Here is a 109,446-nt window from a genome sequence, read left to right as displayed (position 1 = left end):
AGAAACTCGGCAAGACATGGTTGGCGATCGATTGGGCAATTGCAGTGGCCTGCGGCGGGTACGCCATGGGTTCGATCTCGTGCGAGATTGGTGACGTTCTCTACATTGACATGGAAAATGGTCACCGACGCATTCAGCGCCGGATAGACACGCTCTACCCCGACGCCCGCAATCGACCGGATCTGTCGCGACTTCAATGGGGCAGCGATGCCCCAATGCTGAATGACGGATTTCTTGACTGCCTGGACGAGTGGCGCCAGTCGGTGGCCAAGCCGCGCCTGATCGTCATCGATGTGCTTCAGCGAGTGAAGCCCGCAGGAAACTCCAACCAGAACGCTTATGAAAGTGATTATTCGACTATGGCCGGACTGCAGCAATGGGCAACCACGCAGGGCATTGCCGTGGTTGCGCTGCACCACACCAAGAAGGGTGGCGCCGATGATCCTCTAGAAGCCCTGAGCGGTTCCAATGGGCTCTCGGCCTGCGCCGACACGACCCTGGTTCTCGATCGCGATCAGAACGGCATCACGCTCTACGTCAGAGGTCGCGACGTAGAGGAGAAGGAAAGCGCCATGAAGTTCACGGCGGGATTCTGGAATGTTACCGGCGAAGCGGCCGAAGTCCGCCGTTCTGGCGAGCGCGGTAACATTGCGGTAACATTGGAAGAGGCCACCGAGCCCATGTCGCCGTCCGACCTCGCAGATGTTACCGGAATGAAGAACGGTAACATTCGAAAGCTGCTTTTTGGCATGGCTAAGGCCGGAGAAGTGCAGAAATGTGGGCGTGGGCGCTACATTTCGCCAAAAAACGCGGCGAAATTCGCCGATGTTCTACCCCCCGGTAACAACGGTAACAAGGTAACATTCGACGGAGGGGGCGATGAGTGACGGACCCCAAAGTTACCATGTTACCGATGTTACCACTGTTCAAGGCGCCAAGCCCAAATCGCTCACACTTCAGCAAGCGGCCGGCATCGCTGGCGTGTCACCCGATACGATTGCCAGGTGGTGTAGGCGATACGGGATCGGGAGGCAGCTCCACCCAAAGGCCCCTTGGCGTGTTGACCCGGTAGGTGTGGCTATCGTCGCGGCTGGGGATGCTGAGGCGCTTGCAGTCTATCATTGGAAGCGAGAAAGGTGACCGTGCGCATCATGGAACGGCGGCATTTGCGCGCAACCACAGAAGGTCCATTAATGCGATCTTTCAGATTTTGCCGCTCAAGTTATATGGTGATTCCGAAGGAGGCAGGCCGATGACCAAGTCCATTTACACGTTCGGATATGAAGGGCTGACCATCGATCGCTTCATTGCTCGCCTTCAGTCTGCTGGGATCGATCTTGTCATAGACGTCCGTGCCACGCCACTTTCGCGGAAACGTGGATTTTCGAAAACCTCATTTGAGGGGGCTCTTGCATCGGCCGGAATTTCATACACCCACGCGAAGGCGATGGGGTGTCCCAAGATCGTTCGCGACAGGTATAAGCGGGACGGTAGCTGGTCGGTTTATACGACCGGATTTCTCCAGTATTTGGGCGGCCAAGACGAATCTCTGGCTGAAGTAGCCAAGCTCACACGATCAAAAAACGCCTGTCTTGTATGCTTTGAGGCAGACTATCGGTTCTGCCATAGGACATACGTTGCCCGGGCTGTGGCCGACAAGACCGGTGCCGAGATATTCCATCTCACAGATCAAACAGCGATTGTTGACGCTCTTGGAGCGGTGGCCGCCTAGGGGGATAAACCAGGCTGACTATTAGCCATTGATCGGGAAACTATGGATTGTGCCCATCAAGAAAATTAGGTCAGCTGCTGGCAAAACGCTTTCCAGTTTTTCTCGGAACGGCGCCTCCCACTTCTCGCCATACTTCCTTCGGCAATTCCAAAAGAGAGCGCCCGCCTCCCAATCTACGATTTTGTGACGATACTCAGCCTCGACGCCTCCGACGTCGCAGCGATAGCGATAGTGGAATTCAAACGGGAGTTTGCGAAGCGTTCGAATTGCCGGGGCATCAGCTGCATCGAACAGCCCACCCTGCTGTTGATACGTCAGAAGCTTGTCCCGCTCCTCTAACGTCCAATCCGGGTTCGACGACGGCGTGACGTCGATAGCCAAAATCCTCGAAGGACGCAAAAACGCCAGGGTGCGACCAGTCGATTTGCGGTCCGCTTCGACCGCCGAAAAGTCGTCGTAGATCGTGGCCTTATCTAAGAATGTCCAACGTTCTGCCCAACCGTTTTTGGTTGAGATAGGCGGTCCATCTCTGCCGATCGTGTCGACCTTGATGTGATGGCTTTCCGGTCGGTGGTCGTCCCTGGCCTTCTCGATCGTGGCCTTGATAGTCTGCCATTTCTTGAACTGCTGATCGTCATTTATCAGACGAAAGGGCACTGGGAAAAGGCGGATCAGGTGTCCATTGTCTTCCATCCCCGCCACGCAAGAAGTTTCGGAGTATTTGCTGCTTGGCGATGGGTATGTTTTGCATAGAATGAGAATTCTTGCCTTTCGCGTAGCCATCGAACTCCGTCCCCAGCCCTTGCCCAGTAAAATTCATTCGAACAAGGGGCACATCGGATAGTTTTGAATCAGCACTTACTGTATCTCGGAAAGGCGCTTCCAAGCTTAGATGCGGATCATGCCGCACATTGCCGATAATGCGGAACGCCAGCAATAGTCCAGCCTGATACATTTCCCGTGTTCGCCACAGGAGATTTCCATGCGCCTTAGCGCTGCGATGATCGAAAACATCCGGCTTCGCGTTTCCCCGGAAGAGAAGCACGCGCTGCGAGCCGCAGCGATGAGGCGTGGCCTCACTCTGTCGGAGTATATCCGAGAGGCGGCCTCGCAGGCCTGTCAGCGGGCGGCTGCGTAGCATGTCCTATGTCCACGCTCCGCCAATGACCCTCATGCAGCTTTGGCGCCTTCATAGGGGCGAATGCAGAGCCATAGGCTCAATCGTTGCTGATGCCCGCGCCGGTACCCTGCCAGGCATCGAACCGCTCGAAAGCGGCTTTGGCTTTGCCGTGACCAATCAGCGGGCGGCGCTAGGAGCTATGACGAAGGCAGTCACGCGGCCATCTACCGCCATCAACGACACACTAACGGTGAAGAAGAGCCGCCTAGGATGGACTTTAATCAAGGAGACTGAATGATGCTGCCGGGGATTATGGGAATTGCGGGATTTGTGAGCGCGCCCGCTATCACGTTGGTTGATACCGTAGGGCCTTCGGCATTCGGGACTTCACACACATTTAATGGAGTAAAGTTTGGCCCCGAATATTCCGGTAGATCGCTCTTAGTTTATATTTTTGGTCAAACCAAAGCGTCAGCAGCAAATCCTGTTACTGTATCTATCACTAGTTGGACAGTGGGAGGCGTGTCTAACCTTGGGGGCGGTGCCAATGGTTTCTTCTTCCGACACGGTGGCGCAGGAAGCACAGTCTTCGCTGGTGTTCTGTCCGCTGGATTTCAACCCGCAGGAGCAAGCGGCACGGTTACTTTCACTACACAAATTAGCACGCAATGCTCAATTGTGGTTATCTCCACGCCAGATCTAACAACTCAGTTGGGTGATGTCGACGGCGGCAATGCGGTTGCAACGTCAACAAATACATCGATTGATGTATTGTCACTGAGTACAGTGACATCAGGCGGAATTGTGAATGATAGCGGGATAACTACATCGTTCACAAACATTACAAAGCGGACGTCATTCGAGCATGTAGCAGGTTACCAATGTGCTGTAGCTTTTGACTATCCGATTGGACCATTTACGGGTCGCACGTATACGTTTAGTACTTCCGGTTCGGCTAGGGCAATCGCAATTGAGGCCAACAGTTGGCAATAGCGGATGTTAGTAAGGAAATTTGATCGATGACCCTGCAGGAAATCCTGGCTGCGCTCTTGAACCCAAACGGGCATGCGGGCAATACGTACTGTCTCAACCGAGCCCGTTGGGGCCCGTCACTTACAGGCGGCCCATTCAAACTTGGCTTTGTCGTAACAATAGCCGTTGCCAGTCAGATCGGCGCGCAACCGAATGGTATCGGCGCAGGCAGACTTCATGGCAGCTTTGCTGACCTTTTCCCCGTCATGGTTTTCGCCGGACGCACAGATGGATGATGCCTCATCGTACGTTTCGACCGCCCCCTTCAGGTCAAAAGCCATTGAGGGCAGGGAATATACCGCAAAAACTGCGGCTATCAGGACGGTTTTCATCGGGTTCCTCTTCGCATTACATACAACATGGTGATTTACCTTGGCAAATGTCAACTCCATCACGCCATCGGCTAGGCCGAAGGTAGACATTCCCGGGCCGCTTTCGGAGCGCGCTGCACTACAGTCCAATCTGGCGGATGTCTCCTATGCCGCACCAAGAGGCATGGCAGCGCTGGTTGACCGAACAGACCAAAATCTGGCGGGCGTTAGCTATAATATGGGGGCTCACAGACCCAACAAGCCAAGCCAGGATGTTGTTGACACCATTCGCAGCGCCGTCCGTGACACCCTGGGGCCGGGCTACACCGTCAGCGTGACATCCGGGACGGAAGACCCCGGCAAGCAATTCGGATCCAATCGTCACAAGACAGGGCTGGCGGCCGACGTTTCGATTATTGATCCCTCGGGGAGGAAGCTAAACGCTTTTAAAGACAAGCAGGCCATGCTTGACGTCGCGCAGGCCGCCGCCGCCAAAGGCATTATAGGGATAGGTCTCGGCACCAATTACATGGGCGGCATCGCCATGCATTTGGACAAGTTTGTCGCGGGGCCAAATCAAGCGAACCAGTGGAAAAACATCGCGGCCCCGAATGCCGGCCTACTGAATAATGCGCGCATGTTCAAGGAAATGCCGGCTTCGTTCTATAGCAAATCACTGCCGGCTTCTATGTCGCCGCCGCCCTCGCGGGGGCTGTCTCCGTTCAACGCCGCACCGGTCGGGAAAGTCACGCGCTCCCCTCTCGGCCCTGTATCCCTGGCACCAGACAGGGCGATGCCAAGCGGGCCGATATCGATCGGCAATCTGGGTTCTCTGCCTCCTGATCGGGCTATGCCAAGCGGACCGGTGAAGGCAGCCCCATCGCTTGCTCCTGATCGGGCAATGCCGACTGGGCCAATGAGCCTTGCCAATCTGGCGGCGCCATCCGCGCCCAAAGTATCGGTTCCGTCCTCTGCCGTCACAGGTATGCTTTCTTCGACGCTGACAGCCGCTCCACAGTCCTTTACGCCACAGGCCGCGCCACTCGCTCCCCCAACCATCGGTATGCCCGCCACGCCACGCCCAGCGCTGGCTCCTGTGCCTGCCACTGTCCCGGCTGTAGTTTCCCCACCAAGGGCCATTCCTGCCGCTGTGGCGCCCGCTGTGAGCCGGCAGAGCCTTGCCCCGGCTCGTCCAGCCCTGTCTCCTGCGGATGTCTATGGTGGCACCGTAGGAACGGCCCAGACCTCAACGCCAGGAACGACCGTTTCACGGGCAACATCCTACGGCCCGACCTACACCACGAACAAATTCGGCGCGGTTACGGCAACGGCTCCGGATGGAACGCAGATGGCGGCATGGGGCGGCGTTCCATCTTCGAAGCCAGCCATTTCGGGGCCTCTCGGGCAGACCGGCATTTCGACACAGGCCCCGACTACGGGCGGCATGTTCGGTCCCAAGGCAAAATCAGCCACGGGAATGGTCACAGGTGCTGCGATCGGCGGCTATGCGCTTGGACCTCTCGGGGCGATGCTTGGCGGTCTGATCGGCAAGAACGTCGCGGCAGGTAAGCCAGCTCTCTCGGGGCTTCTTGGCGGCAACAACATCTCTGTCGGAACGCACATTGTCGATACCTTCGAAGGGCCAATGAGGGTGGCTAATGCGGTGGGCGGAATGGGGTTTCCTGGCAAGCCATCAGGCCCGGCGCCAGGCGGTGTGGCCTCTGGAATGAGGGGGCTGTCCCCCGGCGCGGCAAACGCCATCGATCACGGCGTTGGCGGTTTGTACTAGAAACGAAGGGCCTTGCGCATGACGCCAGTGTTCGAATGGCTCAACACCTTCTCCGAGGAGGTTGTGAATGGCTTTGCTCGCAGGCCGGATCCGGACAGTTCCATATCCAAGGCACTCTTCGTGGATCGCATGGCGCAAGCCCGCAATGAGGAAGAGGGACCAACACTTGAAACCATCTTCTGTTACCTCGCGGCCTCGCATGGACTACATGCAGCGGCAGAAAGGGCCCGTGCCTTGAATGACCACGAATGGGCTCTGGAACTTCACGAACTGGGCCAGATCTACGCCAACTATGCAGTCGGCGATCTAGGCAAGGTAGTGGACAAGAGCCTGGCTCTATCTGCTGCTGCCGAAGCTACAGACGGCACGGTGCACTGAATGGCTGTAGTCCCGATGCACAAAAAGCCGAACACCAATGTCGCAAAACCATACGAGCCGACTGAGCGAGAGCTGGCTGTTCAGAAGGCCTATCGAAAGCGTACCCATCAAGCGCGGCCAACGCCGACAATGGCGGTCGCTATGAGTAAGAACGACGGCAAAACCGTTGCCTCCATTTCGATCAATCACCCAGATCCGAAATTGGGCTTTGAATTGCTGTCCGAGTCCCTTGCGGCAGACAGCGAGGCATTTCTGACTGGCACCCTCGATGCTTTGGGCATGGTGGCGCAGCGCGGGGGCACGGTCAGCGAGCAGAATATGAACTACGCCTTGTCGATGGTTGCCGGCATGAAACCGAGAGACCAGCTAGAGACAACCCTGGCTGTCCAGATGGCCGCAATTCACATCGCTACCGTCAATACGGCCGCGAGCATGGGCGGGGCCAAAACCGAGGTAGTGAAGGAAGGATACGAGAGGGCACTTAACCGGCTCACCCGGACATTTGTGGCTCAGGTTGAGGCCTTGAAGCGCTATCGCAGCAAGGGCGAGCAGCGGGTGGTTGTCGAGCGCGTGACGGTCGAGAGAGGCGGCCAAGCTATCGTCGGAACTGTGGCCCAAGGGGGTGGGGAAGCGGGCGGGAATGGCTGATAATCCCATGGACAGGGCGCACGCCGCCCCCCGATGCCAAGCCACGAGCAAGCGAACTGGTGTCGGGTGCAAAGCGCCGGCAGAGCGAGGCAAACGGGTTTGCCGCTTTCATGGGGCCCGAGCTGGTGCGCCAAGAGGACCGGCGCACGGCCTCTACCGACATGGGCGGTTCACCTGTGAAGCCATCACGGCAAGGCGGACTCTGTCCTTGCTGCTGGTGGTGGCCAGGGAGACGATTGCGGATGTTTGAGGTGCGTTCGAAAAGGTTTTTCGCATGTGTATCTGCAGAAAGTTTCTGGCCGCCTTCTTTCCTCTGCAAGGCCACCATGCAGGCAGCTTTCGGCCGTCGGCCGATCAAGCGAGGGCTCTGGCTGCAGCGAACTCCAATACGGCCAAGGCGTTCGTGGCGCACACCTACAGCTGACTACCGCTGATAAATCGAGCACCGGCGGCCTGGGCCTACATCATTCTTGACGAGATTTAGAGATCAGGAGCACATTGAGCGCGCCGACCGAGAGCTGGCAGGCCCGGCCGGGATCGCGTGTGCGATAAAACCTCGAGCAGCATGGAGACTGACGGGAGGAAGAAATGAGCAGGGTCAAGGACGTTTGCGATCGAGCACGATCGCTATGGCTGCGGGTGGTGCGATCGACCCACCCTGTCGACGATGTCGAGAACAACGGGCTATATCGGCTGATCGACGGCAAAAACAAGGATAACACCGGCACCAACTTCGAGGCGTCCCGCTTCGACATCGAGACCCGTCTATCGCGGTGGGAGAGCTACAAGCCGCCGAACCGTAACTGAAAGGACATGGTGGCAAGCCAAGCCACTGCATTTTCCCAAGCACAATGTGTCGGTCTGGTTCGATGGCTCGCAGATGGTCGGGCTCGAGCACTGGGGCTTTCGCGAGCCGAAATGGTGCATACGTCTGCCGCCGGCCAATTGGAAGCGCATGCCGGCCGGCTACAGGGCCGCGGCAGAGCGCGCCTGGCAGGAATGGCGGGCAAAGCAGCGGACAGCGGGAACGCGCGCTGGCGGGCGGGGGAAGGCTAATCCCTCAAGTCTTCCGACTTAGGCAAGGTCCGGCGCTTCGCCAAATTTCGCCTTCAGCTTTGCGATCGCCTGGACGTCTTTCGCTTCCCATATGATTGTGCGCGTGTGCTCCACTGTCGAATAGATCGACGACAGGTAATCGCGGACTTTCACGGTCTGAACGGCATCATGTGGCCGCGGATGTTCGGCAAGATTGAAGTCCGTCTTCTCCGATCCGGTCACCCAGCCTTTTGGAGTGAGGTGGTATTCGGTCCATTCGTTGCTCGCCGACATTTTCAAAACTCCGGGAAATGGAAAGCGAAGAGGCGCTAAGAAACCCATACTTCAGCATCGCCGCGTGCGCCGGCATGCGCAAGCGGGCTCACCGAAGGCAACAAGCAAGCGCTATTGGTCGCTTCGGGCTGCTGGCTGCATGATATCCAGAGGCATTACAAATTCGAACTCATCCAGGCTGCGCTCAAAGTCGCCGTTGAAGTCTCGAACGACCAAATCTTTGCCCACAAAGACAATCTGATGTGCCTCCTCCTCCGGGTCGAGAGCCCACCAGTAGCCCTCGTGCACGGTTGCTGGATCGACCGCACCCTCCGTCGGCCAGCGGGTGGTATCAAGATGTTGCAGTAGCTCGAATTCGATGAGGTCAAAGGGGTCGGAATCGCCAACGCGAGCCATTTGGCCAAATGAATAAGAACCTACGTCGATGATCTCGGGACGGTCGTCGTCCTGCCGAATGCTGATAGCCCACCAGTAGCCGTTTTGCGTCCGCATGACTTTTCTCCAATGACATTCTTGAGGCCGCAAACGCCCATTCGCGGGCAGGCGAGCCAGGTTGATGCTTGGGAGTTGTGTTGGGCAGCCGTGCTGCTCGTTGTCTACGACGTAAGGGCTCCCCCATCGTCGGTTATCTCGCGGCTAGCCAAGGTGCCCGGCGCCGGTTCTTCTCGGGCACGAGACAAAAGTTATATGAGCCCGTTGGGCAGTCAAGAGAGCGGGTCAAGGCTAGTTGTCGCTTCGCTCTACAGCCTTCATCCACCGGCAAACCTGCCCAGTCCTGCCCACTCCACCCGAGTCCATGATCACAGAGATGCAGCCGAAGTTAGACTCGCAGTTCTGGACGTCGCTCAATATCTGTTGGCAGGTCTCGATCGGGACGGTGGTAAAATCGACCGTAGGCCGCTCTACGACAATGTACCCAGGTGCATTCTCATCTAACCAGTTTTGGAGGCCGAGCCCTTTTTTGTAGAACGAGTAGAAAGACCACTCACTCATATTCTCTTTGGGCTTTGTGCCAAGCATTGAAATAATGACGCGGCATGCCGGAGGCAGGCCGTGAAGCCAATCGACAATCTGCTGATCGGACACCTTTGCGTGGGCAGACGCGTCATTCCCTGTTCGACCTGGTCGGGCAGCCGTACAAAACCTTGCACCGCCGTGGACGGGCGGGAGTTGCCAGTGACGAAGCCGAAATGGCCTACTCATGTTGTAGATTGGTCCCTCAAGCAGTGGCCCTCCGCCAGATATGGCCATACTTGGATCCTTCGCGAGGGCCAACAACAAAGCCTAGGTCACGAGCGATGCCCAAAATTTCCGGTCGCGAGTAAACCCTTTTGCCGAGCAAATGATTGCATTTCTTCAGGGAATGAAGAACGTCATAGGCCGATGCGCCATCCTCCGGATTTTGAGACCGGAGCCGTTCTTCGATGTGCCGACCCATAAACTCCCACTCGGCTTTGCTATATCCCTTCATTTTAGACGTCCCTCCCATCCTCTCGAAAAATCAGGATCTTGACGTTGGCGATTGCTGTCAAGCGTACGCGCGAGGCCTCAGGGAATTCGCGCGCAGAACGCGCGCTGGCGGGGCTCTAGGCGTGAAGGAAAGGCACCGAATTTGCGACTGCATCATCACATCAGGAAGAGGAGGTCAAATGATGCGTCAAGATGGAACAACAGCGCGAAAAGCAGCAACACGGTACGTGCCGGAATGGCGCTTCAACAAGAGAACGTTTGAGGTTCCGTACCTCATGAAGCTCGGCAACATTGGCCGCCAGGAAGCGCTGGCTTTGATCGCTAGGCATAGTGGGGACAGAGACGAAATCACTGCCGAGCTGTTTTCGCGGAGAGGTCGGTCACAATAGCGGCCCGGCGACCGTAGCAGGGTAGGCCAAGGCAGCCGGGCCTAACCGGCGGGGCTCAGTGGCGGCGCCGGCTGGGGCCGAATTATAGGCCTCTTCATGCATCATTGCTAATTTAGTAAAATGCGCCATGTTTCCGGCCATCGAACAGACCTGCCCTGAGTTGAATCCGTGCGTAAGCGAGTGAGTGCTGGCATTGGCCGGCTGGAATTTATCGAGCCTCTGATGCCGACCTTGGTGGAGAAGCCTCCCGAGGGCGATGGCTGGATTCACGAAGTCAAGTTTGATGGCTACCGTTCCCAGATCGTCAGGGATGCCGACGGCGTTCGCATCTTCACCCGCCGCGGCCTCGACTGGACATCGAAATACCGTGACCTCGCTAAGGCGGCCGGCGAGCTAGAGATCGAGACCGCCATCATTGACGGCGAGATTGTCGTTCTGAACGATGCCGGCCTGTCCGACTTCGGCGAGTTGCGCAAGGCAATCACCCGGCGCCAGCACGACCTCTATTTCGTCGCCTTCGACCTTCTGCACCTCAACGGCCACGACCTACGCGACATGCCTCTAGAAGACCGTCGCGAGATCCTGGCCGAGATGATCCCGGAAGGTGGCCGCATCCAGTTCAGCCAGGCGCTTCCGGGCGATGCCAAGGCGATCTTCCATCTGGTCGAACAGGCCGGGCTCGAGGGGATGGTTTCCAAGCGCAAGGACAGCAAGTACCGAAGCGGCAACTCCACAGCCTGGCTGAAGACGAAGGCTTACAGCATCGACGAATATGACCTGCTCGGCGTCGAGCGCGAGGCGGGCAAGCCTGCTTTCGCTCTCATGGCCGAGCGCGGCACCGGGCGCTATGTCGGATCGGCCTTCATCAACTCAAGCCGCGCGATCCGCGAACGCCTCTGGCAGCGCGTCCAGGCACATGCAGGGCCACCGCCGAAGGGCATGAGGCGGCCGGCGACGCAGTGGGTCAAGCCAGGTCTGATTGGCCGCGTAAAGCACCTGCGGGGCGAGGATGATCTGCGGCATGCCTCGCTGCAGGATTTCAGGGAAGAGTGAGACCAGGCCGGCGCTCACGAAATCGTCAAAACCGGACAATTGAACCCTCTTGAACTCGCCATCGGACGCATTATGAATCGCTAAAGTCACCATTCTGTTTCCAGCCCTTAGATGGGAGGTTGCACCATGGATAAGCTGGGTGTTTCGGTATCCGCGTTCGACTGCGATATCCTTGCGCTACCCATCCGTAGGAAGCCGCACCGGCCCTGTCCCGTTCGTCTGGATGAACGGTGGGTCTTTCCCGGTGACTTCCCGTACCGTCTTCAACAGCGCCTCATGCAAGGTCCGCGTTGAGCGGAAGTGATCGCACGTTGGCGATATCAGCGGACCGACGATGGCCTTATGTAGCCCTTCCGCCGCCACCAAAAAGTGCTCTATCTCAGCTTGTGAAAGCTGTTTGGATTTGATCCGTCTGCCCATAGCGACCTCCGTTGGAGAATCGCCCCACTTAGGATCATAATCCTATTTCTGAAAGCCTGACTGGGATTGGCGATGGCCGGAGCCGTCAGTAGACACTGGCTTAGTACGCGATATTGTTTGTGTGCATACGATTTTGCGAGTCGATTATTTCGCAATACTTCGCAAAACCGAAAAAAGATTGCGCGCGCAACTTGGAAAAAGTCCCGCTGAAGCATATATCCTGACTGTTTCCGAGATTCGTCTGGAAATAGAGCGGCCCGGAGGTGTTAGCGCACCGCCGGGCCTGATTTTACCACCTCGCGGTGGGGTGTCGCGAACACTTGGGCAGTAGATGGACATCCTCCCCCATCGTGTCAAGGGGTATCGTGGCACCCACCGCATGTACCAGGCCCAAGGAGGGCCGCACATGCAGCAGCACTTCGACCTCATCCCCCATACCGCTCAGGGCACTATCATCTACCTTCGCCCTGCTGACGGGTACATCAACGCCACCGCTATGTGCCAGGCGGCAGGAAAGCAGTTCAAGCACTACAACGAGAACCGTACCACTAGGGACTTTCTGGACGCGCTTGCGAGCGTGGTCGGAATTCCGACCACGAAACTGGTCCAGTCCATCAGTGGTGGCGATGCTCGGCTTCAAGGCACATGGGTTCACCCTCAGGTCGCCATCCATCTCGCTCAATGGTGTTCCGCTGAATTCGCCGTAAAGGTGAGCCAGTGGGTCTATGACTGGATGTCTGGCAAGGGAGCGCCTGCGAAGGCCGAACTGCCCTATCACATCCGGCGTTATACGGCGAACCAGCACAATGTCCCGGTCGGGCACTTTTCTATCCTGTCCGAACTGACGCTTGCGCTGATCGGCCCGATGGAGATCATGGGCTACACGCTTCCGGAGCACATGGTCCCGGACATCTCTCACGGTTTGATGTTCTGCAAATGGCTTCGGGACAAACACGGCATCGACACCGATGCACTGCCGACCTATTGGCATTTGTATGAAGACGGCCGGCGGGTGCGAGCCAAGGCTTATCCGGAAAGCCTTCTGGCCGAATGGCGCAAGCACTTCCGAGAGGAATGGCTGCCGAACAAGGCGGTGACATACTTCACAGGTCGAGATAGCGCTGCATTGCCTTACCTGCCGCGCCTGCTTCCGAAGGCCGGCGTCAAGCTTCCTAAGTCGGGCGGCAGAGCCGCCTAAGCTATTTCTCCGCCGCCTTTGGATTTTTCCTTGGGCGGCGGCCACTTCGCCAGCTTTTCGACACGCAGTCTGGTTCGTATTCCAGACTGGCGGACGACGCCGCCAGGTTGGCCTTACGCGCTTCCGTCGGTTTCGCTCTCCTCGTCGATCCTTCGCACCGGCAAATAGGCGTTGGTCTCCAGCCACTCGCGCAGCACGATCTGAATGAGGTCGGACCGGCCGATGTTCATCTCGGCAGCTATAGAGTCCAGCGCGTCTGCAACCATCGGGTCCAGCGGCACGCCAGCGACGTTCCGGAGCATCAATGCCGCGCGACGGAGGATGATCTGAAGATCCGCGCGCGACATGTCCGCGATGCGGTCGGCGGCGTTTTCAAGCTCTTCGGCAATAGACCGGCGTGTCATACCCCGACAGTTCCCCGCAGCGAATGAAAACGCAAGCTTCGCAGACGCCCGCCAGGACGCGCGTGGCGCATTGCCGCTGTAGGAGAGCGGCGAGCAGAAACGCGCTCTTGGTGGGGCTATTAGCGGCCCAGCGGTCAAGGCGGGGCTTGCCACCAGCAGTCCGCCGCGTGCCCCCACGCGACGGACCTCTGATGGGAGCGGCTACATCCCTAAGGAATCGACCGCTTGTGTTTGTATTGTGAACTGCGGGTCGCGTTAGCCTATGGTGTGATCGCGGAAGCCCGAGGAGATCGGCGACCAAGTGCGGCAGCGACACGGCGCCGAGCCTATGGCTCGCTACAGGGCCAATCTTCAGGCCTCGTCAAGCCAGAAGGCAACTCGGTCCGGGCGTCTCCGCAAGCCATGTTGAGCTGCCACTGGGATAGACCCGCCGAATTGGAAAGATCGAGGCCCTCGATACGGGTCAGAAAGAAAAAAGCGCGGTCAAAGTCTATCGGCGCGGTGAACGTCGCTCCTCGGAAGTCCGCCCGCGCGAGATTGGCAAACGAAAAGCGGCTGCCGCTGATATCGGCGTCATGGAACTGCGCTCGCCCCAATTCCGCCTTTGTGAAATCAACATTGGTCAGATTGGCGTCCTGGAAATTCGAGCGCTGCACTTCCGCGCTCGTAAACACAGCGCCCTGCGCGTCCATATGGCTGAAGTCGGTCCTGTAGGCCTCGATTTTGTCGAACCGGGCGCCTTTGGCGGTCGAGTCGGCCAGGGAAGCACGCACAAGCGTTGCCTTCTCAAAATTTGCCGCAAGGAGATTGCTGTTCCTGAGGTCGGTCGAAGTGAAATCAACACCGATCAGGTTCGCCCCGCTCAGGTCCTGTCCTTTTAGGATGAGAAGCTTTTTGTCACAGTCCTGCCAATTGACGCCAGGCGTCGCGGCTGCGTCGCAATTTTGAGCGGCAGCGGCGTTCTGCCAAGCAAATACAATGCAAACCGCTAGAACCAAGCCGGATGTGCCGTAAGCTCTGGTTCGTCTCAAAGTCATTGTTGCTGGACCTCTGCTACTCGCCGACAATCAACCTTACCACATCTGCTGACACTCGAAAGCGACGGCATTTTGCCCGCTAATCCCGCTAGTCCCCACCGCCAAATGAAAAGCCCGCCACCAGCGGCAGCGGGCCATCTCACGGCTTCCGCAGCCTCACCCCGGCGCCGCCGCCGTTCTCGGGAATGAGCATAACTCCGGAGTCCTCAATCGCCTTGACCAAAGCGGCCAGGTTGTTTGCGACTGGAACCGAGCGCCCTGCCTCGAAATTCCGGACAGTAGAAAGGCCAACCCTCGCCGCTTTGGCGAGTTCCTCCTGAGAGATATTGGCGAGACCGCGCGCCGCTCGACATTGATCCGGTGTCATAGTCATTTCCCCAACGAATTTGGGGCACCATAACGAATTTCGTTTGACTTATCCAGAAGCAACGATTATCGTTCATGTTAACGGTAAACGTTGTCGATCGGAAGTATCCGAAATGACCGCTCTGCTTTCCTTGGACCTGACTCCCGCTATCGGTGCTTTCGATGCCCGCATCTCGGACGCGTGGCGCATTTCCAGCCAGGAAGTGGGCGCGGCGATCAGCTTCGTGAATCAGTATCAGCGCGTCATCGCCGAGCGCGACGAGATGCTGACGCCGGCGATCCGCCTGCATGGCGCGACCTATGTCGACGTCTGCGAAAAGCGCCTGCCGTGGGCTCTGTCGGTCTACCTCGGGCATGTGCGTCGCATCAGCGATGCCGAAGCCGAAATGGAGGCTCGCGGCATGGCGTTCGCCAAGTCGTCTTACGCATGGGGCGAGTAGGAGCGCCCTCACTGACCCTCTAACTCTTGGGAGACATACAATGCCGAACACACCAGTTCGGGCAGCCGCCGAAGGCATGTCCAACAATCCCCGCAATCCACATCGCTTGGCCTTCTTTCGTAAGATGCAGATGCCCTGGCATGTGTGTGCGGAAAGCGAGCCCGCAACGCCAAACGAAGCACAGGAGAGTTTCATGAATCAACACGTCAACCGCCGCGCCCTTCTCGCGGCTACAACGGTCGCCGCCGCCGGGATCGCCGCAGCAACGCCGAAGGCGCATGCCAGATTTGACGACACGGCCGAAGTGAAGGCGCTCATCAAGGCTCACCGCGTCGCAGAGATCGCGTTCGACAAGGCGCTGATTGTCGATGGCGACATGGAGCAGGCCTATTTCAATGCGCACCCGGAAAAGGAATTGCTAGTGCCGCTCTCGATCGGAGGCGCCCAATCGTTCTATATCCGCTTTGATCTGGACCACTACGCGGCCGATTGTGCGAAAGAGATTTCGGCGCGGTACGAGGCAAAGCGGCGGGGCCTCCATGAATTGCGGGCGATATCTCCCGATTTGGCGGACCAAGCTGTGGAAGTTTTCAACCGGGGCGAGGAAACCGACATCGCTACGCTTGTGACCATGCTCAAGGCTGAGAAGAGCAAGCGCAACGCCTTCGGGTGGGGCAAGGCGCACCGTGCCTATGACGCGACCAGCAACGCCGTGCGCCGCGCTCTCGATACGCTCGTTGCCCACCGCTGTACGTCGCCAGCGGCCAACCGGGCTCGGGCAAAGTACTTACTCAAGGCGACAGGAGGCAGGTTTGCCGAACTCGAGCCTTATCAGGTGAAGGCACTCCTGAATTCGCTACGAGCGGTCGACTGACCTCGGTCCTATTTCGACCCGATCTAGCCCGCTGCCGCTGGTGGCGGGCTTCTTATTGCCCTGCTACTACCAGAAGGCCGAGCGACGGATCACAGTTTGGGATTGCGAATTAGCTTCTTGGGACGGCCGTTCGGCTTTTTCGCTGCGGCTTTTCTCTCAGATTCCCACTTGGCTCGCATCTCTGCCCGGTGGTGCTCCAGCCGCCGCACCCCCTCCAGCAGATCTTTCTCTCCATGGCCCTCTTGGAGAGTTTGTCTCAACAAGCGGCCGGCTGCTAATCGAAGCGCGCCCTCAACGATATCCTCTATTGCGTCCGCCCTCTCGTCATAAGGTAGGCCATGGTCGCGAAGTCGCGGGTCGTGGAAATCGAGCACGTCTTTGACATCGTCCTGATCCGGCCATTCGCCACATTTGTCATGAACCGCCTGGGCGCCCTTTACCACGTCAATGCATTGCTGGATGACCGTGTAAGGTTCGCCAGCACCTCGCGACACGCGCATGATGTTCGCGGCTAGCTGCCTGAGCGGCCCGTCAAATTCGTACCGTGCCCGAGCCTTGTTGACCGCCCTCCTGTCATTTTCGACCGCAAGCCGAAGGTGCGGCTCCTTCTCTCCGTCGTTCGCCATGAGCCTCTCCCCTTTGTTGGAAGGATGTGCTTTCACAGAGCGGATCGCAAGCGGTCGAATGACGGAGGTTCCCGATGCAGGGCGATCATATATTTGACGCAACCCAACGGAAAATGAGAAGGCAGAGAAGAAGCCATGGAAGCACTCACTAAGCTGCCGCCAGAATCCACGCCTAAGGCGAAGATCGATACCAAGGCGATGTTGGATGACGCTCGGGGAAGAGACGCAGCATGGCTGACGTTGCTCCTTGCCACTGACCGACAGGCAATAGAACTGTTTCGAATCTATATGACGCTGGGAATAGCAGTCTCTTCTGGCCTTGCAGCTGGACTAGCAAAGCAGGTTTTGGGGCATGAAATATACCCCATTGTCGCGCTTGGTTCGATGCTACTCTGCCTTTTCGCCGCCTGCATCTACTGCTTGAAGGCGATGCGTCCTATCGAGATTTCTTTGCCGGGCAGGACGGGCAAATTCTGGCAATGGGCTATGCGCGACGACATCACGGAACAGGCGGCGCTGTCCGCGTATTTTGATTACGCTCAGACCGCTCAAGACATGAACAGCAAGGTCAACTCGCGAAATTCAAGTGATCTCAATATTGCAAAAAAACTTGGCATCGCGGCGTTCGCGGTCGCCGCGATGATTATGCTGGTAGGGTGGCAGGCGCCCTAACGCTTCTCGTATTTGCCTTGGTCGCCATTCTTGACCGCTGTCTGCTCTGGCGGCGGCGGCGGCGGATCGTCTTTCGGTGGCGGCGGATCGTCCTTCTTTTCGGTCATTTCCCCTCCTTAAGGTTTCTGGAACAGTCAACCAGAACCTAACACGGCCACCCCTTTTAGCAATTGAGTGCGCGAAACATACAATCGCCCGATGCTGGCCTACTCCAAGGATGTCACTGAAAACAATGGCGGAACAGTGGGGCGGCAGACCCTCCACCAGCCTGCGCCGCGTAGGCGAGACGAGAGACGGCAGTCGTAAGCGATGCAGCCTCAAAAGGGCTGGATGAGAGAGCGGAAAGGATTGAGCTTCGGAACGTGTTCCTCCATGAAACTCATGGTATCGAATGCCGCCATCTTGGCGGCTTCGACAGTCGAGAATTTCTCACGCGTGAAATAGGGCGTATCAACAGGCGGCCGAGAAACTACGGCACCCCAGAAGATGCGCTTTCTGAAAACCGTTATCCGATAGCCGTTGGCCCTCAGAACGTGATTGCCTTTCGCGTTGATTTTCCACCCTGCGCGATTTGGGAAACGCCGGCGCCTGGATGAACTGCTCCGCATTTTCTTGTCGCGGGCTTCGGCTCTAGCCAGATCCGATTCCATATGACCAGCGCAAACTGCGCCGCATGCCAACGGGCCGTTGTAGCGGTCGTTTTCCATATAGTGAACGAACCGGATTGCCTGCGACTCGCACATCTCGCAGGTCATTTGAGTTTCGCCGAGGTCTTCAATATTCACACACCGCCACCCCCGGTGCGGGACATTCGGCGATGCCCATTTACCCCTTCCTCCGGCAGGCCCGTGCATAAAATCCTCCGCCAGCTTTCGCGCTCGCTCCGTCTGATTCGCCGCAAGGGGCAGGGATGGAACGGCGACCGACGATGTTGCTCAGAAGCCTTATTCGACCGTTATTTGACGAATTTGGACGCTTAACGATTAAGCTATTGAAATCATTGGTACGCCCAAGGGGAATCGAACCCCTGTTCCCGCCGTGAGAGGGCGGTGTCCTGACCGCTAGACGATGGGCGCGTTCAAGAACCGGCGATATAGGCTGACGGTTGGGAAAAAGCAACTGGGCTTCCGAGGTTTGGTGAAAGCCGCAAAATGACTGTTGCAGGTCTAGCGTTTCGGCTCGATCAGGTCCCATAGATTTCCGTAGAGATCGGCGAACACCGCCACCGTGCCGTAGGGCTCATGGCGCGGCGTTTCGCGGAATTCGACGCCCTTTTCCAGCATCGCCTGATAATCCCTGGCAAAGTCGGAGGTTTCGAGGAACAGAAAGACGCGGCCGCCGGTCTGGTTGCCGATGCGGCTTGCCTGCGCCTCGTCGGACGCTTCGGCCAGCAGCAGCCGCGCGCCATGGCCGTCAGGTGGCGTCACCGTGACCCAGCGCTTGCCACCGCCGAGATCGACATCCTCGGTCAGGACAAAGCCCAGCCGCTCGACATACCAGTCGATCGCCTCGTCGTAGCTCTTGACCACCAGCGCGACGGTCGCCACCCGGCGATGTTCGGCGAACCCGGTCATTTGCTGCGGATCGCAAAGCGGCCAATGATGCGGCGCTCGGCGATGTCATAAACAAAGATAGTGCGGCTGCCGTCGGCAAGCTCGGCATCGATCGAGATGCGGTTGCCGGACAGCGACTGGCTGACCACCTTGGCGCCGACGGGCAGCACGATGTCGCCGCCGACCGGCTCGCCGGCCGGCACCTGGATGTCGCTGGCCAGCGGCGGGCTGGCGGGTGGCGTCTTGCGGGCTTTGTAGACAAGCGCTCCGATCACCACCATAAGGGCGAGCAACAACAGGCCGAGATTGATGGCCATGAAGCGCAAGAGTTTCTTCCGCACGCCTTCGACTTCCGGGTCGAGCGGCTTTTCTTGGTCTTCGTCGGCAATTGGCCTGGCCATGGCAAAAATTCCGGAACTTTCTTTCGATGAGCGCTCATAACGAAGAGGCCCCTGGATTGATAGAGGACCAATTCATAGACGCCGCGCCGACCGTGCTGGAGGCCGGCACTGAGGCGGCCGGCCAGCGCCTCGACCAGTGGCTGGCCGGAATGCTCGGGCCGGATATGTCGCGCAACCGGGTGCAGATGCTGATCAAGCAGGGCGCGGTCAGGATCGGCGGCAAGCCTGTCGACGAGGCCAAGCGCAAGCTGGCCGCCGGCGACCTGGTGTCGGTCGTCATGCCGGATCCGGAGCCGGCTACGCCGCAAGGCGAGGCGATCGCTCTCGACATCCTCTACGAAGACGCCGAGCTGATCGTCATCGACAAGCCGGCCGGGCTGGTCGTCCATCCCGGCGCCGGCAACTGGACCGGCACGCTGGTCAACGCGCTGATCCACCATTGCGGCGACAGCCTGTCCGGCATTGGCGGCGTCAAGCGGCCGGGCATCGTCCACCGCCTGGACAAGGAGACCAGCGGCGTCATGGTCGTCGCCAAGAACGACCGTGCCCACAAGGCGCTGTCGGAGGCCTTTGCCGACCATGGCCGGATCGGCGACCTCCAGCGCGCCTATCTCGCTTTGGTCTGGGGCATCCCGTCGAGGCCGACCGGCAAGGTCGATGCGCCGCTCGGCCGCGCCGCCGACCGCGTGCGCCGCGCCGTGGTGCCGGAAGGCCGCGACGATGCCCGCCACGCCGTCACCCATTTCACCGTCGTCGAGCGCTTCGGCGAAGAGCAGCAGGAGTTTGCGACGGCCAGCCTGGTCGAGTGCCGGCTGGAGACCGGCCGCACCCACCAGATCCGCGTCCACATGGCCCATATCGGCCATCCCGTGGTTGGCGATCCCGATTACGGCCAGGCCTTCCGCACCAAAGCCAACCGTTTGCCCGAGCCGCTACGAAGCGAAGTCAAGGCATTTCCGCGACAGGCACTGCACGCGCGCCTACTTGAATTTCGCCATCCGGCCACCCATCTAACGATGAGGTTCGAGGCGCCGATACCGAGGGACATGGAGGCACTCGTCGGCGGTTTCCGCCAGCTCTGAACCCATCATCAAGACGCTTCAAACCAACCATCAATAAACCTGACTGGCGTTGTTCACTTTGGCGTGACACACTGTTTCGTGTTGAACAAATGCCTGTCTTTTCTGGTTTTGTTCCTATATACACCAGTTGCCGCGAGCGAGCCTTTTTGGTGCTCGCGTCACATGCCCGCCGCGTTTCGGGGGCATCACTCCAATAGAGAGGGGCGCTACCATGGCCCAGTCACTACCCAGTATCGTTTCCGGCGAAGGCGGCCTCAGCCGCTACCTGGAAGAAATCCGCCGCTTTCCGATGCTGCAGCCGCAGGAAGAGTACATGCTCGCCAAGCGCTACGCCGAGCATGAGGACACCACGGCTGCGCACAAGCTCGTCACCAGCCATTTGAGGCTCGTCGCCAAGATCGCCATGGGCTATCGCGGCTACGGCCTGCCGATCGGCGAGGTGATCTCGGAAGGCAATGTCGGCCTGATGCAGGCCGTCAAGAAATTCGAACCGGAGCGCGGCTTCCGGCTCGCCACCTATGCCATGTGGTGGATCAAGGCCTCGATCCAGGAATACATCCTGCGCTCGTGGAGCCTGGTCAAGATGGGCACCACCGCCAACCAGAAGCGCCTGTTCTTCAACCTGCGCAAGGTGAAGGGCAAGATCCAGGCGCTCGATGATGGCGACTTGAAGCCCGATCAGATCGCCGAGATCGCCACCCGCCTCAATGTCTCCGAGGCGGAAGTGGTGTCGATGAACCGCCGCCTGTCGGGCGACGCTTCGCTCAACGCGCCCATCCGGGCGAGCGAAGGTGAGTCCGGCGAATGGCAGGACTGGCTGGTCGACGACCACGAAAGCCAGGAAGAGATGCTGATCGAGCAGGACGAGCTGGAAAACCGGCGCACAATGCTTTCGGGCGCTCTTGCCGTGCTCAACGAGCGCGAGCGGCGCATCTTCGAGGCGCGTCGCCTCGCCGAGGAGCCGCTGACGCTGGAAGAGCTGTCGGCCGAGTTCGACATCAGCCGCGAGCGCGTGCGCCAGATCGAGGTGCGCGCCTTCGAGAAGGTGCAGGACGCGGTCAAGGCCGCCGCCAAGCGCCAGATGCAGGCGCTGCGCACCATCGAGGCGCAGCCGGCGGCGTAAGGCTGCCGCGCATCAAACAATAACAAAACGGCGGCGCCAGGATCTGGCGCCGCCGTTTTTATTTTAGCTCAGCGTCCACGATTGGCGAAGGCGGCGAACCAGCCCTTTCTCCCCGTCACTATACGGGGAGAAATGCCCGGCAGGGCAATGAGGGCAGCGCCAAGTCTGCGAGCAATCGCATTCGGAGAGCCAGCGTGCGATCATGGCCGAACGCCGCGCCGCCCCTTATCCGCCCTTCGGGCACCTTCTCCCGTGAACGGGGAGAAGGAAGGCTCACACGGTCGGCTGCTTGGTCTTTCTCAGATAGGGCAGGATCGTATCGAAGGCGCCGAAGCGCTTGATCGCGTCTTCGTTGGAGACCGCGGCGGTGATAATGACGTCCTCGCCCTGCTTCCAGTTGGCCGGCGTCGCCACCTGGTGCTTGGCCGTCAGCTGGATGGAATCGATGACGCGCAGTATCTCATCGAAATTGCGGCCGGTGGTCATCGGATAGGTGAGCACCAGCTTGATCTTCTTGTCCGGGCCGATGACGTAGACCGAACGCACCGTAGCATTGTCGGCGGGCGTGCGGCCCTCCGAGGTCTCGCCGGCGCCCGCCGGCAGCATCTCGTAGAGCTTGGCGACCTTGAGTTCCTTGTCGCCGATCAGCGGGTATTTCACCACCTGACCGGTCGCGGTCTTGATGTCGTCCTGCCATTTGTCGTGGCTCGAGACCGGATCGACCGAAATGCCGATGATCTTGACGTTGCGTTTTTTGAATTCGCCCTCCAACCCGGCCATGGTGCCGAGCTCGGTCGTGCAGACCGGCGTGAAATTCTTCGGATGGCTGAACAGCACCGCCCAGCCGTCGCCGATCCATTCATGGAAGCTGATTGTGCCTTGCGTGGTTTCGGCCGTGAAATCCGGCGCGATGTCGTTGATACGAAGACTCATGACGTGTCCCTACCCTTTGACTTGCCGCCGGCACAGTCAGCCCGCCGGCGCCGCCTGGTCTTCTTAGCACTGTAGGATCATCCTTAAAACGCTGGCGGACACCGGCGCCGGGACCTGCGGCGAAAAATTTTCGCCCATTTCGTGGAAATGCGGCATTTCTTCCGGGACACCCAGCCGGGCTGCGCTCAGGCCTTCTTCACCGCCAGGGTAACCGCCAGATCCTCCATACGCTGGGCCAGCGCACCAAGCGCGCTGGTCAGCACGGAATCGCTCTTGTCGGCCTTGGTCAGCGCCTCGTCGCGCGTCTTGCGCAAGGTCAGCACTTCGCTTTCCATGCCCTTGACGCGTTTTTGCAGCTCCGACAGCTCGTCCATGACCATGATGCCGGCCATGACGGTCAGCCGCTGGTCGCCGATCTCGCCAAAAGAGTCCTTCAGATGCGAAACATAGCGATCGAAGCGCTCGGCAAGATCGATCAGGTGCTCTTCCTGGCCCTCGTCGCAGGCCATGCGATACTGCTTGCCGTCGATTGAAACCGTAACCTGTGACATGGGCCTACCTGTCCAGTACCGCGCGAATGGTTTCCATCGCGGTCACCAGCCGACGCGACACTTCCTTGTTGGCATCTTCCAGCCGTTCGGCGCGCGCTTCGGAATTGTCGAGTTCCTGCGCCAGCCTGGAGCGGTCGGCGTTCATGCGCTGCACCTCGGCCTCGGCTTCCGAATAGTCGCGCTCGTGCTCGAGCTTGGCCGCGACGGCGTTTTCAAGGCCCTCGATGGCTTTACCCAGCCGGGCTATGACTTCCTTGAGCGTGGTTTCCCCGGTCATGGCTTCGTCCTGCACCCTGCCCATCACCGAATCGTTTGCGTTCAGAACGCGTTATTCAGGAAAGATTAGGCGGCGTGTGAAGGCGACGTCAACAAAGCTCTCGCGACTGTCCCCTGCTAACGCTAATGTAGGGGGGTTGCGGCATCACAAGCCCGGCAAAAACGCACCGATTTGTTGACTCAAGGGCCGCGCCTGCTATGTGTCGCGCACCCTTTCCAGGCCTCTCCCAAGGCCCCAAACCCCCACCCCGGAGGAAGCATGACCTCGCGTGAACAACATGATCGGATGGCCAATGCGATCCGTTTTCTCTCCATGGACGCCGTCGAGAAGGCAAATTCCGGCCACCCCGGCCTGCCGATGGGCTGCGCCGACATCGCCACGGTGCTGTTCACCCGCTTCCTGAAATTCGACGCCAAGGCTCCGCATTGGGCCGACCGCGACCGCTTCATCCTGTCGGCCGGCCACGGCTCGATGCTGCTCTATTCGCTGCTGCATCTGACCGGCTACGAGGACATGACCCTCGACCAGATCAAGAATTTCCGCCAGCTCGGATCGAAGACCGCGGGCCACCCGGAATACGGCCATGCCGAGGGCATCGAGACGACCACCGGCCCGCTCGGCCAGGGCCTTGCCAATTCGGTCGGCTTCGCGCTCGGCGAGCGCATCATGAACGCCGCCTTCGGCAACGACCTCGTCGATCACTACACCTATGTGCTGGCCGGCGACGGCTGCCTGATGGAAGGCGTCTCCCAGGAAGCCATCGCGCTGGCCGGCCACCTCAAGCTCAACAAGCTGATCGTGTTCTGGGACAACAACAACATCTCGATCGACGGCCCGGTGTCGCTCGCCGACAATACCGACCAGGTCGCCCGCTTCCAGGCCTCCGGCTGGAACGCCAGCCATATCGACGGCCAGGATCCGGAAGCGATCGCCTATGCCATCGAGGCGGCGCGCCATTCCGACAAGCCGACCATGATCGCTTGCAAGACGACCATCGGCTTCGGCGCCCCAACCAAGGCCGGCACCAACAAGGCGCACGGCTCGCCGCTCGGCGCCGAGGAAATCGCCGGCGCCCGGAAATTCTTCGGCTGGGACTCCGCGCCCTTCGAGATTCCGGCCGACATCCTCGACGCCTGGCGCGCTGCCGGCAAGGCCGGCGTCAAGGCGCGCACCGACTGGGAAGGCCGCCTCACCAAGGCCGACGCCAAGCTGCAGGCCGAGTTCGAGCGCCGCGTCAGTGGCAAGCTGCCGTCGAATTTCGACGCCGTCATCGCCGACTACAAGAAGAAGCTCTCAGCCGACAAGCCGAAGGTCGCCACCCGCAAATCGTCGGAAATGGCACTGGAAATCATCAATGGCGCAGTGCCGGAGACCATCGGCGGCTCCGCCGACCTGACCGGCTCCAACAACACCAAGACCAGCCAGACCAAGAACATCACGCCGGACGATTACGGCCAGCGCTATGTCCATTACGGCGTTCGCGAGCACGGCATGGCGGCAGCGCTCAACGGCCTGACGCTGCATGGCGGCCTGATCGCCTATGGCGGCACCTTCATGTGCTTCTCCGACTATGCCCGTCCGTCGATGCGTCTTGCTTCGCTGATGGGCATCGGCTCGATCTTCGTCATGACCCATGATTCCATCGGCCTTGGCGAGGACGGCCCGACCCATCAGCCGGTCGAGCATCTGGCGGCACTGCGCGCCATTCCGAACCACAACGTGTTCCGCCCGGCCGACGCGGTCGAAACCGCCGAATGCTGGCAGTTGGCGATCGAATCGAAAAAGACGCCGTCGACGCTGGCGCTGACCCGCCAGAATCTGCCGACGGTGCGCACCGAATACGCCGCCAAGAACCTGAGCGCTTCCGGCGCTTACGAGCTTGCCGCCGCCAGCGGCGAAGCGGCGGTGACGATCTTCGCCACCGGTTCCGAGGTCGAGATCGCGCTTGGCGCGCGCGACTTGCTGGAGAAGCACGGCCATCCGACCCGCGTCGTCTCGGTGCCCTGCTTCGAACTGTTTGACCAGCAGAGCGCCGACTACCGCAACAAGACGATCGGCAACGCTCCGGTGAAGATCGCCATCGAGGCCGGCATCCGCCAGGGTTGGGATCACCTCATCGGCACCGACGGCATCTTCGTCGGCATGACTGGCTTTGGCGCCTCCGGCACCATCGAGCAGCTCTATCCGCATTTCGGCATCACCGCCGATGCGGCCGCGAAGGCGGCGGAAGCCCGCCTGCACGGCAAGTAAGGCATTGAGGGCCGGCGCGCGAATTGCTCCACGCGATTTCGCGGGCTGGCCCAAACTAATCGATTTAAATCCAGGCCTTGCATGGCTGGATTCTTCGCCCGTCCGCAGCTATGAAGCAGCGGACCCAATCGCCTTCCAACTCCCAGGGAGAGAAAAATGACCGTCAGAGTTGCCATCAACGGATTTGGCCGCATCGGCCGCAACATCCTGCGCGCCATCCATGAATCCGGCCGCAAGGACATCGACGTCGTCGCCGTCAACGACCTCGGCCCGGTCGAGACCAACGCGCACCTGCTGCGCTACGACAGCGTGCATGGCCGCTTCCCGCACGAAGTGTCGGTATCCGGCGACCAGATCACCGTCGGCAAGGAGACCTTCAAGGTCACCGCCATCAAGGACCCGACGCAGCTGCCGTGGAAGGAACTCGGCATCGACATCGCGCTCGAATGCACCGGCATCTTCACCGCCCGCGACAAGGCCGCCGCGCACCTGACCGCGGGCGCCAAGCGCGTCATCGTCTCGGCTCCGGCCGAAGGTGCCGACCTCACGGTCGTCTACGGCATCAACCACGACAAGCTGACCAAGGACCACATCGTCATCTCGAACGCGTCCTGCACCACCAACTGCCTGGCGCCGCTGGCCGCCGTGCTGCACGACGCGGTCGGCATCGAGAAGGGCATGATGACGACGATCCACTCCTACACCGGCGACCAGCCGACGCTGGACACCATGCACAAGGATCTTTACCGCGCCCGCGCCGCCGCGCTGTCGCAGATCCCGACCTCGACCGGTGCCGCCAAGGCGATCGGTCTGGTGCTGCCCGACCTCAAGGGCAAGCTCGACGGCATCTCGATCCGCGTGCCGACCCCGAACGTCTCGGTCGTCGACCTCAAGTTCATCGCCAAGCGCTCGACCACCGTGCAGGAAATCAACGAGGCCGTGATCGCCGCCTCCAACGGCAAGCTGAAGGGCATCCTCGGCGTCACCCATCACCCGAACGTCTCGATCGACTTCAACCACGATCCGCACTCCTCGGTCATGGCGCTCGACCAGACCAAGGTCATGGACGGCAACTTCGTTTCGGTGCTGTCCTGGTACGACAATGAATGGGGCTTCTCCAACCGCATGGGCGACACCGCCGTCGCTTTCGGCAAGACCATCGCCTGATCGCAAGGCTCTCTTTTCGACACCTGAAACGCCCGGCTTTGCCCGGGCGTTTTTTCGTTAGGCACGACAGGATCGTTCCGTCATTCCGGACGACAGAAGATATCGGGCGGGGTCCGGCCTCCCCTGGACCGAGGTCGAGGCACCAAACCGCCCGGAAATCAGCGGCATAGGCCAAAAAGCCACCCTCCCGCCTTGCACTGGTCACGTCTTCGCCTCACTCTCCCGCAATTCGATAAGGACGCGAATGTGAGGGGCAAATTCGGATGGAGCATGCGATCTATCTCGTGACGCTGATCGGCACCGCGCTTGTCGTTGCCGCCGCGTTTTCGAGCCTGATCGCCTTCCGTTTCGGCGCCCCCCTGCTGCTGCTGTTCCTCTGCATCGGCCTCGCCACCGGAACCGACGGTCTCGGCATCGAATTCGACAATGCGCGGCTGGCTTATTTTGCCGGCTCACTGGCGCTCGCCGTCATCCTGTTCGATTCCGGTTTCGGCACGCCGCTCAACGCCCTGCGCCAGGCGGCCGGGCCGGCGCTGTCGCTGGCGACCGTCGGCGTCATCCTGACCACCGGTCTGTTCGGCGCCGCCGCCCACTATTTGCTCGACCTCACCTGGCTGGAATCCTTTCTGCTCGGCGCCGCCGTCGCCTCGACCGATGCGGCTGCGGTGTTCTTCCTGCTGCGCGCCGGCGAGATCAATCTGCGCGAACGCGTGCGTGCGACGCTCGAAGTCGAATCCGGCACCAACGACCCGATCGCCATCTTCCTGACCATCACCTTGGTCGAGATCATCGCCGCCCACGCCAATCCGGAAACCAGTGTCCTGGTCACCAACCTTGTCCTCGGCTTCCTGCTCAATATGGGCCTTGGCGCCGTCGTCGGCGTGCTCGGCGGTCTCGCCATCGTGCGCCTGGTCGACCGGCTCAACCTCGACCATGGCCTGTTGCCGATCTTCGTGCTGACCCTGTCGCTGATGGTGTTCGCCGCCGCCGGCGCCATCGGCGGTTCCGGTTTCCTGGCGGTGTATCTGGCCGGGCTGGTCGCCGGCAATTCCGACATCCGCGCCGTCACCATCCTGAAACGCTTCCAGGACGGCATGTCGTGGCTGGCGCAGATCATCATGTTCCTGATCCTCGGCCTGTTCGCCACGCCCTCGCAATTTCCGGCGATCCTGGTGCCGGCGGTGCTGCTCGGCCTGTTCCTGATCTTCGTCGCCAGGCCGATCGCCGTCTGGCTCTGCCTGATCCCGTTCCGCCTGCCCCGTCCCGAGATCGCCTTTGTCTCCTGGGTCGGTCTGCGTGGCGCGGTGTCGATCCTTTTGGCCATCACGCCGCTGCTCGGCGGCCTGGAAAACGGCCGAACCATCTTCAACACCGCCTTCATCATCGTGCTGGTGTCGCTTGTCATCCAGGGCTGGACCGTCGGACCTCTGGCGCGCCGCCTCGGCCTGATCGTGCCGGCCCGGCTCGGGCCGCTGGACAAGGTCGAACTTGAACTGCCGGGCTCGGCCCATCACGAACTGCTCGCCTATCGCGTCGCGCCCGGCAGTCCGGTGGCGCGCGGCGAACGTATCCCACGCTGGGCGCGGCCCTCGCTGGTGCTGCGCGACGGCCGCTCGATGCGCTTCCAGGACATGGGCCGGCTTGCCGCCGGCGATCACGTCTACATCTTCGTGCCGGACCGCTATCCGCGCCTGCTCGACAAGCTGTTTGCCAGCCGCGCCCTGGTCGACCCCGAGGATGCCGACTTCTTCGGCGCCTTCGCCGTCGATCCGACACGCTCGGCCGCGGAACTGGAAGCCGCCTATTCGCCGGGCCTGACCGAGGCCGAGAGCAAGCTGACCATCGGCGCCCTGGTCACGGAGCGCCTTGGCAACCATGCCGAATATGCCGACCGCGTCCTGCTCGGTCCGATCGAGCTGATCGTGCGCGACGTCGACGACAAGGGTAAGATCACAGGCCTTGGCCTGTCCTTCGAGCCGACCGCGCCGGTGGCGCGCGTGCCGGTGTTCCTGAGCGCCGGCGAAATCCGCGACCGCCTCGCCGCCTTCGTCCGCAGATGGCGCAAGCCGGCCGAAGTACCTGCTGCCGAGCTTCAGACGGAGGAAGCACCGGGGCCGACGGGTGAAAAAGCCGCGAGCGAAAGCTGATCTTTTCGAGGCGACATCATTTTTGCGCGCGCGCCTTCACGCGGGCCTTGCATCGTCGTCGGTGCGGGGTATGGTCCCGGCGATTTTTCGCGAAAAGGGATCAGCATGGCCGGCTTCAAGACACTGGACGACATCGGCAACATCTCCGGCAAGCGCGTGCTGGTGCGCGTCGACCTCAACGTTCCAGTCGCCGACGGCAAGGTCACCGACGTCACCCGCATCGAGCGCATCGCGCCGACCCTGGCCGAATTGTCCGGCAAGGGCGCCAAGGTCATCCTGCTTGCCCATTTCGGCCGTCCCAAGGACGGCCCGACCCCGGAGTTCTCGCTGGAGCCGATCGCCAAGGCGACGGCGGATGTGCTCGGCCGGCCGGTCGGCTTTGCGTCGGACTGCGTTGGCGACACCGCCGCAAGCGCCGTCGCCGCCATGAACAAGGGCGACGTGCTGCTGCTTGAAAACACCCGCTTCTACAAGGCCGAGGAGAAGAACGACCCGGCCTTCACCGAAAAGCTCGCCGCCAATGGCGACATCTTCGTCAACGACGCCTTCTCCGCCGCCCACCGCGCCCATTCCTCGACCGAAGGGCTGGCGCATCTCTTGCCGGCCTATGCCGGCCGCACCATGCAGGCCGAGCTCGACGCGCTGGAAAAGGGCCTCGGCAATCCGGTTCGCCCGGTGGTCGCCATCGTCGGCGGCGCCAAGGTGTCGACCAAGATCGACCTCTTGATGAACCTGGTGAAGAGGGTCGACGCGCTGGTCATCGGCGGCGGCATGGCCAACACCTTCCTTGCCGCGCGCGGCACCGCCGTCGGCAAATCGCTGTGCGAGCATGACCTCGCCACCACCGCCAAGCAGATCATGATCGAAGCGGCCGAAGCCGGCTGCGCCATCATCCTGCCGGTCGACGGCGTCGTTGCGAAAGAATTCAAGGCGGGCGCGGCCAGCGAAACCGTCGCCATATCGGAGGTGCCGGCCGACGGCATGATCCTCGATGTCGGCGAGAAAACCGTGAAGACCGTCGACGACTGGATCGACCGTGCCGCGACGCTGGTCTGGAACGGTCCGCTCGGCGCCTTCGAGATCGCGCCTTTCGACCATGCGACGGTGGCAGCGGCCAGGCACGCAGCGGCCCGCACCAAGGCCGGCAAGCTGGTCTCGGTCGCAGGCGGCGGCGATACGGTGGCCGCGCTCAACCATGCAGGCGTGGCCGACGACTTCACCTATGTCTCGACCGCCGGCGGCGCCTTCCTGGAATGGATGGAGGGCAAGCCATTGCCGGGCGTCGAGGTGCTGAAGCGCTGAGAGCGTCTGGCTTGAGCGATCAATACTAGGAGAGCGCGCCGGGGCGGCCGCAACTTTCAATCGATTCGAGCTTTCCGGCGTCATTTCTTTGGCGGTAATGTTCTGCTAGCGCGGAAACAACACCGTCAAGGAGAAGCAAAATGAGCGAACGTCTCGAAGACATTGCCGCCGCGATCGTCGCCGACGGCAAGGGCCTCTTGGCCGCCGATGAAAGCTCCGGCACCATCAAGAAGCGTTTCGACGTCATCGGCGTCGAATCGACCGCCGACAGCCGCCGCGACTACCGCGAGATGATGTTCCGCGCCAAGGACGCGATGACGAAGTACATTTCCGGCGTCATTCTCTATGACGAGACCATTCGCCAGATGGCCGCCGACGGCACGCCGCTGGTCGACATCATCAAGGCGTCAGGCGCCATCCCCGGCATCAAGGTCGACGCCGGCGCCAAGCCGCTGGCCGGCTTTCCCGGCGACACCATCACCGAAGGCCTCGACGGCCTGCGCGAGCGGCTCGCCGAATACTACAAGATGGGCGCGCGCTTCGCCAAATGGCGCGCGGTGATCGACATCGACATCGCCAAGGGCGTGCCTTCCGCCACCTCGATCGGCTCCAACGCCCATGCGCTGGCCCGCTATGCGGCGCTTTGCCAGGAGGCCGGCATCGTGCCGATCGTCGAGCCGGAGGTGCTGATGGACGGCGCCCACGACATCGACACCTGCTACGAGATCAGCAAGGCGACGCTGACGAAGCTTTACACCGAGCTCTATGCGGCCCGCGTCGTCCTCGAAGGCACCATCCTCAAGCCCAACATGGTTTTGGCGGGCAAGAAGTCGGGCAAGGTGAGCAGCCCGGAGGAAGTTGCCGAAAGGACCATAAAGCTGTTCCGCGAGACGGTGCCGTCGGCGGTGCCGGGCATCGCCTTCCTCTCCGGTGGACAATCGGACGAGGAAGCCACCGCCAACCTCAACGCCATCAACGTCATCGGTCCGCATCCGTGGAAACTAAGCTTCTCCTACGGCCGCGCCTTGCAGGCCGCCCCGCAGAAGGCCTGGAGCGGCAAGGCGGAAAATGTTGCCGCCGGCCAGGCCGCCTTTGCCCATCGCGCGCGCATGAACCATCTGGCGGCGCTCGGACAATGGCAGCCGGCGCTGGAAAAGGCCGCCTGACCACACCTCTTCTGTCTTGATCCGGACCCGGGCCGTGTGCCCGGGTTTTGTTTGCCCGGTGGCTGCCCTCCCGCATGTCTATGTCCTCCCCGGAAAAACAGGCGGTCATGTCGGTTTGCGCCGACCCCGAACGTCCTTGGGGCGAACGACAGGGAGAAAGTTCATGCCAAACAACAAGATCGTTTCGCGGGAAGACTGGTTCGAGGCGCACAAGGCGCATCTGGCGCGCGAAAAGGAACTGACGCGCTTACGCGATCGCATCGCCGCCGAGCGCCGCGATTTGCCCTGGCTCAAGATCAGGAAGGACTACGTCTTTGAAACCGGGCAGGGCCCGAAGAAACTGGCCGATCTGTTCGCGGGCAACAGCCAGCTGATCGTGTATCATTTCATGTTCGGGCCGGGCGCCGATTACCGTTGCGAAGGCTGTTCGTTCCTCGCCGACCACATCGACGGCGCCAACCTGCATCTCGGACATCACGACGTGTCGCTGGTCGTGGTGTCGCGGGCGCCGCTGGCCGAGTTGCTGCCCTACAAGCAGCGCATGGGCTGGAAATTCGACTGGGTGTCGTCCTACGCTTCGGACTTCAATTTCGACATGCAGGTCTCATTCACCGACAAGCAGATCGCGGCGGGCGACACCACCTACAATTTCGAGACGCGTCCCCGGACATCGAAGGATCTTCCCGGCGCCAGCGTGTTCTACCGCGATGCGGCAGGCGACATCTTCCTGACCTTCATGACGCGCGCCCGCGGCGGCGACCCGCTGATCGGCGCCTACCACTATCTCGACATGACGCCCAAGGGCCGCAACGAAACCGGTCCCTACAACGGGCTGATGGACTGGGTGCGGCTGCATGACGAATACCAGGAGAGGCCGCAGGCTGAGCACGATTGCTGCAGCTGACAGAGCGGCAGGCGCGCGCAAGCCCGTTCATTTGCGGCGCCGCATGCGATAAAGGCTGGTTGTCTTCCGCTCAAATGGTATCGCCATGCGTTTTCCAGCCCTCCTCACCTGGCTCGCCTTCCCGGTCTATATCTGGCAGGGACTTGGCGTGCGCCGCCGCACCACCCGCATGCTGCCGGCGCAGGGGCCGGTCATGCACGAAATATCAGGCCGGCAGCCGCCGATCTCGCTGCTGGTGCTGGGCGATTCCTCGGCCGCTTCGGTCGGCATCGGCAACTCCGAGGACGGGTTGGCCTCGCAGCTGGCCGCGTTGATCTCGCAAGGCACCGGCCGCGTCGTGCGCTGGCGGGCGGCCGGCTTCAATTCGGCAACGTCGGGCCAGATCCGCGATCATGTCCTGCCCAATCTGTCGGCCGATTCGTGGACGCATATCGTGCTGGCCATCGGCACCAACGACACCAAGAACTTTCATTCGGTGCCGCGCTTCAAGAAGGAGTTCGGCGGCCTGCTCTATTCGCTGCGCGCCAAATGGCCGGAGGCGCGCGTAGTGTGGTCGCCGGTGCTGGAGTTCACCCGCGCGCCGGCGATGCCGCCACTGCTCGGCAAGATCCTCGAAATCCGCGCCACCGAGATGAACCGCATGGGCGAGCGCCTCTGTCTCGAACGCGGCGCGGTGCCGGCGCCGCGGCTGCCGATCACCAACCCGGAGGCCGGCTTTGCCTCCGACGGTTTTCATGCCTCGGAGGCCGGTTACCGGGCCTGGGCCGAGCATCTGGTCGGGATGGTGTTGGCGGATGGGCAAGGCGAGGCGCTGTAGCGGCTTACGCCCCTACCCCCAATGGCCGAGCAGTGCCGTTATCGAGATCGCCGCCATGGCCAGCACCGCCAGCTTCCAGAAGTCGCTGCGCCGCTTCAGCCCCGGCCAGCCGAGCGGCTTGATCAGCTGGATTGCCATGATGCCAATGATGACGAGCGCGAGGAGTTTCGACATGCCGCTTTTGACCAGCATCGCGCGCGGCTGTCAAAGCGGTTCTCCCGTCAGCCGGCTGAGCCGTTACTGACAAAAGACCCGTTTCTAAGGCATTCGCACGCTAACCCAAAACCTTGTTCGACGGCCTGACATCCTCCTGACAGACTGCTGTCAGTAGGGGTGTGCGATGATGCTCTCATCAAAACAGAGGAGAGTCGTCATGAACGGTTTTACGATTTTGCGCAGCGTCCAGCACTATGTGGGCAAGATCCGCACCATGCGCAACGAGATCCGCACCCAGCGTTACATGAACGGTTTGCCGGCGGACATCCGCAAGGACATTGGCTGGCCGGACATGTATGCCAACGGCCGCCACATCGATAGCTGAGATGTTTTTTTACGCGCAGCGCTTGGCTGCGGAGGCAGCGACGCCCAGATGTAAATCGCGGGGCTGCTGAAGGCTCCTGACAGTATGTTGTCAGGAGCGGCGTGCGATAAAGCGGTAAGTTCAGGAGAAAGACATGGCCTTCATTCCTGCAAAAGCCTCGGCCTGGTTCGAGATTCCCGTCACCGACATGGACCGTGCACGCGCCTTCTATGCGTCGGTGCTGCAGAACGATCTGGTGCTCGAGGAAAGCGGCCCGAATCCGATCGCCATGTTCAGCGCGCAGGAGCGGATGGCGTCGGGACACGTCTATCCCGGCAAGCCGGCAGCGCCGGGAACCGGCCCGACCATCCATTTGTCGGTGGCCGCGCCGATCGAGGATGCGATGGAGCGGGTAACGCGAAACGGCGGCCAGGTCGTCTCGCCGGCGATCTCCATTCCGGCCGGCACATTCGCCTATTGCCTCGACCCTGACGGCAACAGTTTCGGCCTTTTCGTCTAGGTACTCTCATGGTGAAAAGCTGGAACGAAAGGCTGAACACACCGGGCATCAACGGTATCAAGCCGTCGCCGCGCACGGTGGCTGACGTCGTCGAAGGCCAGTCTATGCTGGTGCCGACTGCGCGGCAGGTCGACGATTTCATCCGCTCCATCCCCGAGGGCGTCGAAATGGATGTCCGCGCCTTGCGCACCGCTTTAGCCATCGAGCACGGTGCCGAAGTGACATGTCCCGTCACGATCGGCTATCATCTGCGCACCGTCGCGGAGGCCGCCAATGAGGATCTGGAGCGCGGCATGTCGCTGAGTGACGTCGCACCCTTCTGGCGGGTGATCGACGCCAGGACGCCGACAACGAGGAAATTGTCCTTCGGCGCGGAGTTCGTCGCCGCGCAGCGCAAGCGCGAAGGGCTGAAACCATAATGCATGTCGCCCGACCACGACATGCATAAAGACAACGCCGAGGGACCATACGATGCGCCGTGCCGACAGGCTCTTCCAGATCGTGCAGCATCTGCGCGGTGGCCGTCTGGTCACTGCCCAGAAGTTGGGCACCTGGCTCGAGGTTTCCGAGCGAACCATCTACCGCGACATCGCCGATTTGCAGTCGACCGGGGTGCCGATCGACGGCGAGGCGGGCGTTGGCTACATGATGAGGGAGGGTTTCGACCTTCCGCCGCTGATGTTCACCCGTGACGAGATCGTGGCGCTGGTCGCCGGCGCCCGCATGGTGCGCGCCTTTGGCGGCGCCGCCATGGCCAGGGCCGCCGACGAGGCGCTGGTCAAGATCGGCGCCGTCCTGCCCGACGCCGAGAAGGACCGCATCGCCCGCACGGAGATCCACACGCCGATGTGGGTGGTGAGCGATGCCGCGCGCGAGGCGATCGACCTGATCGAGCGCGCCGTCGAGAAACGCCAGGTGCTGACCATCGATTACTCGGACGAGGCCGGGCGCGGCACCGCGCGCGACATCCGGCCGCTCGGCCTGTGGTTCTGGGGCAAGGTGTGGACGCTGGTCGCCTGGTGCGAGATGCGCGACGATTTCCGCGCCTTCCGCATCGACCGCATCGCTTCGGTGGTGATCGCCGGCCGCATCTTCAAGCCGGAACGCGGCAAGCAGCTGGCTGATTTCTACCGGGCGGTGGAGCGCAGCGAAGACTACGGCATGACGCCGGATCGGGCGGCGCGTAGCTGAGGCAGCACGAGACAACCAACAAAAAAGCCCGCTCGAAGCGGGCTTTTTTGTTGGTTGCCGAGAAGCTTACTCCTCGTCCGCTTCCTCGTCCTTGTCCTTCGACTTCAAGGCCGAAAGCTTGGCGAAGACGGCGTTGGCGTCGAGCTCGGCATCCTCGTCCTTGGGCTTTTCCGGCGCCGGCACCAGCCGTTCGGTCAGCGCCGCCGGCAGCAGCGTATCGCCGACAGGCTGCGCCTGCTCGCGGCCGCGCGAGGCGCGATTGACTTCCATGTCGAGGTCGATCTGCGAGGCCAGACCCAGAGTCACCGGGTCCATCGGCTGCAGATTGGCCGAATTCCAGTGCTTGCGCTCGCGGATCTGGTCGATCGTCGACTTGGTGGTGCCGACGAGGCGCGAGATCTGCGCGTCCTTCAGCTCGGGATGATTGCGCACCAGCCACAGGATGGCGTTCGGCCGGTCCTGGCGCTTCGACAGCGGCGTGTAGCGTGGACCCTTGCGCTTGGATTCCGGCACCCGCACCTTGGGGTCGGAGAGCTTCAGACGATGGTTCGGATCCTTCTCGGCGCGCGCGATCTCGTCGCGGGTCAGCTGGCCGGTCATGATCGGGTCCATGCCCTTGATGCCTTGCGCCGATTCGCCGTCGGCGATCGCCTTGACCTCGAGCGGATGCAGCCCGCAGAATTGCGCGATCTGCTCGAAGGAGAGCGCGGTGTTGTCGACCAGCCAGACGGCGGTCGCCTTGGGCATCAGCAGCGTATTGGCCATTTCAAAAATCCTTCTCGTTCGCCCGCGTTCCCGCGCGGGCGGTGGTTTTTAGAGCCACCAAAATGGGAAATTCGCGGCCTGTATAACCGCTCCGCTGCCATTTCGCAATGTTTTTGGGAGAGTCGCGGCAAGAGCGGCGACAGAGTATGGGAACGGCCGATCAGCAATCGGCGGTCATTGCCGCCGCAAGGGGCGGGTCACAAAGACAAAACCCGCCGGACAGGGTCCAGCGGGCTCGGAGCCGGCGACGCAAAACTGTCAGCGGCGGCTCTGGCTTCTTTCGGCGGGGTCCGGCCTTTCGGGCCAGACCTGCCGGAAATCAAATCGCCTGGCGGGCGATTCTCTCGATGTCGCCGCGGTTGATGCCGAGGTCGTGCAGCTGACGGGCGTTGAGCTTGTTCAGCTCGCGCACGGTCTCGTTGTACATGCGCCAGTTACGGAAAGCGCGGATCGGGTTCATGGTAGTCCTCCATTTGTTGGATCAATCATTTCGATGCCGCTTAGATAGGCATCGTTGCCCAAGAAATGAACGAACGCTTTTGCATGGCCGCAATGCAATTGTGCATTGCAGCATTAAGCCTTTGTTCAGGATGCAGCAGGCGTCGCGCACACCCGGGATCCTAGCCGACGTCGAGCACGATCTTGCCGATGTGCTCGCCCTCCTCCATCCGCTCATGCGCCCGCCAGGCATCCGTGAGCGGGAAGATCATGTCCATGACCGGCGCCACTTTGCGGGTGCCGAGCAGCGGCCACACCTGCGCTTCGAGCGCAGCGGCAATTGCCGCCTTGAACTCGACGGTGCGCGGCCTGAGCGTCGAGCCGGTATGGATGAGCCGCTTGACCATGATCTTGGAGAAATCGGCGCTCGCCACGGCGCCGCCCTGCAAGGCGATCTGCACGATGCGGCCTTCTATCGCCGCCGCCTCGTAATTGCGCGCGATGTAGTCGCCGCCGACCATGTCGAGGATGACATTGGCGCCCTTGCCGGCGGTCGCGTCCTTGACCGCGGCGACGAAATCCTCTTCGCGGTAGTTGATCGCCCGGTCGGCGCCGAGCTTCAGGCAGGCGTCACATTTTTCCTGGCTGCCGGCGGTGGTGATGACGTAGGCGCCGAAGGCGGATGCCAGCTGGATCGCCGTGGTGCCGATGCCTGACGAACCACCATGGACGAGCAGCGTCTCGCCGCTCTTCAGGCCGCCGCGCTCGAACACATTGTGCCAGACGGTGAAGTAGTTCTCCGGCACCGCCGCCGCCTCGGTGTGGGTGAAGCCGGCGGGCAGCGGCAGCACGCTGCCGGCATGCACCTTGACATATTCGGCATAGCCGCCGCCTGGCGTCAGCGCGCAGACCCGGTCGCCGATACGCCAGCGCGATATCTCGTCGCCAAGGGCCGCCACTTCGCCCGACGCTTCGAGGCCCGGCAGGTCGGACGCGCCGGGCGGCGGCGGATAGGCGCCCTTGCGCTGCTGCACGTCGGGCCGGTTGACGCCGGCGGCGCGCACCCGGATCAGGATCTCGCCCGGACCGGGCATGGGTACGTCGCGCGTTTCCGGCTTCAGCACCCGTGGGCCGCCGGGTTCGGAAATCGCAATGGCCATCATCTTCGCCGGAATTTTCTGTGCGCTCGCCATGAACTGTCCCGTCTCGAATATGCCGCTCTGTCGCCTGCTGTTTGCATCAGCACCCCTGCCCTATGTATGCTGATTGCCAAATCAGGCAAATGCTGAATCAGGGAGGAGCGACGATGGCTATCTTCGACGACGAACCCAAAAAGAAGGCCCGTCCGCACGAGATCGGACAGGATCTGGCGCTGCTTTCGGTCGCCGAGCTCACCGAGCGGATCGGCATCCTGCGCGACGAGATCGCCCGGCTGGAAGGCGAGCTCAAGAGCAAAAGCACGACCAAATCCGCTGCAGAGGCGCTGTTTCGCCGTGGATGATTTCCACCGATAAGCCTTCGGAGCTGCGACGCGCCGCTGAAAAGCCCGAATGCCACTGTCTTCAGACCTGCGCCCCGAAATTCCCGCCGGATCAAAACATGTTCGCAACCTACAGGCCGATCCTTTCGCTGCTTCGCGGCACCGCCTTCCTGCTCGCGGCGTCCGGACTGCACGGACTGCTTCTGCCGCTGCGTGGCCAGGTGGAAGGATTCTCGACGGCATCGCTCGGCCTGATGGGAACGGCCTGGGCCGGCGGCTTCGTCACCGGCTGTTTCTTTGCGCCGCGCATCGTGCGGCGCGCCGGCCATGTCAGGGCCTTCGGCGCCTTTGCCGCGTCGGGCGCCATCGTCGCCCTGCTCACCGGCCTCGTCATCGACGAATATATCTGGATCCTGCTGCGCGCCTTTACCGGCTTCACCATGGCCGGCGCCTTCATGGTCATCGAAAGCTGGCTGAACGAGAAGGCCACCAACGAGAACCGCGGCACCGTCTTCGGGCTTTACATGATGGTCACCTATGCCTCGATCATGGGCGGCCAGATGATCGTTGCAGGCGGCGACGTGAAATCGGCCTCGCTGTTCATGATCACCGGCATATTGTTCTGCCTGTCGCTGATCCCGACCGCCGTCTCGTCGGCTTCGTCTCCCAAGCCGTTGCAGGACGTCAAGCTCGACGTCAAAGGGCTTTACGCCAATTCGCCGGTTTCGGCAGTCGCCTGTCTGCTGATCGGCATCGCCAATGGCGCCTGGGGCACGCTCGGCGCCGTCTACGGCGCGCGCATCGGCATTTCCACGGCCGAGATCGCGCTGATGATGAGCCTTGTGGTCGTTGCCGGCGCGGCCATGCAGCTTCCGGCCGGGCGTCTGTCCGACAAGACCGACCGCCGTTTCGTGCTGGCGGGTGCTGCGTTCGGGTCGGCATTGTTCGCCATCCTGATCTTCCTGTTCGAACCGCGCTCCAGCATCTTCGTCATCGTCTTCACCGCCGCCTATGGCGCTTTCGCCTACACGCTCTACTCAATCGCCGTGGCGCACGCCAATGACCATGCCAGCGCCGAGGACTTCGTCAAGGTCTCCGGCGGCCTGCTGCTGCTCTACGGCTTCGGCACCATGATCGGCCCGCTGCTGGCGGCCGGCTTGATGGGCTGGTTTCGTCCCGAGGGACTGTTTCTTGCAACCGCGCTCGCGCATCTTTGCCTGGCCGCCTACACGCTGCTGCGCATCAGCCGCCGCGCGCCGGTGCCGATCGAAGATCGCGACGCGTTCACGACGCAGCCGGCCGACCGCTCGGTCACGCCGGAAGCCTTGCGGCTTGATCCACGCAGAAAGAATGAAACCAACGGTTGAGATTTCGGGAACTTTGCCCCACAAATAAGGCATGATCTTTTCCGACGCCTTCATGGCGATCGCCGATCCGAACCGGCGCTACCTTCTCGAAGAGCTCCGGCGCGGCCCGAAGACCGTCAACGAACTCGCTGCCGGGCTGCCAGTGTCGCGCCCGGCCGTTTCTCAGCATTTGAAAGTGCTGCTCGACGCGGGCCTGGTCAACGCCAAGGCCGAAGGCACCAGGCGCGTCTATGCGGTGAGCAGCGCCGGCTTCCTCGGATTGAACGTCTGGCTCGACCAGTTCTGGGAAGCCGGGGAGCTTGGGTCGCCCGGAAGCTGAGGCATCGTCGGCCAGATTTCGGCGATCGGCGCTAACCGTTGTTGTAGGGAAACAGCTTGAAATAGGGCTGCGCTTCCTCGATCACGCGGGCCACCGACGGCCGCGCGAGCAGGCGGTCATGGTAGCGCTTTACTGCCGGGTAGTTGTCGCCGAACGGCTCGACCTTGTTGGCATAGAACAAGGCCGGCGCCGCGGCGCAGTCGGCCATGGTGAAGGCTTCGCCCACCGCCCAGGTCCGCGACTGCATCTCCCGTTCGATGATGGCGTAGGAGCCGCGCAGCTGGGCGCGGGCCTGTTCGACACCGAACGGATCGGTCTTGCCTTCCGGCCGCAGCCGGTCGCCGACGACCTTCTGCATCGGTTCCTGGACATAGAAATCGTAGAAGCGATCGGCCAGGCGAACCTGACGGGCAAGATCGATATCGGCCGGGATCAGGTCGACCGGTCCGGGGTAATGCGCGTTGAGGTATTCGATGACGATGGTCGATTCCGGCACCGTATGGCCAAGCGCCGCGTCCTGCAGCACCGGCATCTTGCCGGCCGGCGACAGCTTCAGGAAGGCGGCACGCGACTGCTCGTTGCCGAGATCGACGATGACGGAGTTGAACGGCGTGCCGTTCTCGTAGAGCGCGATGAGCGGCTTCCAGCAGAAGGACGCCAGCGGGTGGAGATGCATGGTCAGGGACATTGTCTGCTCGCTTCTTTCTTAGAGCAATTCCAGGAAAAGTGCGTAGCGGTTTTCCGTCCGGAATTGCGTCAAAACAAAAAGGATAGAGCGGTTCTGCTTTTCCGTGAAACGGTGAACCGCTCTGGTCATCGATTTCAACAGTGAGGCACGTGCTTACCTATCGCCGCAAGTCCGACCTGACAGTGACCGCGCTCAGCCTGCCTGGCTATGCGTCGCGATGGCGGCGACGATTTCCGGCCAGTCGTCGGGATGCAGCTCGTGGCCGCCGCCTTCGATCCGCACCAGCCTCGCACCGGCAACCGCCTCGGCAAGAGCGGCGCCATGCTCGACCGGGAAGATCGGGTCCGCCGTGCCGTGGATGACGAGGAGCGGAGCCTTCATGTCATGCAAGCGGCCCTTCCAGTCCTCACCATCTTGAAGCATGAAGTGGTTGGTCGCGCTCAAAAGGCCACCGGAGCGGTCGTAGTCCTGCTCGACGAACGCTCTCGTCCGTTTCTCGTCGAACGGATGCGCAATGCCGGCGATGGCGCGCGCGTCACTGACCACGAAGCCGATCACCTGGTCACGATCGGCCCAATCGACCTTCGCGCCTTCGGCCGAGTGCTCCCGATAGGCATCGGTCGTGCCGGGCAGATGGGACGTGTCCACCCCCATCGGCGAACTGCTGACGATCGTGAGCGTCGCGACGCGCGATGGGTGCTTTAGCGCCACAAGCTGCGCGATCATGCCGCCCATCGACATGCCGACGACATGCGCTCTGCCGATGTTATGATCGTCGAGCACGCGGATGGCGTCATCGGCCATGTCGTCGAACGTGTAGGGTGGCTCGCCCGGCGTATATTTGGTCGACAGCCCGGTATCGCGATTGTCGTAGCGGATCACGAAGCGGCCCGCATCGGCGAGCTTCCGGCAGAACGCCTCCGGCCACCAGAGCATGGAAGCCATGGCGCCCATGATCAGCAGCACCGCCGGATGCGCCGGATCGCCAAACGTCTGGAATACGATTTCGGGTTGCTCGTTCGTGCTCATGGTTCTCCTCCATCGCATTCAAATCCGATTGCATTTTGCAATCAGTTGCACGATAATAAAACTGATAAGATAATGCAACCAGTTTTTACTGGAGAGTCGCATGAACACCGATCATCGGTCCGGATGCCCGATCAACCTGTCCCTCGAAGTGTTCGGCGACCGCTGGAGCTTGATCATCCTGCGCGACATGATCTTCGGCGGCCGGCGCCATTTCCGCGAACTGCTCAACGGGTCGATCGAGGGCATCGCTTCCAACATCCTTGCCGACCGGCTGAAGCGTCTGATGGAGTTGGGCATGCTGACCAAGGCCGACGATCCTTCCCACAAGCAGAAGGCAATCTATAGCCTTACCGAGATGGCGATCTCGCTGGTGCCTATTCTGGCACACCTCGGCGCCTGGGGCCGTGTCTGGCTGCCGGTCAGCGAGGAACTCTCGATCCGCGCCGAGCTTCTGGAGAAAGGCGGCCCACCGATGTGGGAGCACTTCATGGACGATTTGCGCCACGAGCATCTCGGCGCCCCCGCCCGCGCATCGGGCCCCACCGTGCGCGCAATCTTGCAGGCCGGCTACGAAGCGGTGGTCGCCCGCAAGGCGCTCGGTGCCGTGCGCGACCCGGCCTGACCAACTTATTTTCGCAATTGCGGGCCGGCTCTGCTATCAAGGACCTGAAAACAATAATTTATGGGATTGGACAACGCTCTTGGTCGAGAACTCTAAGGATACCGCCCGCGCACGGGCTGATTTGCGTTTCAAGAAGCAGGAAGAAGCAGCCACGGTCCGCCAGAAGGCGATGGCTGAGTATGTCGCCGAAAGCGACGCCCGCCAGGCCAAGACCAACAAGCTGAGGGCGCTGCGCTTGGCCAAGGAAGCCGAAGACCTCGCCAATGCGGCAGCCGCTCCGGCCAAGAAACCGGCGCGGGCCAAGAAAAAATAGCCGTCTTCACCAGCAGTCTGTAAGTAGCCGCACGGCGATGCCATATCGGGCGCGTGCCGGTCGCCGGCTCGTTCCATAGTGGCCTCGCCTTCCATTTCGCCTTTTCACGCGAAGCAATTTCAACCGCAATCGGGATTTCGCATCGCCTGCGGCCGGTCGATGATTGACGCGTTTCAACAGGAGATTGCCATGACCGCACTGACGCTCGCCAAAGCCATCGAGATCATCGGCGCCGCCTTCGCCAAAGGTGCGGAGCTCAAGCTCAAGCCGCTGGGCGTATCGGTCCTCGATGCCGGCGCCCATCTTGTCGCCTTCCAGCGCCAGGACGGCGCCTCGTTCCTGCGTCCGCAAATGTCGGCCGGCAAGGCCTATGGAGCACTGGCGATCGGCATGGGCTCGCGCCGCGTCGAGGCCTTCGCCAAGGAGCGGCCGCATCTCGTCGCCGGCATCTCGGACGTATCGGGCGGCCGCGTGCTGCCCGTTGTCGGCGGCGTGCTGATCCGCGACAAGTCAGGCACCGTCATCGGCGCGGTCGGCATTTCCGGCGACACGTCGGACAATGATGAGGCAGCCGCAATCGCCGGCATCGAAGCAGCCGGCTTCACCGCCGATCCGGGCTGAAGCGCCGGAGCCTGCTTCTAGTTGAGATTGATATCCCGGCTGGCCGAGCGCATCGACACAGAGAAGCCGGCCAGTACGTCGAACAGCGCAATCACCATCAGCGTGAAGAAGACGGAGTGCGCCGCGCCCTTGACCAGCAGGAACTCGACCAGGAACGCCACGAAGACCAGCGTCGACAAGAGATGATCCAGGATCGAGGCATTCGTTGTGCGCACCGACTTCACCATTTCGGCGAAGAGGAAGACCAGCGCGATCAGCACCATCAGGTCGCCAAGCGTCATCGAGAAGACCCCGCCCGACATCATGCCGATCGAGAACATCTCGGTCGCCCACGGGTCGTCGCCGCTGCCGAAGATTCCGAGAAGTCCGAGATTGTAGAGCACGAAGGGCACGATCAGCAGCGGAATGGCACCGAACATTACGGGTCTCCGGTTGGTGCGTGTCGCCCAAAGGCAGGCTTCGGACAGCGATGCGCACGGAAACAACAACTCGAGGTGCGCCGCACAGTGCCGCTCAGATACGGCGCGCTCTGATCTCTCACTAGCAGCGCCCGGGCCATTGTCGTCAAGATTTTTCGCGCGCGTAGCGAACACGGACAAAGACCGTCCGAAACAACGGCGTCAGCAGCAACCGGGCTACCACGTTGCGGTACCCGAAGGGGGCTCACCTGGTCGTCAAAAATAACGCTCAAGGTTCGAGCGGATGCGATCCAACACGGTGTGGCCGGAAGTGTCGGGAAGGAATTTCTTGCCGGTGATTGCCTCATAGGCCTGCGCGTAGACGCGCGAAGCCTGGCTTACGACCTCGTCCGGTATCTTCGGTATCGAATCCCTGTAAGGATCGCACCGCGCCGAGACCCACGACCTGATGAAGTCCTTGTCGAAACTCTCCGGCCGCTTGCCGCTTTCGAAGGCTTCTTCGTAGCTCGCCGCGATCCAGTACCGGCTGCTGTCCGGCGTGTGGATTTCGTCGGCAAGAATTATGCTGCCGTTCTTGTCGGTGCCGAATTCGTATTTCGTATCGGCGAGGATCAGGCCGCGTTCCGCGGCGCGCGCCTGGCCCCTGGCGAACAACTGCAAGGCGTAGTTCGATACGGTATCCCACTGCGCCTGCGTGAGAACGCCCTGTTCGATGATTTCGGCCTTGGACAGAGGCTCATCATGAGCACCGTCCAAGGCCTTGCTCGTCGGCGTGATGATCGCCTCAGCCAGTTTTTCATTGTCACGCAAGCCATCAGGCAGGCTGATGCCATACAGATCCCGCTCACCCTTCCGGTACTTGGTCAATATCGAGGTGCTGGTGGTTCCCGCCAGATAACCGCGCACGACGATCTCGACCGGCAGGATATCGAGCCGGGTGCCAATGACGACGTTTGGGTCGGGGTATTCCAGAACATGGTTCGGACAGATATCGGCGGTTTCCTCGAACCAGTACCGGGCAATCTGGGTCAGGATCTCGCCCTTGAACGGGATCGAGGTCAGGATGATGTCGAAGGCGCTGAGCCGGTCGGTGGCGATGATGATGCGCCTGCCGTCCGGCAGGTCGTAGTTCTCGCGGACCTTGCCCCTGTAGTGGCCCGGCAATTCGGGAATGAAGGCATCGGACAGAGTGCGCATCGGATCTCCTGCCTTCCGAAGATTGGTGGATTCCATCATCGCATAAGCCCTCGACCCTCAGCATATCAAGCGCGAAGGGTGAGGCTTGCCCGACAATGCAAAAAGACCGGCCATTGGCCGGTCTTTTGATAGGCGCAAAACCGTGAAAAAGCTTCTCAGCTTTCCTTAGGCTCCAGAACCTGGCGGCCGCGATACATGCCGGTCTTCAGGTCGATATGGTGCGGACGGCGCATTTCGCCGGAATTCTTGTCCTCGACATAGGTCGGGGCCTTGAGGGCGTCGGCCGAGCGGCGCATGCCGCGCTTGGACGGAGAGGTTTTTCGTTTCGGAACGGCCATGGATATGCTCCACTAGATGGTCAAAATGCCCCGGCTGCCCTCGTAAAAGGGCCGCGTCAGGGGCCGGAATCTGAGAAAGTCGGGTGCCTATACACGCCCTGCGCCGTTTTGGCCAGCACTACCGAGAATTTTTTTAGGCCGAAACAAAGCCTCTAATCCAGGCAGCCGACATAAGCGCCCGACCTGCCCGCGCGCCGCTCGATTAGAGCGGCCAGCCGTCTCAGCCCCGGCCCGGGCTTGGCCGGGTTGCGGGCGATAGGATTGGGCAAGGTGACGGCAAGCAATGCCGCCTGCCGGCGCGACAGCCGTTTTGCCGAAACGCCGAAATGGTGCTGGGCGGCGGCTTCGATGCCATAGATGCCCGGCCCCCACTCGGCGATGTTGAGATAGATCTCCATGATGCGCCGCTTCGACATCACCGCGTCGAAATAGACGGCCAAAGGCAACTCCACCACCTTGCGCACAGTGCCCAGCGGCTTCGACCACAGATAGAGGTTCTTCACCGTCTGCATGGTGATGGTCGAGGCGCCGCGCGTCGCTTCGCCGGCCAGCGCATCGTCGACGACGCCGCGCAATTCGCCGAGATCGACGCCGCGATGGGAGCAGAACTGCCCGTCCTCCGACATGATCACCGAATTCGCCAGCACCGGCGCCACGTCGTCGATCGAGACCCAACGCCGGTCGTAACCGGAGAATGTGGCCAGATCCTTCAGCATCAGCGTCGACACCGGATGCACGAAGGACGGCAGATAGAGGAAGGTCAGCACCACGGGTATCAGAGCCAGCACGGCAGCCACGACGATGCCACGCCGGCCCAGGCGCTTGAGACCGGCGCGGTTCAAGCGCCTCGGTCGCGCCATGTCCAGCCCTTCGGTTTCATGATCGACGATCGGTTCCGTCAAGCCGCCCCACCTGCGCTATCAGCTGCTCCGGCATAATGGCGAGAGGCTTCTTGCGCAATGTCTGAGTGTCGGCTACCGCTCCCGGCCATGACGAAAGACGACCAAATGGGCTTCGAAATCGTGCTTTCCGCGCGGGTGGCTCCGCTTGAGGCGATGTTGAAGCGGCTCCTCGACGCTCGCACGCTTTCGGGCGAGATCGCCCGGCCGGAGCGGCTGATGGCGGCCATGCGTCACGGCGTGCTGAATGGCGGCAAGCGGCTCCGTCCTTTCCTGGTCATGGAAAGCGCAGCACTTTTCTCCGCCGACGGCGAGGCAGCATTGCGCGTCGCAGCCGCGCTCGAATGCGTGCATTGCTATTCGCTGATCCATGACGATTTGCCGGCCATGGACGATGACGATCTGCGCCGTGGCCAGCCCACCGTCCACAAGGCCTTCGACGACGCCACCGCGATCCTTGCGGGCGACGCGCTTCTGACGCTCGCCTTCGACATCCTGGCCGATGAGGCAACAGTGCTGCCGGCGGAGCGCAGGGTAGCCCTGGTGCTGGCGCTTGCCCGCGCCGCCGGCGCCGGCGGCATGGTCGGCGGCCAGACGCTCGACCTCGAGGCCGAGCGCAGCAGGCCGGACGAGGCCGGCATTATCCGGCTGCAGGCGATGAAGACCGGCGCGCTGATCCGCTTCGCCTGCGAGGCAGGCGCCATCATCGGCGGTGCGGCACAAGAGGATCGCGAGAGGCTGGCCGAATTCGGCTCGGCGATCGGGCTTGCCTTCCAGCTTGCCGACGACCTGCTCGACCTGACGGCGGACGCGCACCAGATGGGCAAGGCGACCGGCAAGGACGCTGCCGCCGGCAAAGCAACGCTGGTGGCGCTGCACGGCGCCGGCTGGGCGCGCAGCCAGCTCAACGGCCTCGTCGACCAAGCACATGCGCTGCTGGAGCCTTACGGCGAACAGGCGGTGCTGCTGAAGGAAGCGGCAAAATTCGTGGCGACGCGCAACAGCTGACGGTGGCCAATTGGGTCCCCCGAATCCGATTTCCAGAAATTGACCGCCTTGCGCCGCAAGCGGACATTCGCCGCTTGTGCCAACGAAAATAGGACCGAGGCCCGAGGGAGCTATCACGCCTCAGAGTTGACTAGGAATGAAGCTATGCCAAACCCGCACGACGGGCGCCTTCTCTGATCGCAGCAATGGCGACAGGATTGGTAACCGGATAGGTGCTGATGAACACTTCAGCCGTGAAGTTCGGGAATTCGTCTTTCAGTCGCGCATTGATCTTGGCGACCTGAGGCGTTTCATTGAGCATCGCATGAGCCATTGCCAGAAATAGAAGTGTGGCGGGTGAGTCTGGTGCAGATTGACGTAGAGCGACGAGCGATTCCCGGTGAAGGCCAAGAACGCAGCTGCATCGCGCAAGCATTCCATAATACCAGGGCACATACGGATTTAGCCGGACCGCTCGCTTGGCCAATTCGTAGCCACACTTCGGGTCGCTTCCAACAAGAGCTAGGCTACCTGCAAGAAAGGCAAGTGAGTCAGCGTCATTTGGAGCCGCCGCCAACACTCGGTCATGTTCTTCGACAGCGGCTTCGATATCGCCCTGCAATGCCCGAAGATCGGCAAGCATTATGCGGGCGTAAATATCGGCCGGATCGAGCGCCAGCGCTTGCTTGACACATTTGTTCCAGCTCTCGATCGAGCCGGAAACGTCGTTGGTAAACCCGTTACAAGCATCCACAGCATGCGCAATTGCCAGCGCGGTCCAGGCTCTTGCAAGACTCGGATCGAGTTCGATTGCACGCGTCAGCAACCGTATCGCCTCCTTGTTCGACTCACGGGTGAAAAGGTGCTTCTGCTCAAGTCCAAGCAGGTAGCAATCATAAGCCTGCAAACTTGCTGGAGGCTTCCGACGAGCCGCATCGCGTCGCAGATTGGCGAGCTGACCGTGGCAAGTTGCGAGGACATTGATGACGTTTTCGGTCACGCTGTCCAGCATCGCAAACAGGTTGTTCGCGGACCGATCGTAACGCACCGTCCAAACATCAACCCCTGTGTGGGCGTCGATGAGTTGCACGCGAATGCGCACTCGCTGCCCGTCCACTTGAAAACTTCCCTCTATCACATAGTCAGCATTCAACTCTCGTCCGAGGGCTCGCACGTCAACACGCCGTCCCTTGTAAGAAAGCATTGTTTGGCGCGCGATCACCGCAAGGTCGCGGTAACGGGCGAGATCAACTATGAGGTCCGCCGACAAACCATCAGCGATACGAGTCCAGCGTTCTTCTCCGCATAGATTGTCGAACGGGAGAACTGCGAGGACCGGCGGACCCGACTCGTCGGTCGAAAGGCTTCCGGGTGGTGCCTGGCTGCGGTCCTGCTGGCGGTGATCGGCAAGTAACCCAGCAAGCGCCACTTTGCTGCGAACATCGAGCTTCCGATAAATGGCCGAAAGATGGGTCCGAACGGTGGTAGGCGCTATGAAGAGTGTTTCGCCGATTTCGCGATAGGTCATTCCCTCCGCGAACTTTGCCGCGACCGCCAGCTCCCGATCCGACAGGCCGGCGAGAGGATTGCCTACGGCGCGAAGCATTGCTCAAATTCCCTTCCGCTGCCGACCTGTGGCCAAGAACCCGATGACCTTACGTCAGGGCGAAAATACTACAGATGCGACATCGAAAACACTGCATTTGCACGATTCCATCCGACGGGTCAGCATCCTAGCCTCCGCAGGTCGGCATGGTCTGGTCGCCTGGCGGACCCCGGTCGATTCGGAACACGGAGGGAATCCATGACAAAATTGTCTGTCTTGGCCGCAATACTGGTGCTGTCCGTATCGGCGGGGCCATGCTTGTCTCAAGGTGCCCAAACTAACGGTAAGCTGATTTCCGAAGAAGCGGTGAAAGCAGCCAGCGCTGAACTGTATTCCGACATCCTCGTGCGAGCATGCCGGAACGGATGGCGGTATCCTCGCAGCCAAATCGAAAACGGATTCAAGCACCACCTCGCAGAGCTGAAACTGCAGCTTATCGATCAGGGTCACACTGTCCTACCCGACATGACCGCGAATGATCCGCATGTCCAAGGAACGATACCGGGGACCAAACGCCAGCTGGTTGAGTCGCGCCGGTTCAGCTGTTCCTACCCATACTGGCGCGACGAATGACCTTCCAGCCCGCCAGCTTAACGGCCTCGTCGACCAGGCACATGCGCTGCTGCTGGAGCCTTACGGCGAACAGGCGGTGCTGCTGAAGGAAGCGGCAAAGTTCGTGGCAAACCGCAACAGCTGAAGTTGCGGCCAATTGGATGCGCTTAGTCCGGGTGCTCCAAGCTGAGATTCGCCTTCTTGGCTGTTTCTGGCTCGTCGTTTCCAATGAGTGTCACGAAGTGCTTTAATACGTCCTGCGCAGTTTGTTCCGCGGTATGCCCGGCCACTGCCCATTGCGCAAAGTGCCCGTCAATGCACATGCGTGCGAGCCCGTAGACAAGCGCCCTCGCGGCTATCTGGGTCTCTGCTATGTCGTTTGACCGGAGCATGTTTCGTCGCTGCGCCTCTACCATCGACCCTTCTACCAACGCACGCACCGCTTCGTTATCGTGACGCAGCGACTCCGAACTATCCCAATCGATAAGACTCCGCGTCGAGATGACCTGGAAATGGGTGGGGTTTCGAATTGCCCAGCGCAAATATGCGATTCCAACTGCGGCAAAGCGCTCAATGGGGTCGTCCGTCGCTACGCTCTCGACTGCATTGGTAATCTCCGAGCGGAACCGGCTCATTGCCTGCTCTGCGACAGCGGTCATCAACGCGGTCTTGTTGGCGAAATGACGGAAGGGCGCGCCGGGAGAAACGCCCGCCCGCTTTGCGGCTTCGCGCACGCTCACATTGTCGGGGCCGCCCTCCTCGACAAGTTGAACCGCGGCATCGATCAGAACCTCCCGCAGATTGCCATGGTGGTAACCAGTGCGGCGAGGCGTCTCGGCTTTTGGCATCTCGTTCCCTTCGTTCCGTAGAGGTGCATCTCGCCTCTGTATCATGCCGCCTCGAATTATGTAATCACTGTTTACAATTCCAGCAAGAGGATGTAAGCAGTGATTACAGATGGGGCGGAACAGGCCAGCGGTCTTCGCGGCTGCCAAATGCCCAGATGGAGGAAACGAACATGCTCGCTAGAAACGCCGAACCTCGCCGTCCGGATTCGTTCACGTCGTCCCGGGGTGCAGCCGAAGAACCTCAGCACAGGGAGAATTTCCGAACCGTTCCGTCGAGCGCCGCTGTGCCCGGCGTCACGCTTTATCGGCTTGCCGCCGTAGCCGGGGTGGGAAGCGCGCTTATTCTTCTGGTCAACGCGGCTAAACGCAGTTCGCTCATCCCGACCACCGATCTGACGCAACTTCTCGCGCCACTCGCCGAGATATTGGCGCTTGGCCTCGTCATAGGCTTGTTTCTTGCGTTTGGCCGGCGCACGGGCCTATTCGGCACTATCGCGTTTGTCATCAACTTCGTTGCACTGGCAAGTCTGGAAGGTGTGGAAGTGGTGATCAATCTCGTATTTTCGAAACTTCCACTGACAACCATCATCGACCTGCAAGCCGGGCCGCTCGGCCTGGTTCTGGCCATCAGTTCGTTGCTTTTTCTAATTGGGACGCTCGCGTTTGTAATCTCTCTTGCCGTTGGAAGAGGCGTGCCGCGCATTCCTCTCGCTCTCTATTTCATTGGCTCGGTGCCTATCGCGCTTCGTGCGTTCGTGCCGGAGTGGGCTCTTGATCTAGGCTTGGTGGTTCTTGCGATAGCGATCGCCTGGCTTGCCGGATGGCTGTGGGTACGCGCGAGCGCTATCGACGAGTTCTGGCGTGAAAGGGTGACGAGCCAACTGCTCAGAATTGATGCACCTTTCGCCCGGTAGATTACTGTCGCGGCGGCATAGGATCAAAAGCTGTCATTCATTGACGTGCAGCCGCGACATCGACGGGCCCGTACGAACGAAATTTTAATGTAAATCAAGCGTAATCCCGGTCATTAAAATGATGCGTATGTGTTGGGGTTGCGCATGCCGGAATATTCTTCCTTCATCCGGTCGATCCGGGTCCGTTATCTGTCGGGATTGCTTATTTTCGCGCTGGCCTCCGCCGCAGTCATGTTTGCGCTCAATCGCGTCAATTCCTTCCGTCACGACATCGATGCCCTCAGCAGCAATTTCGTCATCTTCGGCCGCGACCTGCGCAACGCCACCAATTTCGCCGAGACCACCGGCACCGCCTGGCGGGCCGAAACCCGCGACGGGCTGGTGGCGTCGGCCCGAGGCCACTCCGAGCGACTGGCCGGCGAGATCGCGACCCTGACGGCCCAGCTGGCCGCCATAAAATCACGGCTTTCGAAAGACACCCTCAACGAGCTCGATTCCGCGTCCGTGAACGGGGACCTGTTCTGGTCGGCGCGCGACATGGTGCGCAACTTCAACCTGATGTCGGTGGCGCAGAAGGTCGATGAATGGAGCTATCGCGAAATCCGCAACCAGAACGACCTGTTTGCCCAGCCGATGCTGGTCCGCGTCCGCACTGCCATGGATGCAGAACGCCATCTGGCGGATGCCTCGAGCGACAGGCTGCTGTTGTGGGCGAGCGGCCTGTTGTTCGCCGTCCTTGCCATTGTCGCCATGTGGGTCTTTCGGCCGATGGAAAAGGCGATCCGCCGTGCCTTCGCCGAATCAGCGGAGTCACTGTTCAAGGCCGAGGCCGCAGATCGCGCCAAATCCGAATTCCTGGCCAATATGAGCCATGAGATCCGCACGCCGATGAATGGCGTGCTGGGCATGGCCGAGCTGCTGGCCAAGACCGACCTGACCTCGCGCCAGAAGACGTTTACCGACGTCATCGTCAAATCCGGCAATGCGCTGCTCACCATCATCAACGACATCCTCGATTTCTCCAAGATCAACGCCGGCCAGCTGACGCTCGACCCAGCTCCCTTCCGCCTGTCTGAAGCGGTCGAAGATGTGGCGACGCTGGTGTCGGCGCGCGTCGCCGAAAAGAACCTCGAGCTGATCGTGCGCGTCGACCCGCGCCTGCCCTCCTTCGTCGTCGGCGACGCCGGCCGTTTCCGGCAGATCATCACCAATCTGCTCGGCAATGCGGTGAAGTTCACCGAGAAGGGCCATGTTCTGGTCGATGTCGGCGGCGACGTGGTCGACGGCGTCATCCAGCTCAAGGTCCGCGTCGAGGACACCGGCATCGGCATTCCGGCCGAGAAGCTGCAAAACGTGTTCGAGAAATTCGCGCAGGTCGACGGTTCCTCGACGCGCCGCCATGAAGGCACCGGGCTCGGCCTGGCAATCGCCGCCCGCCTCGTCGACCTGATGGGCGGCAAGATCGGCGTCGAAAGCGAGATCGGCCGCGGCTCCGTCTTCTGGTTTGCCGTGCCGCTGCCGGCGCACCAGCAGGCCGCGCGCGATGAGATCGTGCCGGTCGATGTTACCGGCGCGAGGGTACTGGTCATCGACGACAACCCGGTCAACCGCGAGATTCTGCTCGAGCAGCTGAAGAGCTGGAGCTTCGACTGCGCGGCCGCCGAAAGCGGCGCCGTCGGCCTGGCCTTCCTCGACCGCGCCAGCCAGCTCGGCGCCTCGGTGGATTGCATCATCCTCGACTACCAGATGCCCGGCATGAACGGCGCCGACGTCGCAAGGGCGATTGCCGCCGACAGCCGCCTTGCCGCCATCCCGGTCGTGCTCTTGACCTCGGTCGATCAGGTCGATTTCGGCAAGATGGTCATCGATTTCGGCATCGCCGCGTATCTGACCAAGCCGGCGCGCTCGGCCATCCTGCTCGGCACCGTCATCTCGGTCATCCAGAAGGCCGGCGCCCAGGTCGGCAAGGCACGCTTTGTTCGCGAGCCGGCCGCCCCGCAGGCTTCCCCTCCGGCGGCGCCGGCCTTCACCGTCATCCGCGGTCCGGCAATCCCGGCGCCGGTCGCGCCGGAGTCGGCCACGGCAGCCAATGGTCCGATCGACATCCTCATCGCCGAGGACAATGACGTCAACCAGCTGGTGTTCGGCCAGATCCTCAATGGTTTGGGGCTGAGCTATCGCATCGCCGGCAACGGCCGCACCGCGGTCGAGATGTACCGGGCCCTGCGGCCGAAGCTGATCCTGATGGACGTCTCGATGCCGGAGATGAACGGCTACGAGGCGACTGGTGCCATCCGCGCGATCGAACAGCAGAGCGGCAGCCATACGCCGATCATCGGCGTCACAGCACATGCGCTGAAAGGCGATCGCGAAAAATGCATCGAAGCCGGCATGGACGACTATCTGCCGAAGCCGGTCTCGCCCGACCGCCTCGGCACCAAGATCGGCACCTGGCTCAGCGAGACGGTGGTGGCGAAGACGGCTTAGCCACCTCTACGATGCCTCAGACGGCCGCGTCCAAATGATAGCGGCGCATCCAATCGAGGCTGGTCTCATCCGAGAACTTTGCAACGCCTGGCCGCACATCGGCATTCGGCGGTTGAATGCCGAGTGCTTTGCAGATGGACGCCAACGTCGCGGCCGGATTGCTTGAAAGGCGTTCATAGCCAACCCGCAGAGGGTTTATCTCTTGCTCCGCGAACCACATGTTCCAGGCCGCATCATAGGCCTCGAGCTTAGAGACCTCCTGCTTGATCCGCTCGAAATCGTATCGGGGTTCCTTCGGCGGCGCGATCCTTTCGATCTCGGTTCCGTCAGGAGCGATATGCCAAAGACCGGTCTGCTCCGCTTTGACCAGGGAGATGGCCTGCGCAAGCTTGTTCTCACGCGAAAGGTGTATGTAGAGAATGCGACCAAAGGCTCTTTCAAAACGCGCCTTGTCCGATGGAAGTTTTGAGAAAATCTGGTCGAGGATCGCCGAGAGCTCATCCAGATTTTCTCGCATCAGACGAAGTCCGAAGATGCCTGTCCCACCCTTTCCTGCGGTGATTGCCGCATCGAGATAGGCAACGTTGAACTCGAGCTCGCTCATCGTGTCGCGATTGGGCAGCTTCCAGTCTTCGGCCCACTCCGACACATTCTGCCGCCGATAGAATGAGTGAGGATCACCGGCCGTCTTCGTTGACGCCAGAAGATTGCACAACAGAGTGCTGCCGGTTCTCGGCGTGCCGCAGATGATATATCCGTCAAACATCCTGCGGCCCTTGTCGTCGATCAGGCCGGCAACCCTCGGCCAATTTCATGACCGCCTATAGCCGAAATTCCTGTTGGATGCGACGGGCGCATTCGATCGGCGAGAGCAAGCTGGTGTCGATCTCGAGATCGTAGCGGTTGCCCTTGTGGACACGGTCGTATTGCCAGCGCGCCAGGCCAGGCAGCCTGTCGGCACGCTGGGCCTCACGCGCCTCGAGCACGGCCAGCGGCGCGAAGACGCCGACCACGTGGAGATCGAAGCCGGACAGCAGCGCCTGATACTCCGACATCTCGTCGTCGCAGGGCACGTCATCGACGATGAGGTTGTTGCCCTGCCCGGCCATGGCGGCAACGGCGTGCCGCATGCCTTGCATGGCTCGCCGGCCGACCGGACCTGCCTTGATGACGACGGACGGCTTGCCGTCCTGCCAGACAGTCTCGAAGGCGAAGCCTTGCGTATGGTCCTGCAGCGCCTCGGGCAGCATCTCCAGAAAGGCGTCCATCTGCACATGCAGGAACGGCTCGCCGTGATCGTCTGCAGCGCCCTAGCGATCGAACTCTTGCCGGCGCTGCCGACGCCGTTGAGCAGGACAATTTTGGCTGTCACGTCAGAACCCCTTCTAGCCAGGATTTGCGATCCACGACCTACCGGTTCCGCACCACGATACAGGCGCCGCCTATGCCGCGCAGTTTTTGGCAAATGACGTTGGCGGCGGCGCGATTGTCGACGCCGATGCGGACCGCATAGATACCGCGGCGCCCGATCGGCGTGCGCACCCGGCTGACGACCGGATCATGGCCGGAGAGCAAGGCCGGAAACCGGCCCCTCACCCGCAGCCATTGATTGATCGCAGCACCCCGGCGGAAATTTCCAGCCACCTGGACGCCCCATGGCTTGACGTTGATCGAGGCCATCGCCACGGTTCTCGACATGATCACCGGCAGTTTGCGGCAAGCGACGGCGAATCTCATTTTCTTGTCGAGCGGCTGAATGGTGCCGGCATAGGTGGTGTCGGTGAACTTGTCGGCGGGTTCACCCATGATGTCGAAGACGTAGCTCTCGGTCTCCATCGGCAGGAAGCCGCCGGAACTCAGCCAGCGCGACACACGGCTCTCGCCGGCGTTGTAGGCAGCCGCCGCCAGGCCGAGATTGCCGAAGCCGACCTTCATTTCGGCCAGATATTTGGCCGAAGCCGGGATCGCCTGCTCTATGTCGAAGGAGTTGGCCAACCCTCGCATCTTGGCCGTGCCGGGCATGAACTGGGCGATGCCCTCCGCCCCGACCGGGCTCATCGCGTTCGGGTCGAAACGGCTTTCCTTCCAGATCAGCCGCGCGAAGAAGTCCTTGGGCAGGCCGTTCTGGTCGGCATGCGCCTCGATCAGGTCGCAGACCCGGTCGATCAATCTCTTGGCGGCGGATTGCGGCGGATCGGCGTAAGCCGTGTTGCCCCACAGAAGCCAAAGAGAGACCAAGGAAACAATAAGCGCAACGACGTGCGTCAAACGCTGAGCCGGTGTTGAAAATCGCTCCGGTGAGCCAGATGATGGTGGCTTCGAGAACCGGCACGGAGCGGACATCCGGTCCGTGAGCACCGGGAGCGCAGAAGACGCCTTCAGGTGGCCGCCGGAGTAGATTTTCGGCATGGGCTCATTCCGCCGCGGCCTTGCCGTGGCGCCCGAACCGCTGCTCGATATAGTCGGCCACCATCTTCTCGAAGTCGGCCGCGATTGACGGGCCACGCAGCGTCGCCGCCTTCTTGCCGTCGACGAACACTGGCGCTGTCGGCGTCTCGCCGGTGCCTGGCAGCGATATGCCGATATCGGCATGCTTGGATTCGCCCGGCCCGTTGACGATGCAGCCCATCACCGCGACCTTGAGGTTCTCGACGCCGGGATATTTCTCTCGCCAGACAGGCATGTTCTTCCTGAGGTCGGTCTGGATGTTCTGCGCCAGTTCCTGGAACACGGTTGAGGTCGTGCGGCCGCAGCCGGGGCAGGCGGCGACGATCGGCACGAACTGCCGGAAGCCCATGGTCTGCAGCAATTCCTGCGACACCTGCACCTCGCGCGTGCGATCGCCATTCGGCTCCGGCGTCAGCGAGATGCGGATCGTGTCGCCGATGCCTTGCTGCAGCAGGATGCCCATCGCGGCGGACGAGGCGACAATGCCTTTCGAGCCCATGCCGGCCTCTGTGAGGCCCAGATGCAGCGCATGGTTGGAGCGGGTGGCGAGTTCGGTGTAGACGGCGATCAGATCCTGCACGCCGCTGACCTTGGCCGACAGGATGATCTTGTCGCGGCCAAGGCCGATCTCCTCGGCCATCTCGGCCGACAGGATAGCCGACTGCACGATCGCCTCGCGGGTGACTTCCTGGGCGGTGAGCAGAAAGCCTTGCGCCTGGTTTTCGTCCATCAGCCGGGTCAGCAGTTCCTGATCGAGCGAGCCCCAGTTGACGCCGATACGCACCGGCTTGTCGTATTTGATCGCCATCTCGACGATCGCCGCGAACTGGCGGTCTTTCTTGTCCTTGAAACCGACATTGCCGGGATTGATGCGGTATTTGGCCAGCGCCTCGGCGCAAGCCGGATGATCGGCCAAGAGCTTGTGGCCGATATAATGGAAATCGCCGACCAGCGGCACGTTGATGCCAAGCCGCTGGAGCCGGTCACGGATGGCGGGCACGGCGGCGGCACTCTCGTCGCGGTCGACGGTGATGCGCACGATCTCGGAGCCGGCACGGTGCAGCGCCGCGACTTGCGCGACGGTCTGGTCGATGTCTGCCGTGTCGGTATTGGTCATCGACTGCACGACGACAGGCGCACCGCCGCCGACGATGACGCCGCCGACGTCGACGCCGACCGACGTGCGGCGCGGGAAAGGAGAGGAAAAATATCCGGTCATGGCCGGCCGCCTCTTATCTAGAAGGTCCGGGCATGAGGTGGAGGAGCAAAGATGGCTTGTCAATGGCAAGCGGCAAGCAGTCGCGGCAAATCGCCGGGAGGCCAAGAAAGCCTGGCGTTCACGAGAGTCGCATTCCGGCTTCGCCGGTGACGACAACAGGGGGATGTTGGATTTCAGAACAAACCACCAACACCGGCGGCATGACTGCCACCGGAAAGTTGATTGCGCACCGAAGGGGGCGCGCGCTGTTTGCTAGTGGAGCGTCAGTGCGTCGTCGGTTTTGCCTTCAGCTTTTCAATCTCGTCCTTGATTGCCAGCTTGCGCCGCTTGAGATTCACGATCTCGAGGTCATCGACCGAAGGATGGTTCATCGCGTCGGTGATTTCGCGCTCGATGTCGCCGTGTTTCCGCTGCAACTCATCAAGATGGGATGCAAGAGACATGATTGGTTCTCCCTTTCATGGTTTCCTCGATTGCAACCGCCAAAATGCGTCCACCGCCAGTTCGCATCTGTGACAGCGCGATGACACTCTGCCACCATCCGGCATCGATGTCGAATGCCCAGTGGTAGCATTCCACGACAATGTGAAATGTGATAAGGGCTGCGCACCGGTGGCAAAACCCCGCCGGCCCCGCCCAATCAGGCCCATCCTTTGGGCGCCGCTTACGTGCAGACGGTAGATAATGTCCGAACAGGAACAGGCTGAGATCCGCCTCGAATATTCCCGCCTGAAGCAGGAACACGCCGATTTCGACGCCGCCATCAACGCTATGATCGCCATGGGCTGCGACCCGCTGCAGATCCAGCGCATGAAGAAGAAGAAGCTGTTCCTCAAGGACCGGCTGATGGCGCTGGAAGACCGCATCATTCCCGACATCATCGCCTGAGCAGCGCCCGAGCCTCGCCGCTCAAACGCCTCACGCCGCGATTGACAGCCGCGCCGCGCGCTGGCGCAGCAGGATAAGCAGTTCGTCGGTCTTTTCCCTCGACGTGTCGATCGGAACCACCAGGCACATCGTCGCCTCGACCTTGCCCGGCACCGAGAAGACGGGTGCGGCCAGGCATTTCGTGTAGGCGTCGACCAGGCCCGAAGTCACGCAGTAGCCGGTCGATTTGGCCGTCGCAATGTCGGCGATGAAATCGTCGAGCTTGAGCCTGCGTCCGTCCGGCAGCACGAGGTCGTCTTCGGAGACCATGTCTTCGATATCGGCCCTTTCGAGACCGGCGAGCAGCAGCCGTCCGGAAGCCGTCCAGGGCAACGGGATCTGCAGACCGGTGGCCGAGCTGATCCGGAACGGCCTGGTGCCGGGACTGGAATGGACGATCGTGTAGCGGCCGCTTTGCAGCATGCACAATTCGGAGGTCTCGCCGGTCTGGCGCGACAGGTCGTCGACCTCCTGGCGCCCGCGCCGGAGCAGGTCGTTGCCGCGCACATAATCCATTCCGTAGAGATAAAGCTTCTTGCCGAAATAGACCCGGTTGCCGTCGCCGGCCATTTCCAGCAGGCCCGCATCCACCAGCGAACGTACCAGCGTATAGGTCGTCGATCGCGGCGCGTTGACGCCCTTGGCGAGGTCGCCAATGCCGATCGCACGCTGCGTTGTATGCAGGAACTCAAATATCTCGAGCACCCGGTTGAGGCCCTTCTCGCGAGAGCCCGGGGTCTTGTCCTCGGCCGGGCTGATGTCCGGCCGATCTGTAACGCCAATACCGTCTTGCATTACTGATTCCTGATGTTAGTATCTGTCTTGTACAAGGTACAGGTGTCTTTTGTAAGAGACAAATTGTCAAAAGACACATGTATCTGAAAGGGGAACACAACCACGAAAAGGAGGTCGCCATGAACGATACATCCAAGAGACGTGATTTTCTGAAATTGGGAATGGCCGGGCTCGCCACGGCCGGAGTAATCGGCGCAGCCGCCTCGGTCGATGTCCAGAAGGCGGCGGCACAAGCCGCACCCGACAGCCTGCTGCGCACTGTTCTTGAGCGCGGCAAGTTGATCGTCGGTACCGGAAGCACCAATGCGCCCTGGCATTTCGAGAACGATGCCGGCGAACTCGTCGGCATGGACATCACCATGGGCCACATCCTGGCCAAGGGTCTTTTCGACGACCCGACCAAGGTCGAGTTCGTCATGCAGGACCCGGCGCAGCGCATTCCGAATGTCACCACCAACAAGGTCGACATCACCATCCAGTTCATGACCATGACCGCCCAGCGTTCGCAGCTGATCAACTTCTCCAGGCCGTACTACGTCGAAGGCGTCGCGCTGCTGACGCTTCCGTCAGCCGAGAACAAGACATTCGACAAGCTGCTCGCCGGCGGTTCGGCAACACGCATTTCCATCCTGCAGAACGTCGATGCCGAGCAGAATGTCCATCTCGTCCTGCCGCAGTCGCAGGTGATGCAGATCGACACCCAGGCCAACGTGCTGCAGGCGCTGGAATCGAAGCGTGTCGACGCGGCCGCCGTCGATCTCTCGACGGTCCGCTGGCTGGCCTCGCGCAATCCCGACAAATACTTCGATGCCGGCAAGAGCTGGTTCTCGATGCTTTACGGCGCCGCACTGCGGCAAGGCGATCCCGACTGGTTGGCCTTCGTCAACACAGCCTTCGCGACGGCGATGTTCGGTCATGAAACGGCGCTCTACGACGCCGCATTCAAGGACTATTTCGGGCTGGAGCCGCCGGCGCGGCATCCCGGTTTCCCGGTTATCTGACAAAAGCCGGCGGAGGGGCAAGCACGCCCTTCCGCCTCCTTCTGCTCGACAGCGTGATGCCACGTTGGCTATTGAGGCGGACGCATGGGCTATACGCTCAACTTCAACCTGATCTGGCGGCATTTCGACAAGCTCTGGGGCGGGCTGCTGCTCAGTCTTGAGCTCGCCGTCATCTCGATCGCCATCGGCATCGTCATCGGGCTCGTGCTGGCGGTCTGGTATGTTTCGGCCGGGCGCGTCGTGCGGTCGATCATCGCCGCCTATGTCGAATTCATCCGCAACGTGCCGCTGATCCTGCTCGTCTACCTCGTCTTCTACGGCCTGCCGACCGTGGTCGACATCGCCTACAGCGCACCGACCTCGTTCGTCGCCACGCTGTCGCTCTACAGCGGCGCCTATCTGGTCGAGGTGTTTCGCTCAGGCCTCGAAGCCGTGCCGCGCGGACAGCTGGATGCCGGCAAGGCGATCGGCCTGACGCCCTGGCAGCGGCTCATCCATGTGCGCCTGCCGACGATGCTGCGCATCACGCTGCCGGCGCTCTCGAACACCTTCCTGTCGCTGTTCAAGGACACCTCCGTCGCCTCGGTCATCTCGGTGCCCGAGCTGACCTACGGCGCTCAGTGGATCAATTTCAACACCTTCCGCATCGTCGAGGTCTATCTGGTGACGACGGCGATGTATCTTGTGACCGGCTATGTGCTGCTTTTCGGGCTCAGGCTCGTCGAGCGCCGGTTCAGGGCGGCGCGCTGACATGCTGGGCCAGATCATCTACGCCTTGCCGTTCCTCGCCGAAGGCTTCGCCGTGACGCTGTGGGTGTCGCTGCTGGTCGTGGTCCTGTCGCTCATCGCCGGCGTCGTGCTGGGCGTTGGCCTCGTCTACGGTCCGGCGCCGGTGCGCTGGGCAGTGCGCATCTTCAGCGACACCATACGAGGCATCCCGATCCTGGTGCTCATCTTCTTCGTCTATTACGGCCTGCCGGCCGTCGGGATTCACCTGCAGTCCTTCTGGGCGGCGGTGCTGGCGTTGACCTTGTTCAAGACGGCGCAGGTCGTGGAATATCTGCGCGGTGCCGTCGGCTCCATTCCCAAGGGCCAGTCCGAAGCGGCGATGGCGATAGGGCTGACCTTCCGCCAGCGGCTGGCCTACGTCATCTTTCCGCAGGCCTTCAGGCGCTTCCTGCCACCCTGGATCAACGGCGTGACCGATGCGGTCAAGGGCAGCGCGCTGGTCTCGCTGCTCGGCATCACCGACCTGATGCAGGCCATCAACCAGGTCATCGGCCGCACCTACGAGGCCATGCCGCTCTATATCCTCGGCGCGCTGGTCTACTTCGCGGTCAACTACGCGCTTTCGCTCGCCAGCCGGCGGCTGGAACAGCGCTTCGCCTTCATTCGGGAATAGCAAGAATGTCCAATGCCTCCAATGCCGCGCTGCTCGATGTGAGCGATGTTTCCAAGGCCTTCGGCACTGTCGAGGTGCTGCGTGCCGTCAGCCTCGAGGTGAAGCGCGGCGAGGTGGTGACCATCATCGGGCCGTCCGGCAGCGGCAAGACCACGCTGCTGCGCTGCGTCAACTTCCTCGAAAGCTACGACAGCGGCTCGATCCGCATCGACGGCAAGGAGGTCGGCTATCGCGATGCCGGGACACGCCAGCGCCGCAGCGAGCGCGATCTGGCGGCGATGCGCGCCGAGACCGGAATGGTGTTCCAGAGCTTCAACCTGTTCCCGCACCTGACCGCCGCCGGCAATATCATGCTCGGCCTGCGCAAAGTGCGCGGCAAGAGCGAAGCCGAGGCGCGCCAGATCGCCGAGCACTGGCTCGGGCGGGTCGGTCTCGCCCACAAGGCCGACAGCCTGCCGGCCGAGCTTTCCGGCGGCCAGCAGCAGCGCGTCGGCATAGCCCGCGCGGTCGCCATGGAGCCGAAGATCCTGCTTCTCGACGAGATAACCTCCGCACTCGATCCCGAACTGGTCGGCGAAGTGCTGGCCGTCGTGCGCAGCCTGGCCGAGGACGGCATGACGATGCTGATGGTCACCCATGAAATGGCCTTTGCGCGCGATGCCTCGAGCCGCATCGTCTTCATGGCCGATGGCGGCGTCAGCGCTGTTGGCCCACCGGCCGAAATCCTGGCGGCGGAAGCGTCAAACGAACGCCTGCGCAGCTTTCTGGCGCGCTTCCGCGCCTCGCATTTCTGACACCGGACAGCGAAAGCTGCCGCAAGGAGCATTTGATGACGCCTTACATCCGGCTCGCCGAGCTGGGCCTGATCCTGCCCGAGCCACCGACGCCGATCGCCAACTTCGTCACCCATGCCGAGAGCGGACGCCTGATCTTCCTCTCCGGACAGGGACCGCTGCGCGCCGACGGCACGCTTTGCACCGGCAAGGTGGGCGAAGACGTGACCGTCGAGGAAGCCTACGAGCACGCCCGCCTCACCGGCCTCAACCTGCTTGCCGTCATGCATGCGGCGGCGGGTGACCTCGGCCGCATCGTGCGCGTCGTCAAGCTGCTCGGCTTCGTCAACGCCATCCCGACCTTCAGCGACCATCCAAAGGTGGTCAATGGCTGCTCCGATCTTTTCGCCGAGGTCTTTGATAGGATCGGCGGGCATGCCCGCTCGGCGATCGGCGTCGGCTCGTTGCCGGGCAACATCACCGTCGAAATCGAGGCGGTCGTCGAGATCGCCACCTGATTTGTTAGAAATGGATCTGCCGAGATGAACACCTATTCCGCTGACCGCTCCAACCTGCCAATCCGCGACCGGCTCGGCCTGCGCCCGATCATCAATGTCTCCGGCACGATGACGACGCTCGGCGCTTCGATCATCGTCCCGGAAGCGATCGCGGCAATGGCGGAGATCGCCTCGCAATGGGTCGAGATGGACGATCTGCAGCGCACTGCCAGCACGGTGATCGCGCGCCTGACCGGCGGCGAGGCCGGTTTCATCACCGCCTGCTGTGCCAGCGGCATCACCATGGCGATCGCCGGCGCGATGACCGGAACCAGCCTTTTGGCGATCGAGCGGCTGCCGGATGACACCGAAGGCCTGAAGTCCGAGGTCGTCATCCAGCTCGGCCACATCGTCAACTACGGCGCGCCGATCGACCAGTCTGTCCGGGTGGCCGGCGCCAAAGTTGTGCCCGCCGGCACGGTCAGCGTCACGCAGGACTATCATGTGCGCGAAGCGATCAACGAGCGCACGGCGGCAGGACTGTACGTCGTTGCGCATCACACCGTGCAGTACGGCATGCTGTCGCTGGAGGAATTCTGCGAGATCTGCCACGCCAAGGGCGTGCCGGTGATCGTCGACGCGGCTTCCGAATATGATCTGCGCAGCTTCCTTGCGCGCGGCGCCGACATCGTCGTCTACAGCGGCCACAAATTCCTCTCGGGGCCGACCAGCGGCATCGTGACGGGACGCAAGGACCTGGTGCGCACCGCCTATCTGCAGAACCGCGGCGTCGCCAGGGCGATGAAGGTCGGCAAGGAAAGCATCGCCGGCACCATGGCGGCACTCGAGGCCTGGGAGCGGCGCGATCATGCCGGCATCCGCAAGCGGGAAGAAGCGGCGCTCAACCTGTGGCAGGACGCGCTGCAGGGCCTGCCCGGCATCACCGCGCGCATCATCCCCGATCCGACCGCCAACCCGCTCGACCGCCTGCAGATCTTTGTTGCGCCCGAGAGCCGCTTCACCGCCGCCGGCCTCGCCTCGGCGCTTGCCGCCGGCTCGCCGCCGATCATCGTGCGCAACCACGAAGTCGAGCGCGGCCATTTCTTCCTCGATCCGTGCAATCTGCATCCTGGCGAAGCGGAAATCGTCGCCGAACGGCTGCGCGCCGTGCTTAGCGCTGCCGACCGCCCGGCGGGTGCCATGAAGCAGGCGCGAAAGGATTCATCCGGCGCCATGCGCTGGCCGGACTAGGCTCTTTCCGGCAGCCGCTTGCGCGGCGGTCGCGACAATCCTTGCGGCCCTTGGCGAATTCCGCTAAGGCGCGCCTTTGCCGCCGGGAGCAGAAGCTTGGACGATCACCGCGCCGACGTCGCCATCATCATGGGCAGCCAATCCGACTGGGCGACGATGCGCCACGCCGCCGAAACGCTGGAGGCGCTGGGCGTTGCGCACAAGCGCCTGATCATCTCGGCCCACCGCACGCCGGACCGGCTCTATGATTTCGCCAAGGGCGCCAAGGCGGCCGGCTACAAGGTGATCATCGCCGGCGCCGGCGGTGCCGCGCACCTGCCCGGCATGACCGCGGCGATGACGCCGCTGCCCGTATTCGGCGTGCCGGTGGAATCCAAGGCGCTGTCCGGCCAGGACTCGCTGCTCTCCATCGTGCAGATGCCGGCCGGCATTCCCGTCGGCACTTTGGCCATCGGCAAGGCCGGTGCGGCCAACGCGGCGCTTCTTGCCGCCGCCGTGCTGGCGCTGCATGACGAAAAACTCGCCGACCGGCTGGATGCCTGGCGCGCCGCCCAGACCGCCAAGGTCGCCGCCGAACCCACGGACGCGCCGTGAGCCTGCCGGCGGGATCGACCATCGGCATCATCGGCGGCGGCCAGCTCGGCCGCATGCTGGCGATGGCAGCGGCGCGCCTCGGCTACCGCACGGTGGTGCTCGAGCCGCAAGCCGACTGCCCGGCAGCGCAAGTCGCCAACCGGCAGATCACAGCCGCCTATGACGATGCCGCCGCACTTGCCGAACTGGCGGCGGCCAGCGCCGTTGTCACCTACGAGTTCGAGAACGTCCCGGTCGTTGCCGCCACGGCACTGGCCGCCAAGGTGCCTGTCTATCCGCCCGCACGGGCGCTGGAAGTGTCGCAGGACCGTTTGGCGGAAAAGAATTTCCTCAACGGCATCGGTATTCCAACGGCGGATTATTGTCCCGTCGACAATGACGAGGAGCTGACGGCGGCGCTGAAGAAATTCAACGGCAGCGGCATCCTGAAGACGCGGCGAATGGGCTATGACGGCAAGGGCCAGCGCGTTTTCCGCAACATGGAAACCGGCGGCTTTGCCGGCACCTGCGAGGCGATGGGCAATGTGCCGCTGATCCTCGAATCCTTCGTCGCTTTCGAGCGTGAAATCTCGGTGATCGCGGCGCGTGGGCGGGGTGGCGCGCTTGCCGCCTACGATCCGGCCGAGAATGTGCATCGCAACGGCATCCTTCACACCTCGACCTTGCCGCCCGCGATAAGGCCTGAAACCGCGGCGGCGGCGCAGGCGGCGGCCGCAAAGATTCTCACGGCACTCGACTATGTCGGCATCATCGGCGTCGAGTTCTTCGTCCTTGCCGATGGTTCGCTGCTGGCCAACGAGATGGCGCCTCGCGTCCACAATTCCGGACACTGGACGGAAGCGGCTTGCATAGTCTCGCAGTTCGAGCAGCATATCCGCGCCCTCGCCGGCCTGCCGCTGGGGTCGCCTGCCCGCCATTCCGACTGCGTCATGGAAAACCTGATCGGCGACGACATCCTGCGCGTTCCGGCTCTGCTCGCCGAGCCCGACCTGATGCTGCATCTCTACGGCAAAGCCGAGGCGCGGCCCGGCCGCAAGATGGGCCATTTCACGCGCGTCAGCCGCCGCGCCTGACGTTTTGTCTATTGGGGATCGTCGCCCTCGTCCTCGTTCGGACTGTCGCAGTTCACGTCGCCTTCCTGGCAGTTGGCACCGGAGGTGAGCTGTTTGATGCGCTGGTCGGTCAGTTCCGTCAGGCATTGCGAAACCTCCATCGGATGGATGGAGCCACCCTCGCTGTCCGCGGTCGTGTACGCGCATTCCGCGTCGCGGAAAGTGATCCAGGCGCGCTGTGCGGTCTGCAGCAGCTTGTTGGACTTGTCGTCGTTGCGGCCGACAAGGTCCTTGTAGGCCGCGTTGAGCTTTGCGTCGGCCGCTTCGTAATCGGCACCGGCGCAGATGGTCATCATCGACTGGCTGTCGTCGCTGCGGTCGCATTCCTCCTGTGCCTGGGCGGCTGACCCGGCCGCAAGGACCACGAGACAGGCGGACAAAAGAAGCCGGCGCATGGTGTTCTCCGATTTGCTTCGCGGCGACGGCACCATTCCAGCCGGACCCGTGTCGCGCAATGCCGCTCGGTGCGGATGGCGAATATTTGATGGGCAAGGTCACTTGCCGCATATCGGAAGCGCTCTTGTGGCTGACTTGCGGTTGACATGGGCAAGGCTCCTCGTTTATGAGCCACGCACAAGTTGAAAGGCGCGTCTTCGGGCGCGCCTTAAAAATTCGGCCCTGACCGGGCCCAGACCGACGGGCAAGACCATGAAGATCAAGAATTCGCTCAAGGCGCTGAAGGCGCGTCATCGCGACAACCAGCTGGTTCGTCGCAAGGGACGCATCTACATCATCAACAAGACCGCCCCGCGTTACAAGGCGCGCCAGGGCTGAGTTTTTGCACGCGCGGCTCATATTGCCGCGCCTGCATGATGTTAATTACCGGCCTGCCGGCCCTTTCACGCTAAAATCACTTTGACGATCCGCCGTCCGGGGCTAGATTCCGGCGATGCGGATTCTTTTTGCATTGATCCCGGCCCTGCTGCTTTCCGGCATCGTCTTGCCGGCCGCCATCTCACCAGCTCGGGCGGACGATCCTGTCGCGCCTCCGATTGCCACGACCAAACAGGCACGCCTCGACCAGCTTTTCGTCGACCTGAGGCGCGAACGCAATGAAAAGGCCGCCGAGCGCATTGCCGGGCGCATCTGGAGCGAATGGTTCCAGTCCGGCAGCGCCTCGATCGACCTGATGATGCAATGGTCGCAGAAGGCCATGGAAAACCAGAAATACGACGTCGCGCTCGATTTCCTCGACCAGGTGGTGACCTTGCAGCCGGCCTATGCCGAAGGCTGGAACCGGCGCGCGACGGTGCATTTCATGATGAAGAACTACGGCAAGTCGATGTCCGACATCGACCGCACGCTGCAACTCGAGCCCCGCCATTTCGGCGCGCTTTCGGGGCTGGCACAGATCATGGCTGAGACTGGCCACAAGCAATCGGCGCTTGAGGCCTGGCAGAAGGTGCTTGCCATCTATCCGATGATGCGCAGCGCCCAGAACCAGGTCGGTGCGCTGTCGGAAGAGCTTGCCGGCGAAGGCATTTGATGCGCAGGCTTGCAGCACAAAAACCGCTGCGCCCCTGAACTAATTCCGCTCCGCTCCGTACTTCCTGCTCATGAACCTCATCTACGCCGCGTTTGCTTTCCTCCTGGCGCTGGTCTTCGCCTTTGCCGGCGTCACCCGCGCCGGTGCATGGCTGATCGAGCGGCGCAATCCGCCGGCCGGCGACTTCGCTGATATCGGCGGCGCGCGCATCCACTATGTCCACGTGCCGGCGCCGGCCAATGCAGACCTGCCGCCGATCGTCTTCATCCATGGCGCCAGCGCCAATCTTGAAGATCAGATGCTGCCGCTGAGGCCCCTGCTCGAAGGCCGCGCCGAGATGCTGTTCCTCGACCGTCCCGGCTTCGGCTGGTCGGGACGCGGCAACAACGAGACCCCGTCGGCGCAGGCCAACACGATTGCGGCGCTAATGGATCGCCTCGGCATCAAAAAGGCGATCGTCGTCGGCCACTCCTTCGGCGGCGTGGTCACCGCGGCCTTCTGGCGCGAGCATGCCGACAGGACGCTGGGCCTGGTCTTCCTTTCGCCCGTCAGCCATCCCTGGCCTGGCGGCGCGACCGCCTGGTACTACAGGCTGACGACGGTTCCGGTCGTCGGCCGGCTGTTTTCCGAAACGCTGGCCTATCCGGCGGGAACGCTGCAGATGGACGCCGCCACCACATGCGTCTTTTCCCCCAACAAGGTGCCAGACGGCTATGTGGCCGCGGCCTCGATCCCCCTGGTGCTACGGCCCGCCGCCTTCCGCGCCAATGCCATCGACGTGGCGGGGCTCTATGACTATGTGCTGGCCGCCGCGCCGCGCTACCACCACATCAAGGCGCCAACCGTGGTCATCTCGGGCGACCGCGACAAAATCGTCTATGCGACGGTCCATTCGGTTGGCCTTGCACGCGACATTCCCGGCGCCGAACTGGTCTGGGTGCGCAATCTCGGCCACAAGCCCGATTGGATCGCTCCCGATCTCGTCGTCGGCGCGATCGGCAAGATTGCCGGCAGCGCCCTGGACCTGCAGGCAATGGCAAGGACCGTGGAAGCACGCATCGCCGGCGACACGCAAGGCGCCAAATGTCCCGATCTAAAGGTGCCGGAAGCCGAACTCGCGCCAACGTAATGATCGGGTAGCCCCGCCTTAACGACTGGGCTGCGTCTCCGACCCCACATAGGCGATACGAAGCATATTGGTCGAGCCAGGGGTTCTGAGCGGCACGCCGGCGGTGATGATGACGCGGTCGCCCGGCTTGGCGAACCCTTCATCTATGGCGATGCGGCAGGCGCGATCGACCATGTCGTCGAGGTCGACCGCATCCGGCGAGACGACGCAATGCGTACCCCACAGCAGCGACAGCCGCCGCGCCGTGTTGAGGATTGGCGATAGCGCCACGATCGGCACCTGCGGCCGCTCGCGCGCAGCGCGCAGGCCGGTGGTGCCGGAGGCCGTATAGGTGACGATCGCCGACAGTTTCAACGTCTCGGCGATCTCACGGGCGGCGAGCGAAATGGCGTCCGCACCCGTCGCTTCCGGTTCAGAACGCTGCGCATTGATGATGCCGGCATAGGTCGGATCGGTTTCGACCTTGGTGGCGATCCTGTCCATCATCGCCACAGCCTCGACCGGATAGGCGCCGGCCGCCGATTCGGCGGAAAGCATGATGGCGTCCGCGCCTTCGAAGACGGCGATCGACACATCCGAGACCTCGGCGCGGGTCGGCACCGGTGCGGTGATCATCGATTCCAGCATCTGCGTGGCAATCACCACCGGCTTGCCCGCGCGGCGCGCGGCGCGCGTGATCTGCTTCTGGATGCCGGGCACGGCTTCGAGCGGCATCTCGACGCCGAGATCGCCGCGCGCAACCATCAACGCATCCGACAGTTCGATGATCTCCGGCAGGCGGGCGACGGCCTGCGGCTTTTCGATCTTGGCCATGATCAGCGCCCGGCCGCGCGCGATCTTGCGCGCTTCGGCGAGATCTTCCGGCCGCTGCACGAAGGACAGCGCCACCCAGTCGACGCCTGCCGCCAGCACCGCGTCGAGATCCTTGCGGTCCTTCTCGGTCAAGGCGCCGACCGGCAGGTCGGTGTCGGGCAGACTGACGCCCTTCTTGTCGGAAATGGTGGTGCCGGCAACGACAGTGCAGACGATCGACTTGCCGTCGCTCTTCACCGCCCTCAGTTCCAGCTTGCCGTCGTCGATCAGCAAACGGTGACCGGCCTCGACCGAGCTCAGGATTTCGGGATGCGGCAAATAGACCCTGCTCGACGTGCCGGGCTCCGGATTGTCGTCGAGCGTGAAGGTCTGGCCGACGGCCAGCACCTCCTTGCCATTGGCGAACTTGCCGACGCGCAGCTTCGGCCCCTGCAGATCGGCGAGGATGCCGATGGGACGGCCGACGGCTTCCTCGACAGTGCGGATGCGGCCGACCAGCGTGCGCATCAAATCGTGGTCGGTATGGCTCATATTGATGCGGAAGACATCGGCACCGGCTTCGAACAGCTTCTTCAGCATCTCCTCGGACGAGGAAGCCGGACCGATGGTGGCGAGGATCTTGACCTTGCGGTTGCGTCTCATTGACTGTTTGTTCCCGGGGCGGGGGTCGCTGGAGCGCCTCCCGTTGCGGGCTCGTCGGTCAGCTGGACCATCCAGCTTGCCTGCTCGCCCGTGTCATATTCCTGAAATCCGGCGCGCTGGAAGCCCCGGGCGACGCAATCGGTTACGCCGGCGATCTTGAACTCTTTTTCGGCCACGCACATGTTGATCGGGCCATCCCAACGCCCGCCGCGCTCGGCGTCTTCTGCATAAAGATAGTAAAACCTTGATGACAGCGGCCCTTCGATCAGCGTCTTGCAGCTCGACCCTTCGATGTGCCACCAGCCCTCGGTGATCCAGCCGGCCTTGGCGCGGTAGCCGATGCCGACGCCGACCAGGTTCTGCGTGGCGTTGCAGACGCGGAAGTCGGCGCGGGCGGGCGAGGCCGCAACCATGGCGGTGAGGCCGACGGTGACGATCAGGACCGGCAAGGCGAAGGCACGGCGCATGCGCGGCCTGCCGGCGAAACCCATCCTGAAACCCCTCAAGAACCACATCTGCATCTCTCGACGCCCCTTTTCGGAAAACTCCGGGCGCATGTCAACGCGCCGTTCTGTCCAATTCCAATCGATTTAGAAAGGCCCCGCCGGCGATCTGTCGCCTTGCGTCGGATTTTTCGCAGAAACCGTGGCCAAACAACGGCATTGCGCCTGCGCCCTCTTCGTGGAATGACGATACCACCCTCCCCGGAAGCCAGCGACCAGACCATTTTCAGACAATGACCCGATCCACAGTTTTCGCGCCGTTCGATATCGTCGAAGGCGACCGCAAGCGAGGCATCGTGCTTCTTGGCGATCACGCCCGCCGCGAACTGCCGGAAGAGTATGGCAGCCTCGGCCTGCCGGCTAAGGAGTTCGAGCGCCACATCGCCTACGATATCGGCGTCGAGGCCGTGACGCGCGAGCTGGCGGCAATGCTCGGCGTGCCGGCGGTGCTTGCCAATTTCTCGCGGCTCTTGATCGACCCCAATCGCGGCGAGGACGACCCGACACTGATCCGCCAGCTCTATGACGGCACCATCGTGCCGGGAAATTACCCCATGGCGGCGGAAGAGCGGGAAAGGCGGCTCGACGGTTTCTACCGGCCCTATCACGATGCCATCGGCGCCATGATCGCCTCGGTGGCGCAGGCGTCCGCGAAAGCGCCCTTCATCTTGTCGGTACACTCCTTCACGCCGGCCATGCAGGGCATCGAGCGCCCATGGCATGTCGGCATATTGTGGGATCTTGACGACCGGGTGGCGCGGCCGCTGATCGACTTGCTGGCGGCCGACAAGAGCCTCGTCGTCGGCGACAACGAACCCTATGACGGCGCGTTGCGCGGCGACACAATGTTCAGGCACGCCATCGTCAATGGCTTTGCCCACGCGCTGATCGAGATCCGCCAGGACCTGATCGCCGACAGCAGGGGCGCAATGCAATGGGCCGAACGGCTGGCCCCGATCGTTGACGCGATCGACCGCCTTCCCGATATACATCGGGTGAAGATGTTCGGCTCGCGCACCGGGCCGCTGTGACGGAGGGCCGACAATGACCGAACTTAGCGACGAACAGAGACGCGATTTCGAGGCCGCCGCCTTCCGCCGGCTGGTGGCGCATCTGCGCGAACGCAGCGACGTGCAGAACATCGACCTGATGAACCTCGCCGGCTTCTGCCGCAACTGCCTGTCCAACTGGTACCGCGAAGCCGCCGAGACCGAGGGCGTTGCCCTGTCGAAGGACCAGTCTCGCGAAATTCTCTACGGCATGCCCTATGCCGAATGGCAGGCGCTCAACCAGACCGAGGCCTCGGACGCCAAGAAGGCGGAGTTCGAGGCAAGACGTCCCCGCGATCACTAGAGCAATTCCAGGAAAAGTGCGCAGCGGTTTTCCGTCCGGAATTGCGTGAAAACAAAGAGATAGAGCGGTTCTGCGTTTCCATGAAACGTTGAACCGCTCCAGGTCAGCGAACGACGCACTGCCTTAGTTCTCAAAAACTCCTCGTAAAAAGGCACGAACGTCGCTTATCGATTGATCGGCCGGTTTGGCCCAAACACTTTCGGCTGCCAGCGCTTGACTGGGTATTGAATCGATCTAATTTGCCGCGCAAAGCCATTTTTTGTACCGGATTCTAGTCTATGGACGCGCAAAGCCTCATGCAGGCTGCCATTCGCGGGCGGTGGGCCGTGGCCGGCATCTTCCTCGCCAACGGCTTCCTGACCGGCAGCTGGGCGCCGCAGATTCCGATGTTCCTGACCCGCCTCGACATCTCGAAGTTCACGCTCGGCCTGCTGATCCTGCTGTTCGGCGTCGGCGCGGTGACCGCGATGACCTGGTGCGGCCATCTTATCTCCCGGCACGGGTCGCGCAGCGTGCTGCGCTGGTTCGGCCTGTGCGGCAGTCTCGGCCTGCTGGTCGTGGCACTGGCCCCCAACGTGCCGCTGGCGGCCATCGCCATGTTCATCTTCGGCGGTTCGATCGGCGGCATGGACGTCGCCATGAACGCCAATGCGGTGGCGGTGGAAAGAAGGCTTTCCCGCGCGATCATGTCGTCCTCGCACGGTTTTTGGAGCCTCGGCGGTTTCGCAGGCGGTGCGGTCGGCGGCCTGGCCATACAGAACTACGGCCATCTTGCCCACGCGATGGTGGTGACAGTGCTGGCCTTTGCCCTGATCGCGCTGGCAGTCGGCCATCTAATCGTCGAGGACAAGCCCAAGGCATCCGAGCACCAGAAATTCTCGCTGCCGGCAAATCCGCTGGTCTATCTGGTCGGACTGATGGCGCTGCTGACCATGATCTCCGAGGGCGCGGTGCTCGACTGGGCGGCGCTCTACCTGCAACAGGAGCTCGGCGCCGACCTTGCTATCGCCGGCCTCGCCTATGCCGCCTTTTCCGGCGTCATGGCCGTCATGCGCTTCCTTGGCGACGGCGTGCGCAATCGCTTCGGCGCTGTGGCGACTCTGCGCGGCTCGGCGCTCGTCGCCGCTGCAGGCATGCTGGTCGCCGGCCTGTCGCCGTCGCCCTGGCTCGCCATCGCCGCCTTTGCCTTTTGCGGCTTCGGCATCGCCAACATGGTGCCGATCATCTTTTCGGCCGGCGGCAACCAGGAAGGCATGTCGTCCGGCACCGGCATGAGCGTCGTCACCACGATGGGTTACTCCGGCATTCTGGTGGCCCCGTCGGCGATCGGCTTCGTTGCCGAGCATTCGAGCTTCGGACCGATCTTCGTCGCCCTTTCGGGGCTGCTCGTCATTGTGCTTTTGATGGCGGGGCTCGCTCACCGTGCCGAATTCGCGCCCGAGCCGGCGCCGGCCGAATAACGCTTCAGTTCCTCGTAGAGGAAATCCGCGACGCGGCGGATGCGCACGCTGCTGCGCACATCGCGGTGCATGGCCAGCCACACCGGGAGCGTCGGCAGTGTCAGCTCCGGCAGTATCTTCTCCACCAATGGATCGCGGTCGATCAACGGCCCCTGACCGAAACCGATGCCATTTCCCGCCCGCACCGCCTCCCACAGCACGATCTGGTTGTCGGTCCTGAAGCGAAAGGCATTGCGTGTGAGCGAGATGCCGAACTGGGTAAAACCGCGAATGATCTCGTCGCTGCGGTCGAAACCGATCAGGTCATGCCCGACAAGATCGCCGGGCTCGAGCGGCCGGCCCCGCCGGTCGAGATAGGATGATGCCGCGCAGAGGCGGAGCGGAATATCGGCGACTTTGCGCGCCACCAGTTCGTTCTGCGCCGGCTTCACCATGCGGATGGCAATGTCGGCATCGCGTCGCAACAGGTTCTCGACCTGGTTCGAGGCGACGATCTCGACCTCGATGCCGGGCTCCTCGACACCGAGTCGAGCCGTCATCTCCGGCAGCACACAGGCTGCCACCACTTCGCTGGCGGCGATACGCACCGTGCCTTCGATCGCTTCGACCGATCCCAGCGCCAGCAGCGAAAAAGCGCTCGCCTGTTCGCTGACGGCCCGGCCGCGTTCGTAGAGCGTGTTGCCGGCCTCGGTCAGTGCGTAGCCGCGCCGATCGCGCCGGAACAGCGTCACCCCAAGCGCCTGCTCCAGTTCCGCGATGTGGCGGCCAAGCGTCGGCTGGCTCGCGGCCAGCTTTCGCGCGGCAGCGGACAGGCTGCCGGTTTCCGCCACGGTGACGAAACTCTTGATCAGATTCCAGTCGATCTCAGCCATTCATTTATGAATATCAGATCGCCAATTTCAGTCAATTTCCATTCGTTTGCAAACACTGCACATTGAAGGTCTCAACGCAAACATGGAGACGAAAATGACCAAGATCGCAATCCTCGGCGCCAATGGCCGGCTCGGCCGCGTGGTCGCCAGGGCCTTCATCGACGCCGGCTACGACGTCCGCACCGTCACCCGTAGCGGCAAGGTGCCGACGGAACTCAAGGGCGCCACGGCTGTCGCCGGCGATGCCCTCGACCGTGACGCGCTGATACGCGCCACCGAAGGCGTCGACATCATCTTCAATGGCCTCAACCCGATCTACACCGACTGGGGCAAGTGCCTGCCAATGGCCGAAAACGTCATGGCCGCCTGCTGGGCGAACGGCGCCCTGCACCTTGCTCCGGGCAATGTCTACAATTTCGGCTCGCCCATCCCGGCGGTGATCTGGGAAGACACACCGTTCCACCCGACGACCGAAAAGGGCCGCATCCGCATCGCCATGGAGGAGCTTTTTTGCCGTGAGGCGGACGCCGGACATGTCCGCACCATCCTCCTCAGGGGCGGCGATTTCTTCGGCGGCACCGGCAGCGGCTCCTGGTTCGATCTGATTGTCGCCGCCAAGATGAACAGGGGCGTCTATACCGCGCCTGGGCCTGTCGATCTCGTGCATGAGTGGGCCTATTTGCCGGATATGGCCAAGGCCTTCGTCGGCCTGGCGCGGAACCTCGATAAGCTCGGCTCTTACGAGGCGCTGAACTTTCCGGGACATGCCGTCACCGATCTGGAAATCAAGGCGGCTGCCGAGAAAGCACTCGGGCGTACGCTCAAGCTGACGTCGATGCCTTGGTGGGTGCTGCGCGCCGGCAGCCCATTCGTGGCGATGTGGCGCGAGATCGTCTCGATGTCCTACCTGCGCTTCGAACCGCACAGGCTGGCCTCGGCAAGGCTCGAAGGCATTATCGGCCCGATCCCGCACACACCCCTGGAGACGGCCGTTGCAGATGCCTTGAACGACATTGGCATTGCCACAATTGCAGCAGTGGACGGCCAGAAGGCTGCCTGATCTACAGTTCGAACGACGCAGCGGGCGCCCGATGGGCCTCCGCTGGTTGCTTTGCCCGAGTCTCGGCTCAGATCCTGCCCATCAGCAGCAGGATCAGCAGAACCACCAGAAGAACGCCGACGATGCCCGACGGGCCATAGCCCCAGGCGCGCGAATGCGGCCATGCCGGCACCGCGCCGATCAGGATGAGGATCAGAATGATGATGAGAAGCGTGCTGATTGTCATGAGAAATCCCTCGCCTTAAAATTGAATTCGAAGGGACAATGCAAAAGGCCGCCCGAGGTTCCCGGACGGCCTTTTGCTCGGCTAACCAAAACAAGGCTATTCGGCGGCCTTCGGGAAGGCGATTGCGGGCTCCGCACCGAGATCCGGCGCCGGCGCATCCGACGAAATCTCACCCTTGCCGCGCCGGAACAGACGGCTGAACCAACCGCGCCGCGCCCCGGGTTTGACCTTGGCGCGGGTGAACACCATCAGCATCGACGGCGTCACCACCAGCGTGAGCAAGGTGGCGAAGGACAGGCCGAAGACGATTGCCGACGACAGCGAAATCCACCATTGCGTCGACGGCGCGTTGATCGTCGTCTCGTGATGGAAGATTTCGAGGCCGAGGCCGAAAGCGATCGGCAGCACGCCGAGGATCGCCGACACCGCCGTGAGCACCACCGGGCGGGCGCGTTCGCGGCAGGTCTGCAGGACCGCCTCGACCTTGTCCCAGCCCTCTTCGCGCAGCCGATCGTAGGTGTCGATCAGCACGATGTTGTTGTTCACCACCACGCCGGCCAGCGCGATAACGCCAATGCCCGACATGACGATGCCGAAGGCTTCTCCCGTCAGCAGCAGTCCGAGGAACACGCCGATCGTCGCCATGACCACGCAGGACAGCACCAGCCAGACGCTGGTGAACTTGTTGAACTGCGCCAGGAGCACGAGGAAGATCAGGAAGATCGCCGCACCGAAGGCCTTGCTGAGGAAGGCGCTGGCCTCCGCGCTGTCCTCGTTGGAGCCGGCAAGCTTCCAGCGTATGCCGCTGCCGAGATCCATGTCGGAGACGGCCTTGGTGACCTCCTGCTGGACGGCCGCCACCTGGGCGCCGGCGGCAACGTTGGCCTGGACGACCACCGTACGCGCGCCGTCGATGCGGTTGAGCACACCGACCGTCGGCTCAGGCTTGCGGACGACGAAGTTCGAGATCGGCACCGCCCCTTGCGAGGTCTGCACCCTGAGTTCGTCGAGCGTCGACAGCGTGCGCCGGTCTTCTGGCAGGCGCAGCCTGATGTCGACGGCGTCATCGGCGCCCGCGGGCCGATACTCGCTGAGCTTCAGCCCGTTCGTCACCAGCTGCACCACGGTGCCGACCGAGGTCGGGCTGATGCCGTACTGGGCCGCCTTGGCGCGGTCGACATCGATCGCCCAGTCCACGCCGGGCGGCGGCAGGCCGTCGGAAATGTCGATGACGCCGGGCACTTTGGCGATCCGTGCAGCGACGGCCCGCGCCTTGTCGTCGAGCCCCTCGGGATCGGCGGCCGAAAGCCTGATCTGGATCGGCTTGCCTGTCGGCGGGCCGGCTTCAGGTACGCGCACTTCGACATCGACGCCAGGGATGCCGGCCATGACGCCGCGCAGATCGTTCAGGATGTCGTTCGCCGATTTGCGCTCGCGCCAGTCGACGAACTCGTACTGGATCACGCCGACCACATCCTCCGGGATGTCCTGGCCACCGCCTTGCGTCTTGCCGACGCGGGTGTAGACCGATTTCACGCCCGGCCAGCCGAGCAGCCGGTTTTCGGCCTCCTTGGTCGCGGCGTCCATTTCGGCGAGCGAAAGATTGCCGCGGGCGTGCACGTAGAGCAGACCGTAATCGGGCTCGACATTGGGGAAGAACTCGACGCCGGCGCCGAATTTCGAATAGGCGAAGCCGACACCGAACAGCAAAGCGACGGTCAGCACGAGCACGGTGATGGGGAAGCGCACCGCCTGCTTGACCACGGCCATGTACCAGCCGTCGCGGTTGTCGTCCTCGTGATGCTTCGGCGCCTTGGCGAAGATCGCGCCCAGCGTCGGGGCGAAGACCAGCGCATAGAGCATCGAGGCCGACAGCGTGACGATCAGCGTGATCGGCATGTACTTCATGAAATCGCCGATGATGCCGGGCCAGAACAGCAGCGGCGAGAAGGCGGCGATGCGCGTCATCGTCGCCGCGATCACCGGACCGGCCATGCGCCTTGCGGCAAGCGCGAATGCCTCTTCCTTCGGCATGCCTTCGCTCATCCGTCGTTCGGCGAATTCGGTGACGATGATGGCGTCGTCGACCAGCATGCCGACCGCCAGGATAAGGCTGAACAGCACGATCATGTTGATCGTGTAGCCCATCATGGCGAGCAGCAGGATGCCGATCAGGAAGGACGATGGAATGGCCAATCCGATCAGCAGCGAAGCGCGGCCGGACAGCGCGTAGAGAATGACGATGAACACCAGGATGACGGCGATCATGACGTGGTTCTGCAGGTCACCGAGCAGTTGGTTGACGAAGACCGACTTGTCCTGCGTGTACGTGACGTGCATGCCTTCCGGCATCGACTTGATGAAGGTATCCGACACCGCCCGGACATTGGTCAGCGTGTCGATGAGGTTGGCGCCAATGCGCTTCTTCACCTCGATGGCGATCGCTGGCTTGCCGTCGAGGCGGGTCACCGTCTCGGCATCCTTGAAGGTGGAGCGGATGGTGGCGATATCCCTGGCCCGGACGACTGCGTCGGGCGTGGCGACCACCGGCAGATTGGCGACGTCCTCCGGTTTTTCGATCAGCGACGGTACCTTGACGGCGTATTTGCCTTCCGAGCCTTCGATGTTGCCTGCCGCAACCAGGTTGTTGGAGGCGGCGACGCCTTGCACGACCTGGTCGAGCTGCAGCCCATAGGATGACAATTTCATCGGATCGATGACGACTTCGACGAGATCGTCGCGCGCGCCCTGCAGCGAGCCTTCGAGCACGCCGGGCACTTCCTCGATGCGGTCGCGCAATTCGCGCGCCGCCGCCGTCAGCACACGCTCCGGCACTTCGCCCGACAGCGTCACAACCAGCACGGGGAATTCGGAGACGTTGACCTCGGTGACCGTCGGCTCCTCGGCCGCTTGCGGCAGGTCGGCCTTGCCGTCCTGCACCTTGCTGCGCGTATCCTGCAGCGCCGTCGCCAGGTTCGTCTGCGGCTGGAACTCGACCAGCACGTAGCCGCCGCCCTGGAAGGCGGCCGAGCGCATCTCCTTGAGCCCCTTCAGGCTCTTCAGCTTGCTTTCCATCGGCCGCAGCAGCAGCCGCTCCGAATCCTCCGGCGAGATGCCCTGATAGATCAGGCTGACATACATCATCGGGATCGGAACGTCGGGCTCGGCTTCCTTCGGCGTCGACTGATAGGCGACCCAGCCGGCGAGCAGGAGGAAGACCAGGACCGAAATGGTCAGCCGGGCGTTGTGGATTGCGAGTCTTACGATATCCATGACTTAGGCCTGCTGTTGCTTTCGGGAGCTGCGCGGCAGCGTGTCGTCGCCGGGGTCGAACCCCGGGAGACCATGCTATTGCGTGCCGGCTGTCGCCTCGCCGATCAGCTTGTTGATTGTCGCCTGGTCGGCCTCGACCGGTTTGACCAAATCGCCTTCCTTCACCAGCTCCTGGCCGGCAACGATGATGCGCGCATCATCGGGAATGCCGCCGAGCACCAGCCCGTTCGGCGTGTCGTCGACGAGATCGATCGGGAAGAACGCGACCTTGCTGTCCTTGCCGACGGCGCGGATACCGAGATCGCCCTTGTCGCCGAGCGTCACCACCGAGCGCGGCAGCATGATCGCGTCGGTCGGCTGCGCGCTGAGCGCGATCTCCGCCGTCATGCCCGCCGGGATGCTGCCATCCGCATTGGGGATCGCCACCTCGACGCGGAAGGTGCGGGTCTGCGACGAGGCATCGCGGCTGATGTAGCGCACCGTGCCGGTGACCTTTTGGTCATTGACCAGGCGCACATTGGCCTCGTCGCCGATCTTGATGTAGCGCAGATCGCGCTCGCTGACTTCGCCACGAGCGATGACCGGATCGAGCTTGAGAATGGTCGCCACCTCGCCGCCCGCCATCACAGAACTGCCAACTTCCACCGGCACCCGATCGATGATGCCATCGAAAGGTGCCTTCACCTCATTGCGACCAAGCTCGGCTTGCATGGCTTCCAGCACCGATTGTGCCAACGTCAGGCTGGAGCGGGCGTTATCGAGCTGCAGCTTGGGCAGATTTCCGGTCTTGGCCAATCGCTCGGCAGCAGCAAGCTCCGCCTGGCGTTGGCCAAGAAGCTGCCTGGCATTGCTAACCGCCGAAAGCTTTTCCTCGGTGGCAAGCATCAGCACCAGGTCGCCGGTCTTGACGTGCTGGCCCTGCTTGACCGGCAGCTTGTCGATGATGCCGGCCACCCGCGTTGCCAGCACCGCGCGCTTGTCGGCCTCGGTCAATCCGGAAATGCGGATGGCGCGCGCATAGGTTTTGCGCGGCGGCGTCACCACCGCGACGGTGCGCGGCGCGGCCTTGGGCTGATCGGCCTCGGCGGCCTTCGGCTTGTCGGTGCCCTTGGGCTGATCGGCTTCGCCGGCCTTGGGTTTGTTGTCAGGGGCAGCGCTGCCGACGGACGAGAACGCGCCCGTTCCCATCCAGGCTGCGAATCCGATGAGCACGACAATTGCTGCAAGCTTGTGAAACCTGATTTTCGGCATGTCGTTTTTTCCACTGCGGGTCGGGCCAGGCCGCGTCTTCCAGAAACGCGGGCGCGTCGCCGATATGGGTGCGCGCAGGGCCATGTTCAATTTGCCGTGAACGGCGAAGCGCGCTTCTACCTTAAAGTTGCATTGCAAAACAGTCAGAAAGTTTGATGGATCATTGCGCCACCGGACAGCGTGTGCCCGCCATTCTTCAGCTCTTGGCCGCCTGACCGGCCGCCTTTACTGGGTCGGGAAGTTCTTTGGCAGCAGGTGTCAGGATGGTGCGGGACCTCTCAAGCATTCGAGGAAGCCGAGGGCAAATCTATCAGCTGATGAGCTTCAATAGCCGCAAAAGCCGCTCGAATGTCTTGCCGTAGGGCGGGCGCAAAAGGGCGCCCGCGCTCAACTTGGACTGGAGGAAAATCGGCTTTTCCTTGCTGAAGGTCCGAAAACCCCATTCGCCGTGGTAGGCACCCATGCCGCTGGCGCCGACGCCACCGAATGGCTGGCGTTCCTGAACCAGATGCAGCATGCAGTCATTGACCGTGACGCCGCCGGCAATTGTTTCGCGCATCACGCGTTGGCGATTGCCGCTGTCGCGGCCGAACCAGTAGAGCGCCAGCGGACGTTCCGCCCGGTTCACATGCTCGATGGCGTCATCGACCTTGGCGTATTCGATGATCGGCAGCACCGGCCCGAAAATCTCTTCGCGCATCAGCCGCAGATCCTCGCCTGCGTTCCTGACCAGCGTCGGCAGCATCTTGCGATCCGTGTCGCCGAGTTTTTCGCCTGCCGGATTGACCTCGATGACTTCGGCACCACTCTGACGAGCTTCAGTGACCATGTCGCTGAGGCGCCGATGGTGCCGCTCGCTGACGATTGCCGTATAGTCTGGGTTGTTGCGCAGGCTCGGATAGAGCCGCGCCATCGCGGCCGCAAACTTGGTGGCAATCATCTCCGACTGCCCTTGCGGAACCAGCAGATAGTCCGGAGCGATGCAGGTCTGGCCTGCGTTCAAAAGCTTACTGTAGGCGACGCTGGACACGGCTGCGTCGAGGTCGCATGAAGCATCGAAGATAGCTGGCGACTTGCCACCAAGTTCGAGCGTCACTGGCGTAAGGTTCGCTGCCGCGGCCATCGCGACCTGGCGGCCGACCGCCGTCGAACCGGTGAACAGCAGATGATCGAAGGGCACTGACACGAAGGCTTTTCCGACCTCGGCGTCGCCGACAACGACACTCATCTCGTCAGGGGCAAAATGCTCGCCGACCAGACGTTCGAGCAAGGCGGAAAATTTCGGCGTCAGTTCGGAGGGCTTGATCAGAACGCGGTTGCCGGCCGCCAGCGCGGCCGTGGCCGGCGCGATGGCAAGCTGGAACGGATAGTTCCAGGGCGACACGATGCCGACCACGCCGACCGGCTGGGGCAGAAGCCGATTGCGCCCCGGCAGAAACGGCAGGCTGGTGGCGACGCGGCGCTCCCGCATCCATCCGCGCAGATGCGACAGCGCATGCCTTATCCCGGCGCCGACGACGAACAGCTCGGCAAGGCGCGTCTCATGGGCCGACCGGCCACTGAAATCGGAGTCGATGGCGGAGCAGATCTCGGCCTCATGCTGCTCGGTGAGCGCCAGCAGACGCTTGAGACGATCCTTGCGGACATCGAGGTCTGGAAAGGGCTCTTTCTCGAATGCACCACGCTGCAATGCGAACTGTGCGCCGAGGGCATCCTGTCCGGTCTGCAGCATCGCAACCTCCCGTTTACGTCTAGGTAAGGTTACATCGCGCCAAGGGTCGAATCCAGCACTTCCCTGGTTCCGTAGGGGAAGAACCGCGCCGGCAGACATCTCGTTGTTCTCGCCGACAGGCAAACACCTAGCAGCCGATAAATTGAAGACCGCGTGCTCAGGCCTGACGGCGTGCCTGCTCGGGCTTCTTGCGCGCCGCCAAAAATTCCTTGACCCGCCGGCCGGGCGCCGGCCCGCGCACCGGCTTGAAGCCGTCGTCGAGCTCGCCGGAGAGGTCGAGCGTCGGCCGCTTGCCGACGGCGTCGTAATTCTCCTCCAGCCAGTCGCTGGCCGCGGTGCGGCCGAGATCGCGCAGATAGGCTAGGAATGCCCATTCGGCATTGACCTTGGACGACGCCGACAGATCCTTGAACGCCTCGTCGGCATCGATCCGGTGCATACGGATGTCGCGGTATTCGCCATGCGGCAGGCGGCCGGCGGCGATCAGTTCCTTGACGAAGGCAATCGAGCGGAATTCGTTCAGCAGTCCCGCATTGAAGGTGATCTCGTCGATGCGGTTCTGGATCTCGTTGGCGCTCTTCGGCGTCCCCTCGCGCACCACCGGATTGATCTGCACCAGAAGCACGTCCTCGGTCGCCGCCGTCTTGAAGAACGGGAACAGCGCCGGATTGCCGCCATAGCCGCCATCCCAATAGGGCACACCCTTGATCTCGACGGCGCGGAACAATTGCGGCAGGCAGGCCGAGGCCATCACCGTGTCGAGCTCGATCTCGCCGTCGGAAAAGACGCGCAATTGCCCGGTCTCGACATTGGTCGCCGAGATGAACAGCTCCATCGACTTGCAGGCGTGCACGTTCTTGAAATCGATCTCCTGTTCGACCACGTCGCGCAGCGGATTGAGCCCGAGCGGGTTGGCGATATAGGGCGAAAACACCCGCGACATGGTGTCGAAGAAGAAATAGCCCGGCGTGTTCTCGATCGACCAGTTGCCCCAGGCGACATCCCACGGCATGCGCTGCACCGGGCTGAAGCGGCCCTTCGCCGCCACGGCGCGCCAGAAATCGTCGAGCTTCTGCCGCGCACCCTCGACACCGCCACGCACAAAGCCATCAGCCAGCGCCACCGCGTTCATGGCGCCGGCGCTGGTGCCGGAAACTGCTTGGATCTCGAGCCGCCCATCCTCCAGCAGCCGGTCGAGCACGCCCCAGGAAAAGGCGCCGTGCGAGCCGCCGCCCTGGAGCGCGATATTGATCTTCTTTTTCTCCTCCGCCTTGCCGTTCGTCGTCATGGCGTTCCTGTCGATTTGGATGCTGCGTGCCTCATCCTTGCCCGGGAATCGGAACAATTCGGCTGCAGCGGATCTATGTTGCAGTGCAGCATATAAGTCCTGACCAAGGCAAGAACACGAACACGGTCGCGTGATCACATGAAATTTCGGTCATCGAGAACAACCTCACCGCCTTGAAGCGGAGAGGCTGTGTTGATCGAAACAGGTTGGAAGACTCAGGCCACCAGATCCGGCACCGGGCCGACATAGCGCGACTGCGGTCGGATCAACCGCCCGGTCGTCTGCTGCTCGCGCGCATGGGCGACCCAGCCGGCAACGCGCCCGGCGGCGAAGACATTGCTGAACGCCTCCGCCGGGAAACCTGCCGCCTCAAGCAAGAGCGCGGTGTAGAACTCGACATTGGTCTGGATCGAGCGCGACGGCTTGGCCTGCCGCAACACCTCGAGCGCGGTCTGCTCCACCGTCTCGGCAAATGCCAGCCGGCGGCCGGTTGCGCCCTCGGCGCCGAGTTGCCGCACCACCGCCTTTAGCACGTCGGCACGCGGATCGCGCACCCGGTAGATGCGATGGCCGAAGCCCATGATGCGCTCGCCGCGCGCGATCTCCGCGCGCAGCCAGCCAGCAGCATTGCCGCCTGCCTCGATCGCGTCGAGCATCTCGATCACCGGACCGGGCGCGCCACCATGCAGCCGCCCCTTGAGCGCGCCGAGACCGGCCAGGATCGCCGATGTCAGGCCGGCCTGCGTCGAGGCAACGACGCGGGTGACGAAAGTCGATGCGTTAAGGCCATGATCGCAGACGGTGACGAGATAGGTGTCGAGCGCCTTGGCCAGGGCAGGCGATGCGTCGGTACCGCTCAGCATCCGCAGCATGTCGGCGGCATGGTCCGCCTGCGGGTTCGGCGCGATCGCCGGACTTCCGCGCTTGCCGCGCAGCAAGGCCGGCGTCAGCACCGCCGGCGCCGCGATCAACAGCAAGGCGTCCGTCAACGTATCGCCGTCCGGCAGCAAGGCGATGCCGGCGCGAATGCCGCTGTAGACATCGAGCGGCGCCAAAGCCGGCAGCATCGGCTGCAAGCGCTCGAACACTTCCGCGCGCGCCCGGCCGATCGCCTGCGCAAGCTTGGCATCGTCGGGGAGATCGTCGAAGAAGCCGTCCAGCAGCAGGCGAACCACTTGCGGATAACGCCAGCGACCAGCCAGCTCCGGCAGCAAATGGCCTCTTATGGTGAGGCGGCCGCCAAGGCCGTCGACATCGGAAAGCACGGTTTCCGCCGCCACCACGTCATCGAGCCCGTTTGCCATATCTGTCTCCTTGAGAGGTTTACCGACTGGAATTAATGGTGCATGATCAATGCATCAATCTTGATCAATAGAATCAATATAGGCTTGGAGCAACATGTCCGAGTGGCTGACACGTGAGGAAGCTCTGGGGCGGCTCAAGGTGCGGCCGCAGACCCTCTATGCCTATGTCAGCCGCGGCCGCATCGGCATGCGGCCGGATCAGGCCGATCCGCGCCGCAGCCGGTATCGCGCCGACGACATCGCGGCACTTGCGACCCGCCGGGCGCGTGGACGAAGCCCCCAGGCGATCGCCGAAAGCGCCATCGCCTGGGGCGAACCGGCCATTGCCACCTCGATCTCGACCATCGTGCAGGGCCGCCTCGTCTATCGCGGCGAGGACGCGACGACACTTTCTGCCACGGCCACGCTGGAAGAGACGGCGAGCCTGCTTTGGGCGACGAATGCCGGCGTGTCATTTGCCGCGCAGGGCTCTCCCGGCGGTGAAAACAGTCGCGCCGCTGCCTTCACCAGCCTTGCCCGGCTGGCGGCGGAAGGCCGGCCTTCCCTCGGACGCTTGCCGGCCATGCTGTATCAGGATGCGGCCGGCGCCATCGGCGCCCTGGCCGCGGCACTTGGCGCGGTTGCCGGACGCGGCGCCATGCATGAAAGGCTGGCGCGCGGCTGGTCCGTCGGCGGCGCCGGCGCGGATTTGATCCGCCGGGCGCTGGTGCTGCTAGCCGATCACGAATTGAACGCGTCGACTTTCGCCGCGCGAGTCGCCGCCTCGACCGGGGCACCGGTTGCCGCTTGCCTGATTGCCGGTCTCGCCACTCTTTCCGGTCCCCGGCATGGCGGCGCCGGCGAGGCGGCCCTCAATCTCGTCGAGGACGCGGAGCGGTTGGGAGCCGATATCGCGGTCGGGCGCTGGCTTGGCCACGACCGGCCGCTGCCCGGCTTTGGCCATCAGCTTTACCCAGAAGGCGATCCCAGGGCAGACGCCCTGTTGGGCGACATCGAGGTCGACGGCGGCCTTGCGCATCTGCAGGACGCCGTTCTCGCGGCGACCGGCGCGCGCCCGAACATCGACTTTGCGCTCGCCGCGCTGACCCGAAATTTGCGCCTGCCGTCAGACGCTCCGTTTCGCCTGTTCGCGCTCGGCCGCAGCATCGGCTGGACCGCGCATGCCGTCGAACAGGTGACCAGCAACGGATTGATCAGGCCGCGAGCCCGCTACGACGGGCCCGTGAAACGCTAGATCGGCTTGGCGAATGACCGCGCCGGCTCAGCCGGCGCCGTCTGGCGCTCACGACATGGTGTCGAGCTTGCGCTGCATGGCGGCGATCTGTTCCTTCAGTTCCTGAAGGTCGTCCGGCTTCTCCGGCGCTTCCTTCCTGGTCGGCTCGGCCGGGGCAGCAGGAGCAGGCCCGTTCGCACCGGCTGACGGGAATGGCGTGAACAGGCGCATCGCGTTCTGGAACATCTCCATGTTGCGGCGCGTCTGCTCTTCCAGCGCCTTGATCGGCGTGGCCATCTTCATCACGTCGATCGGCGACTTGCCGAAGGCGCCCTTCATCTGCTCGCGGAACCGTTCCTGCTCCTTGGAAAAGGCGATCATCGATTGTTCGAGGAAGCTCGGCACGATCATCTGCATCTGGTCGCCGTAGAAGGCGATCAGCTGGCGCAGGAACGGGATCGGCAGCATGTTCTGCCCGTCCTTGTTCTCCAGCTCGAAGATGATCTGTGTCAGCACCGGGTGCGTGATGTCGTCACCTGTCTTGGCGTCCTGGACGGTGAATTCCTCGCCCTTCTTGACCATGTCGGCCAGGTCCTCGAGCGTCACATAGGTGCTGGTGCCGGTGTTGTAGAGCCGGCGATTGGCATATTTCTTGATAATGATCGGATCGTCTTTCGCGGCCATCAGTATCCTCCCCGGACACCGGTGCATGTGAGTAAGCAGCCGGTAACGATTGCGCCCTTGCGAGGATATGCGCAAAAGCGTCGCAATTCCAAGTGGTTTGTGCAGTGCGGCATCATTTAATGCTGCATGGCGGGCAAAATATGCTGCGCAGCGAAAGCCATGGCGGTTGCCCTGGCCGCAGGCAGCCTGCTTGCCGCGCATGGCTGGCATGCCTATTTCCGGTTTGACTTGGGTCATGGAACGGGCAAGAAAAGTCCCTAACGATACCCAAAAACACGTCACCTCGAAGTCTGGAGAAGAAAATGTCCAATGCCATCGTTGTCGCCGGCGCGGCACGCACGTCTGTTGGTTCCTTCAACGGCGCCTTCGCCGCCACTCCGGCGCACGAGCTCGGCGCCGTCGTCATCCGGGAGCTGCTGTCGCGTACCGGTGTAGAGCCGGGCGAGGTTGACGAGGTCATCCTCGGTCAGGTGCTGACCGCCGCCCAAGGCCAGAACCCCGCCCGCCAGGCCTCGATCAACGCCGGCCTGCCCAAGGAGACCACCGCCTGGGGTCTCAACCAGGTTTGCGGCTCGGGTCTGCGCGCGATCGCGCTCGGCATGCAGCAGATCGCCAGCGGTGACGCCAAGGTGATCGTCGCCGGCGGACAGGAATCGATGTCGCTCTCGGCGCATGCCCAGCATCTGCGCGCCGGCGTCAAGATGGGCGACTACAAGATGATCGACACCATGATCAAGGACGGGCTGTGGGATGCCTTCAACGGCTACCACATGGGCAACACTGCCGAGAACGTCGCGCGCCAGTTCCAGATCACCCGCGACGACCAGGACCAGTTCGCTCTGGCCTCGCAGAACAAGGCCGAGGCCGCGCAGAAGGCCGGCAAGTTCAAGGACGAGATCGTCGCCTTCACCATCAAGGGCAAGAAGGGCGACACCACCGTCGACCAGGACGAGTACATCCGCCACGGCGCCACCATCGACGCCATGACCAAGCTAAAGCCGGCTTTCGACAAGGACGGCACCGTAACCGCCGCCAACGCCTCCGGCATCAATGACGGCGCTGCCGGCGCGCTGCTGATGAGTGAAGCGGAAGCCGCCAGGCGCGGCATAACGCCATTGGCGCGCATCGTCTCCTGGGCCACCGCCGGCGTCGATCCGCAGATCATGGGCACCGGGCCCATTCCCGCTTCGCGCAAGGCGCTGGCCAAGGCCGGCTGGTCGGTCGGCGACCTCGACCTGGTCGAGGCCAACGAGGCCTTCGCCGCGCAGGCCTGCGCCGTCAACAAGGACATGGGCTGGGATCCCTCGATCGTCAACGTCAATGGCGGGGCGATCGCCATCGGCCATCCGATCGGCGCTTCGGGTGCCCGCATCTTCAACACGCTGGTTTTCGAAATGCGCCGCCGCGGTGCGAAGAAAGGCCTCGCCACGCTCTGCATCGGCGGCGGCATGGGCGTCGCCATGTGCATCGAAGCGCTCTGAGAAAAGAGTGAATGGCGAATGGCAAGTGGTGAATGGCCGTTAACCGACCGTCTTCGACCATTCACCATTCACCAAGAACGTTAGGGAGGAGGAAACGCATGAGCAAGGTAGCAATCGTCACGGGCGGGTCGCGCGGCATCGGCGCCGCGGTATCGGTCGCGCTGAAGAACGCCGGCTATTCGGTTGCCGCGAACTACGCCGGCAATGACGAGGCGGCGACGAAGTTCACTGCCGAAACCGGCATCAAGACCTACAAATGGTCTGTCGCCGACTACGACGCCTGCGCCGCCGGCATCAAGCAGGTCGAGGCCGATCTCGGCCCGGTTTCCGTGCTCGTCAACAATGCCGGCATCACCCGCGATGGCATGTTCCACAAGATGACGCGCGAGCAGTGGAAGGAAGTCATCGACACCAACCTTTCCGGCGTCTTCAACATGACGCATCCTTTGTGGGGCGGCATGCGCGACCGCAAGTTCGGCCGCGTCATCACCATTTCCTCTATCAACGGCCAGAAGGGCCAGGCCGGCCAGGTCAACTATTCCGCCGCCAAGGCCGGCGACATCGGCTTCTCGAAGGCGCTCGCCCAGGAAGGCGCCCGCGCCGGCATCACCGTCAACATCATCTGCCCGGGCTACATCGCCACCGAAATGGTCAAGGCGATCGACGAGAAGGTGCTCAACGAACGCATCATCCCGCAGATCCCGGTCGGTCGCCTCGGCGAGCCGGAAGAGATCGCGCGCTGCGTCGTCTTCCTGGCTTCCGATGAAGCCGGCTTCATCACCGGTTCGACCATCTCCGCCAATGGCGGACAGTATTTTGCCTGAGGTTTCGAGTCCGTCCCGCGACAACTGATGTACCGGCCCTACGGCCGGTACAGACCTACGCGCCCACGATCGAGGCTTGTTGCCGTGACAATCGCAGTTGTCAGGCGGCAAGCTTCAGCGCTGGTTTGGCTGCGGGCTTGCTGGGGGCAATTGAACCCGGCACACGCGAAGGTGCCGGCAACCGGGCCAGCGGCGCGCGGCTGAGGCCCGACAGTTTCAAGGCCATGCGACGCTTCAGCAATTGATTGAGGTTCATCAGCGAGAGCAGCAGATTGCGGACGAACCGCTTCACCGGATTGCGGGTAAGCGCCATGTCGGTCATCTTGCCTGCCAGCTCAAGTACCTCCTGCGCCGCCGGGCGCCGCAGCGTTTCGTAGAGGTCGAGCTCGGCTTCCGCGCGCACGCCGTTCACCACATCGCCGAGCAATTCGCCAAGCACGACCGCGTCGATAATGCCGGTGTTCATGCCCTGTCCCCCTGCCGGGCTGTGCACGTGCGCGGCATCGCCCATGAGGAACAACCGGTCCTTGCGATACGACCGGACCAGGCGGTGATGCACGCGAAAACGCGAACTCCACGCCAGGTCGAGCACCCGGGCGCGCTGTCTGGTGGGCCCACGGCTGTCGAGCAGCGCCTGGATGTCGGCAACCTCAGGCTTTCCGGTGCGTCATCCATTGTTGCAACGATGCGGTACGACCCGTCCGGAAGCGGCGCCACCACCACCAGCCCGGCCGGTGCAAAGAACAGCGACACTTCCTTCGGCCCAACCGGCCAATCGAGACGGACGTCGGCGAGCACGAACGACCCGTCATAGGCTGCGCCGTCGAACTCGATGCCGGCCGCGCCGCGCACCAGGCTGTTCATGCCATCGGCGCCGACGACGTAGCGCGCCGATATCAGCTTCTCGCGGCCGTTCTCGACCACCGTCACGCGGGCGCCGTCAGCATCCTGAACAACCGCCTTGGCCTCGACTTCGCGATGAATGACGCCGCCCAGGGCAGCGATCCGCTCGGCGAACACCTGCTCGGTCAGGTTCTGAGGCAGCATCAACAGATAGGGATGCCTTGATGGAAGCTTGCCGAAATCGAGATTGAGCAGCGCCCGGTTGCGGTCGCGGATGGCGAAATTTTGCAGCTTCAGGGCAAGTTCGTCCAGCCGCCCGGTGACACCGAGAGGCTGCAGCGCTTCCAGCGTCTGCGAATGGATGACGCCGGCGCGCGAGGTCTGAAGGCCCTGCGCCAGCTTGTCGATCAGTACGTGATCGACACCGGCCTGGTGCAGCATGATGGACAGCGCCATGCCGGTCGGGCCGGCGCCAATGATCAGGACTTCCGTTGTATCGGGCAACATTTTCTCTCTCCGTTTGTCAACAAGTGTTGACTTTCTAATCGACGCCATTGCATTTGTCAACAGTCGTTGGCATATGGATTTTCATGACTCAGAATCAGGCGAAGAAAATCAGCAAGTCGGACCGCACGCGGGCCCATATCCTCGAGGCTGCACGGCTATTGTTCGCCGAGCGCGGCTATGACGGCGCCTCCATCCGCGATGTCGCAGCGCATGCCTCGATCGATCCGGCCATGGTGATCCGCTATTTCCGCAGCAAGGACGAACTGTTCGCCAGGGCGGCGGTCGTCGACCTGCATTTGCCGGAGCTGCGGATGATTGACCGAGCCGCCATCGGCGAAACACTGATCAGGCGCTTTCTCGAAATCTGGGAAGGTCCGGCCAGCGGTCCTGGCATGACAATTCTGCTGCGTTCGGCGATGTCCAACGACTTTGCTGCCGAAAAGCTGCGCGAGGTGTTTGCCAACCAGGTGAGGCCAGTGGTTGCGGCGGTCGGCGACCCCGCCGATGCGGGTCGAGGAGCCGGTCTCGTCTCAAGCCAGTTGCTGGGTTTGGCGATGTGCCGATACCTGCTGCGGCTTCCTCCGGTCGTCGCCCTCTCCCACGACGAGATCATCCGGAATGTCGGCTCTGCCTTGCAGCGCTATGTGACGGAAGAGGATCTGTCCTGAAGCAGCCGTTTTGGCATTGCTGGCCGAGCCTGGTCGTGGTGCTATGATCGGGCCGACCGCTGCACCCAACACCGATCTGTGCCGGAGCGGCACGCACAGGTTAACGGCAGCTGCCAAGTCTGTGCGAAACCCACGTCACAAGCTGTGACTTCTCGGTGGATAACCTGTTCACAACACAACCTGTTGGGGTGAACAGACCGGGAAAATCCCGACATCGCTGATTCGTCGCCGATTCGTTCCGGCTTTGGCCGAAACGTTAACGGCGAGGCCTGGAAATCGCAGCCAAATGGTTAAGGTCCGTTAGGAAAAGTCAAGGATTTCATAATGTTGGCCGAGGTCGACCTGGGTGCGGCGATCGTTCCCCGGCGAAGGTTAACAGCGTTGATCTCTTTGCATAAATCGGGCCAGTTTAGCGATTCAGCATGTGGTGAGACTCGCCACCCAAAAATCCACATATAGCCGTGAACAAAACCTGAATCAGCGAGAGTCAGTGATTCGTCGCCGATTCGTTCCAGACTCGTTCCAACTCTTAATCGGGACCGGATTTCGCGCGAGCCGGACCGCTCTTCGCCCACCTGCGGAACATTCCGCTTTCGCTTCGCGCCTGAAATCCTTATGTGTCGGCTGTCACACGCGCCAGCACTGGCGTGCTCCCCGGCAACGAGCGGCAGAAGCGTTATTTCCGAGCCGATGAACATCCAGCCGAAACACTCTCAGCCGCTGATCCTTTCGGGCCGCGACGTGACGGCCGTGCTCGGCCCGACCAACACCGGCAAGACCCATCTCGCCATCGAACGCATGGTGGCGCATGAAAGCGGAGTCATCGGCCTGCCGCTCAGGCTGCTGGCGCGCGAAGTCTACACGCGCGTCTGCGAAAAGGTCGGCGCTCATAAGGTGGCGCTCATCACCGGCGAGGAGAAGATCCAGCCGGTGGGCGCCAAATATTCGGTCTGCACCGTCGAAGCCATGCCGCGCGAGACCGACGCCGCCTTCGTCGCCATCGACGAGGTCCAGCTCGCCGGCGATCTCGAGCGCGGCCACATCTTCACCGACCGCATCCTTCATCTGCGCGGCCGTCAGGAAACGCTGCTGCTGGGTGCGGCCACCATGCACGGCATCCTGCAGCGCCTGTTGAAGGGCGTCTCGGTGGTGACGCGGCCGCGGCTGTCGCACCTCGCCTATGCCGGCTCGAAGAAGCTGACCCGTCTGCCCCGGCGCACGGCGATCGTCGCATTCTCGGCGGACGAGGTCTACGCCATCGCCGAATTGATCCGTCGCCAGCAGGGCGGTGCCGCCGTCGTGCTCGGCGCGCTCTCGCCGCGCACCCGCAACGCCCAGGTGGCGCTGTTCCAGTCCGGCGATGTCGACTACCTCGTCGCCACCGACGCCATCGGCATGGGACTCAACCTCGATCTCGACCATGTCGCCTTCGCCCAGAACCGCAAGTTCGACGGCTACCAGTTTCGCGACCTCACATCCGCCGAACTCGGCCAGATCGCCGGCCGCGCCGGCCGCCATCTGCGCGACGGCACTTTCGGCGTCACCGGCCAGGTCGACCCGCTGGATGAAGAGCTGGTCAAGAAGATCGAGGGGCACGATTTCGACCCGGTGAAGGTGCTGCAATGGCGCACCGCCGATTTCGATTTCGCCAGCCTCGATGCGCTGAAGCGCTCGATCGAAACCAACGCGCCGGTTGAGGGCCTGACGCGGGCGCTGCCGGCGGTCGATGCTCAAGCGCTCGAGCACCTGTCGCGCGACGCGGACATCCGCGCTCTGGCCACCGACGCCAAGCGGGTGGCGCTGCTGTGGGAAGCCTGCGCACTCCCCGACTACAGGAAGATCGCGCCGGCCCAGCATTCCGACCTCATCGCCTCGATCTATATGGACCTCGCCCGGCATGGCCATGTCGACGAGAACTACATGGCCGAGCAGGTGCGGCGTGCCGATACGACAGACGGCGACATCGACACGCTGTCGCACCGGATCGCCCAGATCCGCACCTGGACTTTCGTTTCCAACCGGCCCGGCTGGCTGGCCGATCAGGCACACTGGCAGGAAAAGACGCGCGAAATCGAAGACAGATTGTCGGATGCGCTGCATGAGCGGTTGACGAAACGCTTCGTAGACCGCAGGACTTCCGTCCTCATGCGGCGCCTTAGAGAAAATACCATGCCTGAAGCCGAAATTAGCCCTACCGGAACCGTCCTTGTCGAAGGCCATCATGTCGGCGAGTTGCAAGGGTTCCGCTTCACCGCCGACCAGAGCGCCGGCGGCGAGGATGCCAAGGCCGTGCGCACGGCGGCACAAAAGGCTTTGGCCACCGAATTCGAGGCGCGCGCCGAACGCTTCGGCGCCTGCGCCAATGGCGACATCGCGCTCGGCTCCGACGGCACGCTGCGCTGGATCGGCGCGCCGGTCGGCACGCTGGTCGCCGGCGACGAGCCGCTGAAGCCGCGCCTTGTCCTGTTGGCCGACGAGCAACTTACCGGTCCCGCCCGCGACAAGGTCGCGGCGCGCGCCGAGCGCTTCGTCAACTTCCAGGTCGAATCCCTGCTGAAGCCGCTGGTCGACTTGAAGAACGCCGACCAGATCACCGGCATCGGCCGCGGCATCGCCTTCCAGCTGGTCGAGAATTTCGGCCTCATCAACCGCCGCGACATTGCCGAAGAGATGAAGTCGCTCGATCAGGAAGGTCGCGCCGCATTGCGCCGGCTGGGCGTTCGCTTCGGCGCCTACCATGTCTTCGTGCCGGCGCTGGTCAAGCCGGCGCCTGCCGGACTGGTGACATTGCTTTGGGCATTGAAGAATGACGGCAAGGAGAAGCCGGGTTTTGGCGACGTGGTTCACGCCCTGGCGTCGGGCCGCACCTCGGTGGTCATCGATCCGACCTTCGACAAATCCTTCTACAAACTCGCCGGCTACCGCAATCTCGGCCGCCGCGCGGTCCGCGTCGACATCCTCGAGCGGCTGGCCGACCTGATCCGTCCGGCGACCAACTGGAAGCCGGGCCTCGGACAGCGCCCCGACGGCGCCTATGACGGCAACGCCTTCATGGTGACGCCGCCGATGATGTCGATCCTCGGCGCCACCGCCGACGACATGGAAGAGATCCTGAAGGGTCTCGGCTACCGCGCCGAACCGAAGCCTGCCGCCGAAGTCAAGGCGCGGCTCGAAGCGCAGGACAATGCCGCGCGCGAGGCAGCCGCAGCCAAACTGGCAGCGGAAGAGGCGGCAATGGCCGAGCAGGCTGTGGCGGCGGAAGCCGTTGCCGACACTGTCGCTCAGACCACGGCCGAAGGTTCGGAGCCTGATGCGGCTGCCACTGTAGAGGCTGAAATTCCTGCGGAGCCCGTCGCTGACGCAGCCGCGGAGGCTGTTACCGACGCGCAGCCGGAGACGCCCACAGAGGCCACGGACGACGCGCCGCCAGTAGCCGAAGCCGTCGCAGAAGCGCCCGCCGAAACAGAGGCTGAGCCAGAGGCAAAGCCCGAAGCTGCCGAGGTTGAGGCCGCACCGGCAGAGCCGGCGGCGGAATCCGAAGCTGTCGAAGTCGATGCCGCATCGGCAGAACCGGTCGCCGAGACTTCATCTGCAAGCGAAGACACAACGGCCGCGGAAACCGCTACCGGCGAGCCCGCTCCAGAGGCTGAAGAACCAAAACCCATCCTTTTGTGGCGGCAGGGTCGTTTCGAGCAGCGCCCACGTCACCGCCATCACGACAACCGCCGGGACAATCGTCCGCGCAACGGGCAGGCTGCGCAGGGCCGCAGCGATGCGCCGGCCGGCACTGAAGCCGCCCCCGGCAGCCGGCCGCCTCAGGAGGGTCGCCGCGAACAGCGCGACGGTGTCGGCAAGCCGCGCTTCGATCGCAGCAAGTTCAAGCCGAGGCCGCAGCCTCAGGGCGAGGCCGGAGAACGGCGCGAGGGCAAGCCGCAGGGTGAGCGTCCCGATCGCCGCGAGAGCCGGCCCGACTGGAAAGGCGGCCGGCAGGACGGCAAGGGCGGCGCACAGGGTGGCAAGCCTGCATTCCAGGCAAAGCCGCGCGAGGAGCGTCCGGTGCGTTTCGATCCGGACTCGCCCTTCGCCAAGCTCGCCGCACTGCGCGACCAGCTGAAGAAGTAAGTCAAAGGGTCCGATGGTTGCCGAAGGCCGCCAGAGAATCGACAAATGGCTGTTCTTTTCCCGCGCGGTGAAATCGCGCTCGCTGGCGGCGAAGCTGGTGGTCGCCGGACGCGTCCGCATCAATCGCGACAAAGCAGCGCAGGCCTCGGATCTGGTCAAGCCTGGCGATGTCCTGACCATCACGCTGGAGCGGCGCATCTTCGTCTGGAAGGTGCTCGGCGTGGGGGTCCGGCGCGGCCCGGCTGAAGAAGCACGCCTGCTTTACGAAGACATGTCGCCACCGCCGGCGCCGAAGGGCGAGGCCGTTCCAGATGCAATTCCGGCGCTGCGCGACGCCGGCAGCGGCCGGCCGACCAAGAAGGAACGCCGCCAAACCGACCGGCTCATCGGCGACGATTGAAGGCACGCGTGACTTTCACCAACGTCTCGCCCTGGAAATCCATTCCGGAAGCGCCGACACCGGTGAGAATGGCCGCCCTTGCCAGCGGCAGGCAAAGGCGTTACCTCACCAAAAAAGCCCAACAAAATGGGACGTCCCGGAGCCGACCGATGACCTATGTCGTGACCGACAATTGCATAAAATGCAAATACATGGACTGTATCGAGGTCTGTCCGGTCGACTGTTTCTACGAAGGCGAGAACATGCTCGTCATCCACCCCGACGAGTGCATCGACTGCGGCGTCTGCGAACCGGAGTGCCCGGCCGACGCGATCAAGCCCGATACGGAACCGGGCCTTGAAAAATGGCTGCAGGTCAACACCGAATACGCCGAGAAATGGCCCAACATCACCGCCAAGAAAGAGCCGCCGGCAGACGCCAAAACCTTCGATGGCGAGGCCGGCAAGTTCGAGAAATATTTCTCCGCCGAGCCCGGCGAAGGCGACTGACGGTCGCGCCGGTTCCGCCGGCATGACGCTGCGTAACGGCCATGAGACACCAACCGTCTTGACAGGCGGTGATGGCCCGTTGCCTTCGCGAATGCAGCAAAACCTTGATTCTTCCGACTTTTTGTGCTACATCAGCCAAACATGCCGGTGACACAACATCGATTTATGGCGCAAACGCCCCAAATCACTGAAAGGTGAACTTCTCAATCCGGACCAGAGCAATCTGGGGCAGGCGGTCGCGATATTGCGGTTTGCCGGTCCCGGCTTTTCCGGATGGGTTCGTCTGTTGTGCGGCTAACGGTCGGCCACCCCGATCGCGCGAAGTTTCAGCCGGCGCCGCCACGCCGGCGCTACAACAAGGAGTTCAGGGCGTATGGCAACGATCACCCCGCAGAAGAAGTCCACCGCAGCGCGTCACGGTTTCAAGACCGGCGAGTTCATTGTCTATCCGGCGCATGGCGTCGGCCAGATCGTGTCGATCGACGAGCAGGAGGTGGCAGGCCACAAGCTGGAACTCTTCGTCATCGACTTCCAGAAGGACAAGATGCGCCTGAAGGTGCCGGTCGCCAAGGCGACCTCGATCGGCATGCGCAAGCTGTCGGAAGAGGACTATGTCGACCGCGCACTGAAGGTCGTGCAGGGCCGTGCCCGCATCAAGCGCACCATGTGGTCGCGCCGCGCCCAGGAATATGATGCGAAGATCAATTCGGGCGACCTGATCTCGATCTCGGAAGTGGTGCGCGACCTCTACCGCGCCGACAACCAGCCGGAGCAGTCCTATTCCGAGCGCCAGCTTTACGAGGCGGCACTCGACCGCATGGCGCGCGAGATCGCTGCCGTCAACCGCATGTCGGAGACCGAAGCGGTGCGCCTGATCGAGGTCAACCTCAACAAGGGTCCGAAGCGCGGCGCCAAGGCCGACAACGAGGAATCCGAGCAGGAAGAAGCTGCCTGAGCTTTTCGCTCTTTGAATTCAGGAAAACCCGGCCTCGCGCCGGGTTTTTTATTGGGGCTCGCCCGCCTCCTGCTTCAGCGTAGCGATGAAGCGCTTGGTGCGCTGATGCTCCGGGGTGCTGAACACCACGGAAGCCGGACCCTTCTCGACGACGACACCGGCGTCGAGAAAGACCACTTCCTGCGCGATCTTGGAAGCGAGCCTGAGGTCGTGCGTCGCCATCACCATGGTCGTGCCTTCGCTGGCGAGCTGGCCGAGCACGTCGACCACTTCCTGCGCCAGTTCCGGGTCGAGCGCCGAGGTCGGCTCGTCGCAAAGCAGCACTTTCGGCGACGGCGCCAGCGCCCGGGCGATGGCCACCCGCTGCTGCTGGCCACCCGACAGCGTCGCCGGCCAGGCATCGGCCTTGTGCGCCATGCCGACCTTCTCGAGCAAGGCCATCGCCCGTTCGCGCGCCCGCTCAACCGGCCATTTCAGTACCGTCACCAACCCTTCCATCACGTTCTCGATGGCGCTGCGGTGCGGAAACAGCTGGAAATTCTGGAACACCATGCCGGTCTGCAGCCGCAGGCGCCGGATATCCCGAGTGGCGACCTTGATGCCCGGGCGGAATTCCAGCGTCTCGTCGCCGATGCGCAACCTGCCGGAGGTCGGGATCTCCAGCAGGTTGATGCAGCGCAAAAGCGTGCTCTTGCCGCCGCCTGAGGGGCCGACAAGGGCGGTGACGCTGCCCTCCTCGATGGCGACGGTGACGCCCTTCAGCACAAGATTGTCGCCGAAGCGCTTCTCGATATTGGTGAGGCCGATCATGCGCGCGCCTCCAGGAAGCCGCCATAGCGATTGAGCCTGACCTCCAGCCGCGTTTGCAGCGCCGACAGCACCGAGCTAAGCGCCAGATAGAGCACCGCCGCCTCGACATAGAGGATCAGCGGCTCATAGGTGGTGGCGACGATGCGCTGCGCCGCTTGGAACATTTCCGGCACCGTGATGGCAGCGGCCAGCGAGGTGTCCTTGACCAGCGAGATGAAGGTGTTGGACAGCGGCGGCACCGCCACGCGTCCGGCTTGCGGAAGGATAGTGCGCCGCATCGCCTGGCTCCAGCTCATGCCGATCGAATAGGCCGCCTCCCACTGCCCCTTCGGCACCGAACCGATGGCGGCGCGGATGATCTCCGACGTGTAGGCGCCGATATTGAGCGTGAAGCCGATCAACGCGGCGGGAAAGGCGTCGAGCAATATGCCGACCGACGGCAGGCCGTAGAAGATCAGGAACAGCTGCACCAAAAGCGGCGTCCCGCGAAAAATCCAGACATAAAAATGGGCGACGGCGACCAGCGGCTTCGGGCCAAACAGCCTGATCAGCGCCGTGACCAGTCCAGCGGCGAGGCCGAAGGCAAACGACAGCAGCGTCAGCGGCACGGTAATGATCAGCGCCGCCCACAACAGCGTCGGCAAGGAGTCCAGCATCAGTTGCAGCCAGTGCGGCACAGAAGGCCTCCTTGCCAGATCATCTGCGGTGCATCAGCCCGCATCCGTCGAGGCGCGAACACAGGACCGGATATCATGCGAAAACCGGCGAGCCGTCAAAGACGGCTCACCGCAAAATATGGAAGGCGGGCCGACATCGGCCCGCCGGAGAAGAATGCGTTTACTGCGAGACGTCCTGGCCGAAATAGGTGTCGGCGATCTTCTTGTACGTGCCGTCAGCCTTGATGTCGGTCAGCGCTTTGTTGATGGCGGCGACCAGTTCCGGATCGCCCTTGCGCACGATCACGCCGGAATAGTCGGCGTTCTCTTCCTGCGCCGCGATCTTCACATTGGCGTCGGGTTTGTGCTTCTTGAAGTCGAGGAAGGACAGGCTGTCATTGATGGTGGCGTCGGCACGTCCGGTGAGCAGCAGCTGGATCGACTGGTCGAAGCCGTCCGTACCGACGAGCTCGGCGCCGTTGGTCTCGGCGAGCTTGCCGAAGTTCGAGGTCAGCGACTGTGCCGACTTCTTGCCCTTGAGATCGGCGAAGCTCTTGATATCCGTGTTGTCGCCGCGAACGATCAGCACCGCCTTGGAGGCGATATAGGGATCGGAGAAGTCGTACTTCGCCTTGCGCGCATCGGTGATGCCAACCTCGTTGATGACGGCGTCATAGCGGTTGGCGTCGAGGCCGGCGATCAGCCCGTCCCACTTGCCTTCGAGGAATTCGACTTTCACGCCGAGCTTGTCGGCGATCGCCTTGGCGATCTCGACGTCGAAGCCGACCAGCGCGCCTGAAGCGTCATGATAGGTGAAGGGCGCATAGGTGCCTTCCGTGCCGACCTTGATGACGCCAGCCTGCTTGATCTGGTCGAGATTAGCGCCGGCATTGCCTGCGGTAACCGCCAGAACCTGCAGCGTTCCAGCGATGATGAGCGAAGTGAGCCAATTCATTTTTCTGTGATCCCGTCTTGGCCGGTGGTCGGCACTTTGTGAAGGGCTGGAAACTGGCAGATGCAGGCCGGCAAAATAAGGAATCGGATTTCAAAGATAGGTCATTCCAGAAATCCCATTCTCAAAATCCACACCGACGAACGCTGCGCAAACCTTCAGCGTTCCCGCTTCGCTTCACTCCGTTCAACGCAGGGCGATCGCGCCGGGGAACATTCCTCGGCGTGGCGAGTTTTGCTGTTGTAGGGCGCAGCGCCGACATTTCAACCGAAGCGCCGACAAGATCGCGGTGGCGAGCCCGCCGGCAAGACCCGGAACAGGAGCGCGGCATGATCGAAGACACGGCAGGACGAACCATGGTCCGCGCGGCGATGAAGGCTCCTTATCTCGAGCGCGAGGAGGAGCATCTTCTGGCCTTGCGCTGGAAGGAAGATAACGACCAGCAGGCGCTGCACCGGATCACCGTCGCGCATATGCGGCTGGTCATTTCCATGGCCTCACGGTTTCGCCACTACGGCCTGCCGCTCGGCGACCTGATCCAGGAGGGTCATGTCGGCCTGCTGGAAGCCGCGGCGCGTTTCGAGCCGGACCGCGAGGTGCGGTTTTCGACTTATGCGACATGGTGGATCCGCGCTTCGATGCAGGACTACATCCTGCGCAACTGGTCGATCGTGCGCGGCGGCACCAGCTCGGCGCAAAAGGCGCTGTTCTTCAACCTGCGGCGCCTGCGCGCCCGGCTGGCGAACGGCGCCGAACCGATCTCCAACGCCTCACTCTACCGCGAAGTTTCCGTCGCGCTCGGCGTCTCCGAGGCCGACGTGGCAATGATGGATTCCCGCCTCTCGGCTCCCGACTCTTCGCTCAACGCGCCGCTTGCCGACGATGCCGGCACGGCCGAGCGCATGGATTTCCTGATTTCGGACGATCCCTTGCCGGATGAAATCGTCGGCGACACGATCGACATCGAACGCCGCTCGCTCTGGCTCAAGGCAGCGCTCGGCGCGCTCAATGCCCGCGAGCTCAGGATCATCGAGCAGCGACGTCTGACCGACGAGGGCGCAACGCTTGAGTCGCTTGGCGAAGCGCTCGGCATTTCCAAGGAACGCGTCCGCCAGATCGAAGCCCGCGCCATGGAAAAGCTGAAGGTTGCGCTGGTCGAGCAGAACCCCGAATTCATGGCGACAGCCGCCTGAACCTTGCCGTCCTGAACCTTATCTATCTGTGACGATCTTGACCTTGTCGCCGGTCGAAACGGCGGCACCCGGCGACATCGCGTTGAGCACCCTAAACAGGTCGAGCTTGCGGTCGACGCCGACCATCTGCGCGGCGAGCGAACCCATGGTCTGCCCCGCCTGCACGGTGACGACGCGAATATGCAGCGGCTTCAGCGCCGCCTTCTCGGCCGCGCTGAGGATACGGAACGAGCCGCTCACCGAGCGCGCCACCGGATCGAGCGTCGTGCTGGCCGAGGGTGCCGCCGTCAGCAGCCGGTAGACCTGGCCCCCGGCGCGGATCACCGCGATGTCGAACTGCCAGCCGTCCGCGCCGGCATGCGCTGTCGCCGCCTCGTTGCCGTTGATGGTTTCCTGCTTCACGCTCGCATCGTCGAGGCCGGCCACCCAGCCGCTGCGGATATAGTCGGTCAGCGGGCGGTTCTTGTCGATCGCAACGCCGTCGAAGCGGATCGCCATGTCGCCCGGGCCGGTCGCCGTCACGGCGGCGGCCGAATTGTCAATGACGAAGCCGTCGGGCACGGTGAACGACACGCCGAGGCCAGGATGCAGGAAGGTCTGGCCGCGCACATAGCCTTCTTCCGGCGTATCGCCGTAAAGCAGGCCGTCTATGCCGGCGAGGAAAGCATCGCGGTCGCGCGTGCCAACGCCCGGCGGGCCGAACTGACGGGCATGCCGCTGCGCCAGGTCGATGCGCTGCGGCGTGTTGGGGTGCGTCGCCAGGAAGTCGAGGCTGGCATCGGTGGCGCCGCTGATCGAGCGGAAATCGGTATAGGCCGACATCGACTGCAGGAATCGGCCGGCGGCGTAAGGATCATAACCCGCCTCGCCGACCGACTTGATGCCGATGGCGTCGGCTTCGAGCTCCTGGTTGCGCGAGAACTGCGCAAGCCTGAGCTTGCCGCGGATGAGTGCGGCCTTGGCGGTCGGGCTGTCGCCGAGCACATCGGAGACGACCTTGGTCGCCAGCCCTTCCTCGGCCTCCAGTTGCTGCCGCTGCAGGCCGTGATTGGCGGTGACGTGGCCCATCTCGTGCGCGATGACCGCGGCAAGCTCGGCCGAATCATTGGCCAGCGCCAGCAGTCCGCGCGTGACGTAGAGATAGCCACCAGGCAGCGCGAAGGCGTTGACGTTGGGCGAATTGAGGATCGTGATGCGATAGGTCTGGGTCGGATTGGCCGACACCACGGTCAGGCTGCCAACGACCTTGGCCACCATCCGTTCAAGCTTGGGATCAGAATATTCGCCGCCATAGGTGGCAAGGATGCGCGGATGCTGCGCCTTCGCCATCTCGGCGAGCTTGCTGTTGGCGACGACATTGTCGACGGTGACGGGCCTGTCGGACGGCTGGAAACCGGATTCCTGCACATCCGGCGGCGTGAACATCTGGCAGCTTGCCAGCGCCACGGCCAAGCCGGCCAGCGCAAGGAATCGCGCCAGCGGCTTTATCAACAGTCTGTCCTTGCCGGTCGGCAGATCGGCGTCCCTTCTGTTGTTTGCGGCAAATCACGGCCTATGCCGGACCAGTATGGCCGGACCTAGCCACACTCCTCCGGTCAAGGCAAGCAAACGCCGCATCGTCCAAACCCGGTTTGACCGTAAATTATGTCCGCTTCCGGGCAATATCTCGTGATCCGGCGTTGACCGGTCCCGAGCCGATATAGCGCCGGAAGGCTTCCGGTCCAGCGCCGTCGAAGAAATCCGCCGCCGGCCCCGCCGCGGCGACCGTGCCATTGTCGAGAAACACCATATCTTGGCCGATGCGGCGCGCATCTTCGGGCTGGTGGGTGACGAACAGAACCGTCATCTTCCGCTCGGCATGGACACTGGCCAAAAGATCCAGCATGTCGTCGCGCAAGGCCGGTCCGAGCGAGGCGAATGGCTCGTCGAGCAGAAGCACCGGCCGGTCGCGCACCAGCACGCGGGCAAGTGCGACGCGCTGCCGCTCGCCCCCGGAGAGTTCGCGTGGCAGGCGGCTTTCCTTGCCGGCAAGGCCGACGCGCTGGAGTGCCCCGGCGATCGCCTCGCGGTCGGCGCCGCTTAGGCCGAGCGACGGCGAGCGGCCGAGCCCGACATTGCGCTCCACCGAGAGATGGGCAAACAGATTGTTTTCCTGGAACACCATCGACACCGGCCGGGCCGAAGGCGGGGCGGCGCTGACATTCGCCTCGCCGATCAGCACGCGGCCCGACCCTGGCGCCTCGAAACCGGCCACCAGATTGAGCAGCGTCGATTTTCCGGAGCCGCTTGGCCCCATGATGGCGGTGATCCTGGAAGCGGCAAACTCGACATTGAAGAGAAACGACGCCTCGCCGTAGCTGAACGAAACATTGTCCAGCCGCACTGCTGCCCCGTGTTTCACGTCGGCGCCATCAGGGGTGGGCGTCATGCTCGTTCTCCCCGCCCCAGCCGGTCCGCGACAAGCACGAGCGCCAGGCAAACCATGCCGAGCAGCAAGGCCAGACCGGCGGCGTCCGCGGTCCGGTAACTGCCCATGCGCGCCAGCAAAAGATAAGGCAAGGTCTGCACCGAATCGCTGCCGAACAGCGCGATGACGCCGAGGTCGCCGAGCGACAAGGCCATGGCGAAGGCGAAGGCTGTGGCCAGAGGCCGCCTGAGCGACGGCCAGTCGACCAGAATGAGCCGGCTCCAGCCTGAGATGCCAAGTTGCGCGCAAAGCCGTTCGTGGCGTTCGCTCGCCGCATCATAGGCGGGACGCACGGCACGGATGGCAAAGGGCATTGCCATCACCGCGTTGACGGCAACGACCATGACAGGCGCGACGGCAAAGACGTCGCTGATCGTACGCAACAGCAGGAACCAGCCGGCGCCGACGACGATGGGCGGCACGACCAGCACAAAGCCGGCGCCGGTGTCGGTGGCATGTTCGAGCAGCGTCCGAGGACCGGCGCCGCGCATCAGCGCGAGTGCTCGCCGCGCTATGATGAGCGACAACGACAGCGCCACTGCAAGAACCGCCGAGAGCAAGGCAAGCACGACGCTGGTCAGCGTCGCCTGTCGCACGGCAGCCTCGCCCGCCAGCCGGCCGAGATCGGCGCCAAGCCCGGCCGCCAGCGTCGCGGCCATCGGCCCGGCGACGAACAGCAAGGCCAGACCGATCAAGGCGGCGTTCAACGCCGTCTCGGCCGTGCCGGCGGAAAGATAGCGGCGCGGCGCCACCGGCAGATTGGCATCGCCAACCGTGTTGGCACCGAGCCGCATCAAGGCCAGCACGACGACGAAGGTGAGCGCGATCTGCAGAAATGTCAGCGTTACGGTCCGTGTGGGATCGAAATCGAAGCGCAGCGCCTGGTAGATGGCGACCTCCAGCGTCGTGGCGGCCGGCCCACCGCCCAACGTCAGCACGATGGTGAAGGAGGTGATGCAGAGCATGAAGACAAGCCCGGCAATGCCGGGGAGTGCCGCGCGCAGCGCCGGCCATTCGATCAGCCGGAAGGCGGGTCTTGCGCCCATGCCGAGCTGGCTCGCCAGCCGCCATTGGTCGGCCGGCACCGTCCCCAGCGCCTCCAGGAACAGCCTTGTGGCCAAAGGCAGGTTGAAGAAGACATGGGCGACGAGAATGCCTGACAGCCCGTAGATGCCCGGCCAATTCCGGCTGCCAAGAATGCCGGCGAAATAACCGGCATTGCCGTAGAGCGCCAGGATGCCGAGCGCCGCGACGATCGCCGGCAGTGCCAGCGGCAGGGCGAAGAGCTGCAGGATCAGGCCGCGGCCGAAAAAGCGCGGGTGCCGCGACAGGGCGCGCGCCACGAACAGCGCCGGCACGACGGAAAGCAGCGTTGAGAGAGCCGCTTGCCACAGCGTGAAGCGGGCGACGCGCAGGAGATAGGGATCGAAGGCGGACGCAGCGCCGGACAGGTCGCGCGCGCCTTCGAGGATGAGCCCGGCGAACGCGCCGCCGATAAGCAGCGCTATTGCCGAAAGCGCGACGATGCCGGCGCTGACGCGGGAATCGGTCGAACGCGCCGGTACCATCCCGACCCCTACTTGCTCATCACCGCCAGCCATTCGTCGACCCAGGCCTTGCGGTTGGCAGCAACCTCATCCGGGCTGAACAGCAAGGTCTTGGTCGGCTTGACCAGTCTGTCGAAGGCCGGGTTGAGCGGCTTGTCGGTCTTGCCGGCCGGGAACATCCAGTTGGTTTCCGGAATGACATTCTGGAACTTCGGCCCGGTCATGAAGGCCATGAACTTTTCCGCCAGCGGGTTCTTGGCGCCGGTCGTGGTGATGCCGGCAACCTCGATCTGCAGATACTCGCCTTCCTCGAAGGACGCCGCCTGGTAGCGCTCGGTGTTTTCAGCGACCATGTGGTAAGCCGGTGACGTGGTGTAGGACAGCACCATCGGCGCTTCGCCCTTGGTGAACAGGCCGTATGCCTCGCTCCAGCCCGGCGTCACTGTCAGCACCTTCGACTTGAGCTTGGCCCAGGCCTCCGGCGCCTTGTCGCCATAGACCGACTTGACCCAGAGCAGCAGGCCGAGGCCCGGTGTCGAGGTGCGCGGATCCTGGATGACGATCTTGTCGGTTGCATCGCCTTCGACCAGTTCCTTCAGGCTCTTCGGTGGCGTCTTCATCTTTTCGGTGTCGTAGACGACGGCGAAATAGCCATAGTCGAACGGCACGAAGGTGTCGTCGCTCCAGCCTCCCGGCACGGTGACATCGGACACCGCGCCATGCGGCACGAAAAGGCCGGTGGCCTTGGCTTCGGTCGTCAGGTTGGTGTCGAGGCCGAGCACGATGTCGGCCTTGGTCGAGGCCCCTTCGAGCCTGACGCGGTTGAGCAGCGCCACGCCGTCGGCGACCGAGACGAAGTCGAGGGTGCAGCCGCATTCGGCCTCGAATTCCTTCTTCACCAACGGACCCGGACCCCACTCGGCGGTGAAACTCTCATAGGTGTAGACGGTGAGCTTGTCCTGCGCTTGCGCGGGTGCAGTAACAGCCAGGGTGATTGCTGAGATCAGTGCGTATAAAAGCGTGCGCATCGGCGCCTCCTTCGTTCGTGTTGAAAGGAATTGAGGCGTCGGGTTGTCCGAAACGTCTAATCCCTCCGCCGGTACAAACCGGATCAGGTTCAGCGGGTTGGCTGGTTTGCCTCTCAGCCGGTCCGCGAAGATCGCGTCCGGCACCCCGTTAGAGCGTTTCGACACATAGGCCCGGCCGATGTGGCGTGCAAGCGGAACTTTGCCGGGGATCCAGTGCATGTTGCCCAAAGACGCGACGCACTTAAGGCCCGGCCTTCCGTTTCGCAGGCAGGGCTGGTAAGGGCCACGAGATATGAGCACATTCACCATCCTGCTTGGCGGCGATCTCATCCGCACGCCACTGCTCGACCGCCAGATCGAGGGCACGCGCGTCATCGCCGCCGACGCCGGCATCGGCCATGCCCGCATGCTGGGAGTGATGCCCGAACTCTGGGTCGGCGATTTCGATTCCGTTCCCGCGGATTTGCCTGACGACCTGGCCGCCGTGCCGCGCCAGGTGTTTCCACCCGAGAAAGACCAGACCGACGGCGAACTGGCGATATCAGCCGCACTCGAACGCGGCGCCACCAGCCTGGTTCTCGCCGGCGCCTTCGGCGGCAAGCGTGCCGACCACGCCTTCCTGCACCTGGCCCTCGCGGTGCGCCTGGCTGAAGGCGGGATGGATGTGCTTTTGACCAGCGGCGCACAGGAAGGCATCCCGCTTTTGCCTGGAAAAGCCGGTTTCGGCTACGCCGACGGCACGCTGTTTTCGGTGCTCGGCTTCTCCGACCTTGCCGGCTTGAGCGTCACTGGCGCCAAATGGCCGCTCGACCATGTCGAGGTTGCGTTCGGCTCGTCGCTGACCATTTCCAACGAGGTCAAGGGCCGCCTCGAAATCGCCTTGGGCAGCGGCCGCGCACTGCTGCTTGCCCACCCCTACCCCTTGCCTGAAAGCTGATCATGGCCCCGCCGCTTCTCAATCTCGACGGGGTCAAGCTCACCTTCGGCGGCACGCCGCTGCTTGACGGCGCCGAACTCAGTGCCTCGGCCGGCGACAAGATCGCGCTGGTCGGCCGCAACGGCTCCGGCAAGTCGACGCTGCTGAAGATCGCTGCTGGAATGATCGAGCCGCAGGATGGCGAAGTGTTCCGCCAGCCCTCGGCGACCGTGCGCTATCTGCCGCAAATGCCCGACATGGACGATTTCGCCAACGTTCGCGCCTATGTCGAGGCGGGACTGGGGCCCGCCGACGATCCCTACCGCGCCACCTATCTGATGGAACACCTTGGCCTCACCGGCGAGGAGAAGCCGAACGATCTCTCCGGCGGCGAGGCGCGCCGCGCAGCCCTTGCCCGCGTCATGGCGCCCGAGCCCGACATTTTGCTGCTCGATGAGCCGACCAACCATCTTGACCTGTCGGTGATCGAATGGTTGGAGGAGGAGCTTGCCCGCACCTCGTCGGCGCTGATCCTCATCTCCCACGACCGCCGTTTTCTCGAGCGCGTCTCGCGCGCCACCGTCTGGCTCGACCGTGGCCAGACCCGCCGGCTCGACAAGGGCTTTGGTCATTTCGAGGAATGGCGCGACCAGGTGCTGGAAGAGGAAGAGCGCGAGCAGCACAAGCTCGGCCGCCAGATCGTGCGTGAGGAGCACTGGCTGCGCTACGGCGTGACGGCGCGGCGCAAGCGCAACATGCGCCGGCTTGGCGAGCTGCAAACCATGCGCCAGCGATTTCGCGGCCATCGCGGCGCCGAGGGCACGGCGACCCTGGTGGCCAGCGATGCCGCCGAATCCGGCAAGCTGGTGATCGAGGCCAGGAACATTGAAAAGAGTTTTGGCGACCTCACCGTGGTCAAGGGATTTTCGACCCGCATCCAGCGCGGTGATCGCGTTGGTCTGGTCGGACCGAACGGCGCCGGCAAGACGACACTTTTGAAGATGCTGACCGGCGAGCTGGCACCGGATGCCGGCTCGATCCGGCTTGGCGTCAATCTGGAGATCGCCACGCTCGACCAGAAGCGCGAGGCCGTCGACCCGGCCGAGACGCTGGCGCATTACCTCACCGACGGGCGCGGCGAAAATCTCGTCGTCAATGGCGAGCAGCGCCACGTCGTCTCCTACATGAAGGACTTCCTGTTCAAGCCGGAGCAGGCGCGCACGCCGGTGCGCGAGCTTTCTGGCGGCGAGCGGGCACGCCTGCTGCTGGCTCGCGTGCTGGCGCGGCCGGCGAACCTTCTGGTGCTCGATGAGCCGACCAACGATCTCGACATGGAGACGCTGGAACTACTGCAGGAATTGGTCGCCGGTTTTGCCGGCACCGTCATCCTGGTCAGTCACGATCGCGATTTCCTCGACCGCACCGTGACCAGCGTGATTGCGCCTGACGGCGGCGGCCGCTGGATCGAATATGCCGGCGGCTATTCCGACATGCTGGCGCAGCGCGGCGGCACCAGGCTGGAAGACCGCAAGGCGAGGCCGAAGGACGCTGGCGAAGCGCCGGCCACAGGTAGGTCAGAACCCGCGGCTCCGAAAGCTCCGGCCAAGAAACTCTCGTTCAAGCAGAAATTCGCGCTGGAATCGCTGCCGAAGAAGATCGAGGCGGTGACCGCATCGATCTCAAGGCTGGAGAACAACATCGCCGATCCCACCTATTACGAGCGCGATCCTGCCTCGTTTCAGAAGACCATTGCCGCCCTCGACAAGGAGCGCACCACGCTGGCCGCGCTCGAGGAGGAGTGGCTGGAGTTGGAGATGCTGCGCGAAGAGATGGAAGGCTAGAGCTGGGCCGTCTCTGAACAGCAGCCCGTCACAGGCAGGCATCGCAGATCGCAGCGATGTGCCTTGCGTCCGTACCACAGCAGCCGCCGAGCACGCCGATGTGGCCGAAACGGTCGCGCATCGCGCGATAGCGCCGGCCGAGGTCGACCGGATCGCCCGGATCGAGCTCCGTCGCCGCGTCGAGCTCGGCATGGCTCTTGGCGGACGCGTTGGCGCGCACGCCGCGAATGCGGCCCACCCAGCCTCCGTCGCCGGCAAGAACGGCGTCGAAATGGCTGGGGTGCGCACAGTTGATCATGAAATAGACCGGTGCGCCGTCGGTTTCGTCGTCAACGGTTTCGATGGCATCCTTCAGGCTCTCGCCGGAGGGCAGGCGCCCATCGGTCTCGACAGTGAAGGAAATCACCGACGGAAGGCCCGATGCCATTGCGGCGCAGGCTATCCCGGCCGCCTCGTGCGAATAGGTCATGGTGATGGCGCTGACCATATCGGCGCCGGCGTCGCGGAACGCCTTGATCTGGTCGATGTGATAGTTTTCAGCTTCGGACGTCGTCATGACCGCATCGACTCGGTAGCCGTCGCCGCGCGGTCCGACCACTCCATTCACAAGGACGACCATTCCGCGCGCGGCGTAAGGCGCGCCGAGCGCCCGTGCCCACGAGACAGCGTGCCGGTTGGCGGCCGACAGCGCCTTATCCGAGTAACCGAGCTTCCCGCCCCAGTCCGGATTGGCGCGCCATGTCGGCGTGTCGAGCACGAAGCCGACGCCGCGCTGTTCGGCGATATCCAGAAACTGGCGGAAATAGCGAGCGAGCCTCTCCTGGCCTTCTTCCTCGCCAAGCAGGGGAAAAGCGGCAAAGAACGGCAGATCGAGCCCATCCATGAAGACGAGCGACGTTTCGAGGCCGCCATCCGTCAGGAGAACGGTTTCGCCCAGCTCACGAAGATCGATCTTCGCATTGGTCATCGCCCGTGCCCGGTTTCGACCTGCCGTTTGAGTGAGTATAGCATCTGAGGACAATTTCTCCCATGTCCCTAGGAAGCAGGTTCGTGCGCACCGCGATCGGACACCGCATTGCCGCGGCGCGCAAATGCGCATAGATTATGCGCATGTTGCGGAGGTCACCATGCGCAAGCTTGCCTCGAACGCGATCCGCCAGCCGGCGAACCTTTCGATCGATTCCAATCTCATGAAGGAAGCCAAGGGGCTGGACGTCAATGTCTCGCGCGCCGCGGAAGCCGGCATCGCAGAGGCCGTGGCTGCCGAAAAGACGCGGCTGTGGAAGCTGGAGAACCGTGCCACGATGGAGGCGTGGAATGAATACGCCGAAAAGCAAGGAATACCGCTGGAAGAGTACCGGCAATTCTGATGGCCCGCTATGATGTCTTCGCGGGTCGCGTCGAAGGCAGCTATTTGCTGAACGTGCAATCCGATCTGCTCGACCATCTCAAGACACGAGTGGTGATCCCGCTTCTCCCGATCCAGGCCGCACCACCGGCGATTCGAAAACTGCATCCCATCGTCGAGATCAATGGCCGAAAGCTGCTTGTGGCCACCCATCTGATTGCCACGGTTCCGACCAGCGAACTGGGTGAAATCAGGTTGAACATCACCAAGCATCACGACGACATCGTCGGCGCGCTCGACATGTTGTTCCAGGGTTTCTGAATTGTCGGGCCGAGCTTTGCTTAGCCCGACGTCTTGGCCTGCCAGGCCTTCAGCGCCTCGTCGAACACCTTCTCGCCGGGGATGCCCTTCTCCATGGTGAGCAGCGCCCGCCGTCCGGTCTTGTAGACAACCGGCACGTCGATCCAGTCCTGGCCGCGGAGCAGGGTAAGGTTGGCGTCCTCGTCCGCCTTGGTGTCGTTGAGCGCGACAAGGAAGAAGCCGTCGGCGATCTTGGCCGGGATGCCGATCAGCGGGCTGCCGGCATCCTGCTCCGAGCTCTTCATGGCGATGCGCAGGATGTTGTCGACGCCGCCACCGTCAAAGCCTTCCGGCGTCAGGAAGATCATCTCGATGATGTGGCTGGCCGGCAGCGTCTGGTCGGTGTTGCGCCTGATCGTCATGCGCAGCTGGATGTCCTTGCCCGGAATAGTCGCTTCGGCCCGGATCGCCGGCTCGGGCGGCAGGTCACCGCCCGGCGATTCCTGCACCAGCGACCAGACGATGTTGCCAGGCTCGGCCGAGCCTTGCGCGGTGCTGGTACGTTCCTCGTAGAAGATCGCTTTCTGGCCGACCGGCAGCGCGGTCTCGGCAGGTGCGGCCGCCGGTGCGGCAGGCGCGGCCGGTGTGGTGCCGGCCGCTGGCGGCGCAGTCGGAGCGGCGGCAGTCGCGTCAGCCGGTGCTGCGGGCGGC

Annotated in this window: 117 protein-coding genes, 1 tRNA gene, 2 pseudogenes and 1 riboswitch (1 of these 121 only partly in view); of the genes and pseudogenes, 65 read left to right on the top strand and 55 right to left on the bottom strand. The window is 62.7% G+C overall.

Annotated features, from left to right (window positions below):
- Positions 1-887 carry the 3' portion of an AAA family ATPase gene (locus DH08_RS27045; protein WP_192182209.1) on the top strand. It extends 232 nt beyond the left edge of the window, so 887 of the gene's 1,119 nt are visible here — the last part of the coding sequence; the start codon falls outside the window, past its left edge; its stop codon occupies positions 885-887.
- 365 nt (positions 888-1,252) lie between these two features.
- Positions 1,253-1,732 (top strand): DUF488 domain-containing protein, encoded by a 480-nt coding sequence (locus DH08_RS27040; RefSeq protein WP_192182207.1) that lies wholly within the window; start codon positions 1,253-1,255, stop codon positions 1,730-1,732.
- A 21-nt stretch (positions 1,733-1,753) separates the two neighbouring features.
- On the opposite strand, the gene DH08_RS27035 is transcribed toward DH08_RS27040, so the two are convergent.
- On the bottom strand, positions 1,754-2,425 hold the full coding sequence (locus DH08_RS27035) for a hypothetical protein (protein WP_246801008.1): 672 nt from the start codon (positions 2,423-2,425) through the stop codon (positions 1,754-1,756).
- Positions 2,426-2,714: 289 nt separating this feature from the next.
- On the opposite strand from DH08_RS27035, the gene DH08_RS37525 reads away from it, so the two are divergent.
- Complete coding sequence (locus DH08_RS37525) at positions 2,715-2,870, top strand: plasmid mobilization protein (protein ID WP_192182205.1); 156 nt, start codon at positions 2,715-2,717, stop codon at positions 2,868-2,870.
- A gap of 276 nt (positions 2,871-3,146) precedes the next feature.
- Positions 3,147-3,845, top strand: coding sequence for a hypothetical protein (locus tag DH08_RS27025; RefSeq protein ID WP_192182203.1), 699 nt, complete (start codon positions 3,147-3,149; stop codon positions 3,843-3,845).
- Between the two features lie 116 nt (positions 3,846-3,961).
- On the opposite strand, the gene DH08_RS27020 is transcribed toward DH08_RS27025, so the two are convergent.
- Entirely contained in the window at positions 3,962-4,216 is a 255-nt protein-coding gene (locus DH08_RS27020; protein ID WP_192182201.1) for a hypothetical protein, read from the bottom strand.
- Positions 4,217-4,379: 163 nt separating this feature from the next.
- Here DH08_RS27020 and DH08_RS27015 point away from each other — a divergent pair, with 163 nt between their 5' ends.
- The 4 genes from DH08_RS27015 (at position 4,380) to DH08_RS27000 (ending at position 7,817) form a co-directional block, all read left to right on the top strand.
- The gene (locus tag DH08_RS27015; RefSeq protein WP_192182199.1) at positions 4,380-5,984 is read left to right on the top strand and encodes a hypothetical protein; all 1,605 of its coding nucleotides are present in this window, start codon (positions 4,380-4,382) and stop codon (positions 5,982-5,984) included.
- An 18-nt stretch (positions 5,985-6,002) separates the two neighbouring features.
- Positions 6,003-6,362, top strand: a complete 360-nt coding sequence (locus DH08_RS27010) for a hypothetical protein (protein WP_192182197.1) — start codon at positions 6,003-6,005, stop codon at positions 6,360-6,362.
- 141 nt (positions 6,363-6,503) lie between these two features.
- Positions 6,504-7,010 (top strand): hypothetical protein, encoded by a 507-nt coding sequence (locus tag DH08_RS27005; RefSeq protein WP_192182195.1) that lies wholly within the window; start codon positions 6,504-6,506, stop codon positions 7,008-7,010.
- A gap of 588 nt (positions 7,011-7,598) precedes the next feature.
- Entirely contained in the window at positions 7,599-7,817 is a 219-nt protein-coding gene (locus tag DH08_RS27000) for a hypothetical protein (RefSeq protein ID WP_192182193.1), read from the top strand.
- A gap of 267 nt (positions 7,818-8,084) precedes the next feature.
- On the opposite strand, the gene DH08_RS26995 is transcribed toward DH08_RS27000, so the two are convergent.
- Both DH08_RS26995 and DH08_RS26990 read right to left on the bottom strand, forming a co-directional pair.
- Entirely contained in the window at positions 8,085-8,339 is a 255-nt protein-coding gene (locus DH08_RS26995) for a hypothetical protein (protein ID WP_192182191.1), read from the bottom strand.
- 111 nt (positions 8,340-8,450) lie between these two features.
- On the bottom strand, positions 8,451-8,831 hold the full coding sequence (locus DH08_RS26990) for a hypothetical protein (protein ID WP_192182189.1): 381 nt from the start codon (positions 8,829-8,831) through the stop codon (positions 8,451-8,453).
- A gap of 1,589 nt (positions 8,832-10,420) precedes the next feature.
- On the opposite strand from DH08_RS26990, the gene DH08_RS26985 reads away from it, so the two are divergent.
- Positions 10,421-11,251 carry an ATP-dependent DNA ligase gene (locus tag DH08_RS26985; protein ID WP_192182187.1) on the top strand — a complete coding sequence of 277 codons (831 nt, stop codon included), beginning with the start codon at positions 10,421-10,423 and terminating at the stop codon, positions 11,249-11,251.
- Positions 11,252-12,077: 826 nt separating this feature from the next.
- A complete protein-coding gene (locus tag DH08_RS26980) occupies positions 12,078-12,869 on the top strand; it encodes a KilA-N domain-containing protein (RefSeq protein WP_192182185.1) in 792 nt (263 codons plus the stop codon).
- Between the two features lie 113 nt (positions 12,870-12,982).
- On the opposite strand, the gene DH08_RS26975 is transcribed toward DH08_RS26980, so the two are convergent.
- The 3 genes from DH08_RS26975 to DH08_RS26965 all read right to left on the bottom strand — a co-directional run bounded on the left by DH08_RS26975 (position 12,983) and on the right by DH08_RS26965 (position 14,677).
- Positions 12,983-13,273 carry a ribbon-helix-helix protein, CopG family gene (locus DH08_RS26975; RefSeq protein ID WP_192182182.1) on the bottom strand — a complete coding sequence of 97 codons (291 nt, stop codon included), beginning with the start codon at positions 13,271-13,273 and terminating at the stop codon, positions 12,983-12,985.
- 326 nt (positions 13,274-13,599) lie between these two features.
- On the bottom strand, positions 13,600-14,310 hold the full coding sequence (locus DH08_RS26970) for a pentapeptide repeat-containing protein (protein WP_192182180.1): 711 nt from the start codon (positions 14,308-14,310) through the stop codon (positions 13,600-13,602).
- A gap of 139 nt (positions 14,311-14,449) precedes the next feature.
- Positions 14,450-14,677, bottom strand: coding sequence for a helix-turn-helix domain-containing protein (locus DH08_RS26965; RefSeq protein ID WP_192182178.1), 228 nt, complete (start codon positions 14,675-14,677; stop codon positions 14,450-14,452).
- 112 nt (positions 14,678-14,789) lie between these two features.
- Between DH08_RS26965 and DH08_RS26960 the strand changes: the two genes are divergently transcribed.
- Together DH08_RS26960 and DH08_RS26955 are read left to right on the top strand one after the other, a co-directional pair.
- Complete coding sequence (locus DH08_RS26960) at positions 14,790-15,116, top strand: hypothetical protein (protein WP_192182177.1); 327 nt, start codon at positions 14,790-14,792, stop codon at positions 15,114-15,116.
- A gap of 40 nt (positions 15,117-15,156) precedes the next feature.
- Entirely contained in the window at positions 15,157-15,990 is an 834-nt protein-coding gene (locus DH08_RS26955; RefSeq protein ID WP_192182175.1) for a hypothetical protein, read from the top strand.
- Between the two features lie 89 nt (positions 15,991-16,079).
- Here the strand turns inward: DH08_RS26955 and DH08_RS26950 are convergent, their stop codons facing one another.
- The gene (locus DH08_RS26950; protein ID WP_192182173.1) at positions 16,080-16,616 is read right to left on the bottom strand and encodes a hypothetical protein; all 537 of its coding nucleotides are present in this window, start codon (positions 16,614-16,616) and stop codon (positions 16,080-16,082) included.
- 135 nt (positions 16,617-16,751) lie between these two features.
- On the opposite strand from DH08_RS26950, the gene DH08_RS26945 reads away from it, so the two are divergent.
- Positions 16,752-17,288 (top strand): hypothetical protein, encoded by a 537-nt coding sequence (locus tag DH08_RS26945; RefSeq protein WP_192182171.1) that lies wholly within the window; start codon positions 16,752-16,754, stop codon positions 17,286-17,288.
- Positions 17,289-17,605: 317 nt separating this feature from the next.
- Here the strand turns inward: DH08_RS26945 and DH08_RS26940 are convergent, their stop codons facing one another.
- The 4 genes from DH08_RS26940 to DH08_RS26925 form a co-directional block, all read right to left on the bottom strand.
- Complete coding sequence (locus DH08_RS26940) at positions 17,606-18,073, bottom strand: hypothetical protein (protein ID WP_192182169.1); 468 nt, start codon at positions 18,071-18,073, stop codon at positions 17,606-17,608.
- Positions 18,074-18,289: 216 nt separating this feature from the next.
- Positions 18,290-18,364: transfer RNA gene (locus tag DH08_RS26935), tRNA-Glu, on the bottom strand.
- A 90-nt stretch (positions 18,365-18,454) separates the two neighbouring features.
- Entirely contained in the window at positions 18,455-18,862 is a 408-nt protein-coding gene (locus DH08_RS26930) for a VOC family protein (protein ID WP_192182167.1), read from the bottom strand.
- Positions 18,859-19,242, bottom strand: coding sequence for a fimbrial protein (locus DH08_RS26925; RefSeq protein WP_192182164.1), 384 nt, complete (start codon positions 19,240-19,242; stop codon positions 18,859-18,861). The genes DH08_RS26930 and DH08_RS26925 overlap by 4 nt, the downstream gene beginning before the upstream one ends.
- Positions 19,243-19,268: 26 nt before the next feature.
- On the opposite strand from DH08_RS26925, the gene DH08_RS26920 reads away from it, so the two are divergent.
- Both DH08_RS26920 and rpoH read left to right on the top strand, forming a co-directional pair.
- A complete protein-coding gene (locus DH08_RS26920) occupies positions 19,269-20,324 on the top strand; it encodes an RluA family pseudouridine synthase (protein WP_192182163.1) in 1,056 nt (351 codons plus the stop codon).
- A gap of 211 nt (positions 20,325-20,535) precedes the next feature.
- Positions 20,536-21,447 carry an RNA polymerase sigma factor RpoH gene (gene rpoH, locus DH08_RS26915; RefSeq protein WP_120013471.1) on the top strand — a complete coding sequence of 304 codons (912 nt, stop codon included), beginning with the start codon at positions 20,536-20,538 and terminating at the stop codon, positions 21,445-21,447.
- A 273-nt stretch (positions 21,448-21,720) separates the two neighbouring features.
- Here the strand turns inward: rpoH and DH08_RS26910 are convergent, their stop codons facing one another.
- From DH08_RS26910 to DH08_RS26900, 3 genes are all read right to left on the bottom strand, one after another.
- Positions 21,721-22,380 carry a peroxiredoxin gene (locus tag DH08_RS26910; RefSeq protein ID WP_192182161.1) on the bottom strand — a complete coding sequence of 220 codons (660 nt, stop codon included), beginning with the start codon at positions 22,378-22,380 and terminating at the stop codon, positions 21,721-21,723.
- A gap of 185 nt (positions 22,381-22,565) precedes the next feature.
- Positions 22,566-22,931 (bottom strand): cell division protein ZapA, encoded by a 366-nt coding sequence (locus DH08_RS26905; RefSeq protein ID WP_006200775.1) that lies wholly within the window; start codon positions 22,929-22,931, stop codon positions 22,566-22,568.
- Between the two features lie 4 nt (positions 22,932-22,935).
- Entirely contained in the window at positions 22,936-23,208 is a 273-nt protein-coding gene (locus DH08_RS26900; protein WP_006200774.1) for a DUF4164 domain-containing protein, read from the bottom strand.
- 258 nt (positions 23,209-23,466) lie between these two features.
- On the opposite strand from DH08_RS26900, the gene tkt reads away from it, so the two are divergent.
- The 7 genes from tkt (at position 23,467) to DH08_RS26865 (ending at position 32,961) form a co-directional block, all read left to right on the top strand.
- Positions 23,467-25,458, top strand: coding sequence for a transketolase (tkt, locus tag DH08_RS26895; RefSeq protein ID WP_192182159.1), 1,992 nt, complete (start codon positions 23,467-23,469; stop codon positions 25,456-25,458).
- 156 nt (positions 25,459-25,614) lie between these two features.
- Positions 25,615-26,625, top strand: coding sequence for a type I glyceraldehyde-3-phosphate dehydrogenase (gap, locus tag DH08_RS26890; RefSeq protein ID WP_120013475.1), 1,011 nt, complete (start codon positions 25,615-25,617; stop codon positions 26,623-26,625).
- Positions 26,626-26,888: 263 nt separating this feature from the next.
- Positions 26,889-28,772, top strand: a complete 1,884-nt coding sequence (locus DH08_RS26885; RefSeq protein WP_192182157.1) for a potassium/proton antiporter — start codon at positions 26,889-26,891, stop codon at positions 28,770-28,772.
- Positions 28,773-28,877: 105 nt separating this feature from the next.
- The gene (locus tag DH08_RS26880; protein WP_192182155.1) at positions 28,878-30,074 is read left to right on the top strand and encodes a phosphoglycerate kinase; all 1,197 of its coding nucleotides are present in this window, start codon (positions 28,878-28,880) and stop codon (positions 30,072-30,074) included.
- Between the two features lie 140 nt (positions 30,075-30,214).
- On the top strand, positions 30,215-31,240 hold the full coding sequence (locus tag DH08_RS26875; protein WP_192182153.1) for a class I fructose-bisphosphate aldolase: 1,026 nt from the start codon (positions 30,215-30,217) through the stop codon (positions 31,238-31,240).
- Between the two features lie 163 nt (positions 31,241-31,403).
- A complete protein-coding gene (locus DH08_RS26870; RefSeq protein ID WP_192182151.1) occupies positions 31,404-32,144 on the top strand; it encodes a DUF899 domain-containing protein in 741 nt (246 codons plus the stop codon).
- Positions 32,145-32,229: 85 nt separating this feature from the next.
- A complete protein-coding gene (locus DH08_RS26865; RefSeq protein ID WP_192182149.1) occupies positions 32,230-32,961 on the top strand; it encodes an SGNH/GDSL hydrolase family protein in 732 nt (243 codons plus the stop codon).
- 12 nt (positions 32,962-32,973) lie between these two features.
- On the opposite strand, the gene DH08_RS26860 is transcribed toward DH08_RS26865, so the two are convergent.
- Entirely contained in the window at positions 32,974-33,135 is a 162-nt protein-coding gene (locus DH08_RS26860; protein WP_120013607.1) for a hypothetical protein, read from the bottom strand.
- Between the two features lie 199 nt (positions 33,136-33,334).
- Here DH08_RS26860 and DH08_RS26855 point away from each other — a divergent pair, with 199 nt between their 5' ends.
- The 4 genes from DH08_RS26855 to DH08_RS26840 all read left to right on the top strand — a co-directional run bounded on the left by DH08_RS26855 (position 33,335) and on the right by DH08_RS26840 (position 35,192).
- The gene (locus tag DH08_RS26855) at positions 33,335-33,502 is read left to right on the top strand and encodes a hypothetical protein (protein WP_192182147.1); all 168 of its coding nucleotides are present in this window, start codon (positions 33,335-33,337) and stop codon (positions 33,500-33,502) included.
- A 133-nt stretch (positions 33,503-33,635) separates the two neighbouring features.
- On the top strand, positions 33,636-34,001 hold the full coding sequence (locus DH08_RS26850; RefSeq protein WP_192182146.1) for a VOC family protein: 366 nt from the start codon (positions 33,636-33,638) through the stop codon (positions 33,999-34,001).
- Between the two features lie 8 nt (positions 34,002-34,009).
- The gene (locus DH08_RS26845) at positions 34,010-34,420 is read left to right on the top strand and encodes a hypothetical protein (RefSeq protein ID WP_192182145.1); all 411 of its coding nucleotides are present in this window, start codon (positions 34,010-34,012) and stop codon (positions 34,418-34,420) included.
- Between the two features lie 52 nt (positions 34,421-34,472).
- Positions 34,473-35,192 carry a helix-turn-helix transcriptional regulator gene (locus tag DH08_RS26840; RefSeq protein ID WP_065518138.1) on the top strand — a complete coding sequence of 240 codons (720 nt, stop codon included), beginning with the start codon at positions 34,473-34,475 and terminating at the stop codon, positions 35,190-35,192.
- Positions 35,193-35,258: 66 nt separating this feature from the next.
- Here DH08_RS26840 and DH08_RS26835 read toward each other — a convergent pair whose 3' ends face one another.
- From DH08_RS26835 to DH08_RS26825, 3 genes are all read right to left on the bottom strand, one after another.
- Positions 35,259-35,957 carry a DUF1013 domain-containing protein gene (locus DH08_RS26835; RefSeq protein ID WP_006203788.1) on the bottom strand — a complete coding sequence of 233 codons (699 nt, stop codon included), beginning with the start codon at positions 35,955-35,957 and terminating at the stop codon, positions 35,259-35,261.
- Between the two features lie 319 nt (positions 35,958-36,276).
- Complete coding sequence (locus DH08_RS26830; protein WP_006203790.1) at positions 36,277-36,417, bottom strand: DUF1127 domain-containing protein; 141 nt, start codon at positions 36,415-36,417, stop codon at positions 36,277-36,279.
- Positions 36,418-36,577: 160 nt separating this feature from the next.
- The gene (locus tag DH08_RS26825) at positions 36,578-37,588 is read right to left on the bottom strand and encodes an NAD(P)H-quinone oxidoreductase (protein ID WP_192182144.1); all 1,011 of its coding nucleotides are present in this window, start codon (positions 37,586-37,588) and stop codon (positions 36,578-36,580) included.
- Positions 37,589-37,701: 113 nt separating this feature from the next.
- Between DH08_RS26825 and DH08_RS26820 the strand changes: the two genes are divergently transcribed.
- The 3 genes from DH08_RS26820 (at position 37,702) to DH08_RS26810 (ending at position 39,561) form a co-directional block, all read left to right on the top strand.
- Positions 37,702-37,896 carry a DUF1192 domain-containing protein gene (locus tag DH08_RS26820; RefSeq protein WP_192182143.1) on the top strand — a complete coding sequence of 65 codons (195 nt, stop codon included), beginning with the start codon at positions 37,702-37,704 and terminating at the stop codon, positions 37,894-37,896.
- A gap of 98 nt (positions 37,897-37,994) precedes the next feature.
- On the top strand, positions 37,995-39,242 hold the full coding sequence (locus DH08_RS26815; protein ID WP_192182142.1) for an MFS transporter: 1,248 nt from the start codon (positions 37,995-37,997) through the stop codon (positions 39,240-39,242).
- 31 nt (positions 39,243-39,273) lie between these two features.
- A complete protein-coding gene (locus DH08_RS26810; protein WP_192182141.1) occupies positions 39,274-39,561 on the top strand; it encodes an ArsR/SmtB family transcription factor in 288 nt (95 codons plus the stop codon).
- A 31-nt stretch (positions 39,562-39,592) separates the two neighbouring features.
- On the opposite strand, the gene DH08_RS26805 is transcribed toward DH08_RS26810, so the two are convergent.
- Positions 39,593-40,249, bottom strand: a complete 657-nt coding sequence (locus DH08_RS26805; RefSeq protein ID WP_192182140.1) for a glutathione S-transferase family protein — start codon at positions 40,247-40,249, stop codon at positions 39,593-39,595.
- Between the two features lie 192 nt (positions 40,250-40,441).
- Entirely contained in the window at positions 40,442-41,278 is an 837-nt protein-coding gene (locus DH08_RS26800) for an alpha/beta fold hydrolase (RefSeq protein WP_192182139.1), read from the bottom strand.
- Positions 41,279-41,378: 100 nt separating this feature from the next.
- On the opposite strand from DH08_RS26800, the gene DH08_RS26795 reads away from it, so the two are divergent.
- The 3 genes from DH08_RS26795 (at position 41,379) to DH08_RS26785 (ending at position 42,834) form a co-directional block, all read left to right on the top strand.
- Entirely contained in the window at positions 41,379-41,900 is a 522-nt protein-coding gene (locus DH08_RS26795) for a winged helix-turn-helix transcriptional regulator (RefSeq protein WP_192182138.1), read from the top strand.
- A 79-nt stretch (positions 41,901-41,979) separates the two neighbouring features.
- Positions 41,980-42,213 carry a hypothetical protein gene (locus tag DH08_RS26790; RefSeq protein ID WP_192182137.1) on the top strand — a complete coding sequence of 78 codons (234 nt, stop codon included), beginning with the start codon at positions 41,980-41,982 and terminating at the stop codon, positions 42,211-42,213.
- A gap of 189 nt (positions 42,214-42,402) precedes the next feature.
- The gene (locus DH08_RS26785; protein ID WP_192182136.1) at positions 42,403-42,834 is read left to right on the top strand and encodes a GlcG/HbpS family heme-binding protein; all 432 of its coding nucleotides are present in this window, start codon (positions 42,403-42,405) and stop codon (positions 42,832-42,834) included.
- 17 nt (positions 42,835-42,851) lie between these two features.
- Here DH08_RS26785 and DH08_RS26780 read toward each other — a convergent pair whose 3' ends face one another.
- The 4 genes from DH08_RS26780 to DH08_RS26765 all read right to left on the bottom strand — a co-directional run bounded on the left by DH08_RS26780 (position 42,852) and on the right by DH08_RS26765 (position 45,648).
- Entirely contained in the window at positions 42,852-43,253 is a 402-nt protein-coding gene (locus tag DH08_RS26780) for a hypothetical protein (protein WP_120013490.1), read from the bottom strand.
- Between the two features lie 255 nt (positions 43,254-43,508).
- Entirely contained in the window at positions 43,509-44,450 is a 942-nt protein-coding gene (locus tag DH08_RS26775) for a phosphoribosylaminoimidazolesuccinocarboxamide synthase (protein WP_192182135.1), read from the bottom strand.
- Between the two features lie 155 nt (positions 44,451-44,605).
- Positions 44,606-44,788, bottom strand: coding sequence for a 50S ribosomal protein L32 (rpmF, locus tag DH08_RS26770; RefSeq protein ID WP_006203806.1), 183 nt, complete (start codon positions 44,786-44,788; stop codon positions 44,606-44,608).
- Between the two features lie 152 nt (positions 44,789-44,940).
- Positions 44,941-45,648 (bottom strand): transglycosylase domain-containing protein, encoded by a 708-nt coding sequence (locus tag DH08_RS26765; protein WP_192182570.1) that lies wholly within the window; start codon positions 45,646-45,648, stop codon positions 44,941-44,943.
- A 129-nt stretch (positions 45,649-45,777) separates the two neighbouring features.
- Here DH08_RS26765 and DH08_RS26760 point away from each other — a divergent pair, with 129 nt between their 5' ends.
- Complete coding sequence (locus DH08_RS26760; protein WP_192182134.1) at positions 45,778-46,695, top strand: polyprenyl synthetase family protein; 918 nt, start codon at positions 45,778-45,780, stop codon at positions 46,693-46,695.
- A 142-nt stretch (positions 46,696-46,837) separates the two neighbouring features.
- On the opposite strand, the gene DH08_RS26755 is transcribed toward DH08_RS26760, so the two are convergent.
- Positions 46,838-48,280 carry a LuxR C-terminal-related transcriptional regulator gene (locus DH08_RS26755; RefSeq protein ID WP_192182133.1) on the bottom strand — a complete coding sequence of 481 codons (1,443 nt, stop codon included), beginning with the start codon at positions 48,278-48,280 and terminating at the stop codon, positions 46,838-46,840.
- 475 nt (positions 48,281-48,755) lie between these two features.
- On the opposite strand from DH08_RS26755, the gene DH08_RS37520 reads away from it, so the two are divergent.
- Positions 48,756-48,977, top strand: coding sequence for a hypothetical protein (locus DH08_RS37520; RefSeq protein ID WP_428339242.1), 222 nt, complete (start codon positions 48,756-48,758; stop codon positions 48,975-48,977).
- A gap of 22 nt (positions 48,978-48,999) precedes the next feature.
- Here the strand turns inward: DH08_RS37520 and DH08_RS26745 are convergent, their stop codons facing one another.
- Positions 49,000-49,680 carry a TetR/AcrR family transcriptional regulator gene (locus tag DH08_RS26745; RefSeq protein ID WP_192182132.1) on the bottom strand — a complete coding sequence of 227 codons (681 nt, stop codon included), beginning with the start codon at positions 49,678-49,680 and terminating at the stop codon, positions 49,000-49,002.
- 170 nt (positions 49,681-49,850) lie between these two features.
- Here DH08_RS26745 and DH08_RS26740 point away from each other — a divergent pair, with 170 nt between their 5' ends.
- Together DH08_RS26740 and DH08_RS26735 are read left to right on the top strand one after the other, a co-directional pair.
- Positions 49,851-50,594 (top strand): hypothetical protein, encoded by a 744-nt coding sequence (locus tag DH08_RS26740; RefSeq protein WP_192182131.1) that lies wholly within the window; start codon positions 49,851-49,853, stop codon positions 50,592-50,594.
- 144 nt (positions 50,595-50,738) lie between these two features.
- Positions 50,739-53,081 carry a response regulator gene (locus tag DH08_RS26735; RefSeq protein ID WP_192182130.1) on the top strand — a complete coding sequence of 781 codons (2,343 nt, stop codon included), beginning with the start codon at positions 50,739-50,741 and terminating at the stop codon, positions 53,079-53,081.
- A 16-nt stretch (positions 53,082-53,097) separates the two neighbouring features.
- On the opposite strand, the gene DH08_RS26730 is transcribed toward DH08_RS26735, so the two are convergent.
- The 5 genes and pseudogenes from DH08_RS26730 to DH08_RS26710 form a co-directional block, all read right to left on the bottom strand.
- Positions 53,098-53,847 (bottom strand): Stf0 family sulfotransferase, encoded by a 750-nt coding sequence (locus tag DH08_RS26730; RefSeq protein ID WP_192182129.1) that lies wholly within the window; start codon positions 53,845-53,847, stop codon positions 53,098-53,100.
- Positions 53,848-53,902: 55 nt separating this feature from the next.
- Positions 53,903-54,453 (bottom strand): annotated as a pseudogene (locus DH08_RS26725) (chloramphenicol phosphotransferase CPT family protein).
- A 38-nt stretch (positions 54,454-54,491) separates the two neighbouring features.
- Positions 54,492-55,349: a lytic transglycosylase domain-containing protein gene (locus DH08_RS26720; protein ID WP_428339239.1), complete on the bottom strand. Its 858-nt coding sequence runs from the start codon at positions 55,347-55,349 to the stop codon at positions 54,492-54,494.
- 145 nt (positions 55,350-55,494) lie between these two features.
- A complete protein-coding gene (gene ispG, locus DH08_RS26715) occupies positions 55,495-56,748 on the bottom strand; it encodes a flavodoxin-dependent (E)-4-hydroxy-3-methylbut-2-enyl-diphosphate synthase (protein WP_192182128.1) in 1,254 nt (417 codons plus the stop codon).
- Positions 56,749-57,011: 263 nt separating this feature from the next.
- On the bottom strand, positions 57,012-57,191 hold the full coding sequence (locus DH08_RS26710; RefSeq protein WP_006203778.1) for a YdcH family protein: 180 nt from the start codon (positions 57,189-57,191) through the stop codon (positions 57,012-57,014).
- A 241-nt stretch (positions 57,192-57,432) separates the two neighbouring features.
- On the opposite strand from DH08_RS26710, the gene DH08_RS26705 reads away from it, so the two are divergent.
- A complete protein-coding gene (locus DH08_RS26705; protein WP_006203777.1) occupies positions 57,433-57,636 on the top strand; it encodes a YdcH family protein in 204 nt (67 codons plus the stop codon).
- Positions 57,637-57,666: 30 nt separating this feature from the next.
- Here DH08_RS26705 and DH08_RS26700 read toward each other — a convergent pair whose 3' ends face one another.
- Positions 57,667-58,470, bottom strand: a complete 804-nt coding sequence (locus DH08_RS26700; protein ID WP_192182127.1) for an IclR family transcriptional regulator — start codon at positions 58,468-58,470, stop codon at positions 57,667-57,669.
- Positions 58,471-58,589: 119 nt separating this feature from the next.
- On the opposite strand from DH08_RS26700, the gene DH08_RS26695 reads away from it, so the two are divergent.
- The 8 genes from DH08_RS26695 (at position 58,590) to DH08_RS26660 (ending at position 65,061) form a co-directional block, all read left to right on the top strand.
- Complete coding sequence (locus tag DH08_RS26695) at positions 58,590-59,471, top strand: transporter substrate-binding protein (protein ID WP_192182126.1); 882 nt, start codon at positions 58,590-58,592, stop codon at positions 59,469-59,471.
- 84 nt (positions 59,472-59,555) lie between these two features.
- Complete coding sequence (locus tag DH08_RS26690) at positions 59,556-60,221, top strand: amino acid ABC transporter permease (RefSeq protein ID WP_192182125.1); 666 nt, start codon at positions 59,556-59,558, stop codon at positions 60,219-60,221.
- A 1-nt stretch (position 60,222) separates the two neighbouring features.
- Positions 60,223-60,873, top strand: a complete 651-nt coding sequence (locus tag DH08_RS26685; protein ID WP_192182124.1) for an amino acid ABC transporter permease — start codon at positions 60,223-60,225, stop codon at positions 60,871-60,873.
- Between the two features lie 5 nt (positions 60,874-60,878).
- On the top strand, positions 60,879-61,667 hold the full coding sequence (locus DH08_RS26680) for an amino acid ABC transporter ATP-binding protein (RefSeq protein WP_192182123.1): 789 nt from the start codon (positions 60,879-60,881) through the stop codon (positions 61,665-61,667).
- A 35-nt stretch (positions 61,668-61,702) separates the two neighbouring features.
- Positions 61,703-62,164, top strand: coding sequence for a RidA family protein (locus DH08_RS26675; RefSeq protein WP_192182122.1), 462 nt, complete (start codon positions 61,703-61,705; stop codon positions 62,162-62,164).
- Between the two features lie 24 nt (positions 62,165-62,188).
- Complete coding sequence (locus DH08_RS26670) at positions 62,189-63,394, top strand: aminotransferase class V-fold PLP-dependent enzyme (RefSeq protein WP_192182121.1); 1,206 nt, start codon at positions 62,189-62,191, stop codon at positions 63,392-63,394.
- A 96-nt stretch (positions 63,395-63,490) separates the two neighbouring features.
- The gene (gene purE / locus DH08_RS26665) at positions 63,491-63,988 is read left to right on the top strand and encodes a 5-(carboxyamino)imidazole ribonucleotide mutase (RefSeq protein WP_192182120.1); all 498 of its coding nucleotides are present in this window, start codon (positions 63,491-63,493) and stop codon (positions 63,986-63,988) included.
- Positions 63,985-65,061, top strand: coding sequence for a 5-(carboxyamino)imidazole ribonucleotide synthase (locus DH08_RS26660; RefSeq protein WP_192182119.1), 1,077 nt, complete (start codon positions 63,985-63,987; stop codon positions 65,059-65,061). Before purE ends, DH08_RS26660 begins: the two co-directional genes overlap by 4 nt.
- Positions 65,062-65,069: 8 nt before the next feature.
- Here DH08_RS26660 and DH08_RS26655 read toward each other — a convergent pair whose 3' ends face one another.
- Positions 65,070-65,495: a lysozyme inhibitor LprI family protein gene (locus DH08_RS26655; RefSeq protein ID WP_192182118.1), complete on the bottom strand. Its 426-nt coding sequence runs from the start codon at positions 65,493-65,495 to the stop codon at positions 65,070-65,072.
- A 253-nt stretch (positions 65,496-65,748) separates the two neighbouring features.
- Here DH08_RS26655 and ykgO point away from each other — a divergent pair, with 253 nt between their 5' ends.
- From ykgO to DH08_RS26640, 3 genes are all read left to right on the top strand, one after another.
- Positions 65,749-65,874, top strand: coding sequence for a type B 50S ribosomal protein L36 (ykgO, locus tag DH08_RS26650; protein ID WP_006203764.1), 126 nt, complete (start codon positions 65,749-65,751; stop codon positions 65,872-65,874).
- Between the two features lie 115 nt (positions 65,875-65,989).
- Positions 65,990-66,586, top strand: a complete 597-nt coding sequence (locus DH08_RS26645) for a tetratricopeptide repeat protein (protein WP_192182117.1) — start codon at positions 65,990-65,992, stop codon at positions 66,584-66,586.
- Between the two features lie 70 nt (positions 66,587-66,656).
- The gene (locus DH08_RS26640; RefSeq protein WP_192182116.1) at positions 66,657-67,715 is read left to right on the top strand and encodes an alpha/beta fold hydrolase; all 1,059 of its coding nucleotides are present in this window, start codon (positions 66,657-66,659) and stop codon (positions 67,713-67,715) included.
- A gap of 18 nt (positions 67,716-67,733) precedes the next feature.
- On the opposite strand, the gene pyk is transcribed toward DH08_RS26640, so the two are convergent.
- Together pyk and DH08_RS26630 are read right to left on the bottom strand one after the other, a co-directional pair.
- On the bottom strand, positions 67,734-69,170 hold the full coding sequence (pyk, locus tag DH08_RS26635) for a pyruvate kinase (RefSeq protein ID WP_192182115.1): 1,437 nt from the start codon (positions 69,168-69,170) through the stop codon (positions 67,734-67,736).
- Positions 69,167-69,727 carry a DUF1036 domain-containing protein gene (locus DH08_RS26630; RefSeq protein WP_192182114.1) on the bottom strand — a complete coding sequence of 187 codons (561 nt, stop codon included), beginning with the start codon at positions 69,725-69,727 and terminating at the stop codon, positions 69,167-69,169. The genes pyk and DH08_RS26630 overlap by 4 nt, the downstream gene beginning before the upstream one ends.
- Before the next feature lie 179 nt (positions 69,728-69,906).
- Between DH08_RS26630 and DH08_RS26625 the strand changes: the two genes are divergently transcribed.
- The 3 genes from DH08_RS26625 to DH08_RS26615 all read left to right on the top strand — a co-directional run bounded on the left by DH08_RS26625 (position 69,907) and on the right by DH08_RS26615 (position 72,486).
- Positions 69,907-70,704, top strand: coding sequence for an N-formylglutamate amidohydrolase (locus DH08_RS26625; RefSeq protein WP_192182113.1), 798 nt, complete (start codon positions 69,907-69,909; stop codon positions 70,702-70,704).
- A 13-nt stretch (positions 70,705-70,717) separates the two neighbouring features.
- On the top strand, positions 70,718-71,026 hold the full coding sequence (locus DH08_RS26620; protein ID WP_192182112.1) for a DUF1244 domain-containing protein: 309 nt from the start codon (positions 70,718-70,720) through the stop codon (positions 71,024-71,026).
- 278 nt (positions 71,027-71,304) lie between these two features.
- Positions 71,305-72,486: an MFS transporter gene (locus DH08_RS26615; RefSeq protein WP_192182111.1), complete on the top strand. Its 1,182-nt coding sequence runs from the start codon at positions 71,305-71,307 to the stop codon at positions 72,484-72,486.
- On the opposite strand, the gene DH08_RS26610 is transcribed toward DH08_RS26615, so the two are convergent.
- Entirely contained in the window at positions 72,444-73,358 is a 915-nt protein-coding gene (locus tag DH08_RS26610) for a LysR family transcriptional regulator (protein WP_192182110.1), read from the bottom strand. The two genes, DH08_RS26615 and DH08_RS26610, sit on opposite strands and share 43 nt — an antisense overlap.
- A gap of 94 nt (positions 73,359-73,452) precedes the next feature.
- On the opposite strand from DH08_RS26610, the gene DH08_RS26605 reads away from it, so the two are divergent.
- Positions 73,453-74,418, top strand: a complete 966-nt coding sequence (locus tag DH08_RS26605) for an SDR family oxidoreductase (protein WP_192182109.1) — start codon at positions 73,453-73,455, stop codon at positions 74,416-74,418.
- 67 nt (positions 74,419-74,485) lie between these two features.
- Here the strand turns inward: DH08_RS26605 and DH08_RS26600 are convergent, their stop codons facing one another.
- The 6 genes from DH08_RS26600 to DH08_RS26575 form a co-directional block, all read right to left on the bottom strand.
- Complete coding sequence (locus tag DH08_RS26600) at positions 74,486-74,644, bottom strand: DUF3309 family protein (RefSeq protein WP_006203743.1); 159 nt, start codon at positions 74,642-74,644, stop codon at positions 74,486-74,488.
- Positions 74,645-74,740: 96 nt separating this feature from the next.
- Positions 74,741-77,917, bottom strand: coding sequence for an efflux RND transporter permease subunit (locus DH08_RS26595; protein ID WP_192182108.1), 3,177 nt, complete (start codon positions 77,915-77,917; stop codon positions 74,741-74,743).
- A gap of 75 nt (positions 77,918-77,992) precedes the next feature.
- A complete protein-coding gene (locus DH08_RS26590; RefSeq protein WP_192182107.1) occupies positions 77,993-79,168 on the bottom strand; it encodes an efflux RND transporter periplasmic adaptor subunit in 1,176 nt (391 codons plus the stop codon).
- Positions 79,169-79,478: 310 nt separating this feature from the next.
- Positions 79,479-80,900: a coniferyl aldehyde dehydrogenase gene (locus DH08_RS26585; protein WP_192182106.1), complete on the bottom strand. Its 1,422-nt coding sequence runs from the start codon at positions 80,898-80,900 to the stop codon at positions 79,479-79,481.
- A gap of 157 nt (positions 80,901-81,057) precedes the next feature.
- Positions 81,058-82,188, bottom strand: coding sequence for a patatin-like phospholipase family protein (locus DH08_RS26580; protein ID WP_192182105.1), 1,131 nt, complete (start codon positions 82,186-82,188; stop codon positions 81,058-81,060).
- 215 nt (positions 82,189-82,403) lie between these two features.
- The gene (locus tag DH08_RS26575) at positions 82,404-83,492 is read right to left on the bottom strand and encodes a citrate synthase/methylcitrate synthase (RefSeq protein ID WP_192182104.1); all 1,089 of its coding nucleotides are present in this window, start codon (positions 83,490-83,492) and stop codon (positions 82,404-82,406) included.
- A gap of 94 nt (positions 83,493-83,586) precedes the next feature.
- Here DH08_RS26575 and DH08_RS26570 point away from each other — a divergent pair, with 94 nt between their 5' ends.
- A complete protein-coding gene (locus DH08_RS26570; protein ID WP_192182103.1) occupies positions 83,587-84,726 on the top strand; it encodes a citrate synthase in 1,140 nt (379 codons plus the stop codon).
- 48 nt (positions 84,727-84,774) lie between these two features.
- Here DH08_RS26570 and phaR read toward each other — a convergent pair whose 3' ends face one another.
- On the bottom strand, positions 84,775-85,389 hold the full coding sequence (phaR, locus tag DH08_RS26565) for a polyhydroxyalkanoate synthesis repressor PhaR (protein WP_006202447.1): 615 nt from the start codon (positions 85,387-85,389) through the stop codon (positions 84,775-84,777).
- Between the two features lie 302 nt (positions 85,390-85,691).
- On the opposite strand from phaR, the gene DH08_RS26560 reads away from it, so the two are divergent.
- Positions 85,692-86,870, top strand: a complete 1,179-nt coding sequence (locus DH08_RS26560) for an acetyl-CoA C-acetyltransferase (protein ID WP_192182102.1) — start codon at positions 85,692-85,694, stop codon at positions 86,868-86,870.
- 98 nt (positions 86,871-86,968) lie between these two features.
- Entirely contained in the window at positions 86,969-87,694 is a 726-nt protein-coding gene (gene phbB, locus DH08_RS26555; protein ID WP_120013521.1) for an acetoacetyl-CoA reductase, read from the top strand.
- Between the two features lie 100 nt (positions 87,695-87,794).
- Here the strand turns inward: phbB and DH08_RS36980 are convergent, their stop codons facing one another.
- Together DH08_RS36980 and DH08_RS36975 are read right to left on the bottom strand one after the other, a co-directional pair.
- Positions 87,795-88,253, bottom strand: coding sequence for an FAD-dependent oxidoreductase (locus tag DH08_RS36980; RefSeq protein ID WP_345892448.1), 459 nt, complete (start codon positions 88,251-88,253; stop codon positions 87,795-87,797).
- The gene (locus DH08_RS36975) at positions 88,157-89,044 is read right to left on the bottom strand and encodes an FAD-dependent monooxygenase (RefSeq protein ID WP_282595058.1); all 888 of its coding nucleotides are present in this window, start codon (positions 89,042-89,044) and stop codon (positions 88,157-88,159) included. The genes DH08_RS36980 and DH08_RS36975 overlap by 97 nt, the downstream gene beginning before the upstream one ends.
- Positions 89,045-89,127: 83 nt before the next feature.
- Here DH08_RS36975 and DH08_RS26545 point away from each other — a divergent pair, with 83 nt between their 5' ends.
- The 5 genes from DH08_RS26545 to DH08_RS26525 all read left to right on the top strand — a co-directional run bounded on the left by DH08_RS26545 (position 89,128) and on the right by DH08_RS26525 (position 95,677).
- Entirely contained in the window at positions 89,128-89,712 is a 585-nt protein-coding gene (locus tag DH08_RS26545) for a TetR/AcrR family transcriptional regulator (protein WP_192182101.1), read from the top strand.
- Between the two features lie 690 nt (positions 89,713-90,402).
- On the top strand, positions 90,403-93,834 hold the full coding sequence (locus DH08_RS26540) for a helicase-related protein (RefSeq protein ID WP_192182100.1): 3,432 nt from the start codon (positions 90,403-90,405) through the stop codon (positions 93,832-93,834).
- 13 nt (positions 93,835-93,847) lie between these two features.
- A complete protein-coding gene (locus tag DH08_RS26535; protein ID WP_192182099.1) occupies positions 93,848-94,234 on the top strand; it encodes an RNA-binding S4 domain-containing protein in 387 nt (128 codons plus the stop codon).
- A 149-nt stretch (positions 94,235-94,383) separates the two neighbouring features.
- Positions 94,384-94,722 (top strand): ferredoxin FdxA, encoded by a 339-nt coding sequence (fdxA, locus tag DH08_RS26530; protein ID WP_006202440.1) that lies wholly within the window; start codon positions 94,384-94,386, stop codon positions 94,720-94,722.
- Positions 94,723-95,095: 373 nt separating this feature from the next.
- Entirely contained in the window at positions 95,096-95,677 is a 582-nt protein-coding gene (locus DH08_RS26525) for a CarD family transcriptional regulator (RefSeq protein WP_192182098.1), read from the top strand.
- Positions 95,678-95,725: 48 nt separating this feature from the next.
- Here DH08_RS26525 and DH08_RS26520 read toward each other — a convergent pair whose 3' ends face one another.
- From DH08_RS26520 to DH08_RS26510, 3 genes are all read right to left on the bottom strand, one after another.
- Entirely contained in the window at positions 95,726-96,487 is a 762-nt protein-coding gene (locus DH08_RS26520) for an amino acid ABC transporter ATP-binding protein (RefSeq protein ID WP_192182097.1), read from the bottom strand.
- A complete protein-coding gene (locus DH08_RS26515) occupies positions 96,484-97,164 on the bottom strand; it encodes an ABC transporter permease subunit (RefSeq protein WP_192182096.1) in 681 nt (226 codons plus the stop codon). Before DH08_RS26515 ends, DH08_RS26520 begins: the two co-directional genes overlap by 4 nt.
- A 160-nt stretch (positions 97,165-97,324) precedes the next feature.
- Positions 97,325-98,098, bottom strand: coding sequence for an amino acid ABC transporter substrate-binding protein (locus tag DH08_RS26510; RefSeq protein ID WP_192182095.1), 774 nt, complete (start codon positions 98,096-98,098; stop codon positions 97,325-97,327).
- 326 nt (positions 98,099-98,424) lie between these two features.
- Between DH08_RS26510 and DH08_RS26505 the strand changes: the two genes are divergently transcribed.
- Positions 98,425-99,288: an RNA polymerase factor sigma-32 gene (locus DH08_RS26505; RefSeq protein WP_006202434.1), complete on the top strand. Its 864-nt coding sequence runs from the start codon at positions 98,425-98,427 to the stop codon at positions 99,286-99,288.
- An 18-nt stretch (positions 99,289-99,306) separates the two neighbouring features.
- Here DH08_RS26505 and DH08_RS26500 read toward each other — a convergent pair whose 3' ends face one another.
- The 4 genes from DH08_RS26500 to thiB all read right to left on the bottom strand — a co-directional run bounded on the left by DH08_RS26500 (position 99,307) and on the right by thiB (position 104,330).
- A complete protein-coding gene (locus tag DH08_RS26500; RefSeq protein WP_192182568.1) occupies positions 99,307-100,776 on the bottom strand; it encodes a M48 family metalloprotease in 1,470 nt (489 codons plus the stop codon).
- A gap of 154 nt (positions 100,777-100,930) precedes the next feature.
- Positions 100,931-101,716, bottom strand: coding sequence for a thiamine ABC transporter ATP-binding protein (gene thiQ / locus DH08_RS26495; protein ID WP_192182094.1), 786 nt, complete (start codon positions 101,714-101,716; stop codon positions 100,931-100,933).
- Complete coding sequence (gene thiP, locus DH08_RS26490) at positions 101,713-103,323, bottom strand: thiamine/thiamine pyrophosphate ABC transporter permease (protein WP_192182093.1); 1,611 nt, start codon at positions 103,321-103,323, stop codon at positions 101,713-101,715. The genes thiQ and thiP overlap by 4 nt, the downstream gene beginning before the upstream one ends.
- Before the next feature lie 8 nt (positions 103,324-103,331).
- Positions 103,332-104,330, bottom strand: coding sequence for a thiamine ABC transporter substrate binding subunit (gene thiB / locus DH08_RS26485; protein ID WP_192182092.1), 999 nt, complete (start codon positions 104,328-104,330; stop codon positions 103,332-103,334).
- A 43-nt stretch (positions 104,331-104,373) separates the two neighbouring features.
- Positions 104,374-104,488: riboswitch (TPP riboswitch) on the bottom strand.
- A 134-nt stretch (positions 104,489-104,622) separates the two neighbouring features.
- Between thiB and DH08_RS26480 the strand changes: the two genes are divergently transcribed.
- Positions 104,623-105,267 (top strand): thiamine diphosphokinase, encoded by a 645-nt coding sequence (locus DH08_RS26480; RefSeq protein WP_192182091.1) that lies wholly within the window; start codon positions 104,623-104,625, stop codon positions 105,265-105,267.
- Positions 105,268-105,269: 2 nt separating this feature from the next.
- Positions 105,270-107,087, top strand: coding sequence for an ABC-F family ATP-binding cassette domain-containing protein (locus DH08_RS26475; protein ID WP_192182090.1), 1,818 nt, complete (start codon positions 105,270-105,272; stop codon positions 107,085-107,087).
- Positions 107,088-107,115: 28 nt separating this feature from the next.
- On the opposite strand, the gene DH08_RS26470 is transcribed toward DH08_RS26475, so the two are convergent.
- A complete protein-coding gene (locus tag DH08_RS26470) occupies positions 107,116-108,054 on the bottom strand; it encodes a homocysteine S-methyltransferase family protein (protein ID WP_192182089.1) in 939 nt (312 codons plus the stop codon).
- A 160-nt stretch (positions 108,055-108,214) separates the two neighbouring features.
- On the opposite strand from DH08_RS26470, the gene DH08_RS26465 reads away from it, so the two are divergent.
- Together DH08_RS26465 and DH08_RS26460 are read left to right on the top strand one after the other, a co-directional pair.
- A complete protein-coding gene (locus tag DH08_RS26465) occupies positions 108,215-108,457 on the top strand; it encodes a type II toxin-antitoxin system CcdA family antitoxin (protein ID WP_120013622.1) in 243 nt (80 codons plus the stop codon).
- On the top strand, positions 108,457-108,756 hold the full coding sequence (locus tag DH08_RS26460) for a CcdB family protein (RefSeq protein WP_192182088.1): 300 nt from the start codon (positions 108,457-108,459) through the stop codon (positions 108,754-108,756). The genes DH08_RS26465 and DH08_RS26460 overlap by 1 nt, the downstream gene beginning before the upstream one ends.
- A gap of 20 nt (positions 108,757-108,776) precedes the next feature.
- Here the strand turns inward: DH08_RS26460 and DH08_RS26455 are convergent.
- Positions 108,777-109,446 (bottom strand): annotated as a pseudogene (locus DH08_RS26455) (hypothetical protein); the annotation flags it as partial.

It is taken from the genome of Mesorhizobium amorphae (assembly GCF_014843845.1).
In the GTDB taxonomy this organism is placed as follows: domain Bacteria; phylum Pseudomonadota; class Alphaproteobacteria; order Rhizobiales; family Rhizobiaceae; genus Mesorhizobium; species Mesorhizobium amorphae_A.
This window is presented reverse-complemented; position numbering and strand designations above follow the sequence as displayed.

What these genes read in the sequence shown, in the direction of transcription:
- DH08_RS27040 (WP_192182207.1), top strand. Translation starts at nt 1,253, where the DNA reads ATGACCAAGTCCATTTACACGTTCGGATATGAAGGGCTGACCATCGAT.
- DH08_RS27035 (WP_246801008.1), bottom strand. Translation starts at nt 2,425, where the DNA reads ATGGAAGACAATGGACACCTGATCCGCCTTTTCCCAGTGCCCTTTCGT.
- DH08_RS37525 (WP_192182205.1), top strand. Translation starts at nt 2,715, where the DNA reads ATGCGCCTTAGCGCTGCGATGATCGAAAACATCCGGCTTCGCGTTTCC.
- DH08_RS27025 (WP_192182203.1), top strand. Translation starts at nt 3,147, where the DNA reads ATGATGCTGCCGGGGATTATGGGAATTGCGGGATTTGTGAGCGCGCCC.
- DH08_RS27020 (WP_192182201.1), bottom strand. Translation starts at nt 4,216, where the DNA reads ATGAAAACCGTCCTGATAGCCGCAGTTTTTGCGGTATATTCCCTGCCC.
- DH08_RS27015 (WP_192182199.1), top strand. Translation starts at nt 4,380, where the DNA reads ATGGCAGCGCTGGTTGACCGAACAGACCAAAATCTGGCGGGCGTTAGC.
- DH08_RS27010 (WP_192182197.1), top strand. Translation starts at nt 6,003, where the DNA reads ATGACGCCAGTGTTCGAATGGCTCAACACCTTCTCCGAGGAGGTTGTG.
- DH08_RS27005 (WP_192182195.1), top strand. Translation starts at nt 6,504, where the DNA reads ATGAGTAAGAACGACGGCAAAACCGTTGCCTCCATTTCGATCAATCAC.
- DH08_RS27000 (WP_192182193.1), top strand. Translation starts at nt 7,599, where the DNA reads ATGAGCAGGGTCAAGGACGTTTGCGATCGAGCACGATCGCTATGGCTG.
- DH08_RS26995 (WP_192182191.1), bottom strand. Translation starts at nt 8,339, where the DNA reads ATGTCGGCGAGCAACGAATGGACCGAATACCACCTCACTCCAAAAGGC.
- DH08_RS26990 (WP_192182189.1), bottom strand. Translation starts at nt 8,831, where the DNA reads ATGCGGACGCAAAACGGCTACTGGTGGGCTATCAGCATTCGGCAGGAC.
- DH08_RS26985 (WP_192182187.1), top strand. Translation starts at nt 10,421, where the DNA reads ATGCCGACCTTGGTGGAGAAGCCTCCCGAGGGCGATGGCTGGATTCAC.
- DH08_RS26980 (WP_192182185.1), top strand. Translation starts at nt 12,078, where the DNA reads ATGCAGCAGCACTTCGACCTCATCCCCCATACCGCTCAGGGCACTATC.
- DH08_RS26975 (WP_192182182.1), bottom strand. Translation starts at nt 13,273, where the DNA reads ATGACACGCCGGTCTATTGCCGAAGAGCTTGAAAACGCCGCCGACCGC.
- DH08_RS26970 (WP_192182180.1), bottom strand. Translation starts at nt 14,310, where the DNA reads ATGACTTTGAGACGAACCAGAGCTTACGGCACATCCGGCTTGGTTCTA.
- DH08_RS26965 (WP_192182178.1), bottom strand. Translation starts at nt 14,677, where the DNA reads ATGACACCGGATCAATGTCGAGCGGCGCGCGGTCTCGCCAATATCTCT.
- DH08_RS26960 (WP_192182177.1), top strand. Translation starts at nt 14,790, where the DNA reads ATGACCGCTCTGCTTTCCTTGGACCTGACTCCCGCTATCGGTGCTTTC.
- DH08_RS26955 (WP_192182175.1), top strand. Translation starts at nt 15,157, where the DNA reads ATGCCGAACACACCAGTTCGGGCAGCCGCCGAAGGCATGTCCAACAAT.
- DH08_RS26950 (WP_192182173.1), bottom strand. Translation starts at nt 16,616, where the DNA reads ATGGCGAACGACGGAGAGAAGGAGCCGCACCTTCGGCTTGCGGTCGAA.
- DH08_RS26945 (WP_192182171.1), top strand. Translation starts at nt 16,752, where the DNA reads ATGGAAGCACTCACTAAGCTGCCGCCAGAATCCACGCCTAAGGCGAAG.
- DH08_RS26930 (WP_192182167.1), bottom strand. Translation starts at nt 18,862, where the DNA reads ATGACCGGGTTCGCCGAACATCGCCGGGTGGCGACCGTCGCGCTGGTG.
- DH08_RS26925 (WP_192182164.1), bottom strand. Translation starts at nt 19,242, where the DNA reads ATGGCCAGGCCAATTGCCGACGAAGACCAAGAAAAGCCGCTCGACCCG.
- DH08_RS26920 (WP_192182163.1), top strand. Translation starts at nt 19,269, where the DNA reads ATGAGCGCTCATAACGAAGAGGCCCCTGGATTGATAGAGGACCAATTC.
- rpoH (WP_120013471.1), top strand. Translation starts at nt 20,536, where the DNA reads ATGGCCCAGTCACTACCCAGTATCGTTTCCGGCGAAGGCGGCCTCAGC.
- DH08_RS26910 (WP_192182161.1), bottom strand. Translation starts at nt 22,380, where the DNA reads ATGAGTCTTCGTATCAACGACATCGCGCCGGATTTCACGGCCGAAACC.
- DH08_RS26905 (WP_006200775.1), bottom strand. Translation starts at nt 22,931, where the DNA reads ATGTCACAGGTTACGGTTTCAATCGACGGCAAGCAGTATCGCATGGCC.
- DH08_RS26900 (WP_006200774.1), bottom strand. Translation starts at nt 23,208, where the DNA reads ATGACCGGGGAAACCACGCTCAAGGAAGTCATAGCCCGGCTGGGTAAA.
- tkt (WP_192182159.1), top strand. Translation starts at nt 23,467, where the DNA reads ATGACCTCGCGTGAACAACATGATCGGATGGCCAATGCGATCCGTTTT.
- gap (WP_120013475.1), top strand. Translation starts at nt 25,615, where the DNA reads ATGACCGTCAGAGTTGCCATCAACGGATTTGGCCGCATCGGCCGCAAC.
- DH08_RS26885 (WP_192182157.1), top strand. Translation starts at nt 26,889, where the DNA reads ATGGAGCATGCGATCTATCTCGTGACGCTGATCGGCACCGCGCTTGTC.
- DH08_RS26880 (WP_192182155.1), top strand. Translation starts at nt 28,878, where the DNA reads ATGGCCGGCTTCAAGACACTGGACGACATCGGCAACATCTCCGGCAAG.
- DH08_RS26875 (WP_192182153.1), top strand. Translation starts at nt 30,215, where the DNA reads ATGAGCGAACGTCTCGAAGACATTGCCGCCGCGATCGTCGCCGACGGC.
- DH08_RS26870 (WP_192182151.1), top strand. Translation starts at nt 31,404, where the DNA reads ATGCCAAACAACAAGATCGTTTCGCGGGAAGACTGGTTCGAGGCGCAC.
- DH08_RS26865 (WP_192182149.1), top strand. Translation starts at nt 32,230, where the DNA reads ATGCGTTTTCCAGCCCTCCTCACCTGGCTCGCCTTCCCGGTCTATATC.
- DH08_RS26860 (WP_120013607.1), bottom strand. Translation starts at nt 33,135, where the DNA reads ATGTCGAAACTCCTCGCGCTCGTCATCATTGGCATCATGGCAATCCAG.
- DH08_RS26855 (WP_192182147.1), top strand. Translation starts at nt 33,335, where the DNA reads ATGAACGGTTTTACGATTTTGCGCAGCGTCCAGCACTATGTGGGCAAG.
- DH08_RS26850 (WP_192182146.1), top strand. Translation starts at nt 33,636, where the DNA reads ATGGCCTTCATTCCTGCAAAAGCCTCGGCCTGGTTCGAGATTCCCGTC.
- DH08_RS26845 (WP_192182145.1), top strand. Translation starts at nt 34,010, where the DNA reads ATGGTGAAAAGCTGGAACGAAAGGCTGAACACACCGGGCATCAACGGT.
- DH08_RS26840 (WP_065518138.1), top strand. Translation starts at nt 34,473, where the DNA reads ATGCGCCGTGCCGACAGGCTCTTCCAGATCGTGCAGCATCTGCGCGGT.
- DH08_RS26835 (WP_006203788.1), bottom strand. Translation starts at nt 35,957, where the DNA reads ATGGCCAATACGCTGCTGATGCCCAAGGCGACCGCCGTCTGGCTGGTC.
- DH08_RS26830 (WP_006203790.1), bottom strand. Translation starts at nt 36,417, where the DNA reads ATGAACCCGATCCGCGCTTTCCGTAACTGGCGCATGTACAACGAGACC.
- DH08_RS26825 (WP_192182144.1), bottom strand. Translation starts at nt 37,588, where the DNA reads ATGGCGAGCGCACAGAAAATTCCGGCGAAGATGATGGCCATTGCGATT.
- DH08_RS26820 (WP_192182143.1), top strand. Translation starts at nt 37,702, where the DNA reads ATGGCTATCTTCGACGACGAACCCAAAAAGAAGGCCCGTCCGCACGAG.
- DH08_RS26815 (WP_192182142.1), top strand. Translation starts at nt 37,995, where the DNA reads ATGTTCGCAACCTACAGGCCGATCCTTTCGCTGCTTCGCGGCACCGCC.
- DH08_RS26810 (WP_192182141.1), top strand. Translation starts at nt 39,274, where the DNA reads ATGATCTTTTCCGACGCCTTCATGGCGATCGCCGATCCGAACCGGCGC.
- DH08_RS26805 (WP_192182140.1), bottom strand. Translation starts at nt 40,249, where the DNA reads ATGTCCCTGACCATGCATCTCCACCCGCTGGCGTCCTTCTGCTGGAAG.
- DH08_RS26800 (WP_192182139.1), bottom strand. Translation starts at nt 41,278, where the DNA reads ATGAGCACGAACGAGCAACCCGAAATCGTATTCCAGACGTTTGGCGAT.
- DH08_RS26795 (WP_192182138.1), top strand. Translation starts at nt 41,379, where the DNA reads ATGAACACCGATCATCGGTCCGGATGCCCGATCAACCTGTCCCTCGAA.
- DH08_RS26785 (WP_192182136.1), top strand. Translation starts at nt 42,403, where the DNA reads ATGACCGCACTGACGCTCGCCAAAGCCATCGAGATCATCGGCGCCGCC.
- DH08_RS26780 (WP_120013490.1), bottom strand. Translation starts at nt 43,253, where the DNA reads ATGTTCGGTGCCATTCCGCTGCTGATCGTGCCCTTCGTGCTCTACAAT.
- DH08_RS26775 (WP_192182135.1), bottom strand. Translation starts at nt 44,450, where the DNA reads ATGCGCACTCTGTCCGATGCCTTCATTCCCGAATTGCCGGGCCACTAC.
- rpmF (WP_006203806.1), bottom strand. Translation starts at nt 44,788, where the DNA reads ATGGCCGTTCCGAAACGAAAAACCTCTCCGTCCAAGCGCGGCATGCGC.
- DH08_RS26765 (WP_192182570.1), bottom strand. Translation starts at nt 45,648, where the DNA reads ATGGCGCGACCGAGGCGCTTGAACCGCGCCGGTCTCAAGCGCCTGGGC.
- DH08_RS26760 (WP_192182134.1), top strand. Translation starts at nt 45,778, where the DNA reads ATGACGAAAGACGACCAAATGGGCTTCGAAATCGTGCTTTCCGCGCGG.
- DH08_RS26755 (WP_192182133.1), bottom strand. Translation starts at nt 48,280, where the DNA reads ATGCTTCGCGCCGTAGGCAATCCTCTCGCCGGCCTGTCGGATCGGGAG.
- DH08_RS37520 (WP_428339242.1), top strand. Translation starts at nt 48,756, where the DNA reads ATGATCCGCATGTCCAAGGAACGATACCGGGGACCAAACGCCAGCTGG.
- DH08_RS26745 (WP_192182132.1), bottom strand. Translation starts at nt 49,680, where the DNA reads ATGCCAAAAGCCGAGACGCCTCGCCGCACTGGTTACCACCATGGCAAT.
- DH08_RS26740 (WP_192182131.1), top strand. Translation starts at nt 49,851, where the DNA reads ATGCTCGCTAGAAACGCCGAACCTCGCCGTCCGGATTCGTTCACGTCG.
- DH08_RS26735 (WP_192182130.1), top strand. Translation starts at nt 50,739, where the DNA reads ATGCCGGAATATTCTTCCTTCATCCGGTCGATCCGGGTCCGTTATCTG.
- DH08_RS26730 (WP_192182129.1), bottom strand. Translation starts at nt 53,847, where the DNA reads ATGTTTGACGGATATATCATCTGCGGCACGCCGAGAACCGGCAGCACT.
- ispG (WP_192182128.1), bottom strand. Translation starts at nt 56,748, where the DNA reads ATGACCGGATATTTTTCCTCTCCTTTCCCGCGCCGCACGTCGGTCGGC.
- DH08_RS26710 (WP_006203778.1), bottom strand. Translation starts at nt 57,191, where the DNA reads ATGTCTCTTGCATCCCATCTTGATGAGTTGCAGCGGAAACACGGCGAC.
- DH08_RS26705 (WP_006203777.1), top strand. Translation starts at nt 57,433, where the DNA reads ATGTCCGAACAGGAACAGGCTGAGATCCGCCTCGAATATTCCCGCCTG.
- DH08_RS26700 (WP_192182127.1), bottom strand. Translation starts at nt 58,470, where the DNA reads ATGCAAGACGGTATTGGCGTTACAGATCGGCCGGACATCAGCCCGGCC.
- DH08_RS26695 (WP_192182126.1), top strand. Translation starts at nt 58,590, where the DNA reads ATGAACGATACATCCAAGAGACGTGATTTTCTGAAATTGGGAATGGCC.
- DH08_RS26690 (WP_192182125.1), top strand. Translation starts at nt 59,556, where the DNA reads ATGGGCTATACGCTCAACTTCAACCTGATCTGGCGGCATTTCGACAAG.
- DH08_RS26685 (WP_192182124.1), top strand. Translation starts at nt 60,223, where the DNA reads ATGCTGGGCCAGATCATCTACGCCTTGCCGTTCCTCGCCGAAGGCTTC.
- DH08_RS26680 (WP_192182123.1), top strand. Translation starts at nt 60,879, where the DNA reads ATGTCCAATGCCTCCAATGCCGCGCTGCTCGATGTGAGCGATGTTTCC.
- DH08_RS26675 (WP_192182122.1), top strand. Translation starts at nt 61,703, where the DNA reads ATGACGCCTTACATCCGGCTCGCCGAGCTGGGCCTGATCCTGCCCGAG.
- DH08_RS26670 (WP_192182121.1), top strand. Translation starts at nt 62,189, where the DNA reads ATGAACACCTATTCCGCTGACCGCTCCAACCTGCCAATCCGCGACCGG.
- DH08_RS26655 (WP_192182118.1), bottom strand. Translation starts at nt 65,495, where the DNA reads ATGCGCCGGCTTCTTTTGTCCGCCTGTCTCGTGGTCCTTGCGGCCGGG.
- ykgO (WP_006203764.1), top strand. Translation starts at nt 65,749, where the DNA reads ATGAAGATCAAGAATTCGCTCAAGGCGCTGAAGGCGCGTCATCGCGAC.
- DH08_RS26645 (WP_192182117.1), top strand. Translation starts at nt 65,990, where the DNA reads ATGCGGATTCTTTTTGCATTGATCCCGGCCCTGCTGCTTTCCGGCATC.
- DH08_RS26640 (WP_192182116.1), top strand. Translation starts at nt 66,657, where the DNA reads ATGAACCTCATCTACGCCGCGTTTGCTTTCCTCCTGGCGCTGGTCTTC.
- pyk (WP_192182115.1), bottom strand. Translation starts at nt 69,170, where the DNA reads ATGAGACGCAACCGCAAGGTCAAGATCCTCGCCACCATCGGTCCGGCT.
- DH08_RS26630 (WP_192182114.1), bottom strand. Translation starts at nt 69,727, where the DNA reads ATGCGCCCGGAGTTTTCCGAAAAGGGGCGTCGAGAGATGCAGATGTGG.
- DH08_RS26625 (WP_192182113.1), top strand. Translation starts at nt 69,907, where the DNA reads ATGACCCGATCCACAGTTTTCGCGCCGTTCGATATCGTCGAAGGCGAC.
- DH08_RS26620 (WP_192182112.1), top strand. Translation starts at nt 70,718, where the DNA reads ATGACCGAACTTAGCGACGAACAGAGACGCGATTTCGAGGCCGCCGCC.
- DH08_RS26615 (WP_192182111.1), top strand. Translation starts at nt 71,305, where the DNA reads ATGGACGCGCAAAGCCTCATGCAGGCTGCCATTCGCGGGCGGTGGGCC.
- DH08_RS26610 (WP_192182110.1), bottom strand. Translation starts at nt 73,358, where the DNA reads ATGGCTGAGATCGACTGGAATCTGATCAAGAGTTTCGTCACCGTGGCG.
- DH08_RS26605 (WP_192182109.1), top strand. Translation starts at nt 73,453, where the DNA reads ATGACCAAGATCGCAATCCTCGGCGCCAATGGCCGGCTCGGCCGCGTG.
- DH08_RS26600 (WP_006203743.1), bottom strand. Translation starts at nt 74,644, where the DNA reads ATGACAATCAGCACGCTTCTCATCATCATTCTGATCCTCATCCTGATC.
- DH08_RS26595 (WP_192182108.1), bottom strand. Translation starts at nt 77,917, where the DNA reads ATGGATATCGTAAGACTCGCAATCCACAACGCCCGGCTGACCATTTCG.
- DH08_RS26590 (WP_192182107.1), bottom strand. Translation starts at nt 79,168, where the DNA reads ATGCCGAAAATCAGGTTTCACAAGCTTGCAGCAATTGTCGTGCTCATC.
- DH08_RS26585 (WP_192182106.1), bottom strand. Translation starts at nt 80,900, where the DNA reads ATGCTGCAGACCGGACAGGATGCCCTCGGCGCACAGTTCGCATTGCAG.
- DH08_RS26580 (WP_192182105.1), bottom strand. Translation starts at nt 82,188, where the DNA reads ATGACGACGAACGGCAAGGCGGAGGAGAAAAAGAAGATCAATATCGCG.
- DH08_RS26575 (WP_192182104.1), bottom strand. Translation starts at nt 83,492, where the DNA reads ATGGCAAACGGGCTCGATGACGTGGTGGCGGCGGAAACCGTGCTTTCC.
- DH08_RS26570 (WP_192182103.1), top strand. Translation starts at nt 83,587, where the DNA reads ATGTCCGAGTGGCTGACACGTGAGGAAGCTCTGGGGCGGCTCAAGGTG.
- phaR (WP_006202447.1), bottom strand. Translation starts at nt 85,389, where the DNA reads ATGGCCGCGAAAGACGATCCGATCATTATCAAGAAATATGCCAATCGC.
- DH08_RS26560 (WP_192182102.1), top strand. Translation starts at nt 85,692, where the DNA reads ATGTCCAATGCCATCGTTGTCGCCGGCGCGGCACGCACGTCTGTTGGT.
- phbB (WP_120013521.1), top strand. Translation starts at nt 86,969, where the DNA reads ATGAGCAAGGTAGCAATCGTCACGGGCGGGTCGCGCGGCATCGGCGCC.
- DH08_RS36975 (WP_282595058.1), bottom strand. Translation starts at nt 89,044, where the DNA reads ATGTTGCCCGATACAACGGAAGTCCTGATCATTGGCGCCGGCCCGACC.
- DH08_RS26545 (WP_192182101.1), top strand. Translation starts at nt 89,128, where the DNA reads ATGACTCAGAATCAGGCGAAGAAAATCAGCAAGTCGGACCGCACGCGG.
- DH08_RS26540 (WP_192182100.1), top strand. Translation starts at nt 90,403, where the DNA reads ATGAACATCCAGCCGAAACACTCTCAGCCGCTGATCCTTTCGGGCCGC.
- DH08_RS26535 (WP_192182099.1), top strand. Translation starts at nt 93,848, where the DNA reads ATGGTTGCCGAAGGCCGCCAGAGAATCGACAAATGGCTGTTCTTTTCC.
- fdxA (WP_006202440.1), top strand. Translation starts at nt 94,384, where the DNA reads ATGACCTATGTCGTGACCGACAATTGCATAAAATGCAAATACATGGAC.
- DH08_RS26525 (WP_192182098.1), top strand. Translation starts at nt 95,096, where the DNA reads ATGGCAACGATCACCCCGCAGAAGAAGTCCACCGCAGCGCGTCACGGT.
- DH08_RS26520 (WP_192182097.1), bottom strand. Translation starts at nt 96,487, where the DNA reads ATGATCGGCCTCACCAATATCGAGAAGCGCTTCGGCGACAATCTTGTG.
- DH08_RS26510 (WP_192182095.1), bottom strand. Translation starts at nt 98,098, where the DNA reads ATGAATTGGCTCACTTCGCTCATCATCGCTGGAACGCTGCAGGTTCTG.
- DH08_RS26505 (WP_006202434.1), top strand. Translation starts at nt 98,425, where the DNA reads ATGATCGAAGACACGGCAGGACGAACCATGGTCCGCGCGGCGATGAAG.
- thiQ (WP_192182094.1), bottom strand. Translation starts at nt 101,716, where the DNA reads ATGACGCCCACCCCTGATGGCGCCGACGTGAAACACGGGGCAGCAGTG.
- thiP (WP_192182093.1), bottom strand. Translation starts at nt 103,323, where the DNA reads ATGGTACCGGCGCGTTCGACCGATTCCCGCGTCAGCGCCGGCATCGTC.
- thiB (WP_192182092.1), bottom strand. Translation starts at nt 104,330, where the DNA reads ATGCGCACGCTTTTATACGCACTGATCTCAGCAATCACCCTGGCTGTT.
- DH08_RS26480 (WP_192182091.1), top strand. Translation starts at nt 104,623, where the DNA reads ATGAGCACATTCACCATCCTGCTTGGCGGCGATCTCATCCGCACGCCA.
- DH08_RS26475 (WP_192182090.1), top strand. Translation starts at nt 105,270, where the DNA reads ATGGCCCCGCCGCTTCTCAATCTCGACGGGGTCAAGCTCACCTTCGGC.
- DH08_RS26470 (WP_192182089.1), bottom strand. Translation starts at nt 108,054, where the DNA reads ATGACCAATGCGAAGATCGATCTTCGTGAGCTGGGCGAAACCGTTCTC.
- DH08_RS26465 (WP_120013622.1), top strand. Translation starts at nt 108,215, where the DNA reads ATGCGCAAGCTTGCCTCGAACGCGATCCGCCAGCCGGCGAACCTTTCG.
- DH08_RS26460 (WP_192182088.1), top strand. Translation starts at nt 108,457, where the DNA reads ATGGCCCGCTATGATGTCTTCGCGGGTCGCGTCGAAGGCAGCTATTTG.